Genomic DNA, 90,368 nt, shown 5'->3' on the forward strand with positions numbered 1-90,368 from the left:
TTATTTACAAACTTTATGTCACAGTTTCGCATCGGAGTATATTCTTTTTTTCGTGGTAAAGTTAGTAAATATTTATAAATCAAGCATATACAAAGCTGTTTTTCTAATGGCGGTCATTAGAAAATGACAAGAAACTTTTTCTAATGACCGATTTGGGTTTATGGGATTTTTAATGTAGGAATAGATGGAGTGGAAATGCCGGTCTACCACATGGTGGTGGAAAACGAAGGAAATATCTTTCTTGCCCCATCGCATGCGGGTTACACCATGTGGGGTAGCATCGTGATACTATGTGTCACAAATATTTGCCTTGCTTTATATCCTTTTTTGAAGAAAAAAGTATTGGTGATTTACGCGATATTAATCTTAGTGGTCGTTGAGGCAATACGTTACGGTGTTCATATGGACGTGACGCCCGCTATTCCCATCTCATACTCGTATTATTTGTATGCCTTGTTGTGTGCCGTCAATGCCGACTTGGCGGTTATGCTCGGCATATCGTACAATGCAGCGTTTATACTATTGTTCGTTTATTTGGTATGGCTGCTTCCTGTAATCTTTGCCCTGCCTGCTTTCGTAAGGTCCTGGAAGGGGATGGGCGAACTTAAAGAGCGGTCGCCGTTGTTCAAGAAAACCAAATACAGACGCCAATACTACGCCTGTCTCACATGGCTGATAATGAATGCCTTGGCAACTGCTTTGGTATGGGGGCGATTTATTGGTATATCTGCGGAAGAGTGTGCAGAGATATTGATAAAAGACACCCAAAACTTATCCAACTTTATCGGTATGGGATATTTCGCAAAGAACTTCATCGTCTATTGTGCGCCAATCTTGGCAAGCGCTCTTATCAGCTGGATATTATTTGCTATCACTAAACAAAAGAATAAAATTGAATGAAGACAATGAATAAGAAATATATCGTATTGTTAGTGGTCTTACTGTTGATGGCTTGCATTCCTTTCGTCCCTCCAATATATCAAAGATATACGAAACCATTGTATAAGAATTACATCGATGCCAAGGAATGGTATGGCAAGGTGGATTGCGAGAATTTGTCGCAAGTAAGGGACTATTGCGATAGACGAGGGTATAGCACGGATTATTATATCTTGGTCGATTTCTCCATACCTTCGGGCAAGAAGCGGTTCTTCATATATGACTTGCAGAATGGCAAGCGCTTGATGAGTAGCTATTGTATGCATGGCAGTGGCAAAGGAAATACTGATGCCAAGCCTAAGTTCAGCAATGAGTTTGGAAGTGGCTGCTCCAGCCTTGGACGGTATGTGATGGTAGGAAATGGTCGTAAGTTTAAGAATTGCATCCGCCTTCGAGGACTTGACAAGACGAACTATTTAGCTGAGACTCGTGGTATCTTGATTCATTCGGCGGGAAAGGTGACGAGATTTTCTGGTGAAAGGGAGTATATTCCATTAGGTTCAGAGAGCCGTGGCTGCTTCACGGTATCGAGGGATTGCGTGACTAAAGTGATGGAGATATATCGAGGTGCTTCAAAGCAAAGACCTGTGATGATTTATGCTAAATATAACGTTGGTTCGACGAATTAGAATAGCGTTAATAGTCTATCTATTGCCCTTTGAACTGTTATAGTTACGCTAGTTTGCGTAATTATGGTTTATCAGCAGACCATCCCTACCTAAATAAGAAGTGTATTATTCGTAAGGGCGTCCTACTCTCAAAGAGTGGCAATCGTGGTATTCGTAAACACCAATTATGAATAATTTGCAGATTTTGGACAATTTCATGCCAATTTGGGCACATTTTCCCATTTTTTATCAATAATTTTATCCATTAAGACACATTTTCATTATTTTTTTGTATATTTGACGCGTGTTTTTGCAATGCAGACATTTTATTTGCTCCTTTGCGGCTTGGATTAGGACCTAAGAATGTAAACGGGCAATTCTAACATTAAGTGAGTTTGCACATATAGTGCAGGTACCCAATAGATGTTAGAGGGTAGTCCTAAGCCCAAGCCGTGTATGGTGATAGCCTGCGCTTTTCTTGTTTTAATAAGTTTCGTATAGGCAAATAGCCAGAAAAATGAAATTAGTCTAAACATTATATGTGTAACAATTTAATTCTATTTCTACTATGGATAATAAATGGTTAACAATGGTTGGTAATACCTTATTGAAATGCTCTGTTGAAGCTAAAGGGCAAATAATGTTATCAGAAGGTTATACTAAAATTATTTATGGTGCCTTTGAACATTGTGAACAAATAACAAAAGTTACATTACCAAGTACAATAGCAACTATTGGTGCTGGGGCTTTTAGGGGATGTATTTAGAGCCTTATAATTAACCATAACTTACAATGACTAACTAAACATAAAGCCTTGATTTTCAATACTATTTGATTTTTAACACTTTCTGAATGCTTTTTGGCAGTTCCCGATTTTCCACATATTTTTGCAGCGTATTTCTACCGTGGAGAATTTGCGGAGCTTTTATTTTGTCATATCGTGAACGTAGTTGACAAGGGTTTACGAGTGGTTACGATGAAGGACAGATTTGAAGCTGATAGGCAAAAAGCGTTATATCGTGGACTGGGTTGACAAAGGTTGTCAATGGCTCACTTCCGTTTACTCCATCGGTGGAATACTCAAAGTATGTAGAACATAGCAATATCAAAGAGTATGAGACCGACAAGAAAATGTGAATTTTGTGGCAAGACATTCGTGCCAAGAAGCGGTATGCAGAAATACTGTTCCGAGGAATGCCAGGCAGAGGCAAAACGTCTTAGGAAGAAAAGACAACAGGACTTGATTAACGGTATTGAGCCAATCATGGATCTGCAACATCAGGAGTATCTTACCTTCTCCAAAGCTGCCATTCTGATGGGATGCACCCGACAGTATATCTACAAACTTGTGGCTAACGGCAAGTTGAAGGCTTCACGGTTGAGCAGCAGAATGGCATTCGTAAGAAAGGCTGATATAGAGAAGATGTTTGAGGGTAATCCCTACAAGCGTGTGATTCCTGCCAGCAAGAGCAAGCCCGTTAAGAAGGCAAAAACAGAAAAGCCAAGACAAAAGCAGGAATCGACAAAAGGGAAAGAGGAGAATGAGGTACTTGACTATTATTCGGGGGAAGAAGTGATGTCCATTTATAAGGTCAAGAAGTCTTGGCTCTATACATCCGCCAAGCGCAACCAGATACCGATGTGCCGTATCGCTGGCAAGAACTATTACAGCAAACGGCATATTGATGAGTTCTTCGGTACTGCCGTTGACATCAACAGCATCACGGAATGGGTGACTGCTGATGATGTAGAGGATGCTTTCAGTATGAGCAAGTCGGCACTCAGGGCATATGCATATCGTCATAAGATACCCACCAAACGTGAGTATGGTCGCACCTATTATTCCAAGGAACATCTTGAAGAACTGCGCAGGACTGACCTCATGAGCGATGACAACTATTATACCACCGAACAAGTGCAGCTGTTGTATGGTCTGACAAGTGCCAATATCTGCCATATTGTGAGAGTTCACCATATTAGCAAGGTAAAAGTGGGTGTAAAGAACTTGCTTTTGAAGACGGATGTGGAGCGAGCAATGGCGGAAAGAGCAGCAAAAGGACTGTGATTTCAAATGATTTCAGCATTATCCATCAATGACTGCAAATAATTGGAGTCACGGAAGTATCATTCAGTTATTTTGCAGCCGTGAAGAGACACTTCACCATGAATAATCATCAATAATACATATCAGTTATGAGCAACATTTGCAAGACCGTATCATTGCGTACACGCAAAATCAAGGACGGACGCATGCTGTCCTATTATCTTGACTATTATCCAGGCTATCGTGACGAGAGCACGATGAAAGTCATCCGCCATGAGTCGCTTGGCATCTACATCTATGCCAAGCCGAAGAACCAGACGGAACAGAAGTACAACCTCAACCTTACGGCAAGAGCCGAGGCGATACGCTGCCGTCGCTTTGAGGCTATCGTCAACGAGCGTTATGATTTCTTCGACAAGGAGAAGATGAAAGGAGATTTCCTCGCCTACTTCAAGAAACTGGCAGACAAGAAGAACTCCAAGTGGCAGCACGTCTATATGCACTTTCGTACCTTCACGCAAGGCAAGTGTACCTTCGGTGAGATAAACGTGGACTTGTGCAACAGATTTCGTGAGTATCTGCTGACAGCACCACAGGGACTGCATAAGAACAGAAAACTACATATCAACTCAGCAGCCAACTACTGGTCAACTTTCCGTGCTTCAATCCACACTGCCTATCGTGATCGCAAGATAAAGGAGAACCCGAACGGTTTCTTGGAGCGTATCGAGACAATCCCGACTGACAAGGAGCATCTTTCACAAGACGAGGTTATCCGCTTGGCATCCACTCCATGCTCTACCCCTGCATTGAAGCGAGCCTTCCTGTTCTCTTGTCTAACGGCATTGCGAAAGAGCGACATCAAGAAGCTCACTTGGGAAGAAATACAGCCATACGGCAGCGATGGTGTGATGTATGTCACTACACGAATGCAGAAGACAAAGGACATCGTGCATAACCCAATCAGTGAGGAAGCCTTGGAACTGATAGGCTATTCACCAGATAAACGAGGTAAGGTGTTCCCCGATTTCAAAGACTCCATGACACAGGCACCATTGAAGAACTGGCTGAGAGAAGCAGGAATCACCAAGCATATATCCTATCATTGCTCACGCCACAGCTTTGCCTGTCTCCAGTTGGACGCAGGAACAAGTATTGCGGTTGTGCAGCGTTATCTCGGTCACAAGAATGTGGCAACAACAGAGGTGTATGCCAAGATTTCCGATGCCCAGAAGCGTGCTTCGGTTGGCTGTATCACCTTGAAGAAGTAACCATTTGACAATAACACGCAGAAAAGGACTGTTGGAATGATAGTGTTCCAATAGTCCTTTTCTCATTTTGTTGGTTCTATTTGCTGTCGTGGATAGAACCAATTCGACAAATACATTCCAATTTCTGTTGATATTAAAGAGGAACTGCAAATATCCCTTTTCTTCATCCTTACCTTTGTAGTCAGCAATTAGCGGCAACTGGCACTAACGAGCTGTTTCAAGTATGATTCAGAGTATGAAATCATATTAGAACGCTAATAAAGCGTAAAAGAAAGAGTGCCAGAGAACGTAAATGCTGTTTTTACATGCTTCTGCATCTAACTTTGTGGAAGTTTTTGAACGAATAACAATAAAACGAATACAATAATGATAGAAACCAAGACAACTTCAGATTGTACCATCTACGCTTTTGTTGGTACTGCAATTCTCGCCATCTCTCTTGTCGTGGCTATGTATGTAGGCAATGACTTTCACCAAAGTCTGTTTGTCGAGTCAATCATCTTTGTAGGGAGCAACATCCTGCTTTGGGCGATATTCATTTCTATGGTGAATTATCCCTATGAACTGATGACCATTGGTAGCAACAGCAAGACAAAGAAAAACGTTGTAGAAGCAGAGCCAGCAACAGAACAAGAACAGCCAAAGCAAACATTACCACAAACAGAGTCAGCACAATACAGTCATGAGGACTATGCCAAGTGTGTAGAGGCACAAGAAAAAGAAGCACAGGAGATAAAGGAAAAACGAACGAGAGCCGTACTTGACTATGTGCATCGTACCATGTCAAGGTTTCTGTATGAGGAAGATTTGCACAAGGTAATTGAGGCTGTCAAGGAATGGAGCAACGACACCAACTATACCCCGATAGCAATAAACCGTTTCAAGGAGATGGTTGAGAATATTCCTTTAAGGCACTTCGTGTGGAATATCGCAGAACGTTTGGGTAAACGTGATTACACAATGGCAATGCGAATAGCCTTTGTCAGGGCTTTATTTCCAAAGCCGTTTGAAGGCTTGGACTACAGCACATTGAAGAACCTGAAAGCACCATGTTCTAATGATGTCATTCCGATTGATGAGCCTGGCAATGGAGGATATGAGTTTCATGATATATCAGAGGAAACTCCCGAATAATCCCTATTGTTAGAGTTATTCCTTCGTGAATGACAAATGACTGTCACGAACCTCAGTAACGGAAGCATCATTCTGTTCCTTTGTCCCAGTTTTTTAGAACAACTTGTATATGACAAAGGAATTAACTTTCAACGACCTTCCAATGGTCGTTGCCCAGCTTCGGGATGAAGTGGTGGGCATGAAGCAGATGATCATCGGTCTGCAATCACAGAACAAGCCACACAAGGCGAACACGCACATACCTATGAGTGTGGAGGAAGCATCGGCATACCTGAAAATGCCGATGGCAACTCTCTACATGAAACTTGGCAACGGCAGCATTCCTGCCACAAAGCCAGGCAAGCGTTATTGCCTTTATCAAGACGAACTTGACAAATGGCTGGAGACAAACCGCAAGAATCCTGTACCTCTCACAGCAGAAGAGGAGAACGCTGCCATTCTTGCAGGAAACAAGCGCAAGCCCAAACCCTTAAACTGGTAATGTAATGGATGCGCTTGAAATTTGTAACAAGCTACGCTCGGAGGCTTCGGGCGTAGCCACTTCTGGCATTCCGCTTGACATATTCCCCCAGAAGATGCAGCAGATGATTCTTGATTTGGCAAGGACGGAAAACTATTCCATTGAGTTCACTGTCACTTCCCTAATATCCGCTATGGCAGCAGCCGTCGGCAACTCCTGCTATATCCGGATTAAAGGCAATTGGATTACTTCACCTATTCTATATGTCATTCTTGTTGGCAGACCAGGAGTCGGCAAGACTCCACCATTGAACTTTGCCTACAAACCGTTGCACGACATTGATACTGAGGAGCACCATAAGTTCAAGGCTCTAAAGAATGAGTATGCAGCCATTGTGGAGAGAAACAAGGGCAAAAAACGGACGGAATGGGAATCGTTACCTCCTGTACCAGTCCTGCATAAGAATATCATGAATGACTTCACACCAGAGATTCTGATGCGTAATCACGATGCCAACCTCAGAGGTGTGGCAGTTGTGGTGGATGAGATAATGGGGCTGTTCAACACCATCAACCGATACAACAACAGTTCTTTTGTACAACAGATGCTGTCGGCTCACAATGGCTTGCCTGTAGATGTTTCTCGTTGTAATCTTGATTGCCCTTTACGCATTGATTATCCTTGCATACAGATTGTAGGAACTATCCAGACTGGTATTGTGCATGAACTTTATGATATGGGATTCAAGAAGAATGGTTTTCTTGACCGTTTTCTGATTACATGCCCAAAAGGTTTAAAGATTGCTCCTTGGGTTAAGGTTCCAAAACAAGATGCTGCAATCATTGAAAGACCATTCCGTGTATGGAAAGAAATCATAGACAAGGCTGTGGCTCTTCCTTTTACGGAAGACATCTTCAATGTTCTTGACTTCTCTGATGAAGCCATTGACATATTCTATGATTGGCAGAATAAGGACATAGAACGGCAGAATGCCATTACGGATGAAAAAATGATAGACTCACGTGCTGCAAAAGTTCCTTTGAACACGGCTCGGCTTGCCTTGATATTCCAACTGTTCCGATGGGCTTGTGATGAGTCTCACAAGGATTTTGTTGATGCGGAGTCCGTGAATGCAGCCATACGGATGAGCGATTACTTTGAGAAGTCATACAAAAGGATGGATGACCTCGTTTCAACCGAGGCTACCGACCCTGTGAAGAAACAGGTACTTGACTCGTTGGGAAACAAGTTCGTAACTGCTGAAGCAGTAAAGGCTGGAGCGGATTTCGGTTTTGCAAGACGTACTGTCATGTATATGCTCAAAGACTTCTGTCAGAAAAACTTTATCATCAAAGACAAGCAAGGCAATTATGAGAAAGTACAGAAGTAGAACCACCACCTTGCACCGTTTGCACTTTGCACTTCTTGCACTCTTGCACAAAAGAAGCTGCATTTTGTGCCAAACAAGTGCAAAAGTGCAGAAAGTGCAAGGTGCAACAAGTGCAGTGCCTTATGAGTGAGTATAGATTCCATCTACAGAAATACAAGCTGGGCAACCGATATGCTTGCCCTCAATGTAGGCGTAAGCGTTGCTTTGCAAGATATATTGACGAGGAAGGACAGATTGTATTTCCTGACAATGTGGGGCGTTGTGACCATGAACAGAGTTGTGGCTACCATTATTCTCCATCTGATTATTTCAAGGACAATCCCGATGCCAACTGCAATGATGATTGGAGATATAAAACACCAATCAAAGAGTGTAGGAAAGAGAAACCTCTTCCAACTTTCATTGAGAATAAGTTGATGGAGCAAACACTGCATGGCTATTCTGTCAATCCTTTGTACCGATACATTTCAATGGTCTTTGACAAGGAGGAGACAGAACGGCTGTTTGCCTTGTACAAGGTCGGCACTTCAAAGAAATGGGGCGGTTCAACTATCTTTTGGCAGATAGATGTCAATGGGAATGTGCGCACTGGCAAGATAATGAAGTATGATGACAAGACAGGACACCGCATCAAGGAACCCCACAGCCTGGTGACTTGGGTACACTCGGAACTGAAACTGCCAGACTTTACACTTCGGCAGTGCTTCTTTGGCGAACATCTGTTGACAGATAAAACCACGACCAAGACTGTAGCCATCGTGGAGAGCGAAAAGACAGCCATCATTGCCACCCACTTCATGTCTGATTTCGTATGGTTGGCTACTGGAGGCATGAACGGATGTTTCAATAAAGATGCAGTCGAAGTCCTAAGCGGTCGGGAGGTTGTTTTGGTTCCAGACCTTGGGGCAACGGATAAGTGGAAAAGCAAACTTCCTTTGCTGCAATCAATATGCAAACAAGTTCTTGTCAGCAATATCTTGGAAGACAATGCCACCGATGAACAAAAGACCAAAGGTCTTGACATTGCCGACTTCCTGCTGATGACGGAAACACCGCAGATGGCGCTACAAAGGCTGAAAAAGCAACATCCGCCACTCCAACATCTGATAGACAGTCTTGGGTTGGTGTTGGTGGAAGAGCCATAGCAGAGTGGGTAAGGATCTGCGAGCACGCTTGCGTGACGGACTTTCACAAAAGTCCTAAACATAATAGGGACTTTTAGATTCACTTGCTGACGCTGTTCACTTAAAAAATCCTTCTATTATGCTCAGGCTCCGCCCGAGACCTGTCACCAGTCATACTATAACAATGTTACAAACTCCAACAAGATTCTTATGGAAAGAAACATACCACGTGCCGCCATTCATGTAGGCACAGACAAGAAATCGTTCTCGTCCCAAGTGGGTAACGAGGCGGAACGCAGAGGTTGGGACGAGAAGCGTTACCAACTAAAAAACGCGGACATAGACAAGAACAACCATTATAACTACTCACGCAAGAGACTCAACTTTGAGATAGTCAAGGATGGAAAGATAGTGCCTCTTGGTTCCCAGTCGGTGCCGTTGCATGAACGCTTGCAGCACAGACTTGATGAACTTGGCTTCAAGCCGTATATGGATGCCAAGCGTCCCGACCAAGTTTCAAGGAACAGTCCGAACTGCACTGTCGGCATCATCTTCAGTGGTGACCATGATGTGCTTAACAGGCTTGCCTTTGGTGAACAGAAACTCAACACGTCAGATCCAAATGCTGACCACAGCAATGTGACATTACAAAAAGGCATCTATGACTGGGCATTGGACACCTACCGCTTTGCATGTGAGAAATGGGGAGAAGAGAATGTCATCGGCTTTGATGTGCATTGTGACGAGACAAGCATCCATGCCCATGTGCAGACCGTGCCTGTAGAACAAGTAAAGAAACGTGGGCGCATCGGAAGCAAGTACATTCACAAGGATAATCCAGAAAAGGTTCTCTCTACAAAGGAATGGAGAGCACTTCCAAAAGAAGAACGTGACAACTACACAAAATCGGAAGTTGCAAAGGGTGTTGTTGAAAGGGTCTCTTATGCCAAAGTGTGGGGAGAACGAGCAAAGGATAAGTCACAGTACTTATCACAACTTCATACCGACTATTACAACAAGGTCGGTCATAAGTATGGCTTGGCAAGAGGTTTCTCCTATGATGAACTTTCAGAGGAAGAGAAACGGGGACGCAAGCATAAGAACAAGGTGGTACTTGAAGCGGAACGTCAGGCAAAAGTCGCTCTTGACAAGGTGGAAAAATACGCTGTTCTTGCCACTATTGACAAGCAAGATCTCACCTTCCCTCTTCTCAATATCAAGACACCTGTTCAAGAGGCAATGGATGCCGTAAAGAAAGAACTTGCCATCCCTATTCCTACTCTTATCGGACAAAAGGCATGGCGTGAGGAGCGTGTAAACAACATCAACGCAGCTATCAAAGCTCTTGTCGTAGCCATCAATGCAGAACGTGACAAACAGAATGAAGGTGTACGCAAGTCTGTCAACAAGACATACACTTACTATATGCAGAATCTCAATAAGCAGATAGAGGAGAACAAGTCACTTCGTGCCGAGAATGATGCGCTAAAGGCAGAAAACAACAAAGTCAAACAACGCATCTCTCAACTTGACGAGAAGGCTGTGGAGCGAGTGACTACTCAACTTGTCTATGCGAAGGAAGAACTCGCCAGTGCCAAAAGTTATAATACCACACTTATGGAAATGTACAATGATTTGAAGGCTCGTTGGAATGCCATTTGGCAAGAGCCAGAAATGACTGATGCATGGAGACGAGTGGAAGCACGAAAGGAGGAAGGTGCAAAAGAAAAGGCTCGGCAAGAAGCCGAAGCTAAACGTGAAAGCATGGCTCGGCAAAATAGATACATAGGAGTGCTTGACAAGTTCATCCATGAGGGACATGAAGCTCTATCTTCCTTTGCCAAGACAGATAGAGTCAACTTCAACGAGAAAGAATCGGCTTCCATATACTATGGCATTATGGCATCTGCTGTAAAGCATAATATTGGATTGGACTCTAAAGCCTGTATAGAATCGGCAACAAAAAGGTTCTTGTCTGATATGTCTTGGCATGGTTTTACAGACTTCAAGCAGGAATGTGTCACCAGTTGGACAAAACTCTTCGCCACAAATGAAGTTCAATTCACAGACAAAGCTATTGACAACTTCCTCGCTTTTGTTGACCACATGTCATGCAGTGCAGACACATACGTTTCGCTTGGTGGCTCCAATGGTTGTGCCGACCAACTGACGAATTGGGATGGAACACAGAAGATAGGATTGGGAGCAATTAATAATAAGCCCTATCGTTCATCACGAAGATAAGTATTGTATAAAAGGTTGTAAAAATCAAGATGTGAGATTATCTAAAGCTTATCTCACATCTTGACTATAAAGGTATATTATTTCATTTGTGTTTCTTCCTTTTATTCTTCCCCATAGTCTGCCGTCATAGACGCTATGTAGAAGGCATTGGAAGTGACAACAGTTGCATTCTTGCTAATAGGAGCGACGAAATCTATTTGCGTATATCCCAATTCGCTTACACCTGCAACGACTTCCATCTGCTTGAATTGATATTTTACGTCATTGCCTTCTTTGTGTTTTTTTTCAAGCACGAACACATATTGCTTGCCATTGGCATTTACAATAGCATCGTCAGGCAAGGCTGGCACATTTTGTTTGCCCATACTGATGATGCCTGTCACATACATGCCAGGAATAAGTTCAGTGATGTTCTTTGTATCAATACCGACACGTACGGATATAGCCTTGGTGTCAGAATCCATCGAGCGATTAATTTCTCTTACTGTTCCCTTGAAATGAATATTCGGGCTATTGGTGATGACGAAATCTACTTTCTGCCCTTTAGCAACTTGATTGATATTGCGCTCAAAAACATTCAAGTTGCAGAACACAGCGGCATTGTTGGCTACTTGCATCAATGATTGTGAACTTTCCGTATAGCTTCCACTCTTTATGCTTATCTTCGTCACGATGCCAGAAATTGGAGCAGAGATAGCTACCTGCCGTATGATTCTGTCTTGTTTCACAAGGTTGGTGTTAATGCCAATTTGACGGAGCTGGTTGTAAAGCCCTGTCTGGCGAGCCAGTGCCATCTCGTATGCTGCTGATGCCTGTTGCAAGGTCTTTTCCACTCCTGCCTTCTGTGAAGCCAATGTCTTTTGGCGTAGCAACTCCTGATGTGTTACATTGGTCTCTTTTACAGCAATGAGATAGTCTTTCTGCAATCCTACGATTTCGGTATTCTCTATGTGTGCAACCACTTGACCTGCTTTCACCAGCTGTCCTTCTGTTACATAAATTTTGCGGACAACACCTCCTACGAGAGAAGTCACGTCTGCCATATCCTGCGGGTTGAGCTGAAGTTCGCCATTGGCACGTATCACATTGTTGAGAGAGCGACTCTCAACCTTGCCGAGCGTAATGCCAACCGTCTTTATCTGTTCTTGAGTAAGTTCAATGGTTTCATAGCCTTGCTCCTCTACTTTGTTTTCCTTTACTTCTTCCTGCTTGCCTTTTGTGCATGATGCAAGAAATATGCTGATGACAGCAATGATGATGATATTAAATGTTTTCATTGTTTATTTCCGTTGAGATAATTGATATTGATGATAGCTTGATTATAGTCGTTGACAGCATCTATGTAACGAAGTTGTACATCAAGAGCCGAAGTTTGGTTTTGTATGTATTCCACATACCCCATTTCTCCGTTCTCGTAGTTTATCTGAGATAGTTTCGCCATGAGTGCTGCCTCGGCGTTGCCTTGTCTTTCGTAATAATCAAGAACTTGTTTTGCTCTCATATACTCATTTGTGGCATCACGCATAAGCGTTTTCTGCTGCTGTTCTGCCAATGCACGCTCATTCTGCACCAACTCCACATCACGTTTGGCAGCCTTGACTTTTGACCGATTGCTTTTCCAAAACAGGGGTATGCCGATGCCTACCTCAAATCCCATGAAGTTACCTTTGGAAAACCTACTTCTGTCAACATTGTAAGGATTGAATCCTTTGATGACAGCCTGTGTTGTAAAGCCGAGAGTGAAGCTTGGCATATACCCCTGCTTGGCAAGCGAAACACTACGTTCATTGCTTATGAGGCGTGCTTGCATGTTTCGTCCAAGTGGCGTGTCTGAGAAATTAGTTTCCCCAAGATTCGCGTCATGTAGTTTTGCCAACCCCTCGTTTTGAGGAGTGAAGTCAGTATTGGTATTGATGAGCTGTTTCAACTGCAATAAATATTTCTTGCAGTCATTCTCTGCTCTTTGCAAACTTATCCGATTTTCATTCAGCAATCGTTGTGCATTCATCTGTTCCAACTGGTTAGCCTCCCCCGATTTGTACTTAGCCGATGCCAGTTGCAGAAAGTGCTGATATACGCTGTCTTGCTTTTGCAACACGAGCAAAGTGCTATGTGCATGAAGCCACGAGTAATATGCAGATGTTACATCTCTTACCAACTGGTTGCCTACTATTGCCACCTGACTTTGCGCAACGGCAGTCTCAGCTTTCAAGAACTTGTTTCGGGCGTTATACACCGTAGGAAAATCAAAGGTCTGGCTTATCAAAATGCCATTGTCTGGACTTCCGCCAGATGTCGGATCTTGGCTGAGCGTTATAGAGGTCTTTTCAATATCAAATGTTGTACCCTGCAAGTCTTTAGCTTTTCCAACTGCAATTTGCCCATTTCTCATATATAGGCTGTTGTCAAGAGCGAGGTCTATGCATTGTTGCAAAGACCAACTCTCATTTTGTGCGTACATGGAGGCGAATGCCATAGACAGTACGCCTAATATAAACAATCTTATTCTTGTCATACGTTTGTTTCTTTTTTCTTGGTGAATGTCTTATAAATAGATGGCAAGACAACAAGTGTCAATATCGTGGCTGTTACCAATCCGCCGATGACCACAGTAGCCAACGGTCGTTGAACCTCAGCACCGTCACCAGTTGACAAGGCCATAGGCATAAAACCTAAGGAAGCTACCAATGCGGTCATGATGACAGGACGAAGACGGAGCATACAACCATCTATCACTCGTTTTTTTACATCCGTCACGCCTTCTTTCTCAAAAGTATTGAACTGTCCTATCAGTACAATACCGTTCAGTACAGCCACACCAAAGAGGGCAATGAAACCTACACCTGCGGAAATGCTGAAAGGCATACCTCGCAGGCATAAAGCCCACACACCACCAATGGCAGAGAGAGGAATGGCTGAGAATACGAACAAGGTTTCCCTGATATTCTTCAACGTAGCATACAGCAAACCCAAAATGACGAGCAATGCCAAAGGAACTGCCAGCATCAAACGACCGGTTGCCTCTTGAAGATTTTGGAATTGACCGCCATAAGTGTAATAATAACCTGCTGGCAATTTTAGTTCCTTGTCTAAAACCTCCTGAATTTCATCTACTGTGGTCTGTATGTCTCGTCCTCTTACATTGAAACCGACAAATATCCTTCGCTGTCCATCCTCATGTGTAACCTGTGCAGGTGCATCAGTCAATGTAATCTGTGCTACTTGCTGGAGAGGAATTGTTCCACCATCGGGCAGAGGAAGGTACAGACTTTCTATAGCTTTTATATCATTACGTAACTCCTTGTCCATACGCACCACCAAGTCGAATCGCTTGTCGCCCTCAAACACATATCCCGAGCGGCTTCCTGCAAAAGCAGTTTCAAGCACCTTGTTGGCAGTTCTTATCGAAATGCCATATTTAGCCAGCTGATCTCGGTTGTACTTTACTTGAATCTGTGGCAAACCTTGTACTTTCTCGACAAATGGGTCAGACACCCCGTCAACACGCTTGATAAGAGATGCCACTCGCTTTGCGGATGCTTGCAGAGCATCAAGGTCGTTGCCGTATATCTTGATGGCGACATCCTGCTTAATACCTGTAATCAGTTCGTTGTTTCGCATTTGGATTGGCTGTGTCAATTCGGCTTCCATTCCAGGAATAGCTCCCAAGGCTTCTTCCATCTTTTCCATGAGTTCGTCCTTTGTCTTGGCAGATGTCCATTCTGCTTTCGGATAGAGGGCTATAAGCATGTCTGCTCGTTCTATAGGCATTGGGTCGGTTGGAATCTCTGAACTACCGATGCGAGTTACCACCTGCTTCACCTCCGGGAACTTAGACTTCAATATCTTTTCTGCCTGAGTGCAGGTCTTCACCATCTGAGAGAGTGATGTACCTTGTGCCATGCTGATTTCGGCTGCAAAGTCACCTTCTTCAAGATTCGGGATAAACTCACCGCCCAAACGAGTGAAAGCGAAAAGGCTGATGCCGAACAGCAGCACCATGGAAGCTATGAGCACCTTGCTATGTTGCAGACTTTTGGTGATGATAGGCTTATACCAACTCTGTAACTTGTTTATCAGACGGTCTGACAAATTAGTCTTATGTACACTTTCCTTGCTAAGAAACAGAGCACTTGCCATTGGTACGTAGGTAAGCGAAAGGATAAACGCTCCAAGGATGGCGAAGAAAATGGTAAGTGCCATCGGACGGAACATCTTTCCTTCTATACCAGCCAATGTAAGCAATGGCAGATATACCGTCATGATAATGATTTCGCCAAAGGCTGCACTCTTACGAATCTTGGAAGCGGAATGATATATCTCCTTGTCCATCTGCTCTTGTGTTAAGCGCAAGCCATGGTATTTGTCACGACTGATACCTATATGGTGGCATACGGCTTCTACGATAATCACTGCGCCATCCACGATCAAGCCAAAATCAATGGCTCCCAAACTCATGAGGTTTCCGCTGACACCAAACAACCGCATCATACCAAAAGCAAACAGCATAGCGAGCGGAATGACGGATGCCACCACCAATCCTGCCCTATAATTACCCAAGAACAGAACGAGTATGAACACAACAATGAGGCCACCCTCGATAAGGTTGCGGGTGATGGTTCCAGTAACACGGTCTACCAACTGAGTGCGGTCTATGAATGGTTCTATGACTACACCCTCTGGCAGACTCTTCTGAATCTGCGCAATACGCTCTTTTACGTTCTTAATAACTTGCTGGAAATTCTCACCTTTCAGCATCAGTGAGATACCTGCCACCACTTCACCCTCGCCATTGCGTGTAACTGCACCATAACGTGTGGCATAACCATATTGTACTTTTGCAATGTCACGTATCAAGATAGGCGTGCCATTGACTGTCTTGACAGGGATACGCTCTATGTCTTCGAGTGTTGAAACAAGTCCCAAGCCTCTGATAAAATACTGGTTACTATTTTTCTCTATGTAGCTTCCGCCTGTGTTCTCGTTGCCTGCTTCAAGGGCATCGTAAACTTCTGTAACTGTAAGACCAACAGCATTGAGACGGTCGGCATCCACAGCCACTTCATACTGCTTCACATATCCACCCCAGCCGCTGACTTCTGCAACGCCAGGTGTTCCTGACAATTGCTTGCGGACTATCCAATCTTGGATGGTACGTAAATCTGACAAACTGTATTTGTCCTCATATCCCTTCTTTGCACGAATGGTATAATGGAATATTTCTCCCAAACCAGTAGTGACAGGAGCCATACCTATGGTTGCCTTACCTTGTGGTATGACTTCCTCTGCCTCCTTTAGTTGTTGGCTTACCTGCTGCCGAGCCCAATATACATCTGCATCGTCATCAAAAACCAATGTAATGACAGACAAGCCGCTGCTACTGATGCTTCTGCGTTCTTCCACACGTGGAATGTTGGCCAAAGCCATTTCTACTGGAGTGGTTATAAACTGCTCTACCTCTTGCGCTCCCAATGATGGAGCTTGGGTTATCACCTGTACTTGATTATTTGTAATATCAGGTGTAGAGTCAAAAGGCAACTGCGACAACGACCATGTGCCCCATATAATGAGCACCAAGGTCAACATACCTATAGTTACCTTGTTCTTGATTGATAATTGAATTATTTTTTGAAACATTTCTTTATCGTTCTAATTATAATTGTATAGTTAGTGCTAGTCCTCCTTGTTGTCCGTTATAATATGGATAGACAGTGTTTGTTCGCTTGGACTGTTTGTTGTGCATCTTGCGTGAAATCGGCTCATATAACTTGTATGCCAATTTCGTACACAGAATACCCAATCCTGCTCCAAATGCCACGTCTCCTATCCAATGCTTGTTGTTATACACACGCAATGCTCCTGTACTTGCAGCTATGACATAACCACCTATACCTATCCACGGTGAAGTGTCCTTGTATTCTTGCCACAAGAGTTCTGCCCCCATGAAGGCAACTGTTGTATGCCCAGATGGAAAAGAATTGCGACGTGAGCCATTAGGACGCATCTCTCTTACTGTGTATTTCAAGCCATTTACGGATATAGCCGTCAGCAAACTTGACAACCCCAACAGCATCGTTTGTTCTTTTAGGTTATGACAACTTTTTACTCCGCACAGATTTAATGCCAATACGCTTACAGCTGGCACATACTGTGTATAGTCATCAATCCCTATGGCTATTGGCTTGTGGGTTATAACCTCATGTCCGATAGCATAGTTCAGCATCCTGCCTTTATTCATAACAATAGCCTCTGCCGTTCCATACGACATAAGTGACATTGGTATAATATAAGGCACGACACTTGACCTCTTCATAGAAGTCATGTCTGTGCTATCTTGTGTGAATGTCAAGCTGTCTTTGCTTTGTGCATACGACAAAAGAGGAAAAGCCAGTGCGCCAAGCGCCAGAATTTCCTTAATTGACATTTTGCAATAACTAATGCCTGTGCTCCAAACACTGAAGCACTTGCAAGTTCATAATAAAAATGATTGATTTGTAACTATACCTTCCATATGAATAGGTATAGTCGCTGTACGTTGCCCCCCTTAAAAGAAACAACGCTATTAGAAACGATAAAAAGGAGGTGCCCTAAGTCCATTTATCCGCAATAGTTCCGCCTTTATAATAATAGGTATGCGAGTGTCAAACACCGTCTTAGTTGGTTCTGACACCCATCCCATAATACGAGATAAAGCCCATACTATTGCATGATATAAATAATGTATGTTACTTGTATGTAAAGTCTTTACTGACACAACATCCCAACTGCCTTGTTCGAAGCACTTTGTTCCATCGTCCTTATGTGACGTATGTTTGTCATTGTCAGCGTTGTCGCTATTGCAATGCTCCACAACGGTACATACCGCACTTTCGTGATGATGGTGCGGTATAAACGACAATGCCAACAAAACAATTGTTGTCAAAGCCAAAATAGTTATGTAGAGCTTCTGCTTCATTATATTTTCAATTTGGCTGCAAAGATAGCAAATAAACTTTGCAACTCGGTTGCAAAGTTATATGTATACCATTTTTTAGATGCGTGAACCATAGTAAAATCTGTATGACTCCTTTGCTTTTCATACTGCGGTTTCAGTAGAAACACCTCATCCTATCCCTTTTCATTGGTTTTTGGTGTAACTAAAAGTTAAATACGTTAAATATTACCTTTTCGTATCTAAACAGAATCCACATAGCCACTTTTCTACCGTTTAGAGCGTATAATACTGATAATCAACTAATAATAGATACTTCAATTGTTCTTCACTTACGGATATCACAAACATTCCAGATAAGATGGATTTTGGTCAAAAGGTTTTTGCAGGATGTGCTAGTTTGACAAAATTTGAGTTCCCCCAACAGAATTCTATAGTTCCTTATGGAATGTTCCAATTTTGCAAATCACTGGTGGAAATCCAACTTGGAAACAAAACTGATAGAATTGAAGACCATGCTTTTGACGGATGTATAAATCTTAAAAATGTCAATTTCCCGAGCGTCACTTATATCGGATCTTATGCATTCAGAAATTGCATGTCTATAAATGACATTCAATTAGGAAATGATTTAGAGAATATTTCTGCACATGCTTTTAAAGGTTGCAAGAAACTTCAATCCTTCAATTTGTCTAATGTTAAAACAATTGGGTCTTGCGCCTTCGGCAAATGCGTCTCATTAAAAGTAATGAAGTGTGGAGATAATGTAGAATGCGTAGAAGACCATGCTTTTGATGGGTGTGTAAGTCTTCATAATATTAATCTGCCAAATGTTTGTGAAATAGATGCTTATGCATTTAGGAATTGCGTGTCTTTAGAGGTCGTAGAATTTGGAGATAAAGTAGAGGATATAGAATTATGTGCATTTAATGGGTGTAAGAATCTGCATAATGTTCGCATCTCAAACAATGTTATAGATTGGATGGGAAGTGATACATCTATAATTCGTGATACGTTGAATAATCTTGGCATTGAATTAATTGAAAGGCTCTTAGAGGAAAGAACAAAAATGGAAGACAACGAGCAAGACTATGATGGCTTGAGTTCCCAGCACTCTCAAGAAGCAGAATCATCCCTACGGGTGAAGGATATTGTTTTATTCTCAAATTCAGAAGTAATCACATATGAAGATGTGGAGTCTCATTGTTTTGAGAAAAACGTCAAATATAAGATTAATATACCAGATGGGATACGACGCATAGACAATGACGCATTCTATTGTAATTGTAAAATAGAAGAAATTGACATACCTTCAAGTGTTGAAGAAATTGGAAGCAATGCATTTGGCGACACGGGACTTGAGTTGTTCAAATGCCCTAAGGGTATAACCAAAATCGAAGACGGTACTTATGCTGGAAATAACATTAATGAAGTTGTTATCCCTAAACATGTTAATTATATAGGTGAATATGCTTTTTGCGCGAACCCCATAAAGAAAATAATGATAAAGAATCCCGACTGCAAAATTGGTTTTGGGGCTTTTTTTATTGGTGATGGACTAAAAGAACTTCATCTTAGGAATTATACGCCTCCGAAAAATATAGTGGAATGGTTTTGTGGTGATACTCCAATGGACAAACAGCCTGAATATTTCTCTGATTGTGTTCTTTTTGTTCCAAAGGGAACTGCATATCAATATTATAGTTATGAAGAGGAACCAAGCTATGATGATAGCCTTTTGGATGCTTCATGGGATTATTCTTACCCCTATTTATTTTTTAAGGATATTGTAGAAGAATAACATACCGTTATTACACCTTTTAGATGCTATTATGGCAATCACAACTGATAACGAATGGAAAAAAGAATATAAACATAGGATTAAATGTAACAGAAAGATTTTAATGATTGGATGGAATCCATCAGTTATTCTGATTGGATGAAAGGGGCGAAAATGCCAAATGAGAAAAGAGGGGCTGAATATACTGCAAGAGATTATTGATTATTCGATGGTGTATCCAGAGGATTTTAATGAATCATTACACTTCATAAAACAAGAGGATGTGTTAATTGCACATCCTCCCGTTTTAAGCAAAAAGGGCTAATTGTATATAATAGCCTAACTATTTAAATGGCGTATTCTTCGGAAACCTCTTATCTATCTTACAAGGATTAGATGGCGAACATGGTTCTTCATTATTAACCTTTGCGATTTCATCAAACAAAACATATGCCTTCACAAGAAGGTCAATAGTAGCAAGTGGAGAATCATATTCGGTTTCTACTTTGAGAATGGGTAAATTCTTAGGAAAAACATCGGTCTTATCACGCCATGTAATGCCCCAAATCAAATCTTTGACGAATTGCTGTTCTCTAGGTGTTATGAATAAAACCAAAGCAGTGTCTTCAATGTGCTTTGATGTGAAAATGAACCTGCCGTGACAAAAATTGCGGAAATCACATAGCTGCACACTTGCAATTCCACTTTCCACCATTTTCGATTCAAAATCGACTGCTACAGGTCGACTCCACCCGTTGTACAGAACAATGTAGTTCTTTATGTCCTGAAGTTTTGGAACCTTACCCTCTACCCTTGGTCCGTAATAAAAACAATATTTAGGACTTATATCAATTGTTAGTTGAAATAAAGGAAAACTATTGGTGTCTGAGAAGGCATTATATATCAGTCCAAATTTGCAGATAGTATCAATCGTTGCGATAAAAGATTTGTCATGTGTAAGCCAATCATAAGCGAACCATCGAGAATCTGCTTTCTTCAGATAATTCACTACAGCGTTTTCATCACCCACATTTTTCACAATGGCACAAGTGCTTCTGGGATTTGTCTTTGAAGCTCGTTTGGCTGCATATTTTTCGTCACATCCTTTTCCGCTACTACACATAATCAATATCTTTGCAGTCCGAAGAGCTTCATCTGAGACTGATGCCATGGAGAGGGGCGTGAGTACTTTAGCCATTCCTCTTTTGCTTTCATATAGTAGTGCAGCATAATCAATTGGACTTACAGAACCACCACTGGCAATGCAATAAAGTGGCTTTTGCGCATCCTCAATGAAGAACTTTTTTAACCCCTCTACATCCTGATCTTCTGCCCATATGAGAGCATCTGGAATTACGGAGAGACATTCGTTGAATTTAACCTTGTTTGCCATAATCTTCTGTTTTAGTTGTTTCTTGTTTTTGCATCCATTGATGCAATACGATCGCCTTGCTGATTAAACGCCTCAATGATGTTATAGCGTCCACCGTTTTTATAGTATTCGTAAGTTTGCATTATTAGCAATCCATCTTCCTCACTAATACCAATTGAGCCTCTATTTGTAGGCAAATAAATTGCCTGGTCGGATTCAGCATCAACAACAAAGCTCGTGACATTTCGGAAATCTGTACTTCCCTCAACTAATAGTTTTAGCGGTTCGCCTTTCCATGAAAGAATAGTTACCCTGGAAATCGTCGGTATTGAGTCAAGTGGAATGGTAAAACTATGTTCTATCGAGAGCTTTCTACCATCTGCATGAGGATGGGGCATCAATAATTTCTTTACAGACTTCTCTCTTTTATTATAAGTCCATAATGATACTTGTTTGACGGCCCCAACCCCTTCAATGCTATCTCCAATTGCTTCGTCATTCAGAAAAATCTTCCAGTCTTCATTCTCTGCCATAGAATAAGCTTTTGGAGGAATTCCATCACACACAACATCATTAAAGGCTGGTTCATTCCATTATTATGATAACTACATCCAGTCCAAATGATAATACATAAAATATATAATAGGTATCTCATCGGCATTGTTATAAAGAATTGTTATCAATCGATTTCTTCAGGTAAGTCGCCTTATTTCGTACACTCTCAGTAGTTGAACTTAGCAAGTAATCAAGAAATGCCTTTGCTTTCGTTTCATCTTTCTCATAGTAGCATGGTAGGCCTGTTGCAGCTTTAAGGATAGGGCAAGGAACTCTTCCGCTATACCATTTGTATAAACTCTCAATGTCCCCAATTCCACATGCCATTATCTTCCAAATTTCTTCCTCTGTTGAACAGAAATAAAGATGATAAAGAATATCAGTATCAGTAATAACATTGTCGCCAAGCCATCCGACATCGGAACATTTTAAACTATTGCTCCTTTCGAAAAAATCGAGATAACCATTTAGCCAGTCTATAGCAAATCTTCCTATTGGAAGATTCAATAGCAGGAAGCAAGTGCACATAAGTACCTCCACACGCATATCTTCGTCTTCTATCAATTCATAATCTTTCTCCAGCATGAACTTATAGAAGTCAAAATCATTCTTCTTGAAAGCCTGCCAAACTGGTAGAAGTTCAGGAAAGATAGCATTTTCATCGTATTTTTGAATGTCTTCTTCCTCCACATTACAACAATAGGCATAGACAGCTTTTTTTAATTCATCAGCTCCCACTGCATTCATCTGTCGAATATGTGGATGGCACACGGATGTATCAATATCTTTTTTCATATACTGTCGTTCGATATATGTAATCTTTTTCAAATAGTTTAATTTATTATCTAACTATTCCAGGTGGCCAATGCCCATATAATAAAGATAATACAGGCAATAGTGAAGATGATGTACCCCATATCACCTTCCATTGATGAAAACGTTCCTCCAAACAACCCTGTAACTTCTTTTATAACTAGCCACAACAGGGGAATCGCTATTACTAGTATAATTAATGCCAGCAGAATGCAGAATAATATTTTCAAGATACTACCCATAGCTATAAAGCATTTTATCTCCAATCGTAAATATTCTTATAGTTGTACTCCTCGTAGCGTGCAGCTATCTGATGGAGGCGATGGGCTAGCTCATTATCATGGGTATAAACCCCATGCTGTCTGGCATAGTCGTCTATCAAATCTTCAAGTGTGACCTTCTGCTTTGAGCGGTTAATTCTCTGGTCAATTACATCTCGTAATGAATGACTCTTACTCATCTCGCTGATAGCATAGCCCAAAGCTCCTGCTACTGCATTATCAATTATTCCCATACCGATAGTTTTTTTATTGTGATTTTTATTGTTTGATGGTGCAAAGTTATTAAAGAACTACGAATTTTTGGTTCGTAGTTTCAGGAAAAACTAAGCGGACAATGAAATACATTGTATTTTGCAATTTCTGATGCAAGATAATCGTAGGGTGTGAAGCTGCGTTGCGCACCCTACGATTATCATCAGCAGTTAACAATATTTAGGTGTTCTGGTTGGTCGCGGATTTTTTTTCTCAATAAAATCTGCAATTCTTTCTCCTGTATCTTTGCTATCTATACTCCAGCCAGCACCAATGATCTTTTCTCTTGGGAAAGAAGAAAGTGCCCCGTACTTGTGTTCGAATATTTTAAAATTTATTGCTGTCCGCTAAAACTCTAAAGAGCACAAATCCCTCGCCCGAAGTCCTCTGAAAATGGGAATTCGAGCTTGTTTTATCAAAAAGTAAGCCCCCACTCTAATCAAAAAGGCTTGGTTCAGGAGGTATTTCCTTATCCTCCTGAACCATTTTTGCCCAGTCTTTTTCTGGTTCCTCAAGGAAAGTATAGCAGTTCACATAATACATGAGCATGATTCTTACCATTGATGCCAATCCAGAAAAGCTCCAAGAGCGTTTGATGCGCTTTTTTATGACCATCAGAAGGAGATTGGCTATTAGGGTGACCCAAATCTGTATCTTGATGGCGTTGGCGCTCTCCCCATAGAAGTATTTAAGCGGGAAATTTTGTTTCAACTGCTTGAACAGCAACTCTATTTCCCATCTTTGGCGGTATATGTCGATGATGTCTTCCACCTCCATGGTCATGTCGTTGGTGAGCAACGATATGACTTTCGCCTTTTTCTTCGCAGGATCGACATAGGTGACAATACGGGCCTTGTGTTTAATATTCTCTCCGCCCTTTATATGTTTCCTGAACTCCACGACCTGGACTCTACACTCCATGAGGCCACACGGCAACATGTACATTGTGTCAGAAAGAGTATCATATACAAGATTCTTCTTCATCTTTGTCACGTATGTGACGCCACGATTGGTCAGTTCCTCAAACCTGGCATAGTCTATGTTGGCCCTGTCCATGGCAATGATATCTCCATCGTTATAATTCGCGGGCTTCAGCATAAAGCTGTCATTGGTTGCGGCTGACGTGAACTTGATGTCAGACGGCACGAACTCGTTGGCGTGGATATTGGTGTGCACTTTTATACCACCCTTCTTTTTCCCGGTCTTGGGATGCCTGCCTACGCCTTTGAAAATGAGGTTGGAAAAAAGGCTTATTGTCGTGGAGTCGATAATCTGCAGGCGGTTGAACCATGCGGGCATCCGCCGTTTTCGGCTGTCCGAGGAAAGTTCGTCTACAGGCTACGGTACGTGGCCTCAAACACGGCCTCAGGCCTGCGGGCGTTGGCATCAGACAAAGTGCTGCGCCTTGCCATCGTCCTTATGCCCAAATGGGCGAGTTTGCGCGCTTCAGGAAACATGGAATCTGTAATCTCGCGCAATGTGTCGAATTTTCTGATGACAGCGTAAAGCATTATTGCCATATGCTGGTAGGCATCAAAGCGCTTTATGTAGCGTTCACCATTATGCTCACGGCTGAATTTGAGAATTTGTTCCTTGTTGAGCAAATTTATTAGCTGACCATACATCGGCTGTCCGATAAAATGTTTACCTTTGTTCATAGTTACTTGAATTGAAATTTACAACAAGAAACAAAGGTAACTAAAAGGGCTGAATTCCAAGCGAGGAATCCAGCCCTAATTTTTTATGCTCAAAAAAAGTTTTAGCGGACAGCAATATTTAAAATTAGCGTTTATTTTTACTTATATCCTCGGAAAAAGACTTGAAGTAATAAGCCAAGGGCATCTTTCTATTGATTGTTTTGAATCATTGACGGTTTCAAGCTCATTTTTTACAAATTCTTCAATCTCTGGGAGAAGCTCTTTTTTTGAACTAATAAAATCCAGCCAATCTCTCCAATCCGTTATACTCATATCGCCATTGTAGAATATCACGTTAAAATCAGACAATTTCTGTTTTTCTTTCCCACAGGCATCATATATATAATCATTTATTAGACAAATAGTTGGCTTTTGAAGCGTTCTACTTATTGCAACCACATATTCCAAATGCTGCGGCTCTAATTGAGATAACCATCTGTGATATAATAGAACTTCAGCTTTATATGCATCTGAATAAATAGGTATTTGAATATCTGGGTGGTCTGCTATTCTTTCAATCTTATAGTTACTTAAATAGCCAAGGCCATACGTTGGAGACTCTTGAAACCAAAATGCTTTAAGATCCTCGACCATCCAATCATGACAGTCATCCACTATCGGATTAGAACTTCCATGATTAGTTCTAACAATAATCATCAAGGGCTTATGAAAAACATTGCCTTCTAAGTACTTCTCAATAATTTCTTTCAAATCTTTTTTAATCCATTTCATAATATTCTATCAATTAGTTTCTTTCTGCCGTCCAATCCAAATTCAGAGCTTTGAATATGTTGTTTAGAAAAGTCACACGCTGGGCTATACCTGAATGAACATATACATACCAGTGACCACTATCATCCTTCATCTCAACAATTTGATTGTCCTTTACATTTGCTGGCCTTTCTTTGGAGATAACTTTGCTTCTTTTTTGAGCATTAAAGAAACGTTCACAACCAATTTGCTCAATAGCATACAAAAGGGCTTTTTGGGACGAGAATTCGTCAGTTTGACCATCATGGGTTATTCTGATGCCAGATTTCCTGCCTTCAATGTTTATCTGCTTAGTTACTTCAACCCGAATAGGGTTATCTTTAATTAGCGTAATTACAACCCTATACCCATCAATGAGGTCATTAAAAACACTCTCATGAGATTTTAAAATCTCTTCAATCCTAGTCTGGATTTCTTCTTTTCTTGTTATCATATTCTTAAATTGTTATAGAAATTCTTTATAAATGATTTGCGCTACATCCCCAGGTGCTTATCTATTCATTTCATTCTCTACTCTCGAAACTTCTATAAACAGACAACTGGCTTTCCTGTTTTTGTCTGATGTTATGAAGCTAATTCGTATCAAATGTTTCTGTATAATATTCAGCAGACATAATAGGGGATAAATCAATCTGCGAATTAATATCATTAAGACAAATAGGACTATGATGCCCTAAGTCAAAATGAAAGTCAAGAACAAGTCTGATAAAGTCTTGTTCTATTTGAGTTAATTGTGATTGTGAAATGTTCATAACGATAGAAATTAATTATTAATACGTTTAGAGTGCAAAATTATGTTTAGGTTACGAACGTTTAGTTCGCAGTTTTGAATAATCTTCATTTATAGCCTTTATTCGCTCAAAGATTTCGTCCTGGATGCAGGATGGTTCCAAAACAAGCAGATGCTGACCAAAGGAACAAAGTTCACGTATCAATTCATAGTTCCTCCTGCAGTCAATCCTAAAGAACTGTCCTCTCTGAAGAGATGGATACTGCTTATGCAATTCATCACAGGTCTGTATGTTGAGTGTACGTTGTGATTCGTGCAACGGTTTGGTTAGTACATAATTCTTTGAATAGTCGCTTACCCAGAATGTAATCTTGTGAACAGTCGTATCTTCATAATAATAGGAAACACCTATTATATCCTCAAAAATCTCATTAATATCCCCTGGATAATTCTTGTATTTCATAGAAGGTATTGGGTTGATATGTATCGTCCTATCCAATGGGAAACATTTGATTTTATCGTTCTCTACTCTTCCTGCGTAGAGATACCAACGTCCTTCATACTCTCTTAAAAGATAAGGATAAAGTCTATAAACAATACTCTTTTCTGGTTCATCAAATTTTCTATAGTGAAGTTCAATAACTTGTTTTTGGGAGATTGCAGTAAATAGCAATCCTAAACAGTTAGTGTTCTCTATTGGATTTTTCGTCAAAGAAAGAATAGGTTTATGCAGAGCATGTGGATCTAAACTCAGTCGCAATCTTTCAAGACCATCAAGTTTCGGCAAACCATCAAATTGTCCAAGTAGTGAGAACAATTCTCTCAATAGATACTTTTCATCTGTGGTTAGTTCTTTCTTGAAAATGGAGAATGAAGGGTCGGCATATCTAAGACAGCGTTTACAATAATATCTTTGTTTGTTATAGTCATAACTATCAACGCTATATCTTTCGATATCTGCCCAGAAAGGATCTTCCTTTTCAAGAAAATGAATATCTTTCTCGATGGTACGCCTTCCTATATTATCCTCATCAGGATTAATCTGCATCTCTCCAAGACGACGATTAACTTCCTCTGTTAAATCGTCGAGAGAATAATTATGGTATCGGCTACTTAGTAACTCGTCCAGAATCTTATATCTTATTATGGCGTTTTTATTGATTGGCATAAAATATGGTAACAATATAATGTTAGTCCCGGAAAGGTAGTTTTGTTTACTTGTTTGACTATTTGGTGTAAATCACTTCCGATTAAACGTATTAGTTGTTTTAATCTTGAATCAAGATTTTCCTATGAATATCAATTTGTGCCTAAATTACTTACATATTTTATAAAAACGGCGTCTTTGTGGTTAAATAATGTGAATGACAATAGAATGAGGCGACTTTTGGATGTTATATTATCCTTGAACGCTAAAAAATGGAGATGACATTGGGCAAGGTATAAGAAAGCAGAATGACTTTTTATTCCAAGAATGGACACATTCATTTGTCCCCAAGGAAGATATCTATTATAACGAAGCTCCTGGCTTGGCTATAGAACCATGATGGTGTTACTACGGAGCCTTCTATATACCAATTCCCTGTGGTAGAAATTATTTCGTAAAAAAAGATGGGGCTGAACGCTTGTTATGCCGAGATAAATCCCTACATTTGCATTTGGTGTATTAGTCTGCTGATGGTCGCTCGTTTGGCCGACACCTATTATTATATATATAGTGCAAATGATATTAGATATACTATTACTATGGGCCTATTAGACTTTTTGAAACGCGGTAGCGAGGATGTTGGCATGGAAGCCAAGAGGGTCTATGACGAAGCCGAACAGCTGTATAAGGCTGGAAACTATGACGATGCCGTGAGATTGTATGAAAAGGCGTGGAGCAAATGCCCTGATGTGGGTGATTTCTACGGCCTTTTGGCTTGTTATATCCATGACAACGAAGCATCCGGCAATGAGAGGCGTTGTTGCGAACTGGCCCGCCATGGTGCCGAGAAGGGCAATTCGCAAAGCATGTACCGTTACGCACTCTTCCTTGATACTGGCCATGGATGCGCTGAGGACAAGGCTGAGTCGCGCCACTGGCTGGAGAAATCTACCGAACACGGCAATCCCGACGCTGCCTACGCCTTGGCCTCCCTGTTGTATGACGAAGTCAAGACCAATCCACTGCTGCTCGACCGCTGTTACCGATTGACCAAGGTGTATGCCGACCGAGGACATGAGGGAGCTAAGCAGAGACTGGACGAGTGGTTCGGTCCCATCAGGGATGACGAGTGGCAAGGCTTTACCACCGCCCGTATGGCCCAGCGTGGTTACAACTGGCTGTGTGGCAAAGAGGGATTTCAGCAGAACCTTGCGCTCGCCATGCGATGCCTGCGTGCTGCCGCCGAGCGTGGCGATGCTGCGGCACGCAGTAATCTTGGCTGGTGTTTCGAGAAGCAAGGTGACTATGCGTCTGCCAACAATTGCTATATCCTGAGTGCCAACCAGGGTTGCACCACAGCCATGTTGAATATTGCCACCAATCTGCACAAAGGATTGGGCGCCTCCAAGGACGATGCCGGTGCGCGTCGCTATCTGCGTATGGCCCACGATGCGGGAGACGAGCGTGCCAAGAAGCGCATGGCTCAGTATTTCCCCGAGGATGAAGTGTGCGAGCTGTCGGCTGGCATGACCGCCGCAGAGATGAACAAGCGTGCATGGGCTTACCTGAAAGGCGTAGACAACTGTGAGCACGATGCCAAGAAGGCGGTCTTGTGGTTTGATGCTGCAGCCTCTCATGGCCTTGTTGCGGCCTGGTATGGTCGTGGAGTCGCTCTGGATGAGCAGAAACTCTATTCCGAAGCCTTTGCCTCTTATCTCCGTGGGGCTGAGCAGGGCAACGCCAAGTGCATGTTTACTGTAGGCATCCGTTACGCCGAAGGCAAGGGATGCAAGCACGACGATGCCAGCGCCCTGGCATGGCTCCTCCAAGCCCATGAGACGGGCGAGCCAAGAGCCAAGGGCAAACTCTATGAACTCTATCCCGAAGTGGAGCGTGAAGACAAGGTGCAGTTTATGCTGGATAATATGCCGACCTGTATAGATGAAGACTTCTCTTCTGAAGAGTATGATGTTGAGGCGATGGCGCATGACCTTGTCAACGACGAGGACTATGAACTGGCACGAGAACTGCTGGACGGCTATTTCCAGGAGATTGACGGCGGCGCCCAGCCATCCTCTTGTCATGAAGACCTGCTGCTCTATCTCGCTTGGGTATGCTACAAGGATGGCGACGGCAGCGACGCTCAGTCTCCCCACCACAATTTCCGCCTTGCCCACGATTACCTGATAGATATTGGCGATGACTTTGATGCCTATTGTGACGACAGTTATATGAAACTGGCTGAGTTGTACAGTGCTTGCTATACCTGCTATGATGACTATGACTTGAAGCACGTTCAGAGACACCGCAGCAGAAAATGGTATGGCCGCAAGGCGTATGAATATTATAGTCAAGCTGCCGACGAGGGCTTCCCGATGGGTATGTACTACAAAGCCCGTTTTCTCATTGATGGCGATGTGGTGGAAAGCGACTTCAACCAAGCCTTTATGCTCTTGAAGGAGAGCGAAGAGGGTGGCGACGCCGAACCTCTCTACTGGCTTGGCAATATGTATTATTACCCCGACTATGGGCGAGTAAACAAAGATGCGGCACGCGATTATTACGAGCGATACGTGGCTTTGGAGGAAGAGCGCGTCGAAAGCGAAGGCTGCATGTCGGCCGATTTTGCCCAGGCTTCCTGCAATCTCGCCCATCTGTTGCTTCAAAACCACTCCAACGCCGATGACTACCAGGCACGCCAGTTGCTCGATAGAGTGGTCGACAGCCACCATACCGTCGCAGACGCCCTGTTTGGATATATGCTCTACGAGGGGCGAGGCGGTATGAAAATCAAAGCAACCGGACTCGAGTTCATGCGTAAGGCAGCAGCCAACGGCGACTCTATGGCCAGACAGTTCCTGCGCAATTATGGGTATTGATGAGCTGTTATAGTCATAATTGCAAGCAACCATCATAGAAACATGGATAAAGGGAAAATGTGAACAACTTGTGATATTTTATGAATATACCTAAGCGATAATTAATCAGTAACTTTGCAGCCGAATTATCAAAGTTAGGTATGAAAAGAATATTGTTCACATTTTCCTTGACACTTCTCTTGTGCCATGCCATGGCGCAGGAGACGCTGTCTCTGGGTCAATGCCTGCAGATGGGCATTGAGCGAAATCTAAATCTGAAGACTTATGAAGGCAATGTGCTTAAGGGCAAGCACGATGTCAGTGAAAACCGTGCCCGTCTGTTGCCCCAGATTAATATCGGCGCCGGACTCAACGACAATTTCACTCCCCCAGTATCGGTGACCGACGGTAGCGCTTATGGCAAGCCATACAATGTTACCAAGACGTTGCAGTACAATTCGTCGGCAAGCATCCAGCTGCAGATGCCGCTCTACAGCCAGACGGCACTTACTGCCCTCGACATTGCCAAGACCCTCGACCACCTCAACACGCTCTCTTACGCCAAGGCCAAGGAAGACCTGATAGTGCAGATTAGCAAGATGTACTATCTCGCCCAGAATACCGAAGAGCAGATAGCCATTATCAAGGACAACATCAAGCGCCTGGAGGAACTGCGCGACATCACCCAGGCCTTCCATGACAACGACATGGCGCTCGGCGTCGACGTGAAGCGTGTCAATGTCAATCTCGAGAACCTCAGCGTGCAGTATGACAATGCCAAGGCCATGCTCACCCAGCAGTATAACATGCTGAAATATGTCATCGACTATCCCGCCGACAAGACCATTGCCGTAGAGAAAGCCGACATCGAACAGATAGACATGGCGTCGCTCACCGGACTCAACGAGAACCTCTATGAGCTCCAGCTGCTGCAGACCCAGCGCACTCTCGCCGAACAGAAGAAGAAACTTGCCAAAGACGGATATCTCCCAACGGTTGCCCTCACGGGCAACTGGACCTACGCAGCCTTTACCGACAACATCAGGAATTGGTTTCATGCCGGAGAGTCCAACCATTGGTACAAGTCCAACGGCATAGGTGTGTCGCTGCGCATCCCCGTGTTCGACGGTTTTGAGAAGCGGTCGAAGATACGTAAGGCCCAGGTGGATATCGACAATGCCCGACTCTCCTACGAGAATGCACTGAAGGGTATGCAGACCCAGTATGCCAACGCCGTCAACGACCTGGCCAACAACAAGCGCAACTTCAGCAAGCAGCGCGACAACTACCTGCTTGCCGAGGAGGTATATAAGGTCACAAGCGACAGATACCGTGAGGGCATAACCTCGATGACCGAGGTGCTGCAGGACGAGATGAGCATGAGCGACGCCCAGAACAACTATCTCACTGCCCACTTCAACTACCAGGTGTCCAACCTGACCCTGCTCAAACTTACCGGCCAGCTGGACAAACTCATCAAATAATAGAAACTTACAAACAACAACATAGAAATGGAAACAAGCAATAACCCCACCAACAACAATACCAGCAACGACACCCCCAACCAGTCTACCCACGAAGTTACCGCCGCCCAGCTCAAGCGCCAGCGCATACGCCAGCTGCTTGTAAGCCTTATCGGTGTGGCCATCCTCGTATGGGGCATCGTGAAGATTGGCTGTATGTTTATGGACTACAAATCTAATGAGAAGAGCGATGACGCACAGGTCGAGCAATATATCTCGCCCGTCAACTTGCGCGCTTCGGGATATATCAAGAAGATTTATTTCAAGGAGCATCAGGATGTGAAGAAGGGCGACACCCTTCTGGTGCTCGACGACCGTGAATACCGCATCCGCGTGATGGAAGCCGAGGCTGCCCTCAAGGATGCCATGGCAGGTGCCAATGTGGTTGACGCTTCGCTCCAGACCACCCAGACCTCTGCCACCGTCTACGAGGCTTCGATAGCCGAGATAGAGATACGTCTTGCCAAACTGGAGAAAGACCGCCAGCGCTATCAGAACCTCGTGGCCCGCAATGCCGCCACCCCCATCCAGCTCGAGCAGATTGAGACCGAGTATAATGCCACCAAGAAGAAGCTCGATGCCACCCGCCGACAGCAGAAGGCTGCCTACTCGGGTGTGAACGAGGTGCAGACACGCAAGAAGAATACCGCCGCAGCCATCGAGCGTGCCGAGGCTGCCCTGGAGATGGCCAAGCTCAACCTCTCTTATTGCGTGGTGACCGCTCCCTGCGATGGCAAACTCGGCCGTCGTTCGCTCGAAGACGGACAGGCGGTCAATGCCGGCCAGACCATCACCTACATCATGCCCGACACCCAGAAGTGGGTCATCGCTAACTACAAGGAGACCCAGGTGGAGAAGCTCTATGTGGGCCAGAAGGTCACCATGACCGTCGACGCCTTTGATGGCAAGGAGTTTGAGGGCCGCATTACCGCCATATCCGGCGCCACAGGTTCCAAGTACTCTCTCGTGCCCACCGACAACTCTGCCGGCAACTTTGTCAAGATTCAGCAGCGTGTGCCCGTCAGGATAGAGTTCGAGGGAATATCCAAGGCCGACAACGACAAGCTGGCTGCAGGAATGATGGTCGTAGTTAAGGCTCAACTCAAGAAATGACACAAGCAGAGATATACACGGCAGTGCCCGCGCATTTGCCGAAGAATTTTCCGTTCTACAACTGGGTGCCAAAGCCCCTTGGCATAGCCTTTCTCGTCATACTTTTCATACCTATCATGACGGTCAGCGGTGCTTACTCCGTCAATAGCAGTGAGATGGTGGGTGGGCTTGGCATCCAGTCAGAACACATCGCCTTCATCAGCTTTGTCACGTCGATAGGCATGGCGGCGTTCTCGCCGTTCTTCTACCAGCTGGTCTGCGTGCGACGCCAGAAGATGATGAGCCTCGTGGGCTTCTCGATTCTGGCGGTGCAGAGCTACATCTGTGCCAACACCGACAGCCTGTTCATTTTGGCTCTCAACAGCCTTATCATGGGATTTGTGAGACAGACGCTGCTCATGTGCAACCTATTCACCCTCATCAAGTATGGGTTTGGTATCGAGGCCACGCGCAATGTATCGCCAGGCAACGAGCCGAGCGATGAGGCTGGCTGGGATGCGCTCGATACCGAGAAGAAAGCGAGCCAGCCCATCATCTACTTCTTCTTCATGCTGCTCGGACAGATAGGTACGTGGCTTACGGCGTGGTTTGCCTACAATTACCATTGGCAGATGGTCTATTATGCCATGTTGGGCTCCATCCTCGTGGCGTTGCTCATCACTCTGGTGTGCATGCCCTACAACCCTTATCCCACCAAGCGGTCGCCCTTGTCGTTTTCCAAGTTTGGCAATGTGGTGGTGTTCTGCCTCATGTGCTGTTCCTTTATATATATTATGGTATATGGCAAGGTCTACGACTGGTACGACGACGCCTCCATCTGCTGGGCCACGGTGATTTGCGTGGTGTCGACCCTGCTCTTTGTCTATCTCGAGAAGACGCGGCGCTCGCCTTACTTCATGCTCAAGGCGTTTCGCTCGCGCAGCATCCAGGGCGGCATACTGCTTTTCATCGCACTGATGATATGCAACTCCAGCTCCATGCTGGTCAACATCTTTGTGGGTGTGGGCATGAAGACCGACCAGATACAGGTGGCAGCCCTCGGCAACTGGGTTTTGTTGGGCTATTTCATCGGCCTCGTCTCTATCCTGCTGCTCAACAACAAGGGCGTGCACTTCAAGTGGTTCTTCGCCCTCGGCTTCATACTGATTGGGGCAGCCTCGCTGTTCATGTACTTTGAGGTGCAGACCGACGGCATGCTCGAGCGCATGAAGTGGCCCGTCGTCATCCGTGCCACGGGTATGATGCTGCTCTATTCGCTCATCGCCGTCTACGCCAACCAGCGCATGCCCTATAAGCTACTGTCCACCTGGGTGTGCATCATGCTCACCGTGCGTATGGTGATAGCCCCTGGCATAGGTTCGGCTCTCTACCAGAACCTCTTTCAGTATCGCCAGCAGTATTACATTACCCGCTATGCCCATGACTACGACCGCACCGATGCAGCCACAGCCATGACCTACGACCAAACAGTCCGCGGAATGCTGTATCAGGGCAAGAGCGAGACCGAGGCACAACACATGGCAGCCATCTCAACCAAGGGCAAGGTGCAGGTGCAGGCCACCATCTCCGCCATCAAGGAGATATCGGGATGGACCATCTATGCCTGTATCATCTTTGCCGGACTGATGCTCGTGGTGCCTTGGCCCAAGCGCGACATATCCAAGGATACGCGTGAGTGGTTTGTCAATTATTAGACAGTCTGCCACTCTGGCATCTATACATAAGACGCGGTGAAAGCAACATTTGTAGCGCGATTTGTTACAAATGTTGCTTTCTCTTTTGTCGTGTTGGATATTTTTGCTATCTTCGTCGCCGACAACCGCACACCTATGCAGAACGACAACAACATCACGCTCCTCGAACAGCAGATGGCCAACAATGAAGACATCTGTTGCTCCTGCGGCAATATCACTTCCTTCCCACAAGCCTTCTTCGACCGCTTCCACGTGACCGATGTCGGCATTATCGTATGTACTTCGGGCAGCTTCTCCTTCACTTGCGAAGGGGTGGAGTACCAGGTGGCTACGGGCGAGACGGCCTTCCTCTCCCACGGCGTCAGCTTCACCGTGACCCGCCACAGCACCGACTGCTCCGTGGTCATCATCCTCTATCGCGTCGACTCCATCCGCGACATCCTCGGCAACACGGTGGTGGGCATGAAGTTCATGGAGTTTGTCAACCCCAAGCCTTGCCGCGTGATGCACACCGGACATGAAGACGAGCTGACCCACTACTCCCAACTTCTGGCTGCGGGCAATGGCGATGCCAATGTGTTTGCCCTCAACGAGCGTCGCCTGCTTCTGCTCTCGCTTACCTACAGGCTGTGCAGCATCTTCCGCGCCCTTTCTACCGATGGCGACAACGAGCCCAGCCGCAAGCTCGAGACCTATATGCGCCTCATGCAGCTCATCGACAGCCATTATGCCGAGGAGAGGGGAGTGAGATACTATGCCGATAGGCTCTGTCTGTCCCCCAAATACCTTACCATGCTCGTCAAGTCGGTGTCAGGCAATACCGTGCAGCAGCTCGTGTTCAAGGCTATTACCAAGAAGGCGGTTTCGCTGATAACCACCACCGACAAGAGCATCAAGGAAATCGCCGACATTCTCAACTTCCCCAACGCCTCAGCCTTCGGCACTTTCTTCAAGAAGCAGGTGGGCATGTCGCCCATCAACTATCGGCAGAAGGGAGGCTGATATATCGGCAAAATGGCAACCTTGTTTCCAGACAGTCATCGCCGCTGTCAGTGCCAAGGCAAAGCCTTCAGAAGCAGCCATGGCTTTTTATCTTTTTATATCCTTACTGGTGGCGACCAGTGTCGGCTATATCTTTTTTATATAGCCGCTTTATTCGCTTAATGATAATCTTGATCCTGTTTGCAGTCCAGCTTATGGACTTGTAGACTGCATTTGCTGGCGCGTGACGGCCGTTACGTGCTTCCGTTTCGTTCGACGCGTGTCGCCAAAGGTGGTCAGCAGCTGCGTGGAGGTACCCTCCAGCGTCGCCGAGGTACCCTCCAGCGTCGTAAAGATGGTCAGCAGAGTAGGGGAGACGGTTGACAGGTCGAAGAACAGGGATGTTATGTGCGAGGGGTGCATTTGCGTTGTGGCTTCTACGGTCGTAAGGGAGTGGGCGGACATCTGCATCCGTCTGTCGCTGAAAGGAAAACATGGGAGTATAATTGAAGAAAACCAGCAGATGCCGGTTTTTGCTGATAGTGGGTCTTCTTATGGTAAGACCTGTCATTGTGTACAAAGTTACGGCTTTTATTGCATTTTTTATCATTTTCTTTAGAAAATTTTTGATTAATCTCATTTTATCTGCGCAAATGTTTAGCAAAAACCAAGTTGCCCTTTAATCTCCGCATTGATAATCATAATCTTACTCCAGAGTGTGGGTCTTACCATAAGAAGACCAGCTAAGAAGACAAAGATACAACGCCGCTAAAGAGGTGAGTATGCTGTGCGGGTAAGTTCCGCAGACTTAAGACGATTAGCCAACTTTATCTCCACTGGCGATATATCTACAGAATGATTTTATGCACAATGTCTTAGCAGATTTGGCCCTTTCATCCCAGGTGATGATGACCATCCAAGCAGACATAAAGTAGAAGAGAGTTTATGAAGCAGGATTGCACGAGTTCTCCATCTACAGCCGACGAAACCAAGCGCCTTCAACCACTTGAAAGCACCGCGTTTCCAGAGGGCACCCACCTTTCTGAGCCAGAAACACCATCTGGCCCAGCAATGAAGAAATGCGCCGAAGTGAAACCAACAACCGTCGGCTCGCGTCGCAAGAAAGATGCGACAGACACGACTTGCACGTCATGGAGCTACCTTTTTGTTCACAACCGCAAGGTCAAATCCATCGAACAGCAGCTCCAGCAAGACGGCATCCCTCATTTCGTTCACAAGACTATCAAATATCTGCCCCGTCGCAGCAACCATGGTGGTATGCGTCAGGTCGAGGCACCCTCGGTGAGCGGACTCATTTTCCTCCAAGGTTCTCCCCGTCAGCTCCAGGCCTATCTAGACGAGCATCTGCCCCTGCACAAGTTGTGCAAGAACTGCAGCACTGGCCGCGTAGCTACCATTCCTTGCAACCAGATGGAGCCTTTCATGCGCGTCTCTGAAACCGAGCCCGACAGGCTGCGCTTTCTCCTCCGTCCTTTTGTCTATTACGCCCAGAACCGCACCCTGCTGCGCATTGTCTCTGGCGACTATGCCGGCCTTGAAGGCTATGTCATCCGCATTGCCCGCGACCGCAGGTTGGTGATGGATGTCGGCGGCATGGCTGTGGCCATATCCAATGTCCACGCCGAGCGTTTCGAGGAAGTAGACAAAAACGGTGACGCCAAGAGCCGCGCCACCTTCTACAAACGCAATCTCCATGAGCGTCATGCCTTTATCGACAGCTTCTTCCATCAGGTGAAGACCGCCCAAGAGGTGGCGGCACAGACCGAGAACATCAAGATGCTCCTCCGTCAGACCCACGCCGATGTGCTCAGCAAGCGCCTTGACATCAAGGACGCCTTCTCCACCTTCTATTTCATGATAGAAGAGATTGGCTACTACTATGCCCCCTTTCTCGACTACGTCAAAGACGACCTCCAGCCCATCATCGACGCTGGCCGCAAGGTTATGCAGGAGATAGCCCGCATCGCCTCCACCTTCAAGGATGAAGACCAGCGCCAGCGCTATGAAGCCGAGTACGAAGAGCTACGCACCAACTATGGCTATGTGTTTGATTAAGGTGGGGCAAAGCAAGTATACCTTATATTATATAATAATGTGATAAACACGCCTGAGTAAATCCAACCCATAAAACTTTTATTTCACATTAATATATGCGTAATTTTGCAGACATACGTGTCGCCGTTGCCGGTACCGGCTACGTCGGCCTGAGTATAGCCACGCTGCTTTCGCAGCACCACCGTGTCACGGCAGTAGACGTGATACCCGAGAAGGTGGAGAAGATCAACAACCGTATATCACCCATCCAGGACGACTATATCGAGCGCTATCTGGCCGAGAAGCCGCTGCAGCTCACCGCCACTCTCGACGGCCGTCAGGCCTATGCCGACGCCGACTTCGTGGTCATCGCCGCCCCGACCAACTACGACCCCATAAAGAACTATTTTGACACCAGCCATGTCGAGGAAGTCATCGACCTGGTGCTGGAGGTCAATCCCGATGCCGTCATGGTCATCAAGTCCACCATCCCCGTAGGCTATACCCGCAGCCTCTACCTGAAGTACGCCCAGCGCGGCGTGAAGAAACTGAACCTGCTCTTCTCGCCCGAGTTCCTGCGCGAGAGCAAAGCCCTCTACGACAACCTCTATCCCAGCCGCATCATCGTGGGCTACCCCAAGATCATGTCGCATCCCGACTTTGCCGATGAGAACCGCGCTATCGAGTCGGTCACCGATGTGGAGATGCTCAAAGATGCCGCCCGCACCTTTGCCGCCCTCCTCCAGGAAGGCGCGCTCAAGTCCGATGTAGACACCCTCTTCATGGGCATGAAGGAAGCCGAGGCCGTGAAGCTCTTTGCCAACACCTACCTCGCCCTCCGCGTGAGCTACTTCAATGAACTTGATACTTACGCAGAAGTGAAAGGTATCGACTCAAAAGCCATCATTGAGGGCGTAGGTCTGGACCCCCGCATCGGCAGCCACTACAACAACCCCTCGTTCGGCTACGGCGGCTACTGCCTGCCCAAGGACACCAAGCAGCTGCTGGCCAACTACCAGGACGTGCCGCAGAACATGATGACCGCCATCGTGGAGTCCAACCGCACCCGCAAAGATTATATTGCGGATGCAGTGCTTCGAAAGGCAGGATGGTACGATTATTCAAGCAATAATCAATACGGAGCAGAACCAAACAATTGTGTAATCGGTGTATACCGTTTGACTATGAAGTCAAACTCCGACAACTTCCGTCAATCTGCTATTCAAGGCATTATGAAACGCATCAAGGCAAAAGGTGCAGAGGTTATCATTTACGAACCAACCCTTGAGGATGGCACAACATTCTTTGGTAGCAAGGTGGTCAACAATCTTGCTGAATTCAAGGCACAAAGTAAGGCCATCATCGCCAACCGCTTTGATGATTGCTTGAAAGACGTGGAAGATAAAGTATATACAAGAGATATCTTTAGAAGAGATTAAATACAAATTAAACTAAAATAAAATTATGAGCATTTTTGCAGGTAAAACCCTTATGATTACTGGTGGAACAGGTTCCTTCGGTAACGCAGTTTTGAATCGTTTTCTTCGTACAGACATAGGTGAGATTCGTATTTTCTCACGTGATGAGAAGAAGCAGGATGATATGCGCCATGAGTATCAGATGAAATATCCTGATGTTGCCCAGACAACGATAGATGGATTCAACGCCCTGATATACAACCTATAGGAATGCCTTGAAATTGAGAAATATTTTATTTGGTACACATTTGGTACGTATTTTTGTGGCTAAAATCCTTAATTTCCCGCTTGTTCTGCTTAAAATAGCCATGATTTCATGGTTTCACGCTCTTTTTGGGTACTCAACGTGTGTTGAGAAGGTTCGAATCCTTGTTGAGCGACAAATTGCTTAAATTGAAAACAAACAATAAAAATCATACAACTATGTCAGAAGAAAGAAAGACTATTTATTTGTGCCTCGCGCACCTTTCAGAGGATAGGCTTGAACAGAAATATGTTCAGGAAGCCTTTGACACTAATTGGGTTGTTCCCATGGGTCCAAATGTAACCGCTTTCGAGGAAGATCTTCGTAAGTTCGTAACAGGCAATGTAGAGTCTGCCGTTTATCAAGATTCTCGTTGGCCAGAGGCTACTGCAGCAGCTTGGAATCTCAATCCTGCCTTGAAGGACACAAAGGTTGTGTGTCTTTCGGCAGGTACAGCGGCCGTACATCTGGCTCTCCTCGCCTGTGGCGTGGGTCCTGGCGATGAGGTGTGCGTGCAGTCGTTCACTTTCTGTGCAAGCTCACACCCCATCACCTATCTTGGTGCTACACCCGTCTTCATAGACTCGGAGGCTGAGACCTGGAACATGGATCCGCAGCTTCTTGAAAAGGCTATCCTCGATCGTAAGGAGAAGACTGGCAAATATCCTAAGGCTATCGTGCCCGTTGCCCTCTATGGTATGCCCTACAAGATTGATGAGATTATGGCCATTGCGGACAAGTACGGCATTCCTGTTGTCGAAGATGCCGCCGAAGGTATGGGCTCACGCTTCAACGGTCAGGTACTTGGTACCTTTGGCAAGTTCGGAGTCCTCTCCTTCAACGGCAACAAGATGATCACAACCTCAGGTGGTGGAGCCCTCATCTGTCAGAATGCTGAGGATGCTCAGACCATCATGTGGTACGCAACTCAGGCACGCGATGCCTATCCCTACTACGAACATACTGCCATTGGCTACAACTACCGAATGTCCAACGTATGTGCAGGTATCGGCCGTGGGCAGATGACCGTTCTCAACGACCACATCGCCCACCACAAGCACGTACAGGAACTCTACAAGCAGCTCTTGAAGGATGTTCCTGGTATTACCCTCCACGAGCAGCCAGCTGATCCTCGATATGATGCCAACTTCTGGCTCTGTGCTGCCACCATCGATCCAGAAATCCGCATCAAGGGTCAGGAGAATGCCTACAAGGAAGTCATCAAGACAGCCGTAGGTGGAGCAGCCGGAGTCATCAAGGCCGTAGAAAGCGCCACCACCGACTGCCAGCCGAACGAGAATGTGGAAGCCCTCCGTGTCTTCATGCTCTCAAAGAAAGTTGAGTGCCGTCCAGTATGGAAGCCAATGCACTGTCAACCTGTTTACCGCAAGGGTTCACAGGTTGTGGGGCATGGGTCAGGAGTCATGGGTCAGGAGTATTCCGTTATAGAAGGCCCCAATATGGCAGCATACGTCAACCACGTTTCTGAGGACATATTCAAAGTCGGATTCTGCTTGCCAGCAGGACCTTATGTTTCAGACGAAGACGTTCGCTATATCGTAGATTGTATTCGCGAAGCTATTGTTGAATAAAGAGTCACGAACCAAGAGTCATGGGTCACGGGTAATGGCTCATGGGTCATGAGTCATGCTCTAATACATTCATTACCCATGTCCCTTGAAAAAAAGTTTATGAAACAAACAAAGTACACTCCAAAGTCAAGGAAGGCGCGAAAACTCGCACCTCTTATGACTGAGGAACAAAAGCAAAATGCTGGCATTTTGGATTTGAGTTTCGATTTTGCTTGTCGTATCACAAGACTCTATCAATACTTGACGGAAGACTCTTCCGACAAGGAGTTTGTGATGTCTAAGCAAGTGTATCGATCAGGGACGAGTATAGGTGCTAACACAAGAGAGGCCAAGCACGCCCAGTCAGATGCAGACTTTTTGAACAAATACAGTATTTCTTACAAAGAAGCAGATGAGACAGACTACTGGCTCAATCTACTTCATGCCAATGGTTATCTCACAGATGAAGCCTTCAACTCTTTGAATCACGATATGACTCGTATCCTCAAGGTACTTACAGCCATAGTCAAGAAACTCAAAGAAAAGATAAACAAAAAATAATCATGACCCATGACAAATCATGACCCATGACCCATCATGACCCATGACTCATGACCCATTACCCATAAAGGGCTTCTGCCTGCCAGCAGGACCATACGTTTCAGACGATGATGTTCGCTACATTGTTGATTGCATCAAAGAAGCTATCGTAAAATAAGAATCTAGATAATTGATCAGAAATAAGGTTAGTTGGTGCACAGGTGGTCTGCTTTGGTTCTTTATTCGGACTTATCGGGGGATTTGTCCGAGATGAGGTCTTTGAGAATCAATCCTGATAGGGTTCAATACCCTCACCAACTTCAAGTAAATGAGCGTAATTCCAAATCCACATTTGAGAATTACCGAATGCGCCATGAAGTCAATCTCTTGATTAACTTCAAACATATCACACCATACAATTATGGAATTACGAAAAAGCAAAACGCGCCCTCGACCATTTGCAAGCAGAACGTCAGGCGCAAAACGACAGGCTTCAGCTTGCAGCCGATGCCAAACATAAGCTCAATGCAGCCCTTCACACACAGTTGCCTATCAGCAACAGAGTGTTCCGCGCTAATTAGGTAACTCGCCACTGCTCCTTTGTGCTCGCAGAGGCTCAAATATCAAAAATAATGTCAACTCCAAGGTTTATTAAGAAAGCAACTCCAGTACCAAGCATCTCTATGGATGTTATGGCAAGGCTGGAAACGATATTCAATGATAAGCAATGGAACATCGATAGGACAAGTCAAATATCATTGTATGATAGATACTGCAATACTCTCATGAAGTTCACGGAAGAGGAACAACAACTGCTTCTTGAACTCACAGAGAGGTTCTTGAAAATAGATCTTAGCGAGTACGTTGGCTATTTCGAGAAATTGTTAAATGACATCCAAAACGACAATCCTGGTTCTACATTGATCCTTGCTCCATGCATACCAGAAGAAGAGGCTGGAAAAACAAAAAGTTCAAGTGTTGCTCTGTATACGATGAAATCTACCCACTATAATCATGCTGTAAAGTGTGGTATAGAACCAAGCGACATCAAGAATATACTTCCAGTAATCAACCAGAACACTACCATTGTTTTAGTGGACGATTTCATTGGAACAGGAGATACGGCTTTGAATTCTATTAAATATGCACAAAGCATCTTGCCTCAAGGCTTTCCTATCCGGAACATCAAAGTAATGGCTATCGTCACTATGGAAACTGGGAAGATTGCAATTGAAAACATTGGAGTAAGAGTATACTCAGAAGTATCGTCTTGAACAGCACATGCTGCGAGTCAAAGGTTTGCCTGCATGGATTGCGAAACCAGAACATTATGTCCGTCACTTATATGGAAAAATAAACTACGTTCTCCAGATTAACCCGAAAGACAAAGAATTTCAATTATACAAGGAATTGTTAAGAGGAAAATATGGAGAAATGTTATAAAAACAACAACCGAATAGCAAATAATAACCTCTCATTAGAAATCTTTATTCTTCGAGTGCTCATACTCTCAGGCACTTCGTGGAATACTCATATTTTCTCATGCGAGGATAGCGACTCTTGGAGTATCAGGAAACCGCACATCCCTGATAATCGGTTCTTGGACGAGCCAAGCGTCACCCACAAGGGGATGCTGAGCGCAATTCCGATGGTCGCACAAATTATAAATAATAGTTTTATGTCAGACAATACATCAAACAAGGATGTGATCAATTTAGATTACTTCAGCTGAAACAAGGCAGAATGCCTTAAAGGCTTATTAGCTATATTGGTGCTTGTACATCACATCTATCAGAAAGCACATTTGTTCGAGGAATATCCCTTCATAGATTACTTGCTTAAGTATCTAGGATACTATTGTGTAAGCGGGTTCTTCTTTATTTCTGGATACGGTTTGTATAGTTCCTTAAAACGCAATCGGGGGGGTATTTATGTGAATATCAGAAGAAAAGAGTCCTACCGATATTCGTCATCAATGCGATGTTAGTTATCGTCTATATGATTCAAAAATTAGCTCTTGGCCTTGACGCTACTGTTTCCAATGTAGCACTTTCTTTCATTTATGGAGGCGACATAATTGACAATGGATGGTTCCTTCTAGTGATAATTCTACTATATGAAATCTTTTATCTGTCAGCAAAATATGCAAGACAAAGAGTGTGTGAATCCGTACTCTTGCTAACAGTTTTGTACATGGCAGTTGCACTTGTTGCTGGTATGTCATTGTGGTGGTACGTCACCTGTACGGCATTCCCGATTGGTATATACTTCAGTAAATATAAGACACAAGTGGATAGCTTTATCTCTTCTAAGTATGAATATGTATCATCCATTTTGGCTTTGGTGTTCGTACTTACATTATATGTAGGTTATAGCATAAATGCCAATGGAACAATATTATACAATATAGTAGAGCATAAGTTCTTGTGCAATCTGATTCTAACACCCATCCATTGCCTCTTCTTTCTCTGCATGATAATTGTGCTGATGATGAAGAAATCCCCCGAAAGCAGGACATTACAATGGTTTTCTACTATATACCTTGAGATTTATGTTCTGCAAGGGCTTGTATTCAACTCTTTTAATAATCCGATGTGGAACATGGAGAGTAGATACTTGTTTGCGTTTTTATCATTCATATTAACAATCCTATTGGCAAGATTGTGTCATCCTACTTTTGTCACAATAATGTCCAATGTTAAAGCAAAATAGTTTAATGTCAGACAATCAATCAAATAACAAACGAATAGCGAGGAATACAACATTCCTTTATATAAGGATGTTTGTAGCCCTCATTATAAATCTTTTCACAGCACGTGTGCTTCTAAATGCACTTGGTGTTGAAGATTATGGTATCTACAATGTAGTGGCAGGTTTTGTCTCGCTTTTTGGATTTTTAAACGCAACCCTTTCTTCCAGTGTGCAACGATTTTATAACTATGAGGGTACACAGAAAGGTGCAGAGGGCTTTCAGAATATATATGTGACAGCTCTCCTTACTCATGCCACTATTGCTGCGATAATCTTTGTCCTGTTAGAAACATTTGGAGTTTGGTATGTAAATAGTATCATGGTTGTTTCTAATGGACGTCTCTTTGCCGCCAACATCCTTTTCCAGACCTCTACATTATCAATGATTCTTATGATGATGCAGATACCATACTCTGGTGCCGTAATGGCAAAAGAGCACATGGATTTTTTTGCCATTATAAGTATTACAGACGTTGTACTGAAATTGATTATTGCCTTAGTTGTTGCGTATGCTGAATATGACAATCTAATAATTTATGCAATCTTGTTGGCTATAGTATCAATCCTAGATATAATTGCATATATATGGTATTGTAAGAAACATTTCTTAGAAATGAAATTAAGAAGGTACTTTGATAGGGTGGTCTTCAAGAACATGCTTGCGTTCTCAGGTTGGAATCTTATCGGAACATTTGCCTTTATGCTTAAGGGGCAAGGTGTAAATATGCTTCTAAATTTCTTCTTTGGCCCGGTTATCAATGCTGCACGTGGTATCGCCTATCAAGTAAATGGCGCAATTGGTGGTTTTTCTGGTAATATATATACTGCTTTTGGCCCACAGTTGGTTCAGTCTTACGCGAATGGAGATTATTCCCGCACTCAACGGATTATGTTCACAGAGTCTAAGGTGTGTTTTTCGCTAATCGCACTACTGATTACTCCTGTCATTTTTGAAATTGACATACTCCTTCATCTTTGGCTAGGAGAATCAGTACCTGAGCATACCCCTGTATTTGCAATACTAGTTTTAGTAGACACACTTATATGCACACTTAATACCCCATGTACGCAGGTAGTTCAAGCTACAGGAAAAATTAAAGAGTACCAAATTGGGGCAACCATTGTGAATTTATGCCTTGTACCCTTTTGTTGGATTCTTTTGCAAGTAGGTATGGCTGCCGAAAGCGCTTTTATTGCTGTTATCATCTTTTCTTGTTTGAATCAATTTGTTTGCATTTGTTTGGTTAATAAGCAATTCAAAATCGGAATAAGTGCGTATGTAAACCAGATTGTAATTCGTTGCTTAGCCTTAGTGCTATTGGCTCCTATTGTTCCTTTTGCAATTACTTATTTGATGCCGCCATCATTTTTGAGACTCGTAATGGTCGCGGTATTTTCGATATGTTATACTGTATGTCTAATATATTTAATTATGTTCGACAAACAAGAACGAACATTCATGTTGAATATTGTTAAATCTAAAATATACAAGTAATTATATGCCCAAAATATCAGTTGTAATCCCAGTTTATGGGGTGGAAAAATATATTGAAAGGTGTGCACGAAGTCTGTTTGAGCAGACATTAGACGAGATAGAATTCATCTTTGTGGACGATTGTACGCCAGATCGCTCCATGGAGATATTGTCGCAAATAATTGAAGAATATCGACTCCGCTTTGCGGAGATGAATTATGTGGTGCGAACTGAGAAGATGCCTACGAACAGCGGGCAAGCCGCTGTTCGTAGGCATGGGTTACAGTTGTGTACAGGTGACTTTATTATACATTGTGACAGTGATGACTGGATTGATAAAGATATGTATCGACAATTGTATAATAAGGCGATTGACGAACAGTCTGATGTTGTTGTTTGCGATTATTATATACATGACGGATCAAACGGAACCAGAATCAAAGCATTTGAAGCAAAACCTACTACTTTTGTGTTGAAGCAAGTTATGTACATGAAGTATTCTTGGGCCGTATGGAATAAACTCGTTAGATCAGAACTTTACAAAGGCTTAAAATACCCAACAGGAACAATGGGAGAAGATTTGGCATTGATTGTACCTATTCTTTATCTGTCTCTTAAAACGTCTTATATTAATAGCCCCTTATATTACTATTTTTATAATCGAGAGTCGGTGACGAAACGAAAAGATTCCGATTCTATGCAACGGTCATTTTTGCAATTTAAATCAAATACAGATATTGTTTTGGAGTTCTTCGCTAAACAGAACGATAGGGATATATACAAAAAGGCATTAAATTGGATTATGTACTCGGTCAAAACTTGGATAAGTACAACTTCTAATAAGAGAAAAGAACAATGGCATAATACATATCCCAACGTAGAATATAAGGTACTTTTAGACAGAGAAATAAATATTAAGACAAAATTAGTTGTTTTAATGTCGACCATAAAGCGAATTTTTTAGTTATGAAAAAAAGAAATATTTCTTACTTGTGGGTCTGCGTATTATTATACTTGTATACAATGTTGGCATATTCTCCATTGGAATTTCAAGCTCTATACACGCTTGTGCCAGCAGCCTTTGGTCTCTCGATTATAGCTTCAGATAACAAGTATAATGTTTATATGAAGTTACTGTTCTGCCTTTATGGCTGGATTCTTCTTTCATGGACATCTGCTAAGTATACTGATTTGGCGACGGCTCAACTACACCAAATATTAGGCTGCATCTTATTTACCGTGCCTGTCTATCATTTGGCAAAAAAACATAAATATGTATATTGGGCGTACGGCATGTGGGTTTTGTTCTATGTAGTTTGTGTTAGATTTGCAATGAATAACATTATGTCTATTTCATTTAATTTTGCAGACGAGCGATTGAGTCAAGAATCTGGAGGTTTAGATGGTAATCACTTTTCACAATATACTGTGTTCCTTACTTTTATATTATTCATATTCGGCGAGTTTTGCGATAATCTTAAGTATAAAAAATATTTAATATTTTCGTTCTGGTTAATAATCCCGATAACATTTTATGTATCAATTGTGACAGCTTCAAGACAGGTATTATTAATCGGTGTGCCTCTCATAGCATCACTTCTATATATCAGATATTTAAAAGGTAGCTCTACAAGAAACAAGACACAATTCTTATTAATTGCCTCTGTTTTAGCTCTTATGCTGTTTGCTAGATTTGCATCAACCTACGAAAACAGTTATCTTGCTCAAAGAAATCAGGAAAGTATAGAGGAAGATACACGCCTTACGTTGCTGAAGAATTCTTTTGAAGTAGGATGGGAGAATCCGTTCTTAGGAGTGGGACCTGGCAACTTTTGTAAATACTCCTTTAATGGATATAATGCAGCTCATAATTCTTTTGGTGAAATTTTTGCAAACTCTGGTTTCCCCGCATTGATCATATATGTTGCTATGCTTTGGATATTTATCAACCGACAAAGAAAGCGGTATAGATATAGTCAAGATAAAAGGTATCTAATGTTTTTGATATTCGGTTTGTTTTATACAATTGATAATTTCTTTATGTCATTTCATACCTCACCGAGACTTATCTGTTTTTTTATATTATTGGCAACCCATGCAGAATTATATTATAAAGAAGAAATGAACAAAAAATACTTAATAAAATGAGAATTCTATTAGCAACTACAATTTATACTCTTAACGGTGGTGGTATTGCTTCTTATAATAATGAAGTGCGAGCCGAATTGTCTACCGGCAATTGTTTTGATTTAATGACTATAGAAAACGTTACAGAGATGGTCGGATTTCAAAAGGTATACTCAGTGCCCCAATTACAATTGTCTGGGTTCTCTGAATACAAGAGGCTTGCAGATGAAATAAATAGCGCAAATTACGACATCATTATAAATAGTGATTCGGAAGTGATAACCATACTTGCGCCTTTTCTTGAGGCTCGCATTGTAACCATAAGCCATACGTTTAATAATATGCCTGCAATAGAGGCTGGTTATAATCACAAATATGTTAATAAGGTGATTGCATTGTCAGATGCAGGAAGACATTTTATTAATAATTATTTCAACATCACCGACAAGAACAAAGTAACATACATTTACAATTTTGTTCAACACGAGGTTGATAATAATGCGAGTATCAAATCTAAAAGAGATTGCCTAAATATCGTATTTCCTGGTGGCGCATCGATGATGAAATATCCGGAAATGGTTCTTGGGGCTGTAAACATGCTCTTAAAAACTGATTTAAACTTCAGATTCTACTGGTTAGGCAATTTAGTATTACCACTATCAGGAATCTCTAAACCAAAGACTATCAATCAGCTTGCAAAACAAGACGAACGTTTGACGTTTACGGGGCGAATACCTCGCGAAGAAGCCCAACAACTTTATGATGATGCAAACATCTTCCTTCTCCCTTCAAGAGCAGAGGGGTGTCCAATGTCGTTAATGGAGGCAATGTGTTCGGGATGTATTCCTGTGGTAGGAAGTGCGAAACATGTATGTAGAGAAATTCTGGACGATGGTAATTTTGGCGTAATTGTCAAGCATGGTTCTTCAAAATCGCTTTTCGATTCATTAGAGGATATAATAAGAAATCATGAGAAGTATGTATATAACTACAATAAGACATACGAGTATTCCAAGAATCAACTTGCTGCAAACGTTTGGAAAGGTAAAATGGAAATCGCAATCAAAAGCGCAATGGATTCTTCCAAAATATATATTCCATTTACCAAGTCAGCTTTCCGCAAGTCCTATTATGGTTTCAAATATCATGCAAACAAACTCCAACTTAAAGAACGCTGGTTAAGTATTAAGGGTTTGTTGACGTTTAACTATATGTATTACTTTAAAAAACCATGATTAAAAAGATTATTGGATATATAGGTCTAAGGATGTGTAATATTCTTCCGACTAATGGGTCTATGATAAATTTAGGTCAGCAAAGAATCAGAGCCTTCTTTGGTAAGCTGTTTCTTTCGGAATGTGGTAAGTATGTCAACATTCAAAAAAATACAAGTTTTTCTCATACTTGTAAATTAGGCGATTATTCTGGCATTGGTGCTGGCTCTAATTTATTTGGTACAGTCATTATTGGAAAGTATGTTATGATGGGTCGAAATTGTACCATACATACTCAGAACCACGAATTTTCGAGAACCGATATACCTATGTGTCAACAAGGTCCTAGACCTGCAAAGCCTGTCATTATAAAAGATGATGTGTGGATTGGCGACAATGTAACTATTCTTCCAGGTGTGACAATCGGGAATGGGACGATACTCGGTGCGTCAGCTGTTGTTGCAAAAGACGTTCCTGATTTTGCTATTGTGGGTGGCAATCCCGCTAAAATACTGAAATATCGCAATGAAAAGAATTAGAATCAAGTTTGTTGATTTCGCAACAGATTTTAACCCCGAAGATAATGAGTTTACTAACATCCTTAGGGAAAAATACGATGTAGAGATAGTAGATACGAATCCAGAGTATGTGTTCCACTCTAGTTTCGGTAGCAATTATTTGAAGTACGATTGTATTAGAATCTTCTATACAGGAGAATGCATTACACCAGATTTTAATCTGACCGACTATGCATTGGCTTTTGATCGCATTACACTTGGTGACAGGTATCTTAGAATGCCGCTTTACAGACTTTTCCAATATAGGAAGAAGTATGATATGCTATTCGATAGACCAAACTTTGACAGTATTGATAAATCAAAGGAATTCTGCAACTTTGTTGTTTCAAATTGTTTCGCGGATGATATACGTTTGAAGATATACGAGGCTTTATCAAGGTATAAAAAGGTAAACTCAGGTGGTCGATTTCGCAACAATGTAGGTGGTCCAGTACCCGATAAATTTGAATTTCAGCGTAAGCATAAATTCTCAATTGCTTTTGAAAATGGCGTCTATGATGGATATGCTACCGAGAAAATTGTTGATGCATTTGCAGCAGGTACAGTACCTATTTATTTAGGGGATCCACGTATTCATCTGGACTTTAACGAAAATTCTTTTATTAATGGACATCGTTTTGGTAGTTTAGAGGATATTGTAAAAAGAGTTGAGCAGCTTGACAATGATGATGAGAAGTATCTAGAGATGCTTAATGCAAATCCGATAATTGAAGATCAAAGATCAAATGATGATTTAAGATCGTTCCTCTTTAACATTTTTGATCAAGATAAAGAAAGCGCAAAAAGAAGACCTAATTCAAGTTTCTCGAAAGACCAAGAAGCATTTATTAGACGATATATGAAAATTGATCGCGCAGTATTTAGACGAATTAGATTGGTAAAAAAGAAATTGTACCGAATTGTAAATAAAGCAAATTAAATGAGATTACTTTATAAATTTATACAAGCTTACTTGCAGTACGTAACCACACCCCTCAATAAAATATTGCTTAAACTAAGTAATTGTGATTATGGAAAGAATTTTCACACAAGGGGAATGCTTACCGTACTAAATTATGCAGGCTCTGGTGGAATTAAGATAGGGAATGACGTAAACATTAACTCCTCAAAATATGCTAATTCCCTTGTTGGTTCATCTTGTACTTTATTAAAGACTAATGGAAGTGGGAGAATTCGTATCGGCAATAATGTTGGAATTTCAAACTCTGTAATCATTTCCGCATCTTCAATAACAATTAAGGATAACGTAACGATTGGCGCAGGTGTTAAGATATATGATACTGATTTTCATCCAATGGACGCCTACGCAAGACAGCATGGAAACTATGGAACCAAAAGCTCGGAAGTTGTAATTGAAGAGGATGCTTTTATTGGAACTATGAGCATAATTCTCAAAGGAGTAAGAATAGGAAAAGGCTCTGTTGTTGGTGCTGGTTCTTTAGTTACAAAAAGTATCCCGGATGGCGAGATATGGGGAGGAAATCCATCACGATTCTTAAAGAAATTATAAGTATATGCAAATATCAGTTATAATACCCACCTATAAACCTCAGAGCTATCTAATAGACTGTCTAAATTCACTGGCAATACAGTCAATTGGCGTCGAAAACTTCGAGATTGTCCTGGTCTTAAATGGGTGTAAAGAGCCTTATGACTCGTTTATAAAAGATTGGATTAAAGATAATCCTACAATAAATATAAACTATATACAAACCGATAAGCCTGGTGTCTCGAATGCCAGAAACATTGCCCTAGACGAGGCTCGTGGTGAATTTATCTGCTTCATCGATGATGATGATTATGTATCTAAAACTTATCTTCAAGAATTACATGATCAGGCCTCGATAGCATGCATATCACTTTGTCACCCATCAGCGTTTTGGCATGGTGGCGGAATTAAGGACGAGTATCGTATAGAAAAAGAGTATTATCGAGGAAAACGCTTGAATATAAATACGTTATTGGGTGCAAAAAAGTTCTTTGCGGGACCTTGTATGAAGCTTCTTCATAGAGACATTATAGGCGACAAACGCTTTAATACTGCATTTAAAACAGGCGAAGACTCACTGTTTATGTTTTCTATATCTGATAAGATTAACAAGGTTTCCTTTACATCAGAAAATGCTATATATTATCGGCGATATCGGGAAGGAAGCGCTACAACAAGCAATCGATCAAGAAGAGAAAAAATATTAAATTCGCTAAGAGCAATAAGGGAGTACATACTTATTAACAGAAAAGGTAATTATCCATTCGTATTCTTTATAACAAGATTGCTTGCAGAAGTAAAATGTATATTCATGGACACATTAGGAATAAAGCGATAATATGAACGCGACAAAAGTCATAATATGGGGTATTGACGATGTTAATACCTTGGGATTGGTTCGTGAAGTTGGAGAAATCGGGATAGATTTTCTGTTTCTCCTAAAAGGATCAAAAGCAGCTGCGGCAAGGAGTAAGTACGTTAAAAACTTGCATCAGGTATCATCAAACGAAGAAGCCTTAGGGTATCTTACGAGTACCTTTAACGGGTATGAATTTAAGCCTGTCATTATAACTTCGGGTGATGGTACGACTGTATTCATTGATCAACATAAAGAAGAGTTAGAAAAACTATTTGTAATTCCCGGCACTGGCATTAAGGGTCTTGCTGAAAAATACACAGACAAGAACAATATGACAAAACTGGCTATTGAAGTCGGCATCAAGTGTCCGGAATCAAGATATGTACAGTGGGATTCCTCTATTGATGGAGTTAAGTATCCATGTTTCATAAAGCCAAGTCATCAGAAGCCTGGACATTATAATGAGTTCAAATTCAAAATTTGTAATAATGATGAAGAACTAAAGTACACCCTCTCAAATGCTCGCCATGAGTCGGAATTTATATTGCAAGACTACATTAAGAGCGAGTATGAAGTAGTTGTATTTGGCTCAAGGATGATGGATGGTGCGACTCGTATCGCAGGTGCTATCGTTCGTGACCGATTGGCTGTAGGTATTTCGGGGCACGGAATGGTAACCCCCAATATTCCTTCGTGTATTGATGCCTCTAAGATTGCTACATATCTCGAAAAAATAGACTACAAAGGCTTGTTCGGGTTTGAGTATGGTGTAATGGATAGTGAGGCATATTTTTATGAAGTTAACCTTCGGAACGATGGAACCGCCCATTGTTTCTACAATGCAGGATCGAAACTTACCGAGGCTTATATCTTGAGTTGTATGGGCAAAGATTATGGCCATTTACAGATAGAGGTGACAGAGGAAAAATGGTTTATAGATGAACTATACGACTATGGCAATGTTTTGGAGGGTAAGATTACAAGAAAGCAATGGAAGAAAGATATGAAGGAAGCCACCATTATGCGTTATTATGACTCAAATGATGTGGCTCCATATAATTATCTGAAGAAGAGGAAATGGATTAACATTGCCAAGTATATTCTGTTGGGTAAATATCGTCAACAGATTGTGGCAGTATTGGATAAATTAGGATTAAAGAAATGAAGCAAATATATCTGATGTATCATGATGTGTATCGGGAATCGCTTCAGGAAAGTGGTTTTGATACCAATGGTGCCAATCATTATAAGATCACAGAAAGTCAGTTTATAGAGCAACTCGAATTATTGTTGGCTTTTGTGCGTGATAATAGATTGCGAAAAGAGGATGTAATTTTAACTTTTGACGATGGTGGCATCTCATTCTCAGAGGTAATCATGCCTTTGCTTGACAAGTATGGATTCAATGGACATTTCTACATCTCATCCGATTATATAGGCACAAAGGGTTTCATGACATCGGATGACATAAAGCGTTTAGCCGATGGAGGTCATATAATAGGATCTCATTCATGCTCACACCCCAGTAATTTGAGTTCAATGAAAAAGGATGAACGGGATAGGGAATGGAGAGAATCAGTCGAGAAATTGAATTCAATTACTGGAAGCCAAACAAACGAAGTTTCGATCCCAAACGGCTACTTCACAAAAGAAGACGTAGCACAATTTAAGAGTTTAGGCATTGATACCATATATACTTCAACCATAGGAGAAAAAAAGATTGTCGATGACGTGTCTGTAATGGGAAGAATCGCTATAGATGCAAATACTACAATAGATGATTTTAAACAGCTAATCGAAGGTGGATGGCTTCTAAAGAAGCTTGTTGTCAGACAGGCTATATTGCAAGCCATTAAATCCATATTAGGTAATAACTACATTGCGATTAAGAAAACTGTTCGCAAGTGGATTCGTTAAATAAAATCGTAAGAACAATGTATTTTGTATATAAAGATTGGGATGACTTCTGTAGTGAGTTGTCTCTTAAAGGGTATCATAGCGTAACAGCTGCCTCGTTGTTACAGGCGGCAAATCATGGAAATGCTGTTCCAAGTCGTTTTATCAACTTGAAGCATGATGTTGAGTCAACTCCCTCAAAAGCCCTGGATTTGGCAAAGATCGAGAATAAGCATGGACATTGTGCAACCTACTATGTGCAGGCTTATTTGATGACAGAAGAGAACAAGTCAATATTTGACCAAATTAAAGAGTTGGGTCATGAGGTTACATATCATCATGATGTCATGGATGGAGCGAAAGGCGACTTGAATAAAGCTGTATCTATTTTTAGTCAGAACGTGAATAAGTTCGAGAATTTTGGCTTTCCAATAATTACAGTTTGTCAACATGGAAATCCTATGTCAGACTTTGAGAATAGAGACTTCTTCAAGAGTGACCTTGTACAAAATCTGTTTCCTCAACTGGCAGATATAATGGTCGATTTCATGAACAAGATTCATCAAAAGTACGTCTATATTTCTGATGTGGGTATGAGTTTTAAGATTGTAAAGGATCCTCTCAACCCAATAAGCGAAAGTGAAGAACCTTATATCGATCTTAGAGACTGGAAGGGTGTAATCAAAGAATTGGACGCAAATCCTAATAAATCTTATATAATTAGTGCGCACCCACATCGCTATAATGCCAGCAAAGCGAAAGCAGTTGTGAAGATAAGCCTATTTAAGTGCATTCGAGCAATAGCTAAAGTGGTTTTCAAAATTCCTGGCGCAAAGAAGCTTTTATTTAGGTTTAACTTTATTTCAAAGAAACTATAATGGATCAGAAGAAATCAGTTCGTGACGTACAGGATAAGATTCTGGAGGTCATGAAATACATAGACAAGGTATGTCGCGAGAACAATATAACCTATTTCATCATGGGCGGTACAGCCCTTGGTGCGGTACGTCATGGGGGTTTCATTCCTTGGGATGATGACTTGGATATCTTTATGACACCTGCGGAATATGAGAAGTTCAAGGCTGCAATGGCTGCTGATGGCAATGAGAAATTTATGTTGCAGGAGTGGCGTACGGTCAAGAAGCATTTGGAATATGCCAAGGTGCGCATGAATGGAACCACCTTCATTGAGGAGAGTTTCAAGGATCGCAAGGACTTGCACCAGGGTATTTATGTCGATATCATGATGCTGCACAAAGTACCAGAGTCGAACTTCATGCAGAAGTTGGTGTACTATGAATCGAAGTTCGTAACGCTCTATGCCCTCACACAGCGTAACTGGAAACCCAAGTCAAGTGGTCAGGCTCTCGTGTGCAATCTGCTGAAGGTGCTCCCATGCCAGTTGATAGCTCGCATGTGTTACAACCGTATCTATAAGTACGAGGATATGAAGGAAGGCTTCAAGTGGTGCTATTGGATTACACCAGCCAAGTTCCGTTCTGGACTCTTCGACACGAGTTTCTTTGAGGAACCTGTGGATGTGCCTTTCGAAGATACGGTTCTTTATGGCTCAAAACATATCAAGGAATATCTCAAGTATCGCTATGGGGACTACATGAAGTTGCCTTCTGAGGAGCAGCAAAAGGCTGCTGTTCATGCAATGATATTTGATGTTGATAAAGACTACTCAGAGTATCTGAGTTAAGAGTGAAGACCGCTTCGCTAAAGACCGCTGGCGCGTAAGAGGTTTTATATAAAATTGATATAATATGAGAGACTTTAGGAAATTTGACTTTTGGGAAGATGGTATCAGTTTTAGCGTTAAAATAAATAAGTTAACAAGTTCTTTCCCTATAGAAGAGCGTTTCGCTTTAGCTGATCAGTTAAGAAGAAGCGCGTCTTCTATACCTTCTAATATAGCAGAGGGAGCAGGTCGAGGGACGATTGCAGATTTCTCTCATTTCATGGATGTTGCTATCGGATCTTCATACGAAGCGGAAACGCAACTGATAATAGCCCAAAGGTCTGGTTATATTCGAGAAAAAGAAACCGAACCGCTTATTGCTGATTTACAATCATTGCAAAGGCGCATTGTTGCTTTTAAGAAATCTTTACACAGAAAGTGACCGCTTTGCTTAAGACAGAAGACCGCTTCGCTTAAGACAGAAGACCGCTTCGCTTAAGACAGTTGACTGAAGACGAAAGACGGAAGAGGGAAAACGAAAGACCGCTTCGCGTAAGATGGGTGGTCTTTAGCGTCAGCGGTCATGGTTCTTAAGTCAAAAGTTCTTTAGCCGCAGGCGGTCTTTAGCGGTAGCGGTCAAAATTCATCAGTCAAAATAATCTTTAGCCGCAGGCGGTCTTTAGCGTCAGCGGTCTTAAATCATAACTCAAAATGAAGAAATATAAAATCGGCTACACCACTGGTGTATATGATATGTTCCATATCGGGCATCTGAATATCTTAAGACGCGCCAAGGAACAGTGTGAAACCCTCGTTGTGGGTGTTACAACAGACGATCTCTGCTATAAGCGTAAGCAGAAGTACCCCATCATCAACGAGCAGGAGCGAATGGCTATTGTTGAGGCTATACGCTATGTAGATAAGGTAGTACCCCAGGCAGATATGGAGAAGATCCGTCCTGTAAAGGAACTCGGTGCGGATGCCGTCTTCGTAGGCTCTGACTGGAAAGGTACAGACGCATGGAATCAGTATGAAAAAGAATTTGCTGCAGTAGGATGTACGGTAGTTTATCTGGATCATACGGATGGGATCAGTAGTAGTATATTGAGGGAGAAACTTAATAAATGAAAAGCTTATGTCATTATCTAATGTAATAAAACAAAAGCTGAGCCATTATATTAAGGTTTGGAGATACAGACATTATCCTTACGTTTCTCGATATTCAAGGCTTGAGAGAGGATGCAAGGTATATAATCCCAAAAACCTCATAATGGCCGACGAAACCTACATTAATGCAGGAGGAATCGTTATGAACTCCAGGGCCAAACTAATTATGAAAAGAGGTTCTGGAGCAGCAATTGGTTTGTTAGCTATTACTGGTAATCACATGTCAATTCCTGGTATGAGAATAATAGACGTGACAAATGCTGTTAAAGACAAGTATGATGTTAATCATGAGTATGACAAAGATATAGTCGTAAACGAAGACGTATGGATTGGTGCTCGAGTTACTCTGCTGGCAGGCGTTAATGTGGGACGCGGTTCAATAATTGCGGCAGGAGCTGTTGTAAACAGAGATGTTCCGCCTTATTCGGTTGTAGGAGGTGTGCCTGCTAAGGTTATATCCTATAGGTTTAATTTAGAAGAAATCAAAAAACACGAGGAGTCGTTATATCCTATAGAGGACCGGTTAGAATGGTCAAGTATTGAAAATGGGTATACTGCCTATAAGAATTCAAAGAAGTAAGCGTCATTGAACGGTTCTACGATGATGAGGGCAACTAGACCTATATTGTGGTGATGATGGCTGGCTGTGACTGCCCTAGTGTTGTGATGAGCAAGGTCGTTATCACTCGCTGCCGGCTACGGTTGAGATCGGTGTCGTATTTGAAGCCAACGTTCATATATATCACCCTTTCAAAAACTGATGATATTTTGGAGGATTTGAAATAATAAATCATATCGAAATGAATACAAATTTTACTGTGGCGATGTCTGTGTATAAGAACGACAACCCAGAAGATTTTAAGACTGCGGTGCATAGTATCTATGACAAGCAGACGGTGCGTCCGTCGGAGATTGTGTTGGTGGAGGATGGGCCTATTCCGGCTGAACTGGAGGCTGTGGTGAAGGAACTGCAGAATGAGATAGCAGTGATGAAGGTGGTGCCTTTCGAGGTGAACCGTGGTCATGCTGCTGCCCGTCAGGGTGGACTGGAGGCTGCCAGCAATGAGTTGGTGGCTATTATGGATGCTGACGATGTGGCTGTGCCTAACCGCTTCGAGATGCAGTTGAAGGCTTTTGAGGAGCACCCAGAGGCAACGGTAGTGGGTGGTAACATCAACGAGTTTATCCACGAGACTTCAAACGTGGTGGGTAGTCGCATTGTGCCCGAGAAAGATGAGGACATCAAGGACTACTTGAAGAGTCGTTGTCCGCTGAACCTTGTTACAGTGATGTATAAGAAGACGAAGGTGCAGGAGGTTGGTGGCTTCATCGACTGGTATTGCGAGGAAGATTACTATCTGTGGATTCGTCTGGCATTGGCTGGTCATAAGTTCTACAACGTGCAGGAGAACTTTGTGGATGTGCGCGTGGGCGAAGAAATGTATCAGCGCAGAGGTGGCATGAAGTACTTTAAGAGCGAGGCCAAGTTGCAGAATTATATGTGGAAACATGGATTGATTGGTTTCCCAAAATATATGTATAATACTGCCATCCGCTTTGCCGTACAGGTAGCTATGCCGAACTGGCTGAGAGGTTGGGTGTTCCAGAAATTTGCAAGAAGTTAAAAGATGGAGTTGCAAAAAGGGAATATAGAAAATCTGTTTTATCAACTGCTGCGTATGGCGTTAGGCAGGCAGGTTTGCTTGCCGCATACACCGAACGAGCAGGAATGGAAGGCACTTTATGAACTTGCCAAGAAGCAGTCGCTGATAGGTGTTTGCTTTGCTGGAGTACAGAAGCTACAGACACAACGGCAGGAGCCTCCGGAAATGACCTATCTCACGTGGATGGGCATGGCTGCTAAGATACAGCAACGAAACGAGGTTGTGAGCCGGCAGTGTGTGGAACTGCAAGGGCAACTCGCTGCGGATGGAGTGCGGTCGTGCGTGCTGAAGGGGCAAGGTGTAGGGGCTCTCTATCGAGTGCACGAAAACGAAAACGATAACAATAAAAACTCTTCTGATCTCTCCATGCTTCGCCAGTCGGGCGACATCGATGTATGGGTAGATACGGACGAAGAGGGTGCGTTGCGTTGGGTGAAGAAATATCAGCGAGAGTTGGATTTTGACTACAAACATGTTCATCTGGATGTATTAGAAGGGACATCGGTTGAGGTGCATTACAGACCTTCGACCTCGCGTGTGCCTTGGTACATGAAACGAGTGGAGCATTTCACCCGTGAGAAGACTTGCTGGACGAATGCTGTTGCGCTGGGTGATGGCATGGTGAATGTGCCGTCACTGGAGTTTAATCTGGTATTCATCTTGCAGCACATCTTTGGGCATCTGTTTGCCGAGGAAATGACATTGAAGCAATATCTGGACTATTACTTTGTGCTGAAACAAGCGCATGAGAAAGGTGCAGATGTGCAGGAGGCTTATCGCTGGATGCAACGCATGGGTATGGGCAGTTTTGCAAGGGCTACGATGTGGCTGCTGCGAGAGGTGTTCGGAATGCCTGAAGAATGGATGATATGTGAGGCGGATGCTGATGAAGGACGTTTCCTGCTGGATCGTGTCATGGCAAAGGAGCAGAAAGCGAAGAAGGGTGAGCATGGTTCTGTGCGTTGGCATCTGTCGGTGTTCTGGGCTCAACAGAACAAAAACCTGCATCTTCTGACTCATTATCCGCTGGAGGTGCTTTTCTCGCCCATCTGGCTTGCTAGGCATTTCTTCTGGAAACGCATCTGGAAAATGAAACATAAGGAGTTGTTTGTATGAATATGCTTAAATCATTTGGCAAGGCTCTATGGGCGTTTTGCTCGTATCTGTTTTGGCCACAAAAAAAATAAAAGACAAAAATTATGATACTAAAATGGTTTTTCGACCGTGTGGTCGCATTCGTGGGACTATGTTTCCTATGGCCGGTATTGCTGATTGTGGCAATAATGGTAAAAATTAAGATGCCTGGAGGTCCTGCAATATTCACTCAAAAACGTGTAGGAAAAGGTGGAAATCTATTTACTTGCCATAAGTTCCGCACAATGATTCCTGTGAAGAATAACGAAGGAAGCAATGCCAAGAAGGGTGATAAAAACTGGAGTTCAGTTTCCGTAGCTGGCGACAATAGAATTACTCCGTTCGGTGCTACCCTTCGTCACTATAAACTTGACGAACTGCCTGGATTGTGGGATGTGCTGATTGGCAACATGTCGTTTGTAGGGCCTCGTCCCGATGTTCCGGGGTATGCCGACAAGCTGGAGGGGGATGATCGGGATGTGCTGAAACTTCGTCCTGGAATCACCGGACCTGCAACGCTGAAGTACCGTCTGGAGGATGAAATGATCTCTGAATATGTGGCAAAGAAGCAGGCAGAGGGAGACACTCGCTCGATGCAAGAGATTGCCATAGAGTATAATGACAAGGTGATTTATCCTGACAAAGTACGTCTCAATTGCTACTATTATCGTCATTATTCATTCTGGAAAGACATTGAAATGATATTTGCCACTGTGCTCGGGTTTAAGGTGAAGTTTGCTGGGGAGGAAGTGTGAATGCTTTCTTACCATAATCCTTTTGCCGCATAACTGCAACGACGCTGGCGTCTAAGAAAATGAATTGTCAGCTATGTCCAATATGCTTGTCCATTGCAAATATTTGATGTTCACAAAAAGAAATGTGAATGAAAGCTTTGTGGGTAGTTGGAATAATCGTAAATTTGTTGGGAATTAGCTCCTCTTGATTTTGTGGTAATACGATGGCGACAAGAGGTATTATATATTAATCTCATATATCTATGCGCACAAATAGCTTTGACTTTGAAAGAGCTCTGAAGAAGATGGAGAGGTTGCGAAAGAACAATCGTTCGCAAGAAGAGATTATTGATGACCTGAAGCGCGAATTGGTCACAATAAATGAACTCTCTCTGCTTACGCATGCGATGAGATTGATTGTGGAACTTGATTGCCGAAAGTCTTCCGAACTATATATAAATGTGGAGTCGCCCATGAAACAGGCGCTCTATCTGATAGATGTCTATTATTCTATTGCGGACAGAGATGGGATAGAGGATATAACCGATGCCAAATGGGATGTAATCTCGCAGTTGCTGGATGAGATGGAAATGGCTTATTTCAAGGCAGTAGGGCTTCCGAATGGCGGAGATGTCTTTCATGATGAGCGAGACGAGAAACTCGAAGTCCAACTGTCTTCGTTCCTTTTCTATTTCAGCAATGGCAAGTTGTGCTATGAGGAACAGACGCTTGATAGGTTGATGCGTAGCTGCAAACCTTATGACGATGTGATACGAAATCAATTTGGATTTGGAGTTGATGATGCCGTAAAGTTTGTGCTGCATGTTCGTGATCTGAACAATAGGAAATATACAGAAACGATATATAAAGGAAGCAAGTATCACTATTATAGTCAGCATCCCGAAGAATGGACTAAACTTGTGTCTGGATACATTGATAAAGGAATCGATCCCAGTGACTGGGCAAATCAGCCTGAATTGAAAGGTGCGTTTGATTTCCTTCTGATTAATCCGGGAGAGATATGTATCCATGGCAAGGATGAAGTTGAAAATGTAGACATTGACCGAGACAGTCTGCTAAATATAATACATTTTCTTCTTTATGACCCACAGCGAGCGATAGATGCAGGGACTGTATATTATGCAGACAAGCGTCTCTCGGAAGAGATGCCGCTGTTCAAGGTGGGTGATAGATATATTTGCCCCATCACTAAATTTCTTATAGAAGCGTTGTATTATCGGCTGTCGGCAGAATTGCAAAGGAAGGTAAGCAAATATAATGAAAGGAAAGGCGAGGTATTTGAGACCAAGGTGTTGGACGTCTTCCAACGATTCTTTCCGAGCAAAACGCGTTTTTATTCGAGTTATACGATAGATGGAGTATGCGAGAATGATTTGTTGATCAAGTTTGGCACCACTTGGATTGTTGTGGAATGCAAAAATTTTGGTTTCCGTGCCCCCTTCAGGGATGCAGAGCGGGGCTATGATCGCATAAAAACAGATTTTGCTAAGGCAGTCCAGTACGGCTATGACCAATGTAAACGTATAGAAGATGCTCTCTGTAGTGGCAACGCTGTTGATCTATATGATGCAAAGCACATTGGCAAATTGTTGTGTCATGTCGCGCCCCAAGAGATAGGTGATGTGTGGTCTGTGGTGGTGACAGATTACAACTATGGGCCTATTCAAACGGATTTGTCTAAGTTGCTCAACAAGGAACCTGACGACCTTTACCCATTGTCAATAGGTATCGATGATTTGGAAACATTCTTAATTCTGATGAAACGGTTGTGGAAAGGAGTTGCTCCATATCGTTTTGTCGAATATCTTGATTATCGAGAACGCTATCAGGAGCATGTAAAATGTTTTGATGAATTGGAACTTGCGGGCCTTTATCTTTGTGATAGAGACCAGTTCAAGAAGTTTGCTGATGTTGACTCTACGGTCATTACTACTCCCGAAATGGGTGAGATCTTTGATGCTTACTATCGTGTAGGCTTCGGTTTTCCTAATGAACTAAATTTCGAGGTCAAACGTCATTATCGACTACCGAAGTATTCTAAAACGTTTGTGATGGATGATCTGGCAGAACTGAGTCAGGAGTATGGCGTCAATGCCAAGGATAATCATTAGCGTGTTTATCATATCCATCTGTCACCTTATCTTGTTAGTGATATATAAGTGGTATTTTTCATGTAGAGTTTCATAGACAGACGTTTTACTAATAGGTTATTTGTTCTATAAGCTCTTGCAAATGTCAGCCTTTTACTATTTTTTCTTGCGTTCTAATGCGTCCGCATTGCATCCTGGCATTATTTGTCTACAGTTATAATCTTCTTGCAGAATAGTCCTCTTTGGTATTCTTCCGTAGATTCTTATCTATATCATCGTAATGCTTTGTACTCATAGTAATATCTCTCCATTAACAGTTTTGGAGGGAATTATTGCATATGCATGAAATAGCGCAATACGCAAAGCGCAAGGACTCTTTAATAGTGCGATAATCTTTTGTTTGAAACGTTCAACAATATAATAATCAGTGGAAAAACTTTAATTAATTTCTATTATGGAAAGGAAAACTATTTACTTGTGCCTTGCCCACATGAGTGAGGCTGGTTTGGAACAGAAATATGTGAAGGAGGCATTTGATACCAATTGGGTGGTGCCGATGGGGCCTAATGTGAATGCGTTTGAGAAAGATTTGGAGGCTTTTGCCAATAGTAAGAGCGATGGCTCTGAGGCTCTTGACCGCAAGGTCGTTTGCTTGAGTGCTGGTACGGCTGCTGTGCACCTGGCGCTGATAGGCTGTGGCGTGAAGGCCGGCGATGAGGTCCTTGTGCAGAGCTTCACCTTCTGTGCTTCTTCGCATCCTATCACTTATCTGGGTGCCAAGCCTGTGTTTGTGGGTTCTGAAGACGAGACCTGGAACATGGATCCTGCGTTGCTCGAGAAGGCCATTCTGGACCGCAAGGCGAAGACGGGCAAGTTGCCGAAGGCTATCGTGCCGGTGGCTCTCTATGGTATGCCTTACCGTATCGACGAGATTATGGCTATTGCCGACAAGTATGGTATTCCAGTGGTAGAGGATGCCGCCGAGGGTATGGGCTCACGCTTCAATGGTCAGGTGCTTGGTACGTTTGGCAAGTATGGTGTGCTGTCATTCAATGGCAACAAGATGATTACCACTTCGGGTGGTGGTGCGCTTATCTGCCGTAACGCAGAGGATGCCAACGAGGTGATGTGGTATGCTACCCAAGCTCGTGACGCTTACCCCTATTATCAGCACACCGCCATCGGTTACAACTATCGTATGTCTAACGTGTGTGCCGGTATTGGCCGTGGGCAGATGACGGTGGTCAATGACCATATTGCCCATCATAAACATGTGCAATCACTCTATGAGGAACTGCTCAAGGATGTAAAGGGCGTACATATCCACAAGCAGCCTGCCGACCCACGCTATGACGCAAACTTCTGGCTTTGCGCTGCAACATTGGATACAGATGTGAAGATTCAAGGTCAGGAGAATGCCTATAAGGAAGTTATTAAGACTGCCGTAGGTGGTGCAGCAGGTGTAATCCATGCTGTCGATTCGGCTGTGACCGACTGCCAACCCAATGAGAATGTAGAAGCGCTGCGTGTATTTATGCTCGCCAAGAAGGTGGAGTGTCGTCCTGTATGGAAGCCTATGCACAAGCAGCCTGTCTATGCCGATGCGCCTGTATATACAAATGGTGTGGAGGAGGAACTCTTCAAGGTGGGATTCTGCCTGCCCGCTGGCCCTTATGTCACCGACGACGATGTGCGTTACATCGTGGAGTGCATCAAGGAGGCTATCGTTGGCTAAGGTGTGTATAATAATAAGGTGGGCGGCGATGCTTTCGTCGCCCTTTTGAAGAATAATGAAAAAGTTAGTTTGGGCCATCTTCGCTTTCTGCAGGTTTCTTCTGATTCCGCGGCGAGCGAACAGATTGCCCAACGATTGAAGAACATGGAGATAGACAAAGACTTGTTGAGCCATCTCGTCGACATGGCCAAGGCCAGTCCGCGTCTGCGCCATAGCCATGACTTGCGTACCTCACAGGCTGACAATAGTCAGCGGATGCTTTGTGCCTTGCTGCCTGGTACCGACGTGCCCATTCATCGCCACCCGCAGAGTACGGAGACGGTGATGGTGTTGTGTGGCAAGTTGGTGGAGGTCATCTATGATGATGGTGGGCGCGAGGTGGAGCGCATCAGCCTTGACCCTCAGGCGGGTGAGTTTGGATGTGTGGTGCCGAAGGGTGCTTGGCATACGGTGAAGGTGCTTGAACCATCGGTCATCTTTGAAGCCAAAGACGGTGGATATGGCGTAGATGGTAGTGAGGTGTGGAGTGGAGGGAAGGACAAAACGGCTTTCTCCAACAGCCTTGGTGACCTGAAGAAGAACGTGGAATATCTCATCGGCATGGAGCGCCAGCAAGGTGCTGTGGATGTGTCACCTGAGTATATCGCCCGCGTGCTGAATGAGCCCGTGGAGGATGTCAGACGGGTGATGGAGGAGATGGCGTAGGCCGTTTCGGTTCTTTGTCTGCGGTGGAGATGCAGTTATAGCAGTCCGCATAGGGGATATGTGGCTATAGGAGAAATGCTGCAGCGATACTATGCAGAAGGCGGATGTACAAGATGATGAGTCTTGGGCATCCGCCTTTGTCGTTCGTCAGGGTTTGAGCTGGTTTGATGGTGACATTATACGAATTTTATATGGTAATATAGCCTCTATTTCGGAAGATTGATGGTAACGCCTTCGGCTAATCGCAACTCCTGTAGAGTTGCTAAGAGGGTGGGGGATGATACCCAGGGTAGAGGCGCTGCGCACCTCAACCCTGGGCTGGGAAATCGCAACTCCTACAGAGTTGCCTCTGGGTGCGTACCAACTCGTATAATCTCAACTCATAGCAAGGATAGGGATTTGCATGGCCTCAACCTTGAGGCTGAATGACGCAGGCACCATGGTAGGAAAAGCGGCCCATGGCCGATTAAAAAGTCCGGCTGTGGCGGTAAATAGCAATAGCCTCCATTTCGGAAGATTGATGGTAATGCCTTCGGCTAATCGCAACTCCTGCAGAGTTGCCTCTGGGCGCGTATTGGCTCATATAATCTCTACTCATAGTAAGGATGGAGATTTGCAATGGCTTCAACTCAATCCTGGGCTGGGAAATCGCAACTCCTACAGAGTTGCCTTCGAGGGCGTATTGGCTCATATAATCTCTACTCATAGTAAGGATGGAGATTCGCAATGGCCTAAACTTTGGGTTGCGAAAACGGTAGGACTGGGAAAACGCAACTCCATTAGATTTCCGCTATGCGCAGTGACCTTCGGTTTAGAATTGCCTTTGGGTACGTAAAGTGGAGCTGTCTGTTAACGTGAATAGAAAACTTGTGATAAAATGGTGGGAGATGGACTTTGGATTGGTTTGGCGGCTTGATTTGGTGATTGCGTGGTCGGAATTGGTGATTTCGTGCTTAGAAATGCTCGTTTCTGTGTTTGAAATCAAGTTTGGTGTAATGGCGCCATATGTTGTCTGAGCAACAAAATAGTGCAATCTATTATTTTTCTTGTGAAAAAGATTGGAAGAGTAGAAGAAAAAGCGTAATTTTGCATATTAAGGCAATTGTGTTGTCTCTATTGGAAATCATGATTATTGTATGGCAGTCGTAAGATTGGATAATATCAAGGCGGAAACGTTCAGATGGGCGTTTGTCCGCGCAGGCTACAATGAAGCGGAAGCTGTTGCGGCTTTCCCTATGTTGGAGTCGTGGCTGTCTGGAGAACAATTGCCAACACTTCGCCAGCTTGAGAAGTTTGCTGCCAAGTTCTTTGTGCCTATGGGTTTCCTGTTCTTGCAGCAAAAACCAGTAGAGACCGTTCCATTCCCGATGTTCCGTGGCAGCGCTGGTATAGACAATAATTTCGATTTGAATGTCTATGATACGGTTATGAACATTCAGAGTCGCCAGGACTGGCTGGAGGAGTATTTGCAAGACAATGTGATGGATACTTGTCAGATAGTTGGAACCATTACGCCCGCCACTCCTTTTGCCGAGGCAGTCCGTAAGCTGCGTACCGCTTTGGGCCTTGAGTGCGAATGGGCATTCAGCCTTGCCAATGTTGAAACGGCAGTAAATGTGTTGACGGAACACCTTGAAGAAATAGGTATCTTCGTCGCATTCAATGGCGTTGTTGGCAACAATACTCATAGAGTCCTTAAAGTTGAAGAGTGCAGAGGTTTCGCTCTTGTCAATGATACAGCCCCATATATTTTTGTAAATAGTGCAGACAGCAAGTCGGCCCAGATGTTCACATTGATACATGAGACAGCCCATATCATGCTTGGTATTAGTGCTGGCCACGCTGGAGAAAGTATTGCCATGCAAAACCATGTCGAGAAATATTGTGATATGGTTGCTGCCGAATTCCTGGTGCCCGAGAACGTGTTGCGAGAATTGTGGAATGGTGATATCAAATGGATGTCAAGACGCTTCAAAGTAAGCGAACTCGTCATTGCACGAAGAGGGCATGACCTGAATCTGCTCAGCGATGAGGACTATAACCAGTTCTGGCATGAATACTCCAATCGTCCCATTAACAAGAAAACATCTGGTAGTGGCGGAAGTTTCTATTTGACCAGCGTAAAACGTGTGGGAAGGGCTTTTGCTATCCATGTGAGAAACGCTGTAAACAGTCGTGTGTTGAGCTATACTGATGCTTTTAGATTGACGGGATTGCACGGAGGAACATTTGAACATTTTATGAATAATAATATATAAGGTCATGGCATATCTGATAGACAGTAATATATTTATACGTTCGAAGAATGAGATGCCAATGAATCTGTGGCCTACGTTCTGGCAGCGAATGACCGATATGGTAAATAGCGGCGAGTTGTTTATCAGTACCAAGGTTAAGGAGGAAATAGAGCGGGGTAATGACGAGCTGACAGAGTGGCTGAAACACTCTGCGCCAAAGACGTGCTTTGTCGGGCTTGATGGCGACGTCATGCGTATGTATGGAGAGGTCCAGGCATGGGCTGGTACAAAGTCATTCACTCAGACCGCCAGAAATGTGTTTGCTACTGTTGCCGATGCCTATTTGGTAGCTACTGCTGCTGCGAAGAATATGACACTGGTAACGTATGAGAAATCAAACCCAAACAGCAAAGCCCGTGTCTTGATTCCAGATGCCTGTGAAGCGGTTGGCGCCAATTATTGTGATTTGAACGCGGTGCTGCGCGGTATGGGAGTCGTGATATGATAATCTGCACAAAATGGATTCGAGCGTTATAAGTATTTAAGACACAACTTATAACGCTCGAATTGTTTCTGTACAAAAGAGATGTGGGCTCTCTTCAATCTCTGCAGATTTCCAATCCTGTCAATATAGAGTTGAATATAGCGAGTGGGGTGGTGGTTACTTCGCCGTGATGTGGAAACAGCCTTGGTGGACTTCGTATTTTATCCAGCAGCGGTCGTTCTGCCTCATGTCGCGCAGCACTTCGCTCAATATCCATTTCAGCGTGTCGTTGCGCACCACGCGGCGGCGCTCGCCTGGGGCTTCTACTGTCTTGTAGCGGTTGTAGGCGATGTCAAAGGTGGTGCCATACATGTGGCAGCTGTTCTGTGTGGCGTTGGAATTTCGTCTGCGCAGATGGGTCACATCCTTCTTGCTACGCAGCACGCTGGTCACGATAATCTTGTGGAGTGGCACTCCCTTGGTCTGAAGGCTGTCGAAGAAGGCGCGGCCTATGTCCTGCAAGAGTACGGAGGCGCGGGGCACGAGATAGGGGATGCTGTTGTGTAGCCGGTCGGTATAGAAGTAGGGGTTGGCGCCGATATATACCAGTTCGCTCTTGCGGCGTTCTGCTTCGTGCTCGTCTGCCACGGGCGACACGCCATGTTTCCGGGCTGAGAGCATCTGTACATCGTTCTGGTCGGGAAAGGTATTGCCGAAATTGGGCACGCTGAATATGCGGTTGCGCGCTGGGGTTCCGTCGGCGTTGAAAAAGCGTGTGCGCTGGCTGATGGGGGTGGCCTTCAGTGTGCCTTTGAGCAGCGCTGCGGTGTCTGCGGCCAGTGTGCTGTCGGCTGTCGTCGCTACGGGAGTCTGTGTCTGAGCGGAGCGGGGCATATCGCCTGCCACCGAGGGGAAGATACATCTCACCATGCCGAGCACCACCACTGCGATGCAAAAACCTTGTATATATCTTTTTCTACTTACGTTCATCAAATCTATGTATTTGTGCGCAAAGTTAGTAAAAAATCAACACTTTATGGTCAAGTATCACAAGATTTTTGTAAATTTGCACCTAAATTTAAATGGGTATCAATTGATAGAGAAACATATTATATTAGAAGATATCGACCCACTCATATTCTATGGGGTAAACAACAGCCACCTGCAAATGATAAAGTCGCTGTTCCCTAAACTGCGCATAGTGGCTCGCGATAATGTGATGCGTCTTCTCGGCGATGAGGAAGAAATGGCCAAAGCCGAAGAAGATATTGAAACCATAAGAAAACATGTTCTGAAATATAACAGTCTGAACGATGAGGACATACTCGACATCATCAAGGGCGAGGCGACCAAGGCCGATGCCGTGAAGGATGTTGTGGTCTATTCGCTCTCAGGCCGACCTATCAAGGGGCGCTCTGAAAACCAGCAGCTTCTGATAGACTCGTTCAACAAGAACGACATGATATTCGCCGTGGGACCTGCCGGAACCGGAAAAACCTATCTCAGTATAGCCCTCGCCGTGAAGGCTATGAAGGAGAAGAACGCCAAGAAGATTATCCTGTCGCGTCCGGCCGTCGAGGCTGGCGAGAAGTTGGGTTTTCTGCCCGGCGACATGAAGGATAAGATAGACCCCTATCTGCAGCCGCTCTACGACGCTCTGGAAGACATGATACCGGCAGCCAAGCTGCAGGATATGATGGACAAGCACATTATCCAGATAGCTCCCCTGGCCTTCATGCGCGGTCGCACGCTGAGCGACGCGGTGGTAATACTTGACGAGGCTCAGAATACTACGCCGGCGCAGATACGCATGTTTCTCACCCGTATGGGATGGAATACCAAGATGATCATCACCGGCGACATGACCCAGATAGACCTGCCCCACGAGCAGAAGAGCGGGCTGAAGGAAGCTCTGCAGCTGCTCAGCGGTATCGAAGGCATCTCGGTGGTAGAATTCAACAAGAAGGACATCGTGCGCCACACGCTGGTGACACGCATCGTCAATGCCTACGAAGCCTACGACAAGGCACGACACGGCGAAAAGGAATTGGAATTCAAGGACTAAACTCAATAAATAATGAAAGCTCTAACGAAAACAGATTTCAAGTTTGAAGGACAACAAAGTGTGTATCATGGCAAGGTAAGGGATGTGTATGACATCAACGACGACCTGATGGTAATGGTGGCTACCGACCGTATCTCTGCCTTTGATGTAATTCTGCCCAAGGGCATACCCTTCAAGGGACAAGTGTTGAACCAGATAGCTGCCAAGTTCCTGGACCAGACCCAAGACATCTGTCCCAACTGGAAGCTCGCTACCCCTGACCCCATGGTTACCGTAGGTCTGAAGTGCGAGGGATTTCGTGTAGAAATGATTATCCGCGGTATACTTACCGGTTCGGCATGGCGCGACTATAAGAACGGCTGCCGCGAGATATGTGGTGTGAAGCTGCCCGAAGGCATGCGCGAGAACGAGCGTTTCCCCGAGCCCATCATCACTCCTACCACCAAGGCTGATGAGGGTCACGACCTCAACATCTCCAAAGAAGAGATTATCCGTCAGGGTATCGTCTCTGCCGAGGACTATGCCGTGATGGAAGACTATACCCGCAAGCTCTTTGCCCGCGGACAGGAGATTGCCGCCAAGCACGGACTGATACTGGTAGACACCAAGTATGAGTTTGGCAAGCGCGACGGCAAGGTATATCTCATCGACGAGATACACACTCCCGACTCGAGCCGCTACTTCTATGCCGAGGGCTACGAGGAGCGTTTCGCCAAGGGCGAGCCCCAGCGCCAGCTGTCCAAGGAGTTTGTACGCCAGTGGCTGATCGAGCACAACTTCATGAACGAACCCGGACAGACCATGCCCGAGATTACCGATGAGTATGCTGAGACCATCAGCGACCGCTACATCGAGCTCTACGAGCAGATTACCGGCGAGACGTTTGACAAGACAGCCGAAGACGGCGACATCGCTGCCCGTATCGAGAAGAACGTGGCTGCATATCTGGCTACCCGCAAGTAGAACTATGTACGCACAGGAGAAGATTAAGCCCTACACAGGCAAGGCAGAGAAAGGCAAGATGGTGAAGAGCATGTTTGACACCATCTCGCCCACCTACGACAAGCTCAATCTGCTGATGTCGTGGGGCATCGACCGCCGCTGGCGCAAGGCTCTCATAGACAGTCTGAAGCCCTGGCGCCCCCAGCACATCCTGGATGTGGCTACGGGCACCGGCGACCTGGCCATCCTTGCCGCCAAGAGTCTGGCGCCCCAGCAGGTGACCGGCGCCGACTTCTCTGAAGGCATGATGGAGATAGGGCGCGAGAAGGCTGCGCGAGAGGGACTGGGCGAGATCATCACCTTTGTCCACGAAGACTGTATGAACATGTCTTTTGCCGACGAAACCTTTGATGCTGTCACAGCCTCGTTTGGCATCCGCAACTTCCAGAGCCTCGACAAGGGTCTGGCCGAGATGTGCCGTGTGCTGAAGAAGGGCGGTCGCCTCGCTATCGTCGAACTGACCACGCCGCAGCGCTTCCCGATGAAGCAGCTCTTTGGCCTCTACTCTCACACCATCCTGCCGCTCTATGGCAATCTGATCAGCCATGACGTCAAGGCATACCGTTATCTGACGCAGACCATCGAGGCTTTTCCTCAGGGAGAGCAGATGACGGAGATACTCAAGAACGCCGGCTTCGAGGAAGCCTCGTTCCGGCGCCTTACCTGTGGCATCTGCACCCTGTATCTTGCAACCAAATAACATATTACAGTTATGGACAAATATGGATTAATAGGCTATCCCTTAGGACACTCGTTCTCCATAGGATATTTCAATGAGAAATTCCAGAACGAGGGCATCGATGCCGTGTACGAGAACTACGAAATCCCCGACATCTCTACGCTGCCCGAGATTCTCGACTCCAATCCGGAGCTGAAGGGGCTCAATGTGACCATTCCCTACAAAGAGCAGGTAATCAAATATCTGGATGCCATTAGTCCGGAGGCCAATGCCATAGGTGCTGTCCACGTTATCCGCGTCACCCACAAGGACCGCAAGACTATCCTCCAGGGTTTCAACAGCGATGTGATAGGTTTCACCAAGAGTATAGAGCCCATGCTGGAGCCCTGCCACAAGAAGGCGCTGATACTGGGTACCGGCGGCGCGTCGAAAGCCATCAACTTCGGGCTGAAGTCGCTGGGTCTGGAGACTCTCTTTGTGAGTCGAAGCAAGAAAGAGGGTGCCATACGCTATGAAGATGTGACTCCCCAGGTGGTGAAGGAGTATAACGTGATCGTCAACTGTACTCCCATCGGCATGTATCCGCACGCTGACGAATGTCCCAACATTCCCTATCATGCCATGGACATGCACACGCTGCTCTACGACCTCATCTACAATCCCGACGAGACTCTCTTCCTGAAGCGGGGCAAGGCGCATGGCGCCACCATCGCCAACGGACTGGAGATGCTACTCCTGCAGGCATTCTCGTCATGGGAATTCTGGAACGGCAAAGAACAACTATAATATATATAATAAGGTATAGGCGGGCCGACAGGGCTGCCAGAGCAAACAACACAATCAACACGACAAACAATGACAGACAACAGATATATGATGCGTGGCGTAAGTGCCGCCAAAGAAGATGTGCACAATGCCATCAAGAATATAGACAAAGGCATATTCCCACAGGCCTTCTGCAAGATTATCCCCGATATCCTGGGCGGTGACCCCGACTACTGCAACATCATGCACGCCGACGGCGCCGGAACCAAATCATCGTTGGCCTACATGTACTGGAAGGAGACCGGCGATATCGATGTGTGGAAGGGCATAGCCCAGGATGCCATCGTGATGAACACCGACGACCTGCTGTGTGTGGGTGCTGTCGACAACATCCTGGTGTCGAGCACCATCGGCCGTAACAAGATGCTGGTGCCTGGTGAGGTAATCTCTGCCATCATCAATGGTACCGATGAGCTGCTGGCTGAGATGCGCGGGATGGGTATTGGCATCTATCCCACTGGTGGTGAGACCGCCGATGTGGGCGACCTGGTGCGTACGATCATCGTAGACTCGACAGTGACCTGCCGTATGAAGCGCTCGGACGTGATAGACAATGCCAACATCCGTCCCGGTGATGTCATCGTGGGTCTGAGCTCTACCGGTCAGGCTACCTATGAGAAGCATTACAATGGCGGTATGGGCAGCAACGGTCTGACCAGCGCCCGCCATGATGTCTTTGCCAAGTATCTGGCAGAGAAATATCCCGAGAGCTTTGACCATGCTGTGCCCGACGAGCTGGTGTATAGCGGCAAGTATGCTCTCACCGACGAGGTGGAAGGTGCGCCCGTCAATGCCGGCAGACTGGTGCTGTCGCCCACACGTACCTATGCTCCCGTCATCAAGAAGATGCTCGACGAATGTAGAAGCGAAATCCACGGTATGGTACACTGCACCGGTGGAGCGCAGACCAAGGTGCTGCACTTTGTCAATGACAACTGCAAGGTGGTCAAGGACAATATGTTTGCCGTGCCTCCTCTCTTCAAAGCCATCCACGATTGCTCGGGAACAGACTGGAGAGAGATGTATCAGGTGTTTAACATGGGTCACCGCATGGAAATCTACGTCGCTCCCGAAACTGCAGAGAAGATAATCGCCATCAGCAAGAGTTTCAATATCGATGCCCAGGTAGTGGGTCATATCGAAGAGGGCGAGAAGAGCCTTACCATCCATTCTGAATACGGAACATTCAATTATTAATATATGGCAGAAAACAACAGCATATTATCTAAACTCGACGGACTTGAAAGCCGATACGAGGAGGTTTCAACCTTGATTACCGACCCTAATGTCATTGCCGACCAGGAGAGATATGTCAAGTTGACCCGTGAATATAAGGACCTGGGCGACATCATGGATGCCCGCAAGAGATATATCGACTGCATCAACTCTATCAAGGAGGCTAAGGACATACTGGCCAACGAGAGCGACCCCGACATGAAGGAGATGGCGCGCGAAGAGTTGGCAGAGAACGAGGCTCTCCAGCCCAAGCTGGAAGAAGAAATCAAGATTGCCCTCGTACCCAAAGACCCTGAAGATGCCAAGAACGTGCAGATGGAGATACGCGCCGGAACCGGTGGTGACGAGGCTGCCCTCTTCGCCGGTGACCTGTTCCAGATGTACAAGAAGTACTGCGACTCCAAGGGTTTCACACTCTCCGTGACCAGTGCGTCGGAAGGTGCCGTGGGTGGTTTCAAGGAGATAGACTTCGCCGTGAGTGGTGTGGATGTCTATGGCACATTGAAGTATGAGTCGGGTGTGCACCGTGTGCAGCGTGTTCCTGCTACTGAGACTCAGGGCCGTATGCACACCAGTGCCGCCACCGTGGCAGTGCTGCCCGAGGCCGACAAGTTTGAAGTGACCATCAACGAGGGTGAAATCAAATGGGATACCTTCCGTTCGAGTGGCGCCGGAGGTCAGAATGTGAACAAGGTGGAGTCGGGTGTTCGTCTGCGCTATATGTGGAAGAACCCCAACACCGGCGAGACCGAGGAAATCCTGATAGAATGTACCGAGACCCGCGACCAGCCCAAGAACAAGGAGCGTGCGCTGGCGCGTCTGCGTACGTTTATCTATGACAAGGAGCACCAGAAGTATGTGGACGATATCGCCAACCGTCGCAAGTCGCTGGTATCTACCGGTGACCGTAGTGCCAAGATACGTACCTACAACTTCCCCCAGGGCCGCGTGACCGACCATCGCATCGGTTATACCACCCATGATCTGCAGGGCTTCCTCAACGGTAACATCCAGGATATGATAGACGCTCTCACCGTGGCCGAAAACGCTGAGCGTCTGAAGGAAAGTGAACTCTAAAACAAATAGCATTGACGTTATGAACAGACAAGAACTGGTAAAAGAGATATTTGACAAGAAGTCGTTCCTCTGCGTAGGACTGGATACCGACCTGAAGAAAGTTCCTACCCATCTGCTGAACGAGGAAGACCCTATCTTCGCCTTCAACAAGGCCATCATTGATGCCACGGCAGACTACTGTGTGGCCTATAAGCCCAATCTGGCTTTCTATGAAGCCTTCGGCGTGAAGGGAATCATGGCCTTTGAAAAGACCATTGACTATCTGAACAAGCATTATCCCCATCACTTCGTTATCGCCGATGCCAAGCGAGGGGATATCGGCAATACATCGGCTATGTATGCCCGTACATTCTTTGAGGAGTACAACCTCGATGCCCTGACTGTCGCCCCTTATATGGGTGAGGACAGCGTGAAGCCCTTCTTGGGATATGAGGACAAGTGGGTAATCCTCTTGGCTCTTACATCCAACAAGGGCTCTTTGGACTTCCAGATGACTGAGGACAAAGACGGCGAAAGACTCTTTGAGAAGGTGCTGAAGAAGAGCCAGGAGTGGGGCGACGATACCAATATGATGTATGTGGTAGGTGCCACTCAAGGAGAGATGTTCAAGGACATCCGCAAGTGTGCTCCCACTCACTTCCTGCTGGTTCCCGGCGTTGGTGCACAAGGTGGCAGTCTGCAGGAGGTGTGCAAGTATGGCATGACTACTGATTGTGGCCTGCTGGTCAACTCGTCGCGCGGTATTATCTATGCTTCGCAAGGTGAAGACTTTGCCGAGGTGGCTGCGCAGAAAGCCCATGAACTGCAACAGGAAATGGCAGCTGAATTAGAACGCATTGAACGATAGCAAAATCATAAGCGATCCGGTCTTCGGATTTGTAAAGATACCACGGGGATTGCTGCTCGACATCGTGAAGCATCCCCTGTTTCAACGCCTGACACGTATCAAGCAGTTGGGCTTGACCAATGTGGTATATCCCGGTGCCCAGCACACCCGCTTTCAACACTCACTGGGCGCTTTTCATCTTACGAGTGAGGCCATACTCTCGCTCACGCAGAAAGGCGTGTTCATCTTTGAAAGTGAAGCCGAAGCTGTTCAGGCTGCCATACTGATGCACGACATCGGTCATGGTCCTTTCTCGCATGTGCTGGAGAATACTCTCATCCACGGCATATCCCATGAGGAGATATCGCTGATGATGATGAATGAGATAAACCACGACTTGGGCGACAACCTGACCTTGGCCATCAAGATTTTCAAGGATGAATATCCCAAGCGTTTTCTGCACCAGCTGATTAGTAGTCAGCTCGATATGGACAGGCTTGACTACCTGCGCAGAGACAGCTTCTTTACCGGTGTGACCGAAGGCAATATCGGCTCGGCGCGTATCATCAAGATGCTCAATGTGGTCGATGACAATCTTGTGGTTGACTCAAAGGGTATCTATTCGATAGAGAATTATCTCACTTCGAGGCGGTTGATGTATTGGCAGGTGTATCTGCACAAAACAACGGTGGGTTATGAGAAACTGCTGGTCAATCTCCTCTCCCGTGCCAAGTATCTGGCTGACCAGGGAGAGACGGTCTTTGCCACTCCGGCGCTGCATTTCTTCCTCTATAACCATATAGATAAGGAGGCGTTTGTGGACAATACTGAGCCGTTGCAGCATTACAAGATGTTGGATGACAGTGATATCTGGGCGAGTGTCAAGGCGTGGACCACCCATCGCGACCCCATACTCTCGTTGTTGTCTCGCAATCTCATAGACCGCAGAATCTTCAAGGTTGAGGTTCGCAGTACGGCAGTGGAAGAGGCAGAAGTGATGGATATCAGGCATCAGATAGCCCAGCGCTATGGTCTCTCTTTTGACGACACAGCCTATCTGGTCAATGTCTCTACCATCCGTAAGGACATGTATGACATCCACGACGACCACATATCCATATTATACAAGGACGGTACGATAAAAGACATCACAGAAGCCTCAGAAATACTCAATATATCGTTGTTATCAAAAAAAATATGCAAATATTATCTTTGTTATCAGCGTTTTTGAATTATATTTACTATATTTGCAGAAATTAATTAATACATAAACTATGGAGTTTACTGCTAAACAGATAGCGCAATTCGTGCAAGGTGTCATCGAGGGTGATGAAAATGCCTTAGTCACTACCTTTACGAAGATTGAAGAGGGTGTGCCTGGTGCCATCTCTTTTCTTGCCAATCCCAAATATACACATTATCTCTATGAAACCAAGTCTTCGGTGGTGCTCGTTGACAAAAGCATAGAACTGGACAAACCTGTAGAGACTACGCTTATCAGAGTGGACAACGCACGTGACTGCGTGGCCAAATTGTTGCAACTCTATGAGAGCATGAAGCCCAAGAAACAGGGCGTAGACAAGATGGCATTCATCTCTGAGTCAGCCAAGATTGGCGACAATGTGTATATCGGCGCTTTTGCCTATATCGGCGACAATGTTGTGGTGGGCGACGGCTGTCAGATTTATCCTAATGCCACCATCTGTGACAATGTAAAACTCGGTAATAACTGTATATTGTATCCCAACACGACAGTCTATCACGACTGTCGTTTGGGCAATGAAGTTATCCTTCATGCCGGCAGCGTGGTGGGTGCCGACGGCTTTGGCTTTGCCCCCAATGCCGAGACCAACAGTTATGACAAAATTCCCCAGATAGGCAATGTCATTATAGAAGACAATGTTGAAATTGGCGCAAATACCTGTATCGACCGTTCTACTATGGGTAGCACGTTTGTAAGAAAGGGCGTCAAACTTGATAATCTTGTACAGATAGCACACAACACTGATATCGGTGAAAACACCGTGATGAGTGCTCAGGTAGGTATTGCCGGCTCTACCAAGGTAGGCCAGTGGTGTATGTTTGGCGGTCAGGTAGGTATTGCCGGACATATTACTATCGGCAACAAAGTATTCCTGGGCGCCCAGTCGGGTGTACCTGGCAGTCTGAAAGACAACCAGACCCTTATCGGTACTCCCCCTACAGACCAGCGTTCGTTCTTCAAGTCACAGGCCATCATCCGCAGATTGCCCGAGATTTACAAGCAGCTGAACGATTTGAAGAAAGAAGTGGAGGAGCTGAAAAAGCAGAAACAAGATTAATCACATATACCTCTATCATTTAGAGAACAGAGCAAAGTAATATATGGACACAGTAAAACAGACTACCCTTAAAGGTAGTTTCTCTCTCTTCGGCAAAGGATTGCATACCGGTCTTCACCTGACCGTCACCTTCAATCCTGCTCCAGAGAATCATGGATACAAGATTCAGCGTATCGACCTCGAGGGACATCCCATCATCGACGCCATAGCTGAAAAGGTAAGTGACACCCAGCGCGGTACAGTGCTTTCCAGTGGCGATATCAGAGTAAGCACTATCGAGCACGGTATGGCAGCTCTCTATGCAATGGGTATTGACAACTGTCTGATTCAGGTTAATGGTCCTGAGTTCCCCATTCTTGACGGTTCGGCCATGCAGTATGTCGAGAAAATCAATGAAGTGGGAATCCAGGAGCAAAATGCACCTAAGAACTACTACGTTATCCGTAAGAAGATAGAAATCAAGGACGAAAAGACAGGCTCATGCATCACCATTCTCCCCGACGAGGAGTTCAGCATCACCGCCATGTGTTCTTTTGAGTCCAAATTCATCAACAGCCAGTTTGCCACACTTGACAGTACCAATAACTTTGCCAAGGAGATAGCACCTGCGCGTACCTTTGTGTTTGTTCGTGATATCGTTCCATTGCTCGAGGCTAACCTTATCAAGGGTGGAGACCTGGACAACGCCATCGTTATCTACGAAAGAGAAGTGGAGCAGGAGAAGCTCGACCAGTTGGCCGACGTTCTCAAAGTGCCCCATATGGACGCCAAGAAGATTGGCTACATCCAGCACCGTCCGCTGATGTGGGAGAACGAGTGTACCCGTCATAAGCTCTTGGATATCATCGGTGATATGGCTCTTATCGGTCGTCCGCTGAAGGGTAGAATCATTGCCACCCGTCCTGGTCATACCGTGAACAACAAGTTCGCCCGATTGATGCGTAAGGAGATTAAGCAGCACATGGTTCAGGCGCCTATCTATGATCCCAACGAGGCTCCTATCATGGACAACATCCGCATCCGCGAGTTGCTGCCCCACCGCTATCCCATGCAGCTTGTTGACAAGATTACCGCCATTGGCCCCACAAGCATCACCGGTGTGAAGAATGTAACCAGCAATGAGCCTTTCTTCGTAGGCCACTTCCCACAGGAGCCTGTAATGCCAGGCGTCCTTCAGATAGAGGCAATGGCACAGTGTGGCGGTTTGTTGGTACTCAACCAGGTGGAAGAGCCCGAGCGTTGGTCAACCTATTTCTTGGGTATTACCGATGTGAAGTTCAGGCAGAAGGTTGTCCCTGGCGATACCCTGCTTTTCCGCGTAGAATTGCTTCATCCCGTACGCCACGGCATCAGCTCCATGAAGGGCTATATGTTTGTCGGCGACAAGGTAGTGTCTGAGGCTACATTTACTGCACAAATCGTTAAAAACAAATAATATGAACCAAATAAGTCCTTTGGCATACGTTCACCCAGAAGCCAAACTGGGAGACAACAATATTATAGGCCCCTTCTGCTTTATTGACAAGAATACGGTATTGGGTGATAACAATGTCCTTCAAAACAGTGTTACCATCAATCGTGGTGCTCGTATTGGAAACAATAATGAGATTTTTCCCGGTGCCAGCCTTTCCACCAAACCTCAGGACCTGAAGTATAAGGGAGAGGAGACCATCTGTGAGATAGGCGACAACAACAGTATCCGTGAGTTTGTTACCATCTCGCGTGGTACTGCTTCAAAGGGTACCACCATCGTGGGCAACAATAACCTGCTCATGGAGAATATGCATATCGCCCATGACTGTGTGATTGGTAGCAATATCATCATCGGTAACTCTACCAAGATTGCCGGTGAAGTGGTGGTAGACGATAATGCTATCTTGAGTGCCGAGGTGCTTTGCCATCAGTTCTGCCGTATCGGTGGCTATGTGATGATACAGGGTGGAAGCCGCTTCAGCCAGGATATTCCTCCTTATATTATTGCCGGCAAGCATCCCTTGAAGTATGCAGGTGTCAACATCATCGGTCTGCGTCGTCGTGGATTTAGCAATGAGCTTATCGAAAACATCCACAACGCTTACCGCATCCTTTATTCTAAGGGACTGATGAAGGAAGGCATTGAGGAAATCAAAAAGCAACTTACAGTTACCCCCGAGATTCAGTATATCATAGACTTCGTAAGTTCTTCCCAACGGGGAATTATCAGATAATGAAGACACTGGTTGTTGTTCTTGGGCCGACAGGCGTGGGAAAAACAGAACTCTGCCTAACTATAGCCGAGCATTTGGGCATTGACATCATCAATGCCGACTCGCGTCAGATATTTGCAGAGCTGCCTATCGGTACTGCTGCTCCGACCCAAGAACAACAACAGCGTGTTCATCATCATTTTGTTGGCAATCATCACCTTAATGATTATTACAGCGCCTCTATCTATGAAGAAGAGGTAATGGCGTTGCTGCGCGACAAGTTTGAGCGTGGCGATGTGGCTATGCTTACAGGTGGAAGCATGATGTATATTGATGCCGTATGCAATGGCATCGATGATATCCCAACCATCGATGACGCTACGCGCCAGATGATGAAAGCCAGACTTGAAGCAGAAGGTCTTCCTGCGCTTGTTGAGGAGCTTCGTCGGCTTGACCCCGAACACTATCAGATTGTTGACAAGAACAATCCTCGCCGTGTCGTCCATGCCTTGGAAATCTGCTATATGACTGGCAAGACCTACACATCCTTTCGTACCAACAGCAAGAAGGAACGTCCTTTCCGTGTCCTCAAGATTGGTCTTAACCGCGACCGCGGAGAACTCTATGAACGTATCAACCAGCGTGTTCTTGACATGATGGATGCAGGCCTGGAGGACGAAGCTCGCCGCTGTTATCCCCTCAAAGGACTCAATTCGCTCAACACAGTAGGTTATCGGGAGATGTTTGATTATTTTGATGGACTCACTGACCGTGCCGAAGCAATCCGTCGCATCCAGTCCAACTCTCGCAGATATATGCGCAAGCAACTCACATGGTTCAAAAAGGACCCTGAAATCGTATGGTTTCACCCGGATAACGTTAAAGAAATCATAAATTATATTGACACACACTTATTAGACAAATAGTTTTCGTACTTTTGTACGTGCATAACAGCTTGTTTTATTAACTATGGATAAAGTTAAATTCCTCTACCTGTGGTGTAGGGCCAAAATCACAGCCTTTTGGGCGTGGTACAAGAACCTCTACGTGGGCGCTCCCGTATGGAAAAAGGCGTTGATAGGATTTGTTTCCGTTATCGTTTCTTTCCTTTTGTATTTAGGCGCTGTTGACATCAACTTCCTTTGGCTGTTTGGTAAGTCACCCGGTTATTTCTCCGGCATCCTTAATCCTCAGACCAGCCAGGCTTCTGAGATTTACAGTGCTGATGGTCAGCTCATTGGCAAGTTCTTCAGTGAGAACCGTACCCCTGTTAAGTATGAAGAGATTACTCCTGATTTCTTCAAGGCCCTTGTTGATACCGAGGACGAGCGTTTCTACAGCCATTTCGGTATTGACCCCATTGGTATCTTTGGCGCCGTCAAGGATGCTGCCTTGCGCCATGAGGGCCGAGGCGCTTCTACCATTACCCAGCAGTTGGCCAAGAATATGTTCCGTGTCCGTTCTCACTATTCTACTGGACTTTTGGGTAAGATTCCCGGTCTGCGCATCCTGATTGTCAAGAGCAAAGAGTGGATTATTGCGCTGAAGTTGGAGTCACGTTACAACAAGAAGGAGATTATCACGATGTACGCCAACACCGTTGATTTCGGTTCCAATGCTTTTGGCATCAAGACTGCCGCCAAGACCTATTTCAATAAGTTGCCCAAGGATCTTACCACCGACGAAGCAGCCGTCCTTGTGGGCATGCTCAAGGCTACCACCTATTACAATCCCAAGAGTCATCCCGAGAACAGCCGCTCACGTCGTAATGTTGTGCTGAGCAACATGCTGAAGCATGGCGATTTGTCGCGAAGCCGCTATGAGGAATTGAGCAAACTTGATATCAAGCTCAATTACAAGGTGGAAGACAACTATGATGGTCAGGCCACTTACTTCCGCAATGCCGTTGCCGAAGCCTGCGACAGTCTGCTTGTCGGCGTAGGCGCAGGTGTCGGTTCCGATGATGATGACAACAAAGCGCCTGACCTCTACACGAGTGGCTTGAAGATTTATACTACCATAGATACGCGTATGCAGAAGTATGCTGAAGAGGCAGCCAACAAACAGATGCGTATCATCCAGCGCAACTTCAACAACCATTGGGGTAAAGAGGAACCATGGCAGGATGAGCACCACCAGGTTATCCCCGGCTTCATCGAGGGTATCGCCAAGCGCCAGCCCTTCTACAAAGCCTTGGTCGAGAAGTTCGGCGAAAACGCCGACTCTATTGACTATTATCTCAACAAGCCTCACAAGGTCAAGGTCTTTGACTATGCCAATGGGGAGATTGAGATGGAGATGTCCAGCCTCGACTCTATCCGCTATATGGTGCGCTTCATGCACTGCGGTATGGTTGCTATGGAACCCCAGACCGGCGCTGTAAAGGCATGGGTGGGCGACATCGATTTCAAGCATTGGAAGTATGACAAGGTTACAGCTATGCGCCAGCCCGGTTCTACCTTCAAGCTCTTCGTATATACCGAGGCGATGAACCAGGGACTTACCCCGTGCGATAAGCGCCGCGACGAGCAGATTAGCATGGATGTCTTTGACAGCAAGAAGCAGGAGATGACCCGTTGGACTCCCACCAATGCCAATGGAACCTTCAGCGGCGACTCTATGCCTCTCAAGTCTGCCTTCGCCCGAAGCGTCAACTCTATTGCTGTACGCTTGGGCCAGGAGATGGGCATCAAGCGCATTATCTCTACGGCCCACGCCATGGGTATCGACAGTCCGCTCGACGACGCCCCCGCCTTGGCCCTCGGTTCCAGTGATGTGCGTCTTCTCGAGTTGGTCAACTCCTACTGCACCGTGGCCGACAATGGCCGTCGCCATAAACCTATGCTGGTTACCCGTGTCGAAGACAGGGACGGCAGGGTCATCTATCAGGCCGACACCCAGTCCGAGCAAGCCATATCCACCAAGTCAGCATTCTTCATGCAGCAGTTGCTCCAGGGAGGTATGCGCGAGCCGGGCGGAACCTCGCAGAGTCTGTGGGGCTATGTCGGCGATGTGCGCGATACCGAGTTTGGCGGAAAGACGGGTACCTCCAACAACCATTCCGATGCTTGGTTCGTGGGCGTCAGTCCGCGTCTCGTCGTAGGAGCATGGGTTGGCGGCGAATATCGCTGCATCCATTTCCGCACTGGTGCCTTGGGACAGGGTAGTCGTACGGCTCTCCCCATCTGTGGTTATTTCCTCCAGTCGGTTTTCAAAGACCCCGCTTTCCAGCAATATCATGGCAAGTTCGTCAAGCCAGCCGATGCCGACATCTCGCGCGTTGACTACATCTGCGACAGCTACTATCAGAAAGCCAAGAACGACAGTACTGCTACTGATAGCCTTGAGCTCAATTCGGAAGAGATAATACTTGATGAAAACGGCAATCCTGTCATCCGAAAGGAGGAGAAGTCCGAAGTCGGAACCTCTTCTGAGCCCGGTTCTCAGGGCGACCACAAGCCCCATAAGCCCACCGAACAGGCAGTTCGTTTTGATGATTTGTAATTATCCATAGGTTTGGAACAGATCAATCTTGACAACGAAGAGTTTCAGAAAGCTCTGCAAATCATACAGTTTACCCGTCGCTCGCTTTTCCTTACCGGAAAGGCAGGCACGGGTAAATCTACGTTTCTCCGCTACATCTCCGAGACCACCAAGAAGAAACATGTCATCCTCGCGCCTACAGGTATAGCCGCCATCAATGCCGGTGGCTCCACGCTTCACAGTTTTTTCAAGCTCCCCTTCCATCCCCTGCTGCCCAATGATACACGCTACAGCGTGCGCAATATGCGTAAGACACTGCGCTACACCAGCGAGAAATGCAAGCTGCTACGTGAGGTCGAACTGATTATCATCGACGAGATTAGCATGGTGCGCGCCGACATCATCGACTTTATTGACAAGGTGCTGCGCGTCTACAACCGCAATATGCGTGAGCCGTTTGGCGGCAAGCAGCTCCTCCTTGTCGGTGATATCTATCAGCTTGAGCCTGTCGTTCGTGAGGAAGACCGTCAGTTGCTTGCGCCTTTCTATCATTCCCAGTTCTTCTTCGATGCCAAGGTCTTTGCCTCCCTCCAGTTGGTAAGCATCGAACTGACCAAGGTGTATCGCCAGAACAATCCTACCTTTATCAACCTGTTGGACCACATCCGTTCGTCGCATGTCACCACTGCCGACCTCGAGATGCTCAATCGCCAGGTGGGTGCCGACATTGACACCTCCGACTCTTCGCTCTCCATTACGCTGTCCACCCGTCGCGATACCGTCGATTACATCAACAGTACGCGCTTGGCTGAGCTTGATGGCGATGCTACCATCTTTGACGGAACCATCGAAGGCGATTTCCCCGAGAACAACTTGCCCTCTCCACTCAAACTCGAACTCAAGGTGGGCGCGCAGGTTCTCTTTGTGCGCAACGACAAGGAGAAACGGTGGGTCAATGGCACTCTGGGCACCGTCACGGGTTTCTCGCTCGATGTTGAGGATAGTAAGGACGCCATCATCTATGTCCGTACCGAGGATGGAGTGGAGTTTGATGTTGAGCAGGAAATCTGGAGCAATATCAAGTATACCTTCAACGAGAAGGAACAGAAGATTGAAGAGTCTGTTCTTGGCACTTTCTGCCAGTTCCCTCTGCGTTTGGCGTGGGCCATTACCGTCCACAAGAGCCAGGGCCTTACCTTCCGCAATGTCAAAATCGATTTCAGCGGCGGAGTCTTTGCCGGCGGTCAGACCTATGTTGCCCTTTCGCGCTGCCGTTCGCTCGAAGGCATCAGCCTCAAGAGCCCCATCCGGCGTGAAGATGTCTTCGTCAAAGCCGAAGTTTCCCGTTTCGCCAAGAACTATAACAACCAGCAGCTTATTCATGCTGCTCTCGAACAGGGCAAGGCCGACAAGCAGTATTATGATGCCGTCAAGGCCTTTGATGCAGGCGACATGCAGACCGCGCTGGACAACTTCTTCCTCGCTATCCATAGCCGTTACGACATCGAACGCCCTGTTGCCAAGCGTTACATCCGTCGCAAGCTCAATGTCATTAACCAGAAGGACCAGGAGATAGCCCGTTTGAAGGAAGAAATCAAGAAGAAGGAGAAATTTCTCAAGAAACTGGCTGTCGAGTATGTCGTCATGGGCCGCGAGTGCGAGAAGGAGCATTTCACCGAGGCCGCCATCCGAAACTTCGAGAAAGCCCTTGAGCTCTGTCCCGATATTCCCGAAGCGAAGCGACGGTTGAAGAAACTCAAGAAAGACTGATTCCCTATATACCTTATTATATATATGACTACAGGCAGACAGAAATGTGACCTCCTGAGGAGCATACGCCAGCAGCTGGCTATCGAGTATGGGTTGGATTACACTCCTGCAGAGTGCCATCATGTCGGCGACTGTCCCGGCACTTGCCCCGTGTGTGATGCCGAGCTTGCCGATCTTCAGCGACAGCTCGACGAGCGTGGTATCACCGAAGTTGCGGAAAAAATAGATATCCGCAGCTCCATTACTACCATAGAGCCTGATGAGGAATACCACGAGTTGGAAGGTCTCGCCGGTCCCATGTCGCGTGGACGGGATGGAAAGATTACGGGCATCCCCGAGGGAATTATTCCTGATGACATGCTGTTGCAAGGAGAAATCATGCCGACAGATTATCTTGACCGCGATTAACCTTTTCTTCATTGCCCCTTCAATGTGGCAAAATAAAATAATTTTGCCCTTTTCCTTGCGCATCCGACTGATTATGCCTAATTTTGTAACCTAAACACTTTATTAAAATAGAACAAATGGCAACACCGCACATTTCAGCCGCAAAGGGCGATTTCGCCAAGACAGTGCTTATGCCTGGCGACCCGCTTCGCGCAAAGTTTATAGCAGAGACATTCCTCGAGGATGTCAAGTTGGTAACATCGGTTCGTAATGCCCTCGGCTATACCGGTCTGTACAAGGGCGTACCAGTTTCAGTTATGACCAGTGGCATGGGTATGCCCAGCATTGGCATTTACTCTATGGAGCTCTACAAGTTCTATGGTGTAGAGAACATTATCCGCATCGGTTCGGCTGGTAGCTATCGCGACTGGCTCAAGGTGATGGATGTCACTCTTGCCGAGGTCGCAGTGAGCGAGTCTTCCTACGCTCTCGTACAGGGTGGTTGCAAGGACAACGCCATCAAGCCCAGCCAGGAACTCAATGACGTCATCAAGGCCAAGGCCAAGGAGATAGGTATTGAGTGCAAGCCCAGCATAGTTCATTCCAGCGATGTCTTCTATCGTGATGCCTCACAGGGTACATGGCAGGATATCATCAAGCAGAATGGCAGCGACTGCGTAGAGATGGAGAGCTTTGCCCTCTTCCACAATGCCAATATGACAGGCAAGCGCGCAGCCTGCCTGCTTACCATCAGCGACTCTTTTGTCGACCACACCGAGTTGTCAGCCGAAGACCGTCAGAATTCGTTTACCAAGATGATGACCCTGGCGCTCGAGAGTGCCATCGTGCTTTAATCTGTATCAGTACGCATTATAGAAAAGCGCAGACCCGGCAGGGGCTGCGCTTTTTTAATCCATTTCCGTTGTATTCTTGTCACACGGTACGTTGCAGTCTCAGGCGTTAGTGGCAGTTACCTGTTCTACATCTGTCGCAATTGCCTATTATAGGGTGGAACATTATTGCAGTTTTTTGTATTCATCTTCGCATACAGGTTCCAGCCATTCGTTAGAGGCGTTTTCGCCAGGAACCTCGAAGGCGAGGTGGGCAAACCAGCTGTCTTTGGCAGCACCATGCCAGTGTTTCACGTTGGCAGGAATGTGGATAACAGTACCTGGCATTATCTGCTGTGCCGGCTTGCCTTCTTCCTGATACCACCCACGGCCACCCACACCTACCAGCATCTGGCCGCCGCCTGTTGTGGCATGGTGTATATGCCAGTTGTTGCGGCATCCAGGCTCAAAGGTTACATTGGCAAAAGGTATCTGACTCGTGGAGATGCGGGCAAGATAACTATTACCTTTGAAGTAAGCAGCGTAGGCTGTGTTAGGCTCGCCGATGGGAAATATCATCTCACGTTGGAAAGCGGCCTTGGCGTCATCGCCGGTCACATCTTCGTTCCACACCTCTTTGGCAAGATTGAAGGCAGCCCAAGCCTTGGGCCAACCGGCATAGAAAGCGATATGTGTGATTATCTCGGCTACTTCTGTACGTGTGATGCCGTTGTTCTTGGCAGTTTGTAGATGGTATTTCAACGAACTGTCTGTGATGCCTTGGCTGATAAGTGCTGTAATGGTTACCATACTTCGGTCGCGGAGGGAGAGTAGGTCATTGCGGCTCCATACTTCTCCGAAGAGTATGTCATCGTTGAGGTGGGCGAACTCTGGAGCAAACACTCCTAATTGCATGCGTCCTGCGGTCTGTTCTATTTTCTTTTGTGCCATAATGTTGAGTGTTATCATTGTTAATAAAATAAATATTACGAGTCTTTTCATAGCTGTCAATAGTTAAGTCGTTTCAATCATTTGTCCACTTTCGAGAGATTATTGCGGGTCTCATGACCGTAGATGCTCATTGCCTCTTTGAAGGTGGCGTTGGGGTACAGCTTCTTTAGGTCGTTTACCACATTGCCAAGCTCGCTTCCTTCATGGGTGGTAAAGGGGATAATGGTCTTGCCGTTCAAATCGTATTTGTCGAAGAAGGTAAACATTACTTGTGGATAGGTGCCCCACCATACTGGTCCGCCGATAAAGATGGTTTCATATTGGTCCATGTCATTCACCTCGCCCTTGAAGTCTGGCTTCTCGTTGTTCTCTGCCTCTTTTTTTACCAGTTTGGTGAGGGCATTATATGGCATGTCGTAGCTTTTCTCCGCGACAATCTCAAACTCGTCACCGCCCGTGAGTTTCTGTATCTGGTCGGCCACAAGTTTGGTGTTGCCCACCTTCACATTGCCCACTCCGTAGTTCTCCCCGGCATGCGAGAAGAATACAATCAGTATTTTTCCTTTGCTCTCCATAGAGGCTTGTTCTTTTTGTTGCGATGACTTCACACTTCCGTTACATGCAGCAGAAACCATGAGTGCCGAAACCATCATTGATGTATACTTCAATACTCGTTTCATAATCGATAGTTTTATTATGTTTCGATTTACAATGCAAAGGTATATAGAAACTGAATTGGCATTGTTACCTATATTACGCCAATTATTACCGTTTTCTCCTAACGTGGCTCCCCCCGTTGCGGCGTAACGCAAAATCGCATATTCGTATACAGTGCTTTCCTGTATGCGAATATGCGATTTGTTGGCTTCGGGCGTTCTGCTCGGTATGAACAGCCCGGCGTCTATTCAAAGTATTTCTTCAGCAACTGTCGTGACAGCTGTACTGGGTCTTGCTTTTGGGGATATTCGATGGGTACTTCCAGTTCGCAGAACTTCTCTTCAAACTCGTAGCACTCTTTGACAAAGCTGTCTTCATCATACTCGATGCCCCGTTCACGGCAGTCGATGGCGCGGTCTACGAACATGCTCCAGCGTGGCAGATAGAAACTCTTGAGCAGTCCGTCCCATGGGCGGCCGGCATAGTCGTTGAGTCCTGCCAGGTTGTTGTTCCACACGGTGACGATGCGGCGGGCGTTGCGCTCATAGTAGTTTTTCTCCTCGGCAGAGTTGCCCCAGCTGCGAGCCTGTTCTATCCATCGCTTCATGGAGAACACGGGGTGGCAGGCGGTCAGGGCAGCCTCGTCGGCCAGCACCTCTTTCATCTCACTTCCCAGGCGCTTCATCTCCTTGAGGTCGTAGCAGTCGTAAGCCACGACAAACTTGCGCCAGAGTACGTAGAAGTGTTCCTCCAGACACTGGCGGCCGATGTTCACCACATCCATCTTGTATCCATCGCGGTCTGAATTGAGGTTCACCATCTCCTTCCATATCTCGTTCTGCGCCTCGCGCGTGGGCGTACATTTATCCTTCTTTTTCATTCCCGGACGCGACTCCACAAAGGTGTAGTTGTATGTGCGTGGTACGTCGAGCACCCGCTCGCAGTAGTCACGATACACCTTGCGCGCCTTTTCGTCTATGCGGCCCATGCGCTGGTCGGCCAGCGAGTTGCGCCACTCGTCGAGGGTGCCAGGCATATTCCATGCCTTGTCAAAGAGCATGCTGAAGGCAAACTGGTTGACGTCGAGGGCTTCGAGTGTAGCACCCACACCGCTGAAGTTGGAACCTGCCTTCTCGTATGTATTGTCTATATAGTTGTATATACGGTCCGAGGGAGCCACCAGACGGTTGCGGCCGCCAAAGTTGTTGAGATAGCACCAGATGAAGGGCTGGCCGTAGAACGACTCCGTGGTTTTCCACATCTGTACATTCTCACACCAGTAGTCGAGCATGATCAGGCGACCCTGTGGCACACCTCTGAAGAGAGCCTTCATGCGTTCGCCGTTCCATCCTGGCATGTATTTGTAGGTCCAACTCATCTGCAGCCAGTGTGCATCCTTGTCTGCAGCAGCCAGCGACTGGTATATACCGCGTGAGAGCATGGCCAGCGAGTCACAGTTGAACGTGGGAGGGTCTACCTCGTTGAAGGGGTCTATGCAGTACATGTGGTCGGTGCCATACATGCGAGTCTGCTCTTCGATGAAGGCGCGCTGTATCTTGGCAAACATGGGGTCGGTGGCAAAGAGGAAACGGCAGCGGTAGCGCTCGGGGTCTTTGAATGAGCCCCAGTACGACACGTCGGTATATTTGAGACCTTTGTGTTCCTCTACGAATTTTGCGGGCACGTGTCCGGCAAATCCCGACAGCACGGGAGTCATGTTCAGTTCGCGTTGGCGCTTCAGTATCTGCTTCTGCAGCGTCTGCTGACGGTCCATCCATTCGCGGGGCAGAGGTCCCATGAATGCGTCGAAGTTGCACATGCGGTGCCAGCCCAGATAGGCGGGGCCGGAGAAGAAGGAGCGAATCTCTTCATCGTTGAGCCCGAACTTCTTCCACACGTTATACCAAGTCGATTCCTGACCGGTGATAGCCAGAGGCATGTTGACACCGTTGAGCGCCATCCAGTCGATGAAGTGTTCCCACTCACGCCAAGTCCACCAAGGCAGCGAATAGCCGTAGGTGCAGTAGTTGAGGAAGAAACGCATGGGAAGCCGCGACTCTATTCTTACCTTCTCTTTGACAGCAGGCATAGTCTCCGGCAGTTCGATAGGGTCGTCTTTGTACCAAGAGATGGCGGTGTGACAATAGTTCTTGAGATAGTGGTTCAGGCCCATAGCCATGCTGTTGGCGTTGTTGGCGCTGATGACCACCTTGCCCTGGTTGCTCTCCAGGGTGAATACGTCTTTTGTGGAGTCAATCTTTTTGAAGACCACTGTCTGGGCCTTGTTGCCCAGTATACGTCGCGCCAGATTCTGCGCCGTCTTGACATCGTTGGATGCCATCATGCCTATGGTTACCGCCATCAGGCAGAGGGTAGTAATGATTCTACGGTTCATGATATAAGTTGATGAGTAGTTGACAAAGTGGGGGT

The 90,368-nt window shown here is 45.1% G+C and carries 75 protein-coding genes and 4 pseudogenes; 62 read left to right on the plus strand and 17 right to left on the minus strand.

Annotated elements, in window-relative coordinates; genetic code table 11:
• The first annotated feature begins 195 nt into the window (after positions 1-195).
• The 10 genes from CIK87_RS10590 (at position 196) to mobV (ending at position 11,214) form a co-directional block, all read left to right on the plus strand.
• Positions 196-900: a hypothetical protein gene (locus CIK87_RS10590; RefSeq protein ID WP_094387142.1), complete on the plus strand. Its 705-nt coding sequence runs from the start codon at positions 196-198 to the stop codon at positions 898-900.
• A 5-nt stretch (positions 901-905) separates the two neighbouring features.
• Positions 906-1,568 (plus strand): murein L,D-transpeptidase catalytic domain-containing protein, encoded by a 663-nt coding sequence (locus tag CIK87_RS10595; RefSeq protein ID WP_158216242.1) that lies wholly within the window; start codon positions 906-908, stop codon positions 1,566-1,568.
• A 547-nt stretch (positions 1,569-2,115) separates the two neighbouring features.
• Positions 2,116-2,313 (plus strand): leucine-rich repeat protein, encoded by a 198-nt coding sequence (locus CIK87_RS10600; protein ID WP_094387144.1) that lies wholly within the window; start codon positions 2,116-2,118, stop codon positions 2,311-2,313.
• Between the two features lie 348 nt (positions 2,314-2,661).
• On the plus strand, positions 2,662-3,612 hold the full coding sequence (locus CIK87_RS10605; protein WP_094387145.1) for a helix-turn-helix domain-containing protein: 951 nt from the start codon (positions 2,662-2,664) through the stop codon (positions 3,610-3,612).
• Between the two features lie 128 nt (positions 3,613-3,740).
• On the plus strand, positions 3,741-4,862 hold the full coding sequence (locus CIK87_RS10610; protein ID WP_044074744.1) for a site-specific integrase: 1,122 nt from the start codon (positions 3,741-3,743) through the stop codon (positions 4,860-4,862).
• Positions 4,863-5,228: 366 nt separating this feature from the next.
• Positions 5,229-5,996, plus strand: coding sequence for a hypothetical protein (locus CIK87_RS10615; RefSeq protein ID WP_044080124.1), 768 nt, complete (start codon positions 5,229-5,231; stop codon positions 5,994-5,996).
• A gap of 109 nt (positions 5,997-6,105) precedes the next feature.
• Positions 6,106-6,477 carry a helix-turn-helix domain-containing protein gene (locus CIK87_RS10620; protein WP_044074742.1) on the plus strand — a complete coding sequence of 124 codons (372 nt, stop codon included), beginning with the start codon at positions 6,106-6,108 and terminating at the stop codon, positions 6,475-6,477.
• 4 nt (positions 6,478-6,481) lie between these two features.
• Complete coding sequence (locus CIK87_RS10625; RefSeq protein ID WP_044074741.1) at positions 6,482-7,846, plus strand: DUF3987 domain-containing protein; 1,365 nt, start codon at positions 6,482-6,484, stop codon at positions 7,844-7,846.
• Between the two features lie 122 nt (positions 7,847-7,968).
• Positions 7,969-8,991, plus strand: coding sequence for a DUF6371 domain-containing protein (locus CIK87_RS10630; RefSeq protein WP_094387211.1), 1,023 nt, complete (start codon positions 7,969-7,971; stop codon positions 8,989-8,991).
• A 189-nt stretch (positions 8,992-9,180) separates the two neighbouring features.
• Positions 9,181-11,214, plus strand: a complete 2,034-nt coding sequence (mobV, locus tag CIK87_RS10635) for a MobV family relaxase (RefSeq protein WP_094387146.1) — start codon at positions 9,181-9,183, stop codon at positions 11,212-11,214.
• A 101-nt stretch (positions 11,215-11,315) separates the two neighbouring features.
• Here the strand turns inward: mobV and CIK87_RS10640 are convergent, their stop codons facing one another.
• The 4 genes from CIK87_RS10640 to CIK87_RS10655 are packed head-to-tail and all read right to left on the minus strand — an operon-like array spanning position 11,316 to position 17,638.
• The gene (locus tag CIK87_RS10640) at positions 11,316-12,491 is read right to left on the minus strand and encodes an efflux RND transporter periplasmic adaptor subunit (RefSeq protein WP_094387147.1); all 1,176 of its coding nucleotides are present in this window, start codon (positions 12,489-12,491) and stop codon (positions 11,316-11,318) included.
• Positions 12,488-13,729 (minus strand): TolC family protein, encoded by a 1,242-nt coding sequence (locus tag CIK87_RS14495; RefSeq protein WP_082030915.1) that lies wholly within the window; start codon positions 13,727-13,729, stop codon positions 12,488-12,490. The genes CIK87_RS10640 and CIK87_RS14495 overlap by 4 nt, the downstream gene beginning before the upstream one ends.
• Positions 13,726-16,851, minus strand: a complete 3,126-nt coding sequence (locus tag CIK87_RS10650; RefSeq protein WP_044080128.1) for an efflux RND transporter permease subunit — start codon at positions 16,849-16,851, stop codon at positions 13,726-13,728. The genes CIK87_RS14495 and CIK87_RS10650 overlap by 4 nt, the downstream gene beginning before the upstream one ends.
• Positions 16,852-16,867: 16 nt before the next feature.
• A complete protein-coding gene (locus CIK87_RS10655; protein WP_044074736.1) occupies positions 16,868-17,638 on the minus strand; it encodes a phosphatase PAP2 family protein in 771 nt (256 codons plus the stop codon).
• An 826-nt stretch (positions 17,639-18,464) separates the two neighbouring features.
• Here CIK87_RS10655 and CIK87_RS14845 point away from each other — a divergent pair.
• Positions 18,465-19,946 (plus strand): annotated as a pseudogene (locus tag CIK87_RS14845) (leucine-rich repeat protein); the annotation flags it as partial.
• Positions 19,947-20,268: 322 nt separating this feature from the next.
• Here CIK87_RS14845 and CIK87_RS10670 read toward each other — a convergent pair.
• The 9 genes and pseudogenes from CIK87_RS10670 to CIK87_RS10710 form a co-directional block, all read right to left on the minus strand.
• Positions 20,269-21,318: a hypothetical protein gene (locus tag CIK87_RS10670; RefSeq protein WP_094387149.1), complete on the minus strand. Its 1,050-nt coding sequence runs from the start codon at positions 21,316-21,318 to the stop codon at positions 20,269-20,271.
• Positions 21,319-21,329: 11 nt separating this feature from the next.
• Positions 21,330-21,830, minus strand: a complete 501-nt coding sequence (locus CIK87_RS10675) for a hypothetical protein (RefSeq protein WP_094387150.1) — start codon at positions 21,828-21,830, stop codon at positions 21,330-21,332.
• Between the two features lie 130 nt (positions 21,831-21,960).
• Positions 21,961-22,647, minus strand: a complete 687-nt coding sequence (locus tag CIK87_RS10680; protein ID WP_144008190.1) for a hypothetical protein — start codon at positions 22,645-22,647, stop codon at positions 21,961-21,963.
• A 50-nt stretch (positions 22,648-22,697) separates the two neighbouring features.
• Entirely contained in the window at positions 22,698-22,907 is a 210-nt protein-coding gene (locus CIK87_RS10685) for a hypothetical protein (protein WP_094387152.1), read from the minus strand.
• Between the two features lie 14 nt (positions 22,908-22,921).
• Positions 22,922-23,179: a hypothetical protein gene (locus CIK87_RS10690; protein WP_094387153.1), complete on the minus strand. Its 258-nt coding sequence runs from the start codon at positions 23,177-23,179 to the stop codon at positions 22,922-22,924.
• A 454-nt stretch (positions 23,180-23,633) separates the two neighbouring features.
• Positions 23,634-24,856, minus strand: a pseudogene (locus tag CIK87_RS10695) (IS4 family transposase).
• A gap of 141 nt (positions 24,857-24,997) precedes the next feature.
• Positions 24,998-25,627 (minus strand): hypothetical protein, encoded by a 630-nt coding sequence (locus CIK87_RS10700; RefSeq protein ID WP_094387154.1) that lies wholly within the window; start codon positions 25,625-25,627, stop codon positions 24,998-25,000.
• Positions 25,628-25,640: 13 nt separating this feature from the next.
• A complete protein-coding gene (locus CIK87_RS10705) occupies positions 25,641-26,099 on the minus strand; it encodes a hypothetical protein (protein ID WP_094387155.1) in 459 nt (152 codons plus the stop codon).
• 370 nt (positions 26,100-26,469) lie between these two features.
• Positions 26,470-27,564 carry a YafY family protein gene (locus CIK87_RS10710; RefSeq protein ID WP_094387156.1) on the minus strand — a complete coding sequence of 365 codons (1,095 nt, stop codon included), beginning with the start codon at positions 27,562-27,564 and terminating at the stop codon, positions 26,470-26,472.
• Positions 27,565-28,160: 596 nt separating this feature from the next.
• Between CIK87_RS10710 and CIK87_RS10715 the strand changes: the two genes are divergently transcribed.
• The 35 genes and pseudogenes from CIK87_RS10715 to CIK87_RS10905 all read left to right on the plus strand — a co-directional run bounded on the left by CIK87_RS10715 (position 28,161) and on the right by CIK87_RS10905 (position 67,664).
• Positions 28,161-30,422, plus strand: coding sequence for a tetratricopeptide repeat protein (locus CIK87_RS10715; RefSeq protein WP_158216243.1), 2,262 nt, complete (start codon positions 28,161-28,163; stop codon positions 30,420-30,422).
• A gap of 140 nt (positions 30,423-30,562) precedes the next feature.
• Positions 30,563-31,885 carry a TolC family protein gene (locus CIK87_RS10720; protein ID WP_094387158.1) on the plus strand — a complete coding sequence of 441 codons (1,323 nt, stop codon included), beginning with the start codon at positions 30,563-30,565 and terminating at the stop codon, positions 31,883-31,885.
• Positions 31,886-31,912: 27 nt separating this feature from the next.
• Positions 31,913-33,037, plus strand: a complete 1,125-nt coding sequence (locus CIK87_RS10725; RefSeq protein WP_094387159.1) for an HlyD family secretion protein — start codon at positions 31,913-31,915, stop codon at positions 33,035-33,037.
• Positions 33,038-33,060: 23 nt separating this feature from the next.
• Entirely contained in the window at positions 33,061-34,731 is a 1,671-nt protein-coding gene (locus tag CIK87_RS10730) for an MFS transporter (RefSeq protein ID WP_173823499.1), read from the plus strand.
• Between the two features lie 90 nt (positions 34,732-34,821).
• On the plus strand, positions 34,822-35,733 hold the full coding sequence (locus tag CIK87_RS10735) for an AraC family transcriptional regulator (RefSeq protein ID WP_144008191.1): 912 nt from the start codon (positions 34,822-34,824) through the stop codon (positions 35,731-35,733).
• 1,050 nt (positions 35,734-36,783) lie between these two features.
• The gene (locus tag CIK87_RS10745) at positions 36,784-37,788 is read left to right on the plus strand and encodes a hypothetical protein (protein WP_094387162.1); all 1,005 of its coding nucleotides are present in this window, start codon (positions 36,784-36,786) and stop codon (positions 37,786-37,788) included.
• A 95-nt stretch (positions 37,789-37,883) separates the two neighbouring features.
• Positions 37,884-39,206, plus strand: a complete 1,323-nt coding sequence (locus tag CIK87_RS10750) for a nucleotide sugar dehydrogenase (RefSeq protein ID WP_094387163.1) — start codon at positions 37,884-37,886, stop codon at positions 39,204-39,206.
• Positions 39,207-39,237: 31 nt separating this feature from the next.
• Positions 39,238-39,408, plus strand: a pseudogene (locus CIK87_RS10755) (polysaccharide biosynthesis protein); the annotation flags it as partial.
• Positions 39,409-39,668: 260 nt separating this feature from the next.
• Positions 39,669-41,081: a DegT/DnrJ/EryC1/StrS aminotransferase family protein gene (locus tag CIK87_RS10760; RefSeq protein WP_094387164.1), complete on the plus strand. Its 1,413-nt coding sequence runs from the start codon at positions 39,669-39,671 to the stop codon at positions 41,079-41,081.
• 99 nt (positions 41,082-41,180) lie between these two features.
• Entirely contained in the window at positions 41,181-41,621 is a 441-nt protein-coding gene (locus CIK87_RS10765) for a four helix bundle protein (RefSeq protein ID WP_371327119.1), read from the plus strand.
• Positions 41,622-42,232: 611 nt separating this feature from the next.
• Positions 42,233-42,874 carry a phosphoribosyltransferase gene (locus CIK87_RS10770; RefSeq protein ID WP_094387165.1) on the plus strand — a complete coding sequence of 214 codons (642 nt, stop codon included), beginning with the start codon at positions 42,233-42,235 and terminating at the stop codon, positions 42,872-42,874.
• Between the two features lie 479 nt (positions 42,875-43,353).
• A pseudogene (locus CIK87_RS14850) lies at positions 43,354-43,587 on the plus strand (hypothetical protein); the annotation flags it as partial.
• A 792-nt stretch (positions 43,588-44,379) separates the two neighbouring features.
• Positions 44,380-45,846 carry a hypothetical protein gene (locus tag CIK87_RS10785; protein WP_144008192.1) on the plus strand — a complete coding sequence of 489 codons (1,467 nt, stop codon included), beginning with the start codon at positions 44,380-44,382 and terminating at the stop codon, positions 45,844-45,846.
• A 4-nt stretch (positions 45,847-45,850) separates the two neighbouring features.
• The gene (locus CIK87_RS10790) at positions 45,851-46,789 is read left to right on the plus strand and encodes a glycosyltransferase family 2 protein (RefSeq protein WP_094387169.1); all 939 of its coding nucleotides are present in this window, start codon (positions 45,851-45,853) and stop codon (positions 46,787-46,789) included.
• Positions 46,790-46,791: 2 nt separating this feature from the next.
• A complete protein-coding gene (locus CIK87_RS10795) occupies positions 46,792-47,973 on the plus strand; it encodes an O-antigen ligase (protein ID WP_094387170.1) in 1,182 nt (393 codons plus the stop codon).
• Complete coding sequence (locus tag CIK87_RS10800; protein WP_094387171.1) at positions 47,970-49,187, plus strand: glycosyltransferase family 4 protein; 1,218 nt, start codon at positions 47,970-47,972, stop codon at positions 49,185-49,187. Before CIK87_RS10795 ends, CIK87_RS10800 begins: the two co-directional genes overlap by 4 nt.
• Positions 49,184-49,705, plus strand: coding sequence for a CatB-related O-acetyltransferase (locus CIK87_RS10805; RefSeq protein WP_094387172.1), 522 nt, complete (start codon positions 49,184-49,186; stop codon positions 49,703-49,705). Before CIK87_RS10800 ends, CIK87_RS10805 begins: the two co-directional genes overlap by 4 nt.
• Positions 49,692-50,663: a glycosyltransferase family 10 domain-containing protein gene (locus tag CIK87_RS10810; protein WP_094387173.1), complete on the plus strand. Its 972-nt coding sequence runs from the start codon at positions 49,692-49,694 to the stop codon at positions 50,661-50,663. The genes CIK87_RS10805 and CIK87_RS10810 overlap by 14 nt, the downstream gene beginning before the upstream one ends.
• Entirely contained in the window at positions 50,664-51,254 is a 591-nt protein-coding gene (locus tag CIK87_RS10815; RefSeq protein ID WP_094387174.1) for a DapH/DapD/GlmU-related protein, read from the plus strand.
• Positions 51,255-51,258: 4 nt separating this feature from the next.
• Positions 51,259-52,071 (plus strand): glycosyltransferase family A protein, encoded by an 813-nt coding sequence (locus CIK87_RS10820; protein ID WP_094387175.1) that lies wholly within the window; start codon positions 51,259-51,261, stop codon positions 52,069-52,071.
• A 1-nt stretch (position 52,072) separates the two neighbouring features.
• Positions 52,073-53,257, plus strand: coding sequence for an ATP-grasp domain-containing protein (locus CIK87_RS10825; RefSeq protein WP_094387176.1), 1,185 nt, complete (start codon positions 52,073-52,075; stop codon positions 53,255-53,257).
• Entirely contained in the window at positions 53,254-54,009 is a 756-nt protein-coding gene (locus CIK87_RS10830; RefSeq protein ID WP_094387177.1) for a polysaccharide deacetylase family protein, read from the plus strand. Before CIK87_RS10825 ends, CIK87_RS10830 begins: the two co-directional genes overlap by 4 nt.
• Positions 54,010-54,026: 17 nt before the next feature.
• Positions 54,027-54,866 carry a hypothetical protein gene (locus tag CIK87_RS10835; protein WP_144008193.1) on the plus strand — a complete coding sequence of 280 codons (840 nt, stop codon included), beginning with the start codon at positions 54,027-54,029 and terminating at the stop codon, positions 54,864-54,866.
• Entirely contained in the window at positions 54,866-55,693 is an 828-nt protein-coding gene (locus tag CIK87_RS10840; protein ID WP_094387179.1) for a phosphorylcholine transferase LicD, read from the plus strand. The genes CIK87_RS10835 and CIK87_RS10840 overlap by 1 nt, the downstream gene beginning before the upstream one ends.
• Positions 55,694-55,757: 64 nt before the next feature.
• On the plus strand, positions 55,758-56,114 hold the full coding sequence (locus tag CIK87_RS10845) for a four helix bundle protein (protein ID WP_094387180.1): 357 nt from the start codon (positions 55,758-55,760) through the stop codon (positions 56,112-56,114).
• Positions 56,115-56,383: 269 nt separating this feature from the next.
• Positions 56,384-56,800 carry an adenylyltransferase/cytidyltransferase family protein gene (locus tag CIK87_RS10850; RefSeq protein WP_094387181.1) on the plus strand — a complete coding sequence of 139 codons (417 nt, stop codon included), beginning with the start codon at positions 56,384-56,386 and terminating at the stop codon, positions 56,798-56,800.
• Between the two features lie 7 nt (positions 56,801-56,807).
• Positions 56,808-57,419 (plus strand): hypothetical protein, encoded by a 612-nt coding sequence (locus CIK87_RS14770; RefSeq protein WP_094387182.1) that lies wholly within the window; start codon positions 56,808-56,810, stop codon positions 57,417-57,419.
• Between the two features lie 220 nt (positions 57,420-57,639).
• On the plus strand, positions 57,640-58,464 hold the full coding sequence (locus CIK87_RS10860; RefSeq protein ID WP_094387183.1) for a glycosyltransferase: 825 nt from the start codon (positions 57,640-57,642) through the stop codon (positions 58,462-58,464).
• A gap of 3 nt (positions 58,465-58,467) precedes the next feature.
• On the plus strand, positions 58,468-59,619 hold the full coding sequence (locus CIK87_RS10865; RefSeq protein ID WP_094387184.1) for a nucleotidyltransferase family protein: 1,152 nt from the start codon (positions 58,468-58,470) through the stop codon (positions 59,617-59,619).
• Between the two features lie 83 nt (positions 59,620-59,702).
• The gene (locus tag CIK87_RS10870) at positions 59,703-60,392 is read left to right on the plus strand and encodes a sugar transferase (RefSeq protein ID WP_094387185.1); all 690 of its coding nucleotides are present in this window, start codon (positions 59,703-59,705) and stop codon (positions 60,390-60,392) included.
• Between the two features lie 242 nt (positions 60,393-60,634).
• Positions 60,635-62,503, plus strand: coding sequence for a hypothetical protein (locus CIK87_RS10875; protein WP_094387186.1), 1,869 nt, complete (start codon positions 60,635-60,637; stop codon positions 62,501-62,503).
• A 433-nt stretch (positions 62,504-62,936) separates the two neighbouring features.
• Positions 62,937-64,217, plus strand: a complete 1,281-nt coding sequence (locus tag CIK87_RS10880; RefSeq protein ID WP_094387187.1) for a DegT/DnrJ/EryC1/StrS aminotransferase family protein — start codon at positions 62,937-62,939, stop codon at positions 64,215-64,217.
• A gap of 144 nt (positions 64,218-64,361) precedes the next feature.
• Entirely contained in the window at positions 64,362-64,922 is a 561-nt protein-coding gene (locus CIK87_RS10885; protein ID WP_094387213.1) for a WbuC family cupin fold metalloprotein, read from the plus strand.
• A gap of 1,151 nt (positions 64,923-66,073) precedes the next feature.
• Entirely contained in the window at positions 66,074-67,180 is a 1,107-nt protein-coding gene (locus CIK87_RS10900; RefSeq protein WP_254046549.1) for an ImmA/IrrE family metallo-endopeptidase, read from the plus strand.
• Between the two features lie 4 nt (positions 67,181-67,184).
• Entirely contained in the window at positions 67,185-67,664 is a 480-nt protein-coding gene (locus CIK87_RS10905; protein WP_094387191.1) for a DUF4411 family protein, read from the plus strand.
• A 156-nt stretch (positions 67,665-67,820) separates the two neighbouring features.
• Here the strand turns inward: CIK87_RS10905 and CIK87_RS10910 are convergent, their stop codons facing one another.
• Positions 67,821-68,633: a DUF5715 family protein gene (locus tag CIK87_RS10910; protein WP_094387192.1), complete on the minus strand. Its 813-nt coding sequence runs from the start codon at positions 68,631-68,633 to the stop codon at positions 67,821-67,823.
• Positions 68,634-68,736: 103 nt separating this feature from the next.
• Here CIK87_RS10910 and CIK87_RS10915 point away from each other — a divergent pair, with 103 nt between their 5' ends.
• The 16 genes from CIK87_RS10915 to deoD all read left to right on the plus strand — a co-directional run bounded on the left by CIK87_RS10915 (position 68,737) and on the right by deoD (position 86,354).
• Positions 68,737-69,708 carry a PhoH family protein gene (locus CIK87_RS10915; RefSeq protein WP_094387193.1) on the plus strand — a complete coding sequence of 324 codons (972 nt, stop codon included), beginning with the start codon at positions 68,737-68,739 and terminating at the stop codon, positions 69,706-69,708.
• A gap of 12 nt (positions 69,709-69,720) precedes the next feature.
• Entirely contained in the window at positions 69,721-70,671 is a 951-nt protein-coding gene (locus CIK87_RS10920) for a phosphoribosylaminoimidazolesuccinocarboxamide synthase (RefSeq protein ID WP_094387194.1), read from the plus strand.
• A 4-nt stretch (positions 70,672-70,675) separates the two neighbouring features.
• Entirely contained in the window at positions 70,676-71,410 is a 735-nt protein-coding gene (ubiE, locus tag CIK87_RS10925) for a bifunctional demethylmenaquinone methyltransferase/2-methoxy-6-polyprenyl-1,4-benzoquinol methylase UbiE (protein ID WP_094387195.1), read from the plus strand.
• 12 nt (positions 71,411-71,422) lie between these two features.
• Positions 71,423-72,175, plus strand: a complete 753-nt coding sequence (locus CIK87_RS10930) for a shikimate dehydrogenase (protein WP_094387196.1) — start codon at positions 71,423-71,425, stop codon at positions 72,173-72,175.
• Between the two features lie 69 nt (positions 72,176-72,244).
• Positions 72,245-73,411, plus strand: a complete 1,167-nt coding sequence (locus CIK87_RS10935) for an AIR synthase-related protein (protein ID WP_094387197.1) — start codon at positions 72,245-72,247, stop codon at positions 73,409-73,411.
• Positions 73,412-73,414: 3 nt separating this feature from the next.
• Positions 73,415-74,527, plus strand: coding sequence for a peptide chain release factor 1 (gene prfA, locus CIK87_RS10940; protein WP_094387198.1), 1,113 nt, complete (start codon positions 73,415-73,417; stop codon positions 74,525-74,527).
• Positions 74,528-74,546: 19 nt separating this feature from the next.
• Entirely contained in the window at positions 74,547-75,374 is an 828-nt protein-coding gene (pyrF, locus tag CIK87_RS10945) for an orotidine-5'-phosphate decarboxylase (RefSeq protein ID WP_094387199.1), read from the plus strand.
• Entirely contained in the window at positions 75,364-76,584 is a 1,221-nt protein-coding gene (locus CIK87_RS10950) for an HD domain-containing protein (RefSeq protein WP_094387200.1), read from the plus strand. The genes pyrF and CIK87_RS10950 overlap by 11 nt, the downstream gene beginning before the upstream one ends.
• Before the next feature lie 43 nt (positions 76,585-76,627).
• Positions 76,628-77,674, plus strand: coding sequence for a UDP-3-O-(3-hydroxymyristoyl)glucosamine N-acyltransferase (gene lpxD, locus CIK87_RS10955; RefSeq protein ID WP_094387201.1), 1,047 nt, complete (start codon positions 76,628-76,630; stop codon positions 77,672-77,674).
• A 43-nt stretch (positions 77,675-77,717) separates the two neighbouring features.
• Positions 77,718-79,109 carry a bifunctional UDP-3-O-[3-hydroxymyristoyl] N-acetylglucosamine deacetylase/3-hydroxyacyl-ACP dehydratase gene (locus CIK87_RS10960; RefSeq protein ID WP_022310278.1) on the plus strand — a complete coding sequence of 464 codons (1,392 nt, stop codon included), beginning with the start codon at positions 77,718-77,720 and terminating at the stop codon, positions 79,107-79,109.
• A gap of 1 nt (position 79,110) precedes the next feature.
• Complete coding sequence (gene lpxA, locus CIK87_RS10965; RefSeq protein ID WP_094387202.1) at positions 79,111-79,881, plus strand: acyl-ACP--UDP-N-acetylglucosamine O-acyltransferase; 771 nt, start codon at positions 79,111-79,113, stop codon at positions 79,879-79,881.
• Positions 79,881-80,786: a tRNA (adenosine(37)-N6)-dimethylallyltransferase MiaA gene (gene miaA / locus CIK87_RS10970; RefSeq protein WP_094387203.1), complete on the plus strand. Its 906-nt coding sequence runs from the start codon at positions 79,881-79,883 to the stop codon at positions 80,784-80,786. The genes lpxA and miaA overlap by 1 nt, the downstream gene beginning before the upstream one ends.
• Before the next feature lie 43 nt (positions 80,787-80,829).
• The gene (locus CIK87_RS10975; RefSeq protein ID WP_094387204.1) at positions 80,830-83,364 is read left to right on the plus strand and encodes a transglycosylase domain-containing protein; all 2,535 of its coding nucleotides are present in this window, start codon (positions 80,830-80,832) and stop codon (positions 83,362-83,364) included.
• Between the two features lie 12 nt (positions 83,365-83,376).
• A complete protein-coding gene (locus CIK87_RS10980; RefSeq protein ID WP_094387205.1) occupies positions 83,377-85,113 on the plus strand; it encodes an ATP-dependent RecD-like DNA helicase in 1,737 nt (578 codons plus the stop codon).
• 24 nt (positions 85,114-85,137) lie between these two features.
• Positions 85,138-85,521 carry a hypothetical protein gene (locus CIK87_RS10985; protein ID WP_094387206.1) on the plus strand — a complete coding sequence of 128 codons (384 nt, stop codon included), beginning with the start codon at positions 85,138-85,140 and terminating at the stop codon, positions 85,519-85,521.
• Positions 85,522-85,637: 116 nt separating this feature from the next.
• Positions 85,638-86,354 (plus strand): purine-nucleoside phosphorylase, encoded by a 717-nt coding sequence (gene deoD / locus CIK87_RS10990; RefSeq protein WP_094387207.1) that lies wholly within the window; start codon positions 85,638-85,640, stop codon positions 86,352-86,354.
• Between the two features lie 162 nt (positions 86,355-86,516).
• Here the strand turns inward: deoD and CIK87_RS10995 are convergent, their stop codons facing one another.
• From CIK87_RS10995 to CIK87_RS11005, 3 genes are all read right to left on the minus strand, one after another.
• The gene (locus tag CIK87_RS10995) at positions 86,517-87,332 is read right to left on the minus strand and encodes a carboxymuconolactone decarboxylase family protein (RefSeq protein ID WP_094387208.1); all 816 of its coding nucleotides are present in this window, start codon (positions 87,330-87,332) and stop codon (positions 86,517-86,519) included.
• A gap of 26 nt (positions 87,333-87,358) precedes the next feature.
• Entirely contained in the window at positions 87,359-87,961 is a 603-nt protein-coding gene (locus CIK87_RS11000) for a flavodoxin (protein WP_094387209.1), read from the minus strand.
• A gap of 221 nt (positions 87,962-88,182) precedes the next feature.
• Positions 88,183-90,368, minus strand: a 2,186-nt coding sequence (locus CIK87_RS11005; protein WP_216822759.1) for an alpha-N-acetylglucosaminidase, incomplete at its 5' end; no start/stop codon positions are given.

This window comes from Prevotella sp. P5-64 (assembly GCF_002251285.1).
Taxonomy (GTDB): Bacteria; Bacteroidota; Bacteroidia; order Bacteroidales; family Bacteroidaceae; genus Prevotella.

Excerpts from the sequence above, each read along its gene's own strand:
- CIK87_RS10590 (WP_094387142.1), top strand. The coding sequence starts at position 196 with ATGCCGGTCTACCACATGGTGGTGGAAAACGAAGGAAATATCTTTCTT.
- CIK87_RS10595 (WP_158216242.1), top strand. The coding sequence starts at position 906 with ATGAATAAGAAATATATCGTATTGTTAGTGGTCTTACTGTTGATGGCT.
- CIK87_RS10600 (WP_094387144.1), top strand. The coding sequence starts at position 2,116 with ATGGATAATAAATGGTTAACAATGGTTGGTAATACCTTATTGAAATGC.
- CIK87_RS10605 (WP_094387145.1), top strand. The coding sequence starts at position 2,662 with ATGAGACCGACAAGAAAATGTGAATTTTGTGGCAAGACATTCGTGCCA.
- CIK87_RS10610 (WP_044074744.1), top strand. The coding sequence starts at position 3,741 with ATGAGCAACATTTGCAAGACCGTATCATTGCGTACACGCAAAATCAAG.
- CIK87_RS10615 (WP_044080124.1), top strand. The coding sequence starts at position 5,229 with ATGATAGAAACCAAGACAACTTCAGATTGTACCATCTACGCTTTTGTT.
- CIK87_RS10620 (WP_044074742.1), top strand. The coding sequence starts at position 6,106 with ATGACAAAGGAATTAACTTTCAACGACCTTCCAATGGTCGTTGCCCAG.
- CIK87_RS10625 (WP_044074741.1), top strand. The coding sequence starts at position 6,482 with ATGGATGCGCTTGAAATTTGTAACAAGCTACGCTCGGAGGCTTCGGGC.
- CIK87_RS10630 (WP_094387211.1), top strand. The coding sequence starts at position 7,969 with ATGAGTGAGTATAGATTCCATCTACAGAAATACAAGCTGGGCAACCGA.
- mobV (WP_094387146.1), top strand. The coding sequence starts at position 9,181 with ATGGAAAGAAACATACCACGTGCCGCCATTCATGTAGGCACAGACAAG.
- CIK87_RS10640 (WP_094387147.1), bottom strand. The coding sequence starts at position 12,491 with ATGAAAACATTTAATATCATCATCATTGCTGTCATCAGCATATTTCTT.
- CIK87_RS14495 (WP_082030915.1), bottom strand. The coding sequence starts at position 13,729 with ATGACAAGAATAAGATTGTTTATATTAGGCGTACTGTCTATGGCATTC.
- CIK87_RS10650 (WP_044080128.1), bottom strand. The coding sequence starts at position 16,851 with ATGTTTCAAAAAATAATTCAATTATCAATCAAGAACAAGGTAACTATA.
- CIK87_RS10655 (WP_044074736.1), bottom strand. The coding sequence starts at position 17,638 with ATGTCAATTAAGGAAATTCTGGCGCTTGGCGCACTGGCTTTTCCTCTT.
- CIK87_RS10670 (WP_094387149.1), bottom strand. The coding sequence starts at position 21,318 with ATGGCAAACAAGGTTAAATTCAACGAATGTCTCTCCGTAATTCCAGAT.
- CIK87_RS10675 (WP_094387150.1), bottom strand. The coding sequence starts at position 21,830 with ATGGCAGAGAATGAAGACTGGAAGATTTTTCTGAATGACGAAGCAATT.
- CIK87_RS10680 (WP_144008190.1), bottom strand. The coding sequence starts at position 22,647 with ATGAAAAAAGATATTGATACATCCGTGTGCCATCCACATATTCGACAG.
- CIK87_RS10685 (WP_094387152.1), bottom strand. The coding sequence starts at position 22,907 with ATGGGTAGTATCTTGAAAATATTATTCTGCATTCTGCTGGCATTAATT.
- CIK87_RS10690 (WP_094387153.1), bottom strand. The coding sequence starts at position 23,179 with ATGGGAATAATTGATAATGCAGTAGCAGGAGCTTTGGGCTATGCTATC.
- CIK87_RS10700 (WP_094387154.1), bottom strand. The coding sequence starts at position 25,627 with ATGAAATGGATTAAAAAAGATTTGAAAGAAATTATTGAGAAGTACTTA.
- CIK87_RS10705 (WP_094387155.1), bottom strand. The coding sequence starts at position 26,099 with ATGATAACAAGAAAAGAAGAAATCCAGACTAGGATTGAAGAGATTTTA.
- CIK87_RS10710 (WP_094387156.1), bottom strand. The coding sequence starts at position 27,564 with ATGCCAATCAATAAAAACGCCATAATAAGATATAAGATTCTGGACGAG.
- CIK87_RS10720 (WP_094387158.1), top strand. The coding sequence starts at position 30,563 with ATGAAAAGAATATTGTTCACATTTTCCTTGACACTTCTCTTGTGCCAT.
- CIK87_RS10725 (WP_094387159.1), top strand. The coding sequence starts at position 31,913 with ATGGAAACAAGCAATAACCCCACCAACAACAATACCAGCAACGACACC.
- CIK87_RS10745 (WP_094387162.1), top strand. The coding sequence starts at position 36,784 with ATGAAGAAATGCGCCGAAGTGAAACCAACAACCGTCGGCTCGCGTCGC.
- CIK87_RS10750 (WP_094387163.1), top strand. The coding sequence starts at position 37,884 with ATGCGTAATTTTGCAGACATACGTGTCGCCGTTGCCGGTACCGGCTAC.
- CIK87_RS10760 (WP_094387164.1), top strand. The coding sequence starts at position 39,669 with ATGTCAGAAGAAAGAAAGACTATTTATTTGTGCCTCGCGCACCTTTCA.
- CIK87_RS10765 (WP_371327119.1), top strand. The coding sequence starts at position 41,181 with ATGAAACAAACAAAGTACACTCCAAAGTCAAGGAAGGCGCGAAAACTC.
- CIK87_RS10770 (WP_094387165.1), top strand. The coding sequence starts at position 42,233 with ATGTCAACTCCAAGGTTTATTAAGAAAGCAACTCCAGTACCAAGCATC.
- CIK87_RS10785 (WP_144008192.1), top strand. The coding sequence starts at position 44,380 with ATGTTTGTAGCCCTCATTATAAATCTTTTCACAGCACGTGTGCTTCTA.
- CIK87_RS10790 (WP_094387169.1), top strand. The coding sequence starts at position 45,851 with ATGCCCAAAATATCAGTTGTAATCCCAGTTTATGGGGTGGAAAAATAT.
- CIK87_RS10795 (WP_094387170.1), top strand. The coding sequence starts at position 46,792 with ATGAAAAAAAGAAATATTTCTTACTTGTGGGTCTGCGTATTATTATAC.
- CIK87_RS10800 (WP_094387171.1), top strand. The coding sequence starts at position 47,970 with ATGAGAATTCTATTAGCAACTACAATTTATACTCTTAACGGTGGTGGT.
- CIK87_RS10805 (WP_094387172.1), top strand. The coding sequence starts at position 49,184 with ATGATTAAAAAGATTATTGGATATATAGGTCTAAGGATGTGTAATATT.
- CIK87_RS10810 (WP_094387173.1), top strand. The coding sequence starts at position 49,692 with ATGAAAAGAATTAGAATCAAGTTTGTTGATTTCGCAACAGATTTTAAC.
- CIK87_RS10815 (WP_094387174.1), top strand. The coding sequence starts at position 50,664 with ATGAGATTACTTTATAAATTTATACAAGCTTACTTGCAGTACGTAACC.
- CIK87_RS10820 (WP_094387175.1), top strand. The coding sequence starts at position 51,259 with ATGCAAATATCAGTTATAATACCCACCTATAAACCTCAGAGCTATCTA.
- CIK87_RS10825 (WP_094387176.1), top strand. The coding sequence starts at position 52,073 with ATGAACGCGACAAAAGTCATAATATGGGGTATTGACGATGTTAATACC.
- CIK87_RS10830 (WP_094387177.1), top strand. The coding sequence starts at position 53,254 with ATGAAGCAAATATATCTGATGTATCATGATGTGTATCGGGAATCGCTT.
- CIK87_RS10835 (WP_144008193.1), top strand. The coding sequence starts at position 54,027 with ATGTATTTTGTATATAAAGATTGGGATGACTTCTGTAGTGAGTTGTCT.
- CIK87_RS10840 (WP_094387179.1), top strand. The coding sequence starts at position 54,866 with ATGGATCAGAAGAAATCAGTTCGTGACGTACAGGATAAGATTCTGGAG.
- CIK87_RS10845 (WP_094387180.1), top strand. The coding sequence starts at position 55,758 with ATGAGAGACTTTAGGAAATTTGACTTTTGGGAAGATGGTATCAGTTTT.
- CIK87_RS10850 (WP_094387181.1), top strand. The coding sequence starts at position 56,384 with ATGAAGAAATATAAAATCGGCTACACCACTGGTGTATATGATATGTTC.
- CIK87_RS14770 (WP_094387182.1), top strand. The coding sequence starts at position 56,808 with ATGTCATTATCTAATGTAATAAAACAAAAGCTGAGCCATTATATTAAG.
- CIK87_RS10860 (WP_094387183.1), top strand. The coding sequence starts at position 57,640 with ATGAATACAAATTTTACTGTGGCGATGTCTGTGTATAAGAACGACAAC.
- CIK87_RS10865 (WP_094387184.1), top strand. The coding sequence starts at position 58,468 with ATGGAGTTGCAAAAAGGGAATATAGAAAATCTGTTTTATCAACTGCTG.
- CIK87_RS10870 (WP_094387185.1), top strand. The coding sequence starts at position 59,703 with ATGATACTAAAATGGTTTTTCGACCGTGTGGTCGCATTCGTGGGACTA.
- CIK87_RS10875 (WP_094387186.1), top strand. The coding sequence starts at position 60,635 with ATGCGCACAAATAGCTTTGACTTTGAAAGAGCTCTGAAGAAGATGGAG.
- CIK87_RS10880 (WP_094387187.1), top strand. The coding sequence starts at position 62,937 with ATGGAAAGGAAAACTATTTACTTGTGCCTTGCCCACATGAGTGAGGCT.
- CIK87_RS10885 (WP_094387213.1), top strand. The coding sequence starts at position 64,362 with ATGGAGATAGACAAAGACTTGTTGAGCCATCTCGTCGACATGGCCAAG.
- CIK87_RS10905 (WP_094387191.1), top strand. The coding sequence starts at position 67,185 with ATGGCATATCTGATAGACAGTAATATATTTATACGTTCGAAGAATGAG.
- CIK87_RS10910 (WP_094387192.1), bottom strand. The coding sequence starts at position 68,633 with ATGAACGTAAGTAGAAAAAGATATATACAAGGTTTTTGCATCGCAGTG.
- CIK87_RS10920 (WP_094387194.1), top strand. The coding sequence starts at position 69,721 with ATGAAAGCTCTAACGAAAACAGATTTCAAGTTTGAAGGACAACAAAGT.
- ubiE (WP_094387195.1), top strand. The coding sequence starts at position 70,676 with ATGTACGCACAGGAGAAGATTAAGCCCTACACAGGCAAGGCAGAGAAA.
- CIK87_RS10930 (WP_094387196.1), top strand. The coding sequence starts at position 71,423 with ATGGACAAATATGGATTAATAGGCTATCCCTTAGGACACTCGTTCTCC.
- CIK87_RS10935 (WP_094387197.1), top strand. The coding sequence starts at position 72,245 with ATGACAGACAACAGATATATGATGCGTGGCGTAAGTGCCGCCAAAGAA.
- prfA (WP_094387198.1), top strand. The coding sequence starts at position 73,415 with ATGGCAGAAAACAACAGCATATTATCTAAACTCGACGGACTTGAAAGC.
- pyrF (WP_094387199.1), top strand. The coding sequence starts at position 74,547 with ATGAACAGACAAGAACTGGTAAAAGAGATATTTGACAAGAAGTCGTTC.
- lpxD (WP_094387201.1), top strand. The coding sequence starts at position 76,628 with ATGGAGTTTACTGCTAAACAGATAGCGCAATTCGTGCAAGGTGTCATC.
- CIK87_RS10960 (WP_022310278.1), top strand. The coding sequence starts at position 77,718 with ATGGACACAGTAAAACAGACTACCCTTAAAGGTAGTTTCTCTCTCTTC.
- lpxA (WP_094387202.1), top strand. The coding sequence starts at position 79,111 with ATGAACCAAATAAGTCCTTTGGCATACGTTCACCCAGAAGCCAAACTG.
- miaA (WP_094387203.1), top strand. The coding sequence starts at position 79,881 with ATGAAGACACTGGTTGTTGTTCTTGGGCCGACAGGCGTGGGAAAAACA.
- CIK87_RS10975 (WP_094387204.1), top strand. The coding sequence starts at position 80,830 with ATGGATAAAGTTAAATTCCTCTACCTGTGGTGTAGGGCCAAAATCACA.
- CIK87_RS10985 (WP_094387206.1), top strand. The coding sequence starts at position 85,138 with ATGACTACAGGCAGACAGAAATGTGACCTCCTGAGGAGCATACGCCAG.
- deoD (WP_094387207.1), top strand. The coding sequence starts at position 85,638 with ATGGCAACACCGCACATTTCAGCCGCAAAGGGCGATTTCGCCAAGACA.
- CIK87_RS10995 (WP_094387208.1), bottom strand. The coding sequence starts at position 87,332 with ATGAAAAGACTCGTAATATTTATTTTATTAACAATGATAACACTCAAC.
- CIK87_RS11000 (WP_094387209.1), bottom strand. The coding sequence starts at position 87,961 with ATGAAACGAGTATTGAAGTATACATCAATGATGGTTTCGGCACTCATG.